This window comes from Nitrospirillum amazonense, assembly GCF_007828035.1.
Classification (GTDB): Bacteria; Pseudomonadota; Alphaproteobacteria; order Azospirillales; family Azospirillaceae; genus Nitrospirillum; species Nitrospirillum amazonense.
Window position 1 is genome coordinate 1 of record NZ_VITV01000016.1, and the last position, 109755, is coordinate 109755.

Annotated in this window: 90 protein-coding genes and 1 pseudogene; 44 read left to right on the forward strand and 47 right to left on the reverse strand. The window is 65.1% G+C overall.

All coding sequences use genetic code 11. The features are described from left to right. Positions 1-53 precede the first annotated feature (53 nt). The 3 genes from FBZ87_RS26710 to FBZ87_RS26720 form a co-directional block, all read right to left on the reverse strand. On the reverse strand, positions 54-236 hold the full coding sequence (locus FBZ87_RS26710; RefSeq protein WP_145613628.1) for a DUF736 family protein: 183 nt from the start codon (positions 234-236) through the stop codon (positions 54-56). A gap of 363 nt (positions 237-599) precedes the next feature. After that, entirely contained in the window at positions 600-2408 is a 1809-nt protein-coding gene (locus tag FBZ87_RS26715) for a UvrD-helicase domain-containing protein (protein ID WP_246134624.1), read from the reverse strand. Further along, the gene (locus FBZ87_RS26720) at positions 2405-4540 is read right to left on the reverse strand and encodes an ATP-dependent nuclease (protein ID WP_145613629.1); all 2136 of its coding nucleotides are present in this window, start codon (positions 4538-4540) and stop codon (positions 2405-2407) included. The genes FBZ87_RS26715 and FBZ87_RS26720 overlap by 4 nt, the downstream gene beginning before the upstream one ends. Before the next feature lie 727 nt (positions 4541-5267). On the opposite strand from FBZ87_RS26720, the gene FBZ87_RS26725 reads away from it, so the two are divergent. Then, a complete protein-coding gene (locus FBZ87_RS26725; RefSeq protein WP_145613630.1) occupies positions 5268-5837 on the forward strand; it encodes a hypothetical protein in 570 nt (189 codons plus the stop codon). A gap of 155 nt (positions 5838-5992) precedes the next feature. Here the strand turns inward: FBZ87_RS26725 and FBZ87_RS26730 are convergent, their stop codons facing one another. The 7 genes and pseudogenes from FBZ87_RS26730 to FBZ87_RS30270 all read right to left on the reverse strand — a co-directional run. Beyond that, the gene (locus FBZ87_RS26730; RefSeq protein WP_186455007.1) at positions 5993-6940 is read right to left on the reverse strand and encodes a DUF2493 domain-containing protein; all 948 of its coding nucleotides are present in this window, start codon (positions 6938-6940) and stop codon (positions 5993-5995) included. Between the two features lie 251 nt (positions 6941-7191). Continuing rightward, entirely contained in the window at positions 7192-8193 is a 1002-nt protein-coding gene (locus tag FBZ87_RS26735; protein WP_145613631.1) for a DUF7146 domain-containing protein, read from the reverse strand. Positions 8194-8261: 68 nt separating this feature from the next. Further along, complete coding sequence (locus FBZ87_RS26740) at positions 8262-10313, reverse strand: ParB/RepB/Spo0J family partition protein (protein ID WP_145613632.1); 2052 nt, start codon at positions 10311-10313, stop codon at positions 8262-8264. A gap of 103 nt (positions 10314-10416) precedes the next feature. Next, on the reverse strand, positions 10417-11616 hold the full coding sequence (locus FBZ87_RS26745; RefSeq protein WP_145613633.1) for a DUF932 domain-containing protein: 1200 nt from the start codon (positions 11614-11616) through the stop codon (positions 10417-10419). A gap of 95 nt (positions 11617-11711) precedes the next feature. After that, on the reverse strand, positions 11712-12197 hold the full coding sequence (locus FBZ87_RS26750; RefSeq protein WP_145613634.1) for a thermonuclease family protein: 486 nt from the start codon (positions 12195-12197) through the stop codon (positions 11712-11714). 118 nt (positions 12198-12315) lie between these two features. After that, positions 12316-12792 carry a DNA -binding domain-containing protein gene (locus tag FBZ87_RS30265; protein WP_145613635.1) on the reverse strand — a complete coding sequence of 159 codons (477 nt, stop codon included), beginning with the start codon at positions 12790-12792 and terminating at the stop codon, positions 12316-12318. 106 nt (positions 12793-12898) lie between these two features. After that, positions 12899-13123 (reverse strand): annotated as a pseudogene (locus FBZ87_RS30270) (transcriptional regulator domain-containing protein); the annotation flags it as partial. Between the two features lie 351 nt (positions 13124-13474). On the opposite strand from FBZ87_RS30270, the gene FBZ87_RS26760 reads away from it, so the two are divergent. Further along, a complete protein-coding gene (locus FBZ87_RS26760; protein WP_145613636.1) occupies positions 13475-14359 on the forward strand; it encodes a helix-turn-helix transcriptional regulator in 885 nt (294 codons plus the stop codon). Positions 14360-14539: 180 nt separating this feature from the next. Here the strand turns inward: FBZ87_RS26760 and FBZ87_RS26765 are convergent, their stop codons facing one another. The 7 genes from FBZ87_RS26765 to FBZ87_RS26795 form a co-directional block, all read right to left on the reverse strand. Beyond that, positions 14540-16930: a TonB-dependent receptor gene (locus tag FBZ87_RS26765; protein WP_186455008.1), complete on the reverse strand. Its 2391-nt coding sequence runs from the start codon at positions 16928-16930 to the stop codon at positions 14540-14542. 523 nt (positions 16931-17453) lie between these two features. Beyond that, the gene (locus tag FBZ87_RS26770) at positions 17454-17747 is read right to left on the reverse strand and encodes a hypothetical protein (RefSeq protein WP_145613638.1); all 294 of its coding nucleotides are present in this window, start codon (positions 17745-17747) and stop codon (positions 17454-17456) included. Between the two features lie 109 nt (positions 17748-17856). After that, on the reverse strand, positions 17857-18801 hold the full coding sequence (locus tag FBZ87_RS26775) for an alpha/beta hydrolase (protein ID WP_186455009.1): 945 nt from the start codon (positions 18799-18801) through the stop codon (positions 17857-17859). 58 nt (positions 18802-18859) lie between these two features. Further along, positions 18860-19543 (reverse strand): hypothetical protein, encoded by a 684-nt coding sequence (locus FBZ87_RS26780; protein WP_145613640.1) that lies wholly within the window; start codon positions 19541-19543, stop codon positions 18860-18862. A 197-nt stretch (positions 19544-19740) separates the two neighbouring features. Beyond that, positions 19741-20538: an SDR family NAD(P)-dependent oxidoreductase gene (locus tag FBZ87_RS26785; protein ID WP_145613641.1), complete on the reverse strand. Its 798-nt coding sequence runs from the start codon at positions 20536-20538 to the stop codon at positions 19741-19743. A 21-nt stretch (positions 20539-20559) separates the two neighbouring features. Then, a complete protein-coding gene (locus FBZ87_RS26790; RefSeq protein ID WP_145613642.1) occupies positions 20560-21402 on the reverse strand; it encodes an SDR family NAD(P)-dependent oxidoreductase in 843 nt (280 codons plus the stop codon). Between the two features lie 16 nt (positions 21403-21418). Next, complete coding sequence (locus tag FBZ87_RS26795; protein WP_145613643.1) at positions 21419-22183, reverse strand: SDR family oxidoreductase; 765 nt, start codon at positions 22181-22183, stop codon at positions 21419-21421. 406 nt (positions 22184-22589) lie between these two features. Here FBZ87_RS26795 and FBZ87_RS26800 point away from each other — a divergent pair, with 406 nt between their 5' ends. From FBZ87_RS26800 to FBZ87_RS26850, 11 genes are all read left to right on the forward strand, one after another. After that, a complete protein-coding gene (locus FBZ87_RS26800) occupies positions 22590-25106 on the forward strand; it encodes a TonB-dependent receptor (RefSeq protein ID WP_186455010.1) in 2517 nt (838 codons plus the stop codon). Positions 25107-25138: 32 nt separating this feature from the next. After that, positions 25139-25993 (forward strand): SDR family NAD(P)-dependent oxidoreductase, encoded by an 855-nt coding sequence (locus FBZ87_RS26805; protein ID WP_145613645.1) that lies wholly within the window; start codon positions 25139-25141, stop codon positions 25991-25993. A 54-nt stretch (positions 25994-26047) separates the two neighbouring features. After that, the gene (locus FBZ87_RS26810; protein ID WP_145613646.1) at positions 26048-27979 is read left to right on the forward strand and encodes a flavin-containing monooxygenase; all 1932 of its coding nucleotides are present in this window, start codon (positions 26048-26050) and stop codon (positions 27977-27979) included. Positions 27980-28042: 63 nt separating this feature from the next. Further along, entirely contained in the window at positions 28043-29329 is a 1287-nt protein-coding gene (locus tag FBZ87_RS26815; RefSeq protein WP_211107231.1) for a CaiB/BaiF CoA transferase family protein, read from the forward strand. Positions 29330-29333: 4 nt separating this feature from the next. Continuing rightward, positions 29334-30767 (forward strand): aldehyde dehydrogenase family protein, encoded by a 1434-nt coding sequence (locus FBZ87_RS26820; protein ID WP_145613647.1) that lies wholly within the window; start codon positions 29334-29336, stop codon positions 30765-30767. Between the two features lie 48 nt (positions 30768-30815). Further along, positions 30816-31727: an NAD(P)-dependent oxidoreductase gene (locus tag FBZ87_RS26825; protein ID WP_145613648.1), complete on the forward strand. Its 912-nt coding sequence runs from the start codon at positions 30816-30818 to the stop codon at positions 31725-31727. 20 nt (positions 31728-31747) lie between these two features. Then, positions 31748-32824, forward strand: a complete 1077-nt coding sequence (locus FBZ87_RS26830) for an acyl-CoA dehydrogenase family protein (protein WP_145613649.1) — start codon at positions 31748-31750, stop codon at positions 32822-32824. 24 nt (positions 32825-32848) lie between these two features. After that, positions 32849-33994: an acyl-CoA dehydrogenase family protein gene (locus FBZ87_RS26835; protein ID WP_145613650.1), complete on the forward strand. Its 1146-nt coding sequence runs from the start codon at positions 32849-32851 to the stop codon at positions 33992-33994. A gap of 18 nt (positions 33995-34012) precedes the next feature. Beyond that, positions 34013-34813 carry a crotonase/enoyl-CoA hydratase family protein gene (locus FBZ87_RS26840; protein WP_145613651.1) on the forward strand — a complete coding sequence of 267 codons (801 nt, stop codon included), beginning with the start codon at positions 34013-34015 and terminating at the stop codon, positions 34811-34813. A 274-nt stretch (positions 34814-35087) separates the two neighbouring features. Next, positions 35088-36059 carry an aldo/keto reductase gene (locus FBZ87_RS26845; protein ID WP_145613652.1) on the forward strand — a complete coding sequence of 324 codons (972 nt, stop codon included), beginning with the start codon at positions 35088-35090 and terminating at the stop codon, positions 36057-36059. Between the two features lie 22 nt (positions 36060-36081). Continuing rightward, the gene (locus tag FBZ87_RS26850; RefSeq protein WP_145613653.1) at positions 36082-36939 is read left to right on the forward strand and encodes an SDR family NAD(P)-dependent oxidoreductase; all 858 of its coding nucleotides are present in this window, start codon (positions 36082-36084) and stop codon (positions 36937-36939) included. 38 nt (positions 36940-36977) lie between these two features. On the opposite strand, the gene FBZ87_RS26855 is transcribed toward FBZ87_RS26850, so the two are convergent. From FBZ87_RS26855 to FBZ87_RS26880, 6 genes are read right to left on the reverse strand one after another with little or no spacing between them, the layout of a single operon-like run. Further along, positions 36978-38708 carry an FAD-binding protein gene (locus FBZ87_RS26855; protein ID WP_145613654.1) on the reverse strand — a complete coding sequence of 577 codons (1731 nt, stop codon included), beginning with the start codon at positions 38706-38708 and terminating at the stop codon, positions 36978-36980. Positions 38709-38733: 25 nt separating this feature from the next. After that, the gene (gene dmpG, locus FBZ87_RS26860; protein ID WP_145613655.1) at positions 38734-39774 is read right to left on the reverse strand and encodes a 4-hydroxy-2-oxovalerate aldolase; all 1041 of its coding nucleotides are present in this window, start codon (positions 39772-39774) and stop codon (positions 38734-38736) included. Then, the gene (locus FBZ87_RS26865; RefSeq protein ID WP_145613656.1) at positions 39771-40706 is read right to left on the reverse strand and encodes an acetaldehyde dehydrogenase (acetylating); all 936 of its coding nucleotides are present in this window, start codon (positions 40704-40706) and stop codon (positions 39771-39773) included. The genes dmpG and FBZ87_RS26865 overlap by 4 nt, the downstream gene beginning before the upstream one ends. Before the next feature lie 46 nt (positions 40707-40752). Next, positions 40753-41586 carry a fumarylacetoacetate hydrolase family protein gene (locus FBZ87_RS26870; protein WP_145613657.1) on the reverse strand — a complete coding sequence of 278 codons (834 nt, stop codon included), beginning with the start codon at positions 41584-41586 and terminating at the stop codon, positions 40753-40755. Beyond that, the gene (locus tag FBZ87_RS26875; RefSeq protein ID WP_145613658.1) at positions 41561-42373 is read right to left on the reverse strand and encodes an alpha/beta fold hydrolase; all 813 of its coding nucleotides are present in this window, start codon (positions 42371-42373) and stop codon (positions 41561-41563) included. Before FBZ87_RS26875 ends, FBZ87_RS26870 begins: the two co-directional genes overlap by 26 nt. Before the next feature lie 14 nt (positions 42374-42387). Next, on the reverse strand, positions 42388-43596 hold the full coding sequence (locus FBZ87_RS26880; RefSeq protein WP_211107233.1) for an acyl-CoA dehydrogenase family protein: 1209 nt from the start codon (positions 43594-43596) through the stop codon (positions 42388-42390). A 350-nt stretch (positions 43597-43946) separates the two neighbouring features. Between FBZ87_RS26880 and FBZ87_RS26885 the strand changes: the two genes are divergently transcribed. Then, the gene (locus FBZ87_RS26885; protein WP_186455011.1) at positions 43947-44591 is read left to right on the forward strand and encodes a TetR/AcrR family transcriptional regulator; all 645 of its coding nucleotides are present in this window, start codon (positions 43947-43949) and stop codon (positions 44589-44591) included. A gap of 41 nt (positions 44592-44632) precedes the next feature. Here FBZ87_RS26885 and FBZ87_RS26890 read toward each other — a convergent pair whose 3' ends face one another. Both FBZ87_RS26890 and FBZ87_RS26895 read right to left on the reverse strand, forming a co-directional pair. Further along, entirely contained in the window at positions 44633-46060 is a 1428-nt protein-coding gene (locus FBZ87_RS26890) for an NAD-dependent epimerase/dehydratase family protein (protein ID WP_145613660.1), read from the reverse strand. Between the two features lie 329 nt (positions 46061-46389). Continuing rightward, positions 46390-47445, reverse strand: a complete 1056-nt coding sequence (locus FBZ87_RS26895) for a 3-ketosteroid-9-alpha-monooxygenase, oxygenase component (RefSeq protein WP_145613661.1) — start codon at positions 47443-47445, stop codon at positions 46390-46392. Between the two features lie 244 nt (positions 47446-47689). Here FBZ87_RS26895 and FBZ87_RS26900 point away from each other — a divergent pair, with 244 nt between their 5' ends. Further along, positions 47690-49441: an FAD-binding protein gene (locus FBZ87_RS26900; RefSeq protein ID WP_145613662.1), complete on the forward strand. Its 1752-nt coding sequence runs from the start codon at positions 47690-47692 to the stop codon at positions 49439-49441. Between the two features lie 70 nt (positions 49442-49511). Here FBZ87_RS26900 and FBZ87_RS26905 read toward each other — a convergent pair whose 3' ends face one another. The 8 genes from FBZ87_RS26905 to FBZ87_RS26940 form a co-directional block, all read right to left on the reverse strand. Next, entirely contained in the window at positions 49512-49832 is a 321-nt protein-coding gene (locus tag FBZ87_RS26905; protein ID WP_145613663.1) for a 2Fe-2S iron-sulfur cluster-binding protein, read from the reverse strand. A gap of 51 nt (positions 49833-49883) precedes the next feature. Beyond that, positions 49884-51119 (reverse strand): NAD(P)/FAD-dependent oxidoreductase, encoded by a 1236-nt coding sequence (locus FBZ87_RS26910; protein WP_145613664.1) that lies wholly within the window; start codon positions 51117-51119, stop codon positions 49884-49886. 147 nt (positions 51120-51266) lie between these two features. Beyond that, positions 51267-52358: a hypothetical protein gene (locus FBZ87_RS26915; protein ID WP_145613665.1), complete on the reverse strand. Its 1092-nt coding sequence runs from the start codon at positions 52356-52358 to the stop codon at positions 51267-51269. Positions 52359-52591: 233 nt separating this feature from the next. Then, positions 52592-53035, reverse strand: coding sequence for a nuclear transport factor 2 family protein (locus tag FBZ87_RS26920; RefSeq protein WP_145613666.1), 444 nt, complete (start codon positions 53033-53035; stop codon positions 52592-52594). 37 nt (positions 53036-53072) lie between these two features. After that, complete coding sequence (locus tag FBZ87_RS26925) at positions 53073-54158, reverse strand: alkene reductase (RefSeq protein ID WP_145613667.1); 1086 nt, start codon at positions 54156-54158, stop codon at positions 53073-53075. A gap of 190 nt (positions 54159-54348) precedes the next feature. Next, positions 54349-54843 (reverse strand): Lrp/AsnC family transcriptional regulator, encoded by a 495-nt coding sequence (locus tag FBZ87_RS26930; protein ID WP_145613668.1) that lies wholly within the window; start codon positions 54841-54843, stop codon positions 54349-54351. After that, complete coding sequence (locus FBZ87_RS26935; protein WP_145613669.1) at positions 54840-55322, reverse strand: Lrp/AsnC family transcriptional regulator; 483 nt, start codon at positions 55320-55322, stop codon at positions 54840-54842. Before FBZ87_RS26935 ends, FBZ87_RS26930 begins: the two co-directional genes overlap by 4 nt. Positions 55323-55420: 98 nt before the next feature. Further along, positions 55421-56254, reverse strand: coding sequence for a sugar phosphate isomerase/epimerase family protein (locus FBZ87_RS26940; RefSeq protein WP_145613670.1), 834 nt, complete (start codon positions 56252-56254; stop codon positions 55421-55423). Between the two features lie 168 nt (positions 56255-56422). On the opposite strand from FBZ87_RS26940, the gene FBZ87_RS26945 reads away from it, so the two are divergent. The 20 genes from FBZ87_RS26945 to FBZ87_RS27040 all read left to right on the forward strand — a co-directional run bounded on the left by FBZ87_RS26945 (position 56423) and on the right by FBZ87_RS27040 (position 75937). Beyond that, the gene (locus FBZ87_RS26945; protein WP_145613671.1) at positions 56423-57217 is read left to right on the forward strand and encodes an SDR family oxidoreductase; all 795 of its coding nucleotides are present in this window, start codon (positions 56423-56425) and stop codon (positions 57215-57217) included. 128 nt (positions 57218-57345) lie between these two features. Next, positions 57346-58278, forward strand: a complete 933-nt coding sequence (locus FBZ87_RS26950) for a VOC family protein (protein ID WP_186455012.1) — start codon at positions 57346-57348, stop codon at positions 58276-58278. 3 nt (positions 58279-58281) lie between these two features. Further along, entirely contained in the window at positions 58282-59157 is an 876-nt protein-coding gene (locus FBZ87_RS26955; RefSeq protein WP_145613673.1) for a CoA transferase subunit A, read from the forward strand. Positions 59158-59169: 12 nt separating this feature from the next. Beyond that, positions 59170-59979, forward strand: coding sequence for a CoA-transferase subunit beta (locus tag FBZ87_RS26960; RefSeq protein WP_145613674.1), 810 nt, complete (start codon positions 59170-59172; stop codon positions 59977-59979). Positions 59980-59990: 11 nt separating this feature from the next. Continuing rightward, on the forward strand, positions 59991-60902 hold the full coding sequence (locus FBZ87_RS26965) for an enoyl-CoA hydratase (RefSeq protein WP_145613675.1): 912 nt from the start codon (positions 59991-59993) through the stop codon (positions 60900-60902). Between the two features lie 3 nt (positions 60903-60905). Beyond that, the gene (locus tag FBZ87_RS26970; protein WP_145613676.1) at positions 60906-62009 is read left to right on the forward strand and encodes an NAD(P)H-dependent flavin oxidoreductase; all 1104 of its coding nucleotides are present in this window, start codon (positions 60906-60908) and stop codon (positions 62007-62009) included. After that, a complete protein-coding gene (locus FBZ87_RS26975) occupies positions 61993-62745 on the forward strand; it encodes an enoyl-CoA hydratase family protein (RefSeq protein ID WP_145613677.1) in 753 nt (250 codons plus the stop codon). The genes FBZ87_RS26970 and FBZ87_RS26975 overlap by 17 nt, the downstream gene beginning before the upstream one ends. A gap of 12 nt (positions 62746-62757) precedes the next feature. Beyond that, positions 62758-63918 (forward strand): acyl-CoA dehydrogenase family protein, encoded by a 1161-nt coding sequence (locus tag FBZ87_RS26980; protein ID WP_145613678.1) that lies wholly within the window; start codon positions 62758-62760, stop codon positions 63916-63918. Between the two features lie 11 nt (positions 63919-63929). Continuing rightward, positions 63930-65003: an acyl-CoA dehydrogenase family protein gene (locus FBZ87_RS26985; protein ID WP_145613679.1), complete on the forward strand. Its 1074-nt coding sequence runs from the start codon at positions 63930-63932 to the stop codon at positions 65001-65003. Next, a complete protein-coding gene (locus tag FBZ87_RS26990) occupies positions 64996-66147 on the forward strand; it encodes an acetyl-CoA C-acetyltransferase (protein WP_145613680.1) in 1152 nt (383 codons plus the stop codon). The genes FBZ87_RS26985 and FBZ87_RS26990 overlap by 8 nt, the downstream gene beginning before the upstream one ends. Positions 66148-66151: 4 nt before the next feature. Beyond that, positions 66152-66796, forward strand: a complete 645-nt coding sequence (locus FBZ87_RS26995) for a gamma carbonic anhydrase family protein (RefSeq protein ID WP_145613681.1) — start codon at positions 66152-66154, stop codon at positions 66794-66796. A gap of 2 nt (positions 66797-66798) precedes the next feature. Continuing rightward, a complete protein-coding gene (locus FBZ87_RS27000) occupies positions 66799-67710 on the forward strand; it encodes an SDR family oxidoreductase (protein WP_145613682.1) in 912 nt (303 codons plus the stop codon). A 10-nt stretch (positions 67711-67720) separates the two neighbouring features. After that, the gene (locus tag FBZ87_RS27005; protein ID WP_145613683.1) at positions 67721-68869 is read left to right on the forward strand and encodes an acyl-CoA dehydrogenase family protein; all 1149 of its coding nucleotides are present in this window, start codon (positions 67721-67723) and stop codon (positions 68867-68869) included. Positions 68870-68876: 7 nt separating this feature from the next. Further along, the gene (locus FBZ87_RS27010) at positions 68877-69677 is read left to right on the forward strand and encodes an SDR family oxidoreductase (protein ID WP_145613684.1); all 801 of its coding nucleotides are present in this window, start codon (positions 68877-68879) and stop codon (positions 69675-69677) included. A gap of 4 nt (positions 69678-69681) precedes the next feature. Next, on the forward strand, positions 69682-70140 hold the full coding sequence (locus tag FBZ87_RS27015; RefSeq protein WP_145613685.1) for a MaoC family dehydratase: 459 nt from the start codon (positions 69682-69684) through the stop codon (positions 70138-70140). A gap of 12 nt (positions 70141-70152) precedes the next feature. Then, complete coding sequence (locus FBZ87_RS27020) at positions 70153-71355, forward strand: acetyl-CoA C-acyltransferase (protein ID WP_145613686.1); 1203 nt, start codon at positions 70153-70155, stop codon at positions 71353-71355. A gap of 8 nt (positions 71356-71363) precedes the next feature. Then, on the forward strand, positions 71364-72530 hold the full coding sequence (locus tag FBZ87_RS27025) for an acyl-CoA dehydrogenase family protein (RefSeq protein WP_145613687.1): 1167 nt from the start codon (positions 71364-71366) through the stop codon (positions 72528-72530). Beyond that, positions 72527-74092, forward strand: coding sequence for a FadD3 family acyl-CoA ligase (locus FBZ87_RS27030; RefSeq protein WP_145613688.1), 1566 nt, complete (start codon positions 72527-72529; stop codon positions 74090-74092). Before FBZ87_RS27025 ends, FBZ87_RS27030 begins: the two co-directional genes overlap by 4 nt. Positions 74093-74205: 113 nt before the next feature. After that, on the forward strand, positions 74206-74604 hold the full coding sequence (locus FBZ87_RS27035) for a VOC family protein (protein ID WP_145613689.1): 399 nt from the start codon (positions 74206-74208) through the stop codon (positions 74602-74604). A gap of 103 nt (positions 74605-74707) precedes the next feature. Further along, positions 74708-75937 (forward strand): NADH:flavin oxidoreductase, encoded by a 1230-nt coding sequence (locus FBZ87_RS27040; RefSeq protein WP_145613690.1) that lies wholly within the window; start codon positions 74708-74710, stop codon positions 75935-75937. Between the two features lie 112 nt (positions 75938-76049). On the opposite strand, the gene FBZ87_RS27045 is transcribed toward FBZ87_RS27040, so the two are convergent. From FBZ87_RS27045 to rhmD, 12 genes are all read right to left on the reverse strand, one after another. Continuing rightward, on the reverse strand, positions 76050-76868 hold the full coding sequence (locus FBZ87_RS27045; protein ID WP_246134625.1) for an IclR family transcriptional regulator: 819 nt from the start codon (positions 76866-76868) through the stop codon (positions 76050-76052). Positions 76869-76923: 55 nt separating this feature from the next. Next, positions 76924-77589: a TetR/AcrR family transcriptional regulator gene (locus FBZ87_RS27050; RefSeq protein WP_145613691.1), complete on the reverse strand. Its 666-nt coding sequence runs from the start codon at positions 77587-77589 to the stop codon at positions 76924-76926. Between the two features lie 109 nt (positions 77590-77698). After that, entirely contained in the window at positions 77699-78709 is a 1011-nt protein-coding gene (locus FBZ87_RS27055) for an alpha/beta hydrolase (protein ID WP_186455013.1), read from the reverse strand. 32 nt (positions 78710-78741) lie between these two features. Beyond that, positions 78742-81219, reverse strand: a complete 2478-nt coding sequence (locus tag FBZ87_RS27060; protein ID WP_145613693.1) for an alpha-L-rhamnosidase-related protein — start codon at positions 81217-81219, stop codon at positions 78742-78744. Then, positions 81216-84086 (reverse strand): glycosyl hydrolase, encoded by a 2871-nt coding sequence (locus FBZ87_RS27065; protein WP_145613694.1) that lies wholly within the window; start codon positions 84084-84086, stop codon positions 81216-81218. Before FBZ87_RS27065 ends, FBZ87_RS27060 begins: the two co-directional genes overlap by 4 nt. 21 nt (positions 84087-84107) lie before the next feature. Next, positions 84108-86315, reverse strand: a complete 2208-nt coding sequence (locus FBZ87_RS27070; RefSeq protein WP_211107234.1) for a glycoside hydrolase family 3 C-terminal domain-containing protein — start codon at positions 86313-86315, stop codon at positions 84108-84110. A gap of 12 nt (positions 86316-86327) precedes the next feature. Further along, a complete protein-coding gene (locus FBZ87_RS27075; protein WP_145613695.1) occupies positions 86328-88640 on the reverse strand; it encodes a TonB-dependent receptor in 2313 nt (770 codons plus the stop codon). A gap of 563 nt (positions 88641-89203) precedes the next feature. Further along, positions 89204-90442: a sugar MFS transporter gene (locus FBZ87_RS27080; protein WP_145613696.1), complete on the reverse strand. Its 1239-nt coding sequence runs from the start codon at positions 90440-90442 to the stop codon at positions 89204-89206. A 71-nt stretch (positions 90443-90513) separates the two neighbouring features. After that, the gene (locus tag FBZ87_RS27085; protein ID WP_145613697.1) at positions 90514-91416 is read right to left on the reverse strand and encodes an amidohydrolase family protein; all 903 of its coding nucleotides are present in this window, start codon (positions 91414-91416) and stop codon (positions 90514-90516) included. A gap of 40 nt (positions 91417-91456) precedes the next feature. Continuing rightward, a complete protein-coding gene (locus FBZ87_RS27090; RefSeq protein ID WP_145613698.1) occupies positions 91457-92209 on the reverse strand; it encodes an SDR family NAD(P)-dependent oxidoreductase in 753 nt (250 codons plus the stop codon). Further along, on the reverse strand, positions 92206-93078 hold the full coding sequence (locus FBZ87_RS27095; RefSeq protein WP_145613699.1) for a 2,4-didehydro-3-deoxy-L-rhamnonate hydrolase: 873 nt from the start codon (positions 93076-93078) through the stop codon (positions 92206-92208). Before FBZ87_RS27095 ends, FBZ87_RS27090 begins: the two co-directional genes overlap by 4 nt. A 12-nt stretch (positions 93079-93090) precedes the next feature. Beyond that, positions 93091-94272, reverse strand: a complete 1182-nt coding sequence (gene rhmD, locus FBZ87_RS27100) for an L-rhamnonate dehydratase (RefSeq protein WP_246134626.1) — start codon at positions 94270-94272, stop codon at positions 93091-93093. 354 nt (positions 94273-94626) lie between these two features. Between rhmD and lra1 the strand changes: the two genes are divergently transcribed. The 6 genes from lra1 (at position 94627) to FBZ87_RS27130 (ending at position 101161) form a co-directional block, all read left to right on the forward strand. After that, on the forward strand, positions 94627-95397 hold the full coding sequence (gene lra1 / locus FBZ87_RS27105) for an L-rhamnose 1-dehydrogenase Lra1 (protein ID WP_145613701.1): 771 nt from the start codon (positions 94627-94629) through the stop codon (positions 95395-95397). A gap of 39 nt (positions 95398-95436) precedes the next feature. Further along, complete coding sequence (locus FBZ87_RS27110) at positions 95437-96318, forward strand: alpha/beta hydrolase (RefSeq protein WP_145613702.1); 882 nt, start codon at positions 95437-95439, stop codon at positions 96316-96318. Positions 96319-96428: 110 nt separating this feature from the next. Then, complete coding sequence (locus tag FBZ87_RS27115) at positions 96429-96761, forward strand: hypothetical protein (protein WP_145613703.1); 333 nt, start codon at positions 96429-96431, stop codon at positions 96759-96761. A 272-nt stretch (positions 96762-97033) separates the two neighbouring features. After that, the gene (locus FBZ87_RS27120) at positions 97034-98170 is read left to right on the forward strand and encodes an HlyD family secretion protein (protein WP_145613704.1); all 1137 of its coding nucleotides are present in this window, start codon (positions 97034-97036) and stop codon (positions 98168-98170) included. Between the two features lies 1 nt (position 98171). Next, on the forward strand, positions 98172-99722 hold the full coding sequence (locus FBZ87_RS27125; RefSeq protein WP_145613705.1) for an MDR family MFS transporter: 1551 nt from the start codon (positions 98172-98174) through the stop codon (positions 99720-99722). After that, the gene (locus FBZ87_RS27130) at positions 99722-101161 is read left to right on the forward strand and encodes an efflux transporter outer membrane subunit (RefSeq protein WP_145613706.1); all 1440 of its coding nucleotides are present in this window, start codon (positions 99722-99724) and stop codon (positions 101159-101161) included. Before FBZ87_RS27125 ends, FBZ87_RS27130 begins: the two co-directional genes overlap by 1 nt. A gap of 31 nt (positions 101162-101192) precedes the next feature. On the opposite strand, the gene FBZ87_RS27135 is transcribed toward FBZ87_RS27130, so the two are convergent. Then, on the reverse strand, positions 101193-102104 hold the full coding sequence (locus FBZ87_RS27135) for a helix-turn-helix domain-containing protein (protein ID WP_145613707.1): 912 nt from the start codon (positions 102102-102104) through the stop codon (positions 101193-101195). A 130-nt stretch (positions 102105-102234) separates the two neighbouring features. Here FBZ87_RS27135 and FBZ87_RS27140 point away from each other — a divergent pair, with 130 nt between their 5' ends. Both FBZ87_RS27140 and FBZ87_RS27145 read left to right on the forward strand, forming a co-directional pair. Further along, a complete protein-coding gene (locus tag FBZ87_RS27140; protein ID WP_211107235.1) occupies positions 102235-103110 on the forward strand; it encodes a hypothetical protein in 876 nt (291 codons plus the stop codon). A 427-nt stretch (positions 103111-103537) separates the two neighbouring features. Continuing rightward, positions 103538-104518, forward strand: coding sequence for an alanine racemase (locus FBZ87_RS27145; protein WP_145613708.1), 981 nt, complete (start codon positions 103538-103540; stop codon positions 104516-104518). A 1125-nt stretch (positions 104519-105643) separates the two neighbouring features. On the opposite strand, the gene FBZ87_RS27150 is transcribed toward FBZ87_RS27145, so the two are convergent. After that, the gene (locus FBZ87_RS27150; RefSeq protein ID WP_145613709.1) at positions 105644-106594 is read right to left on the reverse strand and encodes a ThuA domain-containing protein; all 951 of its coding nucleotides are present in this window, start codon (positions 106592-106594) and stop codon (positions 105644-105646) included. A 366-nt stretch (positions 106595-106960) separates the two neighbouring features. Here FBZ87_RS27150 and FBZ87_RS27155 point away from each other — a divergent pair, with 366 nt between their 5' ends. Then, positions 106961-109294 carry a TonB-dependent receptor gene (locus FBZ87_RS27155; RefSeq protein WP_281289018.1) on the forward strand — a complete coding sequence of 778 codons (2334 nt, stop codon included), beginning with the start codon at positions 106961-106963 and terminating at the stop codon, positions 109292-109294. The last annotated feature ends 461 nt before the right edge of the window (positions 109295-109755 follow it).

The following is a 109755-nucleotide window of genomic DNA, read 5'->3' on the forward strand; positions in this document are numbered from 1 at the left end:
ACCGTCACGTCGTCCATGCGTCCACCACTCAAGCCGAGCGGCAAGCATGCCCATCAATAACGCCCTGGGAAGGCGTGGCTGCGCTGACGCTTACCGTAGACGCGATGGTCGGGGGCGTTCTCCGACAGCTTCTGCACCGGCACGATGGTGAGACTGGCGGTGATGTTCAGGGTCTTGAGGATGCCGGTGAAGCTGTTGTCGTCGAGCTTGGTGAAGGTGCCGAGGGTGATGGCCATGATCTTTCTCCTTCGCTGTGGGGCGCGGGGCCTATCCCCGCGATGTCCCCGGCGTCAGAGCCCGCACAGGCGGCCGTGCCACCCGGAGCGCACGCGACGGGCCGCAACGCAGTGCAGGACCCGAGGGGGAGAAAATTTGCCGCGCGAGGAATGCCGGCACCGGGCCCCGCCCCTCAGGCGGGTGGTGCCGGCAGGGGAAATTTTCTCGAAACCCCGAGGGTTGGCGCGACCGCCGCGGGCTCTACGCCATCAGGAGAACAGCGGGGATGGGCTTGCGGCCGACGCTCCAGAAGAGAAAGGCATCACACGTGCAACTTCGTCGTCGTCCGGGACAGCGTTGTGCTGCTATCGCAAGGGAACTCGTCAGGCGTCATCCGGAACCTCATCGTAACCAAACACGCAAGCGCCAAGAACAGCCGTCGTGCTGTAGGGGAGACTGCGGCCGTCGAGGCGACCAGTCTCAGCGATTAGGTGCAGGTTCTTCCGAGGACGGGAGCAAACGACGTAGAGCAGCTTCTTGGCGCTTCTATCACCGTCAGGGTCCGCGAAGTGCGGGACCATTCCCTCAAGCATGGCAAATGCGATAACTGTATCGAACTCGGCACCCTTAACGCCGTGGATCGTCGAGATGGTAATTCCCGTTCTACTAGCGAACACGCGGCGAAACATACCAATGGCAGAAACGCCCTGGACACCAGCTCCTTCAAGCTGTGCAATCTGAGCCTCCGATCGCGCGAAGAATGTTTGGTGGTGCTCAGCGAGCGCAGACGAATCCGTCAGCTCGAAGCCCAGTGCGAGGCAGAATTCGTCGAAGTACAGTCGCAGAAACGCAAGCCCGTCATCTTGATCAATTTGGATCCCGTTGCAGCGGCGCAGCAACTCACGTTCCGACAAATCCCTGACCGAAATGCCAATATGGCGTAGCTCGACAAGAATTTCCTTCGCCCACCGCGTCCGACGTATATAGAGCTGCGGGGAAGGCTCAGTGAGAGCCATCCGGGCCACCTTAAACCAAAAATTGTTTTGATCGCGAGCAAACGGCGCCATACCAGGACCGTCAAAGCTGTATTCCGGTAAAGCACTCATCAGTCGACGCGTCAAAGCCGCTAGCTGAACCCACCGGGGGCCGACGACACATACCTCACGCGCCGCGATGCCTAGTTGTTCGCAGTTATAGCGGATGAGGCGAACGATCTCGTCGTCCACCCCCTGGTGCGCTGTCTCCTCATCGAATGACACTAAGCTTGCATAGTCGCGATCTTTGCCTTCCGCCTCGACATCAGCGGCGAATACCCGGTAGTTCGAGAAATATTCCACAATCCGGCTCGACGACCGGTAGTTGATGGATAGACTCTTATCGGCCAACTCAAGACCGCAAAGCGCGGCAAAATCCTCGCGGGTCATCGCGTAACCGCCGAGCGAGCCATAAATCGCTTGGTTGGGGTCACCAACTAAGAAGGTACGGGTCCGGCCTGCACCGGCTCGCAGGATCGCGGCAAGGATGGCGTACTGAATCTCCTTGGTGTCCTGAAACTCGTCAACGAGAACGAACTTAAAGATCGAGCTGAGAAGGATCGAAATCGACGGTTCGTTGACGATCAGGTCATGAGCGCAGCTCAGGATCATCTCGAAGTCGATCAATCGTTCCGCTTCGAGACCCGCCCAGTAATGTTGCAGCACTCCGAGAATTTGGGCTCGGCGGGCTGGATTTGGGGCTTCGAGCCGACAGCCTTCTGGTGTGAAATAGTGGTTGCAATCGAACGGCCGGATACGCGGTTGGCGTCCCAAGCAAAGCCTCTCCAGCCGCTGTTCCGTCTCACGCTCGTCGGCAACCCTGAATCCGAACTTCAGCTTTTCATGATAAATGGCGTAGGGCCGCAAGATCCAGTCAAGGCAGAACGAATGGATCGTGCCAATCCACAGGCGCTCCGTATTGACGCCAAGCCGCTCGATGCGCTCCTCGATCTCCTCCGCCGCCCGGTGGGTGTAGGTGATTGCCACGACCCAATGCCGGTCGGACTCAAGGCGAGACAATTCGAGCGCGATCTTGTAAGTAAGCGCTCGCGTCTTGCCGCTGCCGGGACACGCGATGAGGAACACACTGCCGTCGTGCTCGATGGCGTCGACTTGCTCGTCGTTCAGGTCATCTTTATTCCAAACAAACACCATCATGCATACCCCAGGACCTCAATGATAACATCGCCGGGGATTGCCGGGGCGAGAGCAGCAAGCAGTGCGGCCTTATCGATCTCACCCCGCTGATACTGCGCCGCGCGCGCGCGAACGTCAGCCACGACGATTGGCGGTAACAACGCAAGATTGTCATGCCTATTGAGACGATAGTGGATCATGTTAACCAGCACTGAACGGTTAAGCGGCCGGTGTGCCATGAAGATCGCCTCCAGCAAATAGGGCGGGATGCGCGATTTAGCAGTCACCCGCTTGGCAAGTTGAATTGCCAGCCATCCTTTCCCCGCGTTGTCCGCCATCGTGAGAATTCGGCGACCGAAACGCCCGGGATCAGCCGAGCGCAAATCATCAGTTGCAGCCTGAATCGTCGCCGGATCGACATAAACTGTCCCGACGCTATCTACGACGACCTCGACGTTGCCAGCCCGCACAAACTCGACCTCGAAGGTGCATTGAGCGAAGTGGGTCGACAACCACGGATTGCCGGCCTTAAAGGTGTTGAGTCGCGCTTGGCGTGCAATGCCAGCCGCGGCCGAATTAATGGCTTTGACCTTCTGCTTAGCTAGCGTCTCAGAATCGGCTGCATTAGTTGTCGTGTCGAAGAAGCAAGCGTCTAGGTCCGTCACAATGGCGCAGCGCTTGCGGATGCGATCGTCGTGGAAGAGCACGGCAACGTTTTCGAAACCAGTGCTCCGGACGTTGATGAGGCTAATGCCGAGTTCGTCGAGGCTGAGGCCCAGCACTTCCTTCACTAGGGCCGGGACCAGGATTTCCTCGGCGTCGCCTTCGACGAGGATGACGCTTTTGGCGAACAGCAGATTGCTACGCACCGCGTCGAGGTAGCGCTGGACGCTACGAATGTCGCTCTCATTTAGATCGGTAGTCGGCTGGTAAACCTCACATCGTGCACCGTTGCGGGCAAGGATGTTGACATTCTCAACGTTGCTGACCTCAGAAATGTGGGTCGAGTGAGTCGAGTAGATGACCTGGGTGTCGGTATAGGTTAGTCGATCAAAAAGCGTCTTCTGGATATGAGTGTGGATGTGTGCCTCTGGCTCCTCAATTAAGAGGAAGTTCGCGCAGGCCTGCTTGGCCTTTTGGTATTTGAATTCCAGCAACTTGAGCGTGAGATAGATAAGGTTTGCGCCACCGAGACTAAGTTCGTGGATCGCGCCCTCATAATCGTCCTCCGTCTCACCCACGAATAGCCGTAGGGATTGGAACAAGCGCTCGGCCTCAGCGGGAACCGCCGAGCGCACCGCCAAATTGGCCGGAGAATAGGTCTCGCCTGCGGCATCGCGAATGGTTTGGCGAATGTCGGTCCTAATCTCACCTACATCGGGCAAGTTCTCGATGGCCTCATTTAGGTCTTTGACCTTTTCGGTGATTGGCTCCAGCGTGATAGGGTCAATCTCCCCACTCTTGCTGCGAAGTAAGGTTAGGAGCGGATTAGTTCGCTGGCCTTGGAACTCGGCGACAACATCACGCAAAGCCTGGACGAAGGTGAAACAGATTTCCTTAGTAACCGACAATGCCCTCGGGATCGGGCCGCCAATCTCCGGCGGACTTAGCTCCTTCGGGAAACGGACCTCATCGAAATCGCCCACCAACGCTGTATACACCTCGGGATCAGTGAAGTCGGCGGTGCTTTTCCCAGTCAGGACGGTCTCATAGTCATCTGTCGTCAGGCCCTTCAGTACTTCGGCGAGACCCGCTTGATCGCCTTCCTCAAGCTCGCCCAATTTGGACCGAATGGCGGCACTCGGGCGGAAGATCAGATTATAGGTCGCGCGGCCTATGGCACCGCCTTCAATAGTACCGGCTCCATGCAGGAAGAGCGCCTGGATCGCTTCATCCTGGGAAACCTCACTGAACTCCAGGCTAATTATGATCCAGTGGCCACGCCAATTCTTGAGGCCACGATGGAAATCGGTCTCATCCAGCCGATAAGCCCAACGGAGTTGATCGGCGTCGAGCAGAAGCCGAATGGCGCGAAACAAGTTCGTTTTGCCCGAACTATTCTCGCCGATGATCGTGTTGACGCCCTTTTTGAAGACGGCGTCGGCTCGCTCGAAGTTTCGGAAGTTGACCAATTGAACGCGGGAGATATGCATGACGCTGGCCTTTAACTCGCATTCTTAAGTGCGCTAGCTAGCACTCACGACCAAGGTTAGTTGCCCTTCAGCAAACTGTCTGCAACTTTGAGAGCAGGTTGCCAGATCCGCGCTACCCGACCGCTGCCCCCCTCCCCGGAGCGCACGCGACGGACCACAACGCAGTGCAGGACCCGAGGGGGAGAAAATTTGCCGCGCGAGGAATGCCGGAACCGGGCCCCGCCTCTCGGGTGGGTGGTTCCGGTAGGGGAAATTTTCTCGAAACCCCGAGGGTGGGCGCGGCCGCCGCGGGCTTTACGCCATCAGAAGGACAGCGGAGATGGGCTTGTAGCCAATGCTTCAAAGGTGGAGAGAAAGGCACTTCCATTGCAACTTGATTGCAGCAACCGTTGTCAGCTTATCCTAAAGTTGCCGATTGTAATCAGGCCGAAAGATGGCACAATCGACGCCGATATTGATAAATAAACATATCCGCTGTACCCAGCTCTGCGCTGCAAGCCGTGCATGAGGTCCAGGCCACCGCACCATATCGTCACCGAAGATAGAAATTGATATAATTCAAGAATCCGTACGGTCGGTCTGCTTTGAGGAACGTCTCGCTATTAATTATTGATCGCCTGTTTTAGGGGCACAGATGCCTTTCGCCTTATTTACCCATGCTGAGCAAGTTGCAATCCGACAAGTGCTGAACTTCCAACGGACTTTCGCACCGTCAGGATCAGGTCCCATGACCGCACCTCCCGCCCAAGAGTTGCATATTGCGCTCGATGGGTCGGGAATTACGCAAATCGCATGCGCCACCCATCCAGCACGCGGCGGAAATATGAGTCAAGCGATGCAGACCGCGGCGAATTCTGCAAATGGCTGCCATATCATCCATAATCATCCCAGCCAAAGTTCACTCAGCCCTGATGATTGGGACGTGCTTGCGGCGCACCCCCGACTCCAGATGACCGCGGTAAATAGTGAGGGCACGACTTTTCGTGGTCGTATGTTGAATACAGCGTGCCTGCAGCAGGATCCTACCTATTTTCAGTCGCGCTGGGACTACGTGGCTGGTGAGTTTGAAAAGCAGATTACGTTGTGGTTTAGCTCTAGCAGTACGTTTGACCTCGGCAACTTCGGTACTCATAATGGCTGGTTGATTGGCCGTGCAATCGGCAAACGGCTGCAGGCCATCGGTTATGCTGACTTCGAATGTCTTCCCGATGGCGATAATGTCATCGCGTTGCGGAGTCCACATGCACCAATGATCGAGCGGACTCTTATGACTCTCTGTGCTCAGAGGATAATTTGATTGCAGCCTATAAAATCAGACGTGCTACGTGAATTGCAAAGGACTTTTTCTGTCGCTTCTGCCCAAAACCAGCCAATTTGCTCACAGCCGACTACAACAGTTCCCCAAAGAATCTGGTTGGCATTCCTGTTCTGAGCGTTCAGCCCGCTGTTTGTTCAGCAATCTTTCCCAAAGCGCCACACCGCAATGCCCATCTTCCGCGCTTTGTCAGCCAAGTTCTGCGAGATCCCTGAGCCCGGAAACGCCACCATCCCAATAGGCATCGCTTCCAGCAACTGGTCATTGCGTTTGAACGGCGCCGCGTTCTTGTGGCGGATCCAGTCGGGTTTGTAGACAATCTGCGGCACCTGCCGGTGGTCGGCCCAGCACGCGGCGATGCGCTCTGCGCCCTTCGGTGCGCCGCCGTGCAGCAGCACCATGTCGGGGTGCTTGGCGCGGACCTTATCCAGCACGGCCCAGATGCGCTCATGGTCGTTGCAGTCGACGCCGCCGGTGAAGGCCACCTTAGGGCCTGGCGGCACCAGCAACGTGTGGTCAGCCCGACGGCGGGCGGCGGAGAAGTCGCGGCTGTCGATCATGGCCGCCGTCATGGTGCGGCGGTTCAGCTGCGAGCCCTGGCGTGGGCGCCAGGTGGAACCGGTCAGGGTTTCGTAGGCTTCGGCGGCGGCATCGCGGAAAAACTCGAAGGCGTTGCGGCGTTCGATCAGACCGACACCTTCCGCGGTCAGCCGCTCCAGTTCGACCGACCGGATTTCCGAACCGTCCTGGTCACGCTGGCTGCGCTGCTGGGCCTGCTCATTAGTGTCCAGGTCGCGTTCCAGGGTCGCGATGCGACGATGAAAGACGTTGACGCAGGCCCACAGCAGGTCATCGAGGTCGTCCTCCAGCCTGGTGTCAGTCAGCAAGCCAGCCAAGGCCTCCAGACAGGCGCCAATCTCGGCACGGGCCTGATCGGCATCCGGCAGGGGGCGTGGGTCGGGCTCGTCTTGGAAGGGGCGATAGCCATACAGCTGAAGCTCCTCCAGCAGGTGGGCGGACGGGCTGCCATCGGTCGGCAAATTGGTATCCGTGAGAATGGTGGATCGGGAGTGGCGGTTGAACATGACGGTCACCGGAGCTGATCGGACGCGCCAATCGCGGCCTTCCGGGGATCACCCGCCAGGGCTTCAGGCCGGTCCCGCACCCTTTGTGGGCCGCAGCGGTAGCGGAGGACGGCCGGGCATCCGGCCGTTGCGGGACCGGCCGGCCCTGGCAGATCCCCACCCTGGGAGGCCGCCTCTCGCGCGGCCCGCCCGCCGGTGCACCAGCCCTGGGACCGCCGCATCGCCCCCTCACCCATCCGCTGACGGGCGGATCATTCCCCCGGCAGGAAAGCTGCCGCGTCTCGGCCGGCCAGTTGCGATGCGATCCAGTCCCGCAGTTCCGCTAGCCCGAAGGCCATCAGGTCGCTGTTGAAATCGTCGAGCCGGGGGTGGAGCGGCAGGACCTCCAGCCCGGCGTCGAGGCCACGCCGCAGGAGCTTGGCCAAGGCCCACCGCCCCGCCGCATCGGCATCACACGCGACATAGAGGCGGCGGAGCGCGGCGGGGAAAGTCCAGGCGCTGAGATGGGGTGCGGAGAGCGCCGCGACGGCGGGCAGCCGTGGGAAGGCCATGCGTAGCGACAGCGTGGTTTCCAACCCCTCGCCCGCCGCCATGACAGGCCCAGCGGCACCGAGGCGGACAGCGTAGCCCGCCAGTTGCCCCATGGCGCGGCGTGGACCATCCACCAGGGCCTTGCCACCATCGGGCGCCAACCAGGTGCGGTGCAGACCCCTTAACTGACCGTTATCGTTGGTCACCGCTGCGATCAGCGCAGGCAGGCTGACACGTCCGTGAGCCTCCCTCCGGTGACAGTGCGGATGGAAGCGCAAAGCCAATTCCGCCCGCACCAGCACGATGCCTCGGCCGGCCAAGTAGCGCGCCGCGAGTGTCCCCCGCACAGGCTGGCTCGCCGCGAACAGACGCCGGCACGATGCTGGCGTGCCGGTGTCGCGTTGCGTGGGCTCATCCGCGCGGGATGTCGGTGGCAGACGGAGGAAGACTTGCGCCTCCCTGATGGCGTCACGCAGGGACAGACCCTGGTTAAGGGCAATCAGGTCCAGCAGATCGCCGTGTTCACCGGTGGCGGCGTCCGTCCATTTGCCGGCGCGAGGCCCAACCAAACAGACATAGAGGCTACGGCCCGGGGCCCCCGACACATCCCCCACCTGCCAATACCGGCCCTCGCGGTGCCCCTTGGGCAGTAAGTGGCGGCAAACGTCCTCCGCCATGGACGCCAACTGTCGCGCGGTAGGGCCGGCATCCTGCGTCACCATATGAGCCTCCAAAGAAAATGGCCCGACACTGGGGTCGGGCCATGAGTTGATCCGAGATTGATGGACGGCTACTCGGCTGCGACCGGTTGCGCCCCTTCCGCTTCCTGAACCTCCGGCATCGGATCGGAGGCGTCGCCGGATGACTCGGGCGTGCCGAATACCTGGCCTGGTGACCGCAGCGGGACGGGCAGCCAGCCGGTGCCGGCCAGCAATTGCTCGGCCTGTTCCACCATGTCAGGCTTGCGCAGGTGGTCGATCCGGTGGGCGGCGGCCTCCCCCTTCGCCTCGGTCACCGCCTCAATGATGCGGGCCTTGGTCACCCGGCCAAGGTAATTGCCCGCCGTCGGCGCCCAGCCAACCGACGCCAGATCCAGTTGCAGGACGTTGGCGAGGCGGTCCGCATTCCGCCGGAAGGCGGGTGAATGCTCGACGGACGAGAGCACCGCGTGAATGGTGAGCGCGGCGCAGTGGGCGAAGAGGGCCGCCATGCTGTCCGCGTCGAAACTGACCAGGACGCCCCAGAGATCGCCGGCATCCTGGGGTAATTGCTTGCCCCAGTTCTCGTGCCGCGCCTGGATCGATTGCGCTGGCGCGCTGTCCGCCAGGCCCGGCGGCTGGATCACGAAGCTGGGGCTCCGCGCCGTGATCTGCAGGCAGGAATCCATACCGCGGCTATAGAAGGTTTGCAGGCAAAGGACATGCAGGACGGCGATGAACGCCGTGTCCGGATCCTGCGCCAGCGCGTCACGCAGGGCCAGGGTGCGATAGGCCGTCAGTTCCATCACCAGCCGCTCCGGCAGCGGCTTCAGGCCATCCTCCTCCGCTTCCAGGTCCTGGGTGACGGTCTCGTCGGCATCCGCTGTCGCCGGCAAGGCCGGCGTCGTCGCCATGCCATCATCGCCGCCGGCAGCAGCGACCTCGGCCCCCTCCCCCGGCTCCGGCTGCGGTTCGTCCTCCGGCCGAACGAAGCCCCGATCCACCCGCAGCACGCCCTCGGGACCGATGCTGATGAAGCAGCCCGCCCGGGCCATCTCGTCCGGCCCGAACCGCCGGGGACGGTCATCCAGTTTTGCCATCTCGTCCTCGATGGCGGACAACTGCTGATCGATGTCCTCCGGTGGAGCCTCGGGGCGGTCATAGATCTCGACCAGACGCTCATGCTGGGCCTGCAGTTCGTCACGCCGGGCCTGTTCCTCGTCCGTCATGGACACCTCCTCGGCCATCAAACGGCGCAGGCCGGCGGCGTGCCCATAGGAGAAGTCGAGATCGGTCTCGATCCACTTCCATCCCTCCGCCGTGATCGCTTCGGCGTTGCTGGCCAGTTTCTCGGCCACCAGGCGGTCCAGCAGCGGGACATCGCACAGCCACCCGCCCTCATCGGGCGTGAACAGGTCGCGCATCACCGGCCCGCCGGCGGCGACGTAGGTGTCCAGGCCGACGAACTTGGCCCGCTTGTCCCGGACGGGAACACTGCTGGCCGTCAGCGCCTGGCGGATGTGGAAAGGCTGGCGCTGCCAATTCTGGGACCCTGCCCAGACCTGCTCCTGGTGTTCGTGGTTGTCGCTGACGCTGAAGGCCATCAACTGCTCCAGCGTGATGCCGTCCTCGGCGTAGAGGTCCAGCAGCTTGGGCGACACGGAGGCCAACCGCAGCCGCTGTTTCACCACCGCCGGCGTCACGAAGAAGCGCGCGGCGATCTCCTCCTCATCCAGCCCCTTCTCCCGCAAGGTGTGGAAGGCGCGGAACTGGTCCAGGGGGTGCAGCGCCTCACGCTGGGTGTTCTCGGCCAGGGAGTCCTCCTCGCCCAGGCCTTCCGTACGGATGATGCAGGGGATGGGCGCCGTCTTGGTCAGGCGCTTCTGCTTCACCAGCAGTTCCAGTGCGCGGAAGCGCCGGCCGCCGGTGGGAACCTCGTACCGCCCGGTCTCCTTGCCCTCGGCATCCAGCTGCACGCGCACCGTCAGGCTCTGCAGCAGCGTGCGGCGGGCGATGTCATCCGCCAGGTCGGCGATGGACACGCCCGCCTTGACGCGGCGGACGTTGGCCTGGGACAGGACCAGCTTGTCGAAGGGAATGTCCTGAGACCGGCTCAGGGTGATCTTGGCAGGGGTAGTCGCCATGGTTGGTCTCCACGACGGGCCGGCGGGAACTCTCTCCCGCCTTCCAACCCGTCGTGAAAACCCCGGCCTTCCTTTTCCTCTGACCGCCGCCGTATCCGTGGGTTCAGGCAGCCCGCTCCAGCAGCCTCTTGGCCCGCCCTTCCATCTCCAACCGCGCATCCTGGTGGGGTTTGTGGCGGGCCACCGCCGTAATGCCCTGAACGAAATCGAAAATGCTTTCCGGCTTGCGGCCCTCCTCGGCCAGCACGGTCTCGATGATCTTGTCGGTTTCGCCCTTGGAGAAACCCAGTTTGCGCAGGAAGTTGGCCCGGTCCTCGTCATTGTGGGCGACGATCTGGGCGCGGGCAGCCAGGATGCCGTTGACGAAGGGTACCGGCGAGGAATTGGCGAAGCGGGTCAAGGCCGGGGCCACCTCATGCGCGAACCGGTTCGCGGCGTACTTGGAGTGCCGAATGGTGATTTCCTCGAAGTCTTCCACGCCCCATAGGTTTCGGTTCTGGCAGACGGCCCGGAGGTAGAAGCTGGCCATGCCCAGGGTCTTGGCACCGACCTCCGAGTTCCAGCAGAAGAAACCCCTGAAGAAGAGGTCCGGCGAGCCATCCGCCAGCCGGCCAGCCTCGATCGGGTTCAGGTCGTCAACCAGGAACAGGAACACATCCCGGTCGGACGCATAAAGCGTCGTCGTATCCCTGGTAACGTCGACCCGCGGGTTGTAGATGCCGGTGGACCAGTCCAGCACGCCCGGCACCTTCCAGCGGGTGTCGCCCGTGCCGTTGCCGGCGATGCGCTGTACGGCCGAGACCAGTTCGTGGTCATAGATCCGCCCATAGTCGGGCCCGGTGGCGGCACGAAGTTCGACCCGCCCGTCGTTGTCGACCTCCAGCGTCTTGATCTGCTCAGCGCGATTGGAGGCCAAGCCGTACTGGAGGTTGATACCGGCCAAGGCCGCCGGCAGCTGCCGAAGATAGGCCGCCGGTGCGCCCACCAGGCCGGCCAGTTGGCCGAAACTCCAGTGCGTCGGTGCAGCCGCCCGATCCGCCCCCGGGATCATCAGGGCCAGCGCGTCCGGATCGTCACGATCAGCCTCCACGCGAATATCAGCCGAGGGGATCGTCCTGGTTTGGCTGTGATCGGTTCGGCAGCGGACAGCGGAATAGAGGTCGCTGAGCGACAGGTAGCGCTCATCATCCGGCCGGGAAAACCATTCCGAGGATACCCGGCCCACCCGCTGGCCGCGAGTGACGTCCACCCGATAGCCACCCCGGTGATCTTGAGCGGCATCAAGGGTTTCAACCTGGCTCATGGCACGTCTCCATGACGGACGCCGGAGGCCTTCCTCTGGCTGTCAGTCCGTCACGGAAACCCGAGCCTTCCTCTCACTCTCACCGCTTCAGCCTGTTACCTAGGACACTGGCCGCGCGCTACCGCCGGATTAACCCCACCGCGCCAGAGACCCAGCGCCAGGAATCGCGCATTACGTTCAGCGGCATCGTAGTTCGCCTGACCAGCCGGGCACGTCACAGCCCAGCCCTGGCGAACCATCATCTCCGATAAAGACTTTCCGCCAACGAAGCAGTCTTCAAGCGCCCGGTTGGTTTCCGACAAACGGCATTGGATGAGCTTGCCGGCGACCAGATTCTGCAGTGCCTGCATGGCCTGCCGACCACAGTCCCAGCTACGCCCCTGCTCATCTGTGCACTGGTCTCCCGGCTTTGGTGAGGAAACCCCCGATAGCCGATGTCGGGCACCTTCTATTTCAAGGACGCCCGCATCGCTGGCAGTGGCCGTTCCTCCCGGTTGAGCTTGGTGCTGAGGCCAAAAGACGACAGCAACTCCGACACTGAGAAGAACCACCACAGGCAGAATGATGGTGAGCGCCTTCATTGTTCAGTCTCCTCATCGGGGGTGAGCGCGATGGAACCATTGGGTGCGGCCCGCCCTGGCATCAAAGCCGACCTGATCAGCACCCTGCGCTTCGCCCCCAGGACCCGCAGTCCACTACTCAAGACAGCAAGGCGCGATACCCACCGCGGGACAACCGGCGACCATCCCGAACCAATCGCTGAACACGGAGACGAAGATAGTCCGACCTTCCGGACCATTCGGTCGCTGTCCGCCTTTCGCCGACCAGCGCAGTTGCAATTTCTCGCTGGGTGGCACCAGCCGACACGGCGTCGAACGCGCGTAACTTGGCGACCCATCGGATAGCCGAAGGCTCCCGGGCATACAGGGAGCGTGGTAACCGCCCCAATCGCCGGCACATGGACAGCCGCCGCAGAGCTAGAACTTTGCAGTCGATATCGCGCATTCCGCGCAAGGTGCAGATTAGGTGGACTGGCCCTTCCAGCAGGGTGCCGGAAGTGACGGCGACCTGAAGCTGGCGCTGCCCGTCGCTCAGCAGCAGATGTTCGGCGCCGTCGGGGAGGCGCAGAATCGACACGAGGTTGCTGACCAGCCGCCAATCGAACAAGTCTGCCATCTCGGCGTAGCGGCCCGCCGGCTCCGCAACGAGCGGAACAATGGCAGGGTGCGCAGAAGGGTCCCAGAACACCCGTCCCCTGTCTGACAAATCGGCGAAAGAGAACCCCCCAGGCTTTCAAAGAAGAGAGGTCCCCCACTGCAGTGAGGACTTGCCCCTCTCTGCGGAAGTGAGGTGAAAGTCCACCCAACTGCGTTCGGAATTCTCCATTGCGCTTAAGCCACTCCCAGGCCCAGCCGACCCTATCAAGGGTTAGTAGAGCGCGATAGCTGGCGCCATTCCGCCAATCGGGGGCAACGTGAAACGATGCAGTAGGTGTCTCGTCCTGCATGGCATTCCTCCATTGCTTCCCGGAGCCTGGATCGCGCCGCGCGCGGTGCTTAATCGGCTTTTAATTGAATAACTGCTATCAATGATTATCGATCCGAACTTCACAAAAAACTTCCAAATTCGCGCGGCGAATGTCAAATGGGCGCTGAACTTTCGCTTATGCATTTATTAATAATATACCCATAGATGAATCGCCACATACCACCTCAGGTGTATGAAATTTTAATATTATACATAATAATAGAAAGAAATTAAAATTACCACAGAATTCCCAATATGTGAGTTTTGGGCAAAAACAAACCGAAATTGCACGATATCGCATCGATCTTTGACTACACACGTGAATGACTACATGGATAGGTATCTTTTCGTGGATTTTATGGCGGATGCTTTGCCAGCCGGTATCACGACCCAGCGTCGCATCCGGCAGCGACATCTTATTGTCGGCCAATATACCCTGGATCGTTGTCATGAAATTCGTTTTGGGTCACCACAATTTCTTCTACTCCAAAATGACGGCCCTCCGCACACATTAACTTGGCACACCCCAGGAAATCCGACACCGAATCGACAGCACGTTAAATTAGGAGAAATCAATATTATTCCACCTGAAACAATATTATATGCTAGCTGGCCCGAACAAATATCCACATTCATTGTTGCTTTGACTCCAAATTTTGTTGTCAGCACCCTGAAAACATTTCCCCCCAGTCGAATAGTGGCAGGGGCAGGCCCTTGGATTGGAATAGATGATCCCATGTTACTGAATATTTCCGCTGTCCTACGGGGGCGGCTTGACCATCGATCTCATGATGATTCCACCTATCTGCCGCTGGCAGGGAATCTTCTCATCACCCGAGCCTATGAACTCTTCGCTGGCCATACGGTTAGGCAACCGTTGGCGGCAGGCGGCCTCGGGCTTATGAGACAGCGGCACATTCTGGCCTTCATTGATGGTCGACTTCAGGAATCGCTCACCCTCTGCCGCCTGGCGCGCGAAGCCGGTCTAAGCCCCGATCACTTCGGTAGAGCATTTAGAATCAGCGTGGGATTGTCGCCCCTCCAGTACATTACCCAGCGGCGCATCTCGATGGCCAAAGAGGCCCTACTCACCCCCAATCGCACCATAACGGACATCGCAATGGCGCTCGGCTTTGCAAGCCCCAGCCATTTTTCTGATGCGTTCCGCAAGGCTACTGGCGTTGCACCTTCGAAATGGCGGCGCGAGCGTAACTAGTCACAACCACGCTTCTAGCTTGGCGCAAGAATCGCTTGTCCAAGCCACACTTTGAATTTGAAGCAGCCGGCCGAACGGTCGCAACATTCGGATTATGTGGTGAGGAACGATCAGAAGATCGTCCCTCACCAAATCTAGATACAGGATAAGCCAGGAGTCAGGGCCGGAAAATCAGTTCCCTCAAAACTCATAGGACAGCGTCATCCCCAGTTCCCGCGGCCGGGTCGTGCTGACCAGACGGTAGCCGGAGTTGAAGGCGGGACCGGCGGTCTCTGCAAAATAGGGCGGCGTGGCGAGATAAGTGCCCACGACCGACGGATAGCTGGCGTTGGCGCTGTTGATGGCGGTGATCTCCCGCGTGTCGAACAGGTTTTTGGCGAACAGGGTCAGGCTCCACCGGTCGTCCTTGCCGCGGACACCGACATAGAGGTTCATCTGGGTGATGTCGTTGAACTGGTAATGATCGACAGAGGAATAGAACCCCGGTTGATAGGTCACCAGCGCCCGGATGAAGGGCTGCACCGCCCCCACGTCGAAATCATATTCGGTGTTGGCCGACAGGTGAAACTTGGAGGTCTGGGCGATCCGGCCGTTGTAGGGGCAATAGGACACGCCCACCGTCGGGGTATTCAGGATGGGCGTGCCGTTGGCGTCGAAGATGTTGCACGGCATCTGGCCGTTCTCATAGTGCGCATCGACATAGCTGACGTTGGCACCAGCGGTCCAGTTGTCGAGAATCTGGCCACGGAGCTGGGCCTCGATACCGGTCGAGCTGACGTTCCCGTTCCAGTTCAGTTGCAGGGTGGAGTCCACGATCCCCGGCCCGTAGAGACCGTCGGACGCATTGATGGTATCAGTCGTGCGACCGATGTAGTTGGTGAAGTCCTGGTGGAAGACGTCGACATTGGCCGACAGCCGGTTGCCCAGGAAACTGCCCTTCAGGCCCAATTCGTAGGAATTGGAGGACTCGTTCTTCGCGACGATCAACGCGCTATTCAGCTGCGCCGTCACACCGACCGAGGCCGGGCCGACACGGTAGGAACGCCCATAGCTGATGTAGGTGGAAATGTCATCGGTCAGCTTATAGGTCAGGTTGGCGCCGCCGGTCACATAGTCCTGCGACCGGTAGGCCGCGCTGTTGGGCAGCGTCCCAAAGTTGTCGTAGACCGTGGTCCCGGCCGAACTGACGGTCAGGAAGCTCTGTTGCTGGCTGCGGGAATGAGTGTAGCGGGCACCCACCTGCAACCCCAGTTGGTCGGTGAACTGGAAGCTGTTGCTGGCATAGAGCGAGGACACATACGTGGTCCCCGGAACGGTGATCCTGACATTCACCGGAATGACATTGTAGAAGGGATAGAATGAACCCGGCTGAGGTGGGGAAGGATACAGCCCGGTCAGGAACTGGTCATTGGGCTGGGTTGTGGTCGTCGGCGTACCTTCTGAATAGTAGGAGACACCTACCAAGTAGTTCCAAAAATTCTGGCCATTGGACTGCAAGCGCAATTCGGCGGACCGGATGTAATAGCTAATGTGATTTTTCTGGAGCTGTTGGTAACCAGGTAGGCTATTCCCCACATCAAGATCGACCAGCTGGTTCAGGACAGCCTGTTGATCACCGGCGTTCAGCACCAGGGTGGCCGGCCCCAGATCCCAGGAGCCTTCAAAGGTGATCAAGTTGGTTTCGCTGACGAATTGCGGGATGCCGTCGGCCACCGCGATGTAGTCGTCGGCACCGGCGACCGGACCGTTGGCGGCCAGCTTCACCGTGGGCGGAAAACCCGGCCCCGACGCCAGAATGGAATTGCCGTTGCCGGCCACCTGCTGGAACTGAACATTCCGGCTTTTCATGTACTGGTCGGTCACGACGAACTGCAAGTCGGGCGTCGGATCATATTCCACCGTGGCACGCACGCTGCCCGTGCGGCCGTGCGACCGCTCGCCATTGTTGACGTTCCGAACGTCATTGATCCGGTTGCCGTCGAGGACACCGGCAACACGAACGGCCAGCACATTGTCGACGATGGGGGCGTTGATCGCGCCCTGCACGTTCCGCCCGCCCCGGTCCGACACCGTCATCTGGGCATAGCCCCCAACCTTGTCCATGTCAGGCTTGCGGGTGGTGATGGTGATGGCGCCCGCCGGGGCCGTCCGTCCACGCAACAGGCCCTGTGGCCCGCGCAGGACCTCGACCTGGCTGACGTCATAGAGCGAGGTGAAGGCCGTCTGCGCGTCGATGTTGATCTCGTTGAAATAGACATCGACCGCCGGCGCCGATCCCGTATCGGGATCGAAGGGAATGCCACGCAATGTGGCGGCCTGGTTGCGTCCGGTGGTGTTCGCGATCTCAAGCCCCGGCGTCAGCTGCTGGACATCCTGCACCGCCAGGATGTTGTACTTCGCCATGTCCGCCGAGGACACGGCATCGACCGCCATCGGCACATCCTTCAGCGCCTGGGAATGGCGGGTCGCGGTGACGATGATTTCCTCAAGCTCCGTCGCTCCCTGGCTATCCGACGCGCCGGATGCGGCGACAGGCTGGGCCCGTGCGGTGGTGGCCAAACACAAGGACAAGGCGGCGACCCCCGCCAGTGTTGCACCAGCGAAACTGCCACCAAGCGTGGACGCACCTCGGGCGTATGAACGCAAAGACATGTCTTCCCTCCCCGTATGCCGCAGGCTTGTTTCCGCCTCGGCTCTTTGACTTTTGACTAATTCGGCGAGCCCAATCGCCGGAGACGCAGTTTCCCGTCGCGCCAATCACCCTTCCGGCAATTGCGATGTCTGCACTATCATCTTTTACGCAAATAACGGCTTCATAGTACATGATACGCACTATTGCGCAACATCTCTATGTAGTGGCGCCGCATTTTGGCGGTCATTGTGGCCAAGAACCCCACTTTGCGTAGCCGCGATGGCCGGCGGCCCTCAGAGCACGGCGACGCATCCGCGCCATATCCGCGGACAAACTCGCGGGCATGGCGCGGCACACGGCGAAGGCACGCGCGTGAATGGGGTCAAAGGGGCTCTTGCAAGGCACCCGGCCTTCAATTGGCCAAGCCACCGGGTTCCGGCAGGGTGCGATAAACAGATCGCTTCAGCACCCGATAAACGAGCCGTTGGCCTTGCAATGATATCCACGGGCAATCTGCGCCTGGGCGGCCACCAGGGGATCGGTCACCAGGCGTGACAACAGGGCCGGCTTGAGGGAGTGAAGCAACAACACGGCCACCAGCACCAGGAGGCCGGCGGCCACCGACACACCAATGTGATGCAGGCGGAAGCCACTGTCCCGCCCCCCATTGTCCCACCCCCGGGCCCCATGGGCGCTTCGCCCGGACCTGAAGACCATGCTGGAAAAGTGCTTACCGCTCGCCTTGGATAGAGCCATGTCCGCCTCCCCGGGGTTCGGCGGCTTGCGCGGATTCCGCGTCAGGACCACCGTTGTTGTATCGGTCTCTCAGGCAACGCACGCACAGGCAGAGAACCCAGCCGGCCGGCTACCCGGCCTTCGCGCTGAATTGCTGGCGTAGCCAGCCGCCTACATCATCCACGGCCGTCTGCGCCGCGTCGATCACGCCAAGCCAGGAAACAAAGCCGTGCACCATGCCGACATAACGCCGGGTGGTGACGGGAACGCCCGCAGCCACAAGAAGCAGGCCATAGCCTTCCGCATCATCACGGGTCGGGTCGAATTCAGCCGTGGCGATGAAGGCCGGCGCGGCGCCAACATGGGATTCGGCGCGATTGGGCGACGCCAGCGGATTATCCCGCTGCGCCTCCACCTGTGACAGGTATTGATGCCAATAGAAGAACGTGTCCTCGGTGCTGATGAAGGGGGCCACGGGATAGTCGCGCCAAGACGCCGTCTCACCGCGGGGATAGCCGCCCGATCCATAGATCAGCACCTGCCCATCCAGTTGGGGGCCGCCTTCATCGCGGGCCCGCAGGGCCACCGACGCCGCCAGCACCGCACCGGCGCTGTCCCCAGCCACGGCCAAGCGGCCGGGAATGCCGCCGATCTCCTCGGCATGGTCGGCGGCCCAGCAGGTGGCCGCCCAGCAGTCATCAGGCCCCGCCGGGAATGGATGCTCGGGCGCCAGGCGGTAGTCCACCGAAACCACCAAGCATCCCGCCGCATGACACAGGCCCCGGCAGATCATGTCCTGCGTATCCAGGTCCCCCATGACGAAGCCGCCGCCATGGAAATAGACCAATACCGGTGCCGGAGTTCCACTTGCCGGGGTGTAGAGCCGCAGGCGCAGGTCGCCCGCCGGGCCGGCGATGACGCGATCCTCGATCTTGGCGATGGGCACCGCCAACGGCGGAAAGGCCAGCGACGCGTCCCGCACCGCCTTGCGTAAATCGGCCAGGGGAATGCTGTCCACCTTGGGGAAATGGGCAGCGGCATCGACGAAGGGTTTCAGTTGCGGCGAAATATTCATGGTTTGCTCCAGAGACAGCGAGATCGGCGCGGCTTCCCCGCCAACGGGAAGCGACAAGTCAGATTTCGGTCTTGGTGAACATGTTCTCGGGGTAGCCGGGGAAGACGTAATCGAGTTCCAGAACCAGCTTCTCACCCAACGGCCCGGCGGCGAAAATGTCGGTCTCGATGAAAGCCTGGACCGCGTGCCGACCATAGGTGTAGCGCGGCGTATCCCCGAAGACGGGGGAGGTATCCAGCCGCTCGTCCACCGCCGCCGTACCCCGGCGCGATCGGTTGGCCAGCAGGTTCAGCCGCCCCTTGAAGGCAGGATCGTTCGCCGCCAACTCGCGCGCCGCCAGCATCGTCCGCTCCACCCAGTCCAAGGACCGGGCCACGATGCCGACGTGGAAGCCATATTCGGGATCGCTGGCCTGCGCCGCGCGGAAGCCCGCCACGGCGGGATGCTCATCGACTTCACCTACGCGCAAGGCCGCGTGCACCGCCGCCATCAAGGCGCGATCCGGCGCCGGCAGCGCGGAGAGATAGACGATCCCCTGGCCCGCCGCCGCTTCAGCGCCGTCCAACGCCAGCTGATAGAAGCGTGTTCCATCGGGCATGGGAAAATCCTGCACGACCTGAAAACCCACCAGCATCAGCAGACGCGCGGCCAGCGGCCCCTCCTCCGGCACGCGATAATGTAAGGCGATATGTCCCAGATGGCGCTCGGCGCCGCCCTTCGGTTCCTGGCCCGCGTTCGACACGAGGCTTCCTCCCTGGTTTCATTATTTCAAGGGCTTAGGCGCGATATCGGCTCAAGCACCGTCAGGGGTGACGCCCTCCCAGCGGCGTCGGAAGTCTTACTTCTTCTACCACCAGCGTAGCGGGCATGACGGGGTCGCGCAATACTAAGCGTGCACTTACTTACAATTTATCCAAGCCAATAGCCCAGCGTGATCGGTCAGGTGAAGGACTGCGCGATGGAAGACGGAGCCCCTTGCAGGAACACATGGTAATGGCCGGCCGACCAGCCGCCATCCACCGCCAATTCGGCCCCGCAGATGTAGGAGGCATCGTCGGAACAGAGGAACAGGCTGGCGGCCGCGACTTCCTGGGTTTCCCCCATGCGCTGCAAGGGAACGACCTCATAGCCCCGGTTCTTGGCTTGTCCCGAAAGGCCCATGGGATTGCCCATGGTGGTGTCGATGCCCCCGGGATGGACGGAATTGACGCGGACACCATGGTGGCCGAGTTCCAGGGCCGCCGCCCGCGTCAGCCCACGGAGAGCCCACTTGCTGGCGACATAGGCGGCCACACCATTGCTGCCACGCAGCCCGTCAATGGACGAGATGTTGACCACAGCCCCCCGGCCGGCAGCCTTCATCACGCCACCGACATGCTTCAGGCCCAGGAACGCGCCCTTCACGTTCACCTGGTAGACCCGGTCGAAGTCTTCTTCGGCAAGGTGTTCGATGTCCGCGAAGTGCAGGACGCCGGCGTTGTTCACCAGGGCGTCTATGCGCCCCCAGCGCTGCGTGACATCGGCCACCAACGCTTCCCATGCCGCCCCCTTCCGGACATCCAGCGGGAAATATTGCCCCCGCGGCCCCAATTCCATGGCAAGGGCGCGTCCCTCGTCATCCGCCATGTCGGCCACGACAACGTATGCGCCCTCGGCCGCGAACAGGCGGCAAGTGGCCGCCCCCATGCCCTTGGCACCACCGGTGACAATGGCGACACGGTCCTTCAGTCGATCCACCTTTTCCTCCCTATCTCGCAGTCATTGCGCCTGGTCACGGGCCAGATCGGCCAGGGGATGGGGCGCGTTGGCGTCCCAGGCGTGACGCGGCCCCACGCTCAACCCGCCGTCGACGACAAAGCTGACGCCGGTAACGAAACTCGCCTCCTCACTGGCCAAGTATAAGGCCGCGCAGGCGATGTCTTCCGGCTGCCCGGCCCGGGGAATGGGCTGGGCATGCGCGCACACCTCCGCCACACGGGCAGCGAACTGGTCCGCAGCCGGCCGGTCCATACCCAATGAAGCGCCAAAGATGGACGTGGCGATCATGCCGGGGCACACGGCGTTGACCCGTATACGCTGAGGGGACAATTCAGCTGCCACCGTGCGCGTCAGGTGCAGCAGGCCGGCCTTGGCCGTGGAATAAGCGATCGGTCCCCATCCCGCCTGCATGCCCGCCACGGACGCGACATTGACGATGGCGCCACCGCCGCGCGCTGCCAGCAACGGGGCGGCGTACTTCATGCCCAAGGCGGGTCCCCGCAGCAGGACTTGGAAGATCCAGTCCCACTGCTCGGCCTCGATCGCGGTGATGGAAGGCATCATGTCGCAAATGCCGGCATTGTTGACCAGGATGTCCAGCCCGCCGAACGACGTTGACGCCAGGGCGACGGCGGCGGCGATTTCCGCCTCCTGCGTGACATCGCACCGAATGTGGCGCACCCGCCCGTCATGGACCTGCTCCAGCACCCGTCCCTTGTCATCCTGGATGTCGGCGACGACAATGCGCGCGCCTTCGGCCACGAACAGCCGGACCATCGCCAAGCCGATGCCGGAAGCGCCGCCGGTGATCAAGGCGACCTTCCCATTTAGACGACCGGACATTCCCGCTTCCCCGTGCTCAGAACCGGTCCGGTCGCATCAGCGCATCCGTCCCACCGTCGTTGAAGATGATCTGGCCCAGGAGGTAGTGCCCCTCGAAACCCAGCAGGTAGATGATCAACTCCGCGATCTCATCCGGCCTGGCAAAACCGGGGACCGCCATGGGGTTGGTCTGGTCGATCACCGCCCGCATCTGTGCATCCGCCAGCAACTGCGCGGTCATGGGTGTCTCCACCACACCCGGCGCCACACCATTCAGAAGGATGCCAGCGCCCGCCCATTCCGGATGCACAGCGGTGCGGCGCAGCCATAGCGCCAACGCCTTTTTCGACGCCGGATAAGCCACTTCCGGACTGTCGGAAAGGACAGCCAGCGCGGCAGCCTCATCCCCTGTCAGGCAAGTGGCGGCCACCGCATCTCCCACTGGCAGCAAGGCCGCCGTCGAGCAGGTGGCGACGGCGCGACCTCGTGAGGACAACGCCAGCAGCGGGCGCAGCCCCTCCAGCGTGGCGACGGCACCGAAATAGTTGACGGCCAACGTCTCCTCCGGCCGGTCCGGCCGCGAGATCCCGGCGTTGGCGACGACACCATCCAGCCCCTCAGGCGCCAGGGCATGGGCCCGCTCCACCAGCCACCGCCGGCCATCCGCCGTGGCCAAATCCGCTTCGATCTCGGCATCACGGATATCGGCACCGATCACGCGGTCGCCTGCGGCCTCCAATCGGCGGCGCACGGCCAAGCCAATACCCGACGCCGATCCCGTTACCAGCACGGTTCGAGCCATCTTCCCTCCCCTGTTCCTTATTACGTCACTTTATCCCAGAGCCCGCGTATGCGACCCGAGAGCGACATATATCTACGCAAATAACGTTTTTAATCGTCGATATACCAGCACTATGCGCTTTCATGAATGCAACCGTCAACGCATATTGACTTTGTAAGTGAACACTCACATCCTAGGCACGTAGCGCCATCGCAGAATGAGCAGCTGAGGGAGGATTGCGCGCGACGGGAGCGCAAGAGCGGATGTCGGCCCCATCGCCTGAACGCGGCGAAGTTGGAGGCGCCGACCGCCATTCCAGATCGAACACATCCAGCGATGACGGTGGGCGCCCCGGAAAGGCGCGCAAATAAACAAAACCATGCAGGGAGGAAACAGCGTGCGGAGAGGAAACCCTTGGCTGTTGGGAATGTTGTTGTCCGGTACGGCTTTATCCTTGGTTGCCGGCGTCGCGGCCGCTCAAACGACGGCACCATCCGCCGTCCCGCCCTCGACGGCAGCCCCCGCCAACACGACAGATGCGAACACGCTCAATGACATCATTGTCACGGCCAACCGCCGTGCGGAGCGCATTCAGGACGTTCCGACCGCCATCACCGCAGTCAGCACCGACACCCTGCACGAACAGAACATCAGCACGCCCCAGGATCTGCCCGGCAAGATCCCGTCATTGATGGTGACGTCCAACGGCACCACCCGAAACGCCGAAACCGTCGTGATCCGCGGTCAGGGGCAAAGCTATCTCGCCCCTGTCGGCGTCGTGAACTATTTCGCCGAGGTGCCGCTGATCCAGGGCGCGATCATTTCGAATCAGGGCGGACCGGGCACGTTCTTCGATCTGGAGTCCTTGCAGGTGCTGCGCGGGCCGCAGGGCACGCTGTTCGGCAAGAACACCACAGGCGGCGCCTTGCTGCTGGGGCCGGCCAAGCCCACCGATAAATTCGAGGGCTATTTCCAGGCCCAGGTCGGTAACTACAACGACCGGGAATACGAAGGGGTCATCAACGTCCCCGTCGACGACAAGCTGGCTGTCCGCCTGTCGTTCCGCAAGGTGGACCGCGACGGCTATACCAAGGATGTCGGCCCGCAGGCCTTCGGTTACGGCTACGTGCTGACGCCCAACGGCCCGTCCAACGGCTTCGCCGGCAAGGACTACGACGACCGCCACTACGACACAGTCCGTCTGGGTGTTAACTGGACACCGACGGAGCGGGTTGAGAGCTATCTGGTCGCCTACTACACGCAAAGCCACGACAACGGAACCGGCCTGTCCATCAGCGATGCCAACACCGGCGCCAACCTGTCGAACCTAGCCGGCAACCTGTTCTATCGCCAGCCGACGGACCCGCTGTACGGCAGCAACGACCCCACGATCGCCCAAGGCATTCTGGCCCGCCAGCGGGCCCTGGGCCCCCGCGAGACGGCGCTGAACACCAACGAGTTCGATGATCTGAAGGTCTGGAGCCTGACCGACATCCTGAAGGTCGACCTGACGGACACGCTGCTGTTCCGCAATATCTTCGGCTATCAGCGGATGAAGCAGGGCTACGCCTGGGACCTCGATGGTTCCATTCTGCCGCTGACCGCGCAAAACCCCACCCTGGTGGTGGCCGGGACACCCGGCAGCTTCGGCCAAGTGGGCCAGGGCACCAACATCACCAACCTGAGCCAGCTCAGCGTCGAGCCGCAGATCCAGGGCAAATTCCTGGCCGACAAACTGAACACCGTGGTTGGCCTGTTCTATTCCGATGTCCAGCCGGAAGGCCTGCAGGCGCTGGGCAGCTTCAACTTCGGCGAACCGGGCATGGTGCTCTATTCGGTCAAGACCCAGAGCAAGGCTGTCTACGCCCAGTCCGATCTTGATCTCGGCGCCTATGTCGGCGCACTGGACGGCCTGAAGCTGACCGCCGGTGTCCGCGAGACCTGGGACAGCTATGACGGCCGGCGCTACGCCAGCAGCTACTTCAATATCCCGGAGGCGCAAGCCAGCAAGACCGCCGCGGCCACCACCTGGACCGTCGGGTTGGACTACCGCCTGGCCGCGAACACCATCGTCTATGGCAAGGTCACCCGCGGCTATAAGGCCGGCGGCTTCAACATGGTCGGGGTGCAGCAGGATGGCCTGACCTACGCGCCCGAGCACGTCACCAATTACGAGGTCGGAACCAAGACCGACTTCAGCGTCGCCAACATTCCCGTCCGGCTGAACGCCACCCTCTACGACATGGAAGACGACGGGATACAGCGCAACAGCGCCGACAACGCCTTCAACGGCTTCCAGAACGCGTCCGGCCTGGACCAGGGGGCCCGCATCTTCAATGCCGGCGCATCCACCGTCCGTGGCGTGGAACTGGAGCTTTCAGTACGACCCGCCAAGGGCCTGGAGCTGAGCGGCTCCTACGCCTACATGGACGCCCACTACAACAACTTCCACATCGACATCCCGCCCGATCCGCTGGTCACGATGAAGGATACCTGCAGCGGCCCGCTGGCCGTGCCTTCCCCCTATCTGCCGGGCGCCAGGGCGGTCAGCGCCAATCTCAGCTGCATCCCCTTCCCCTTCGCCCCCAGGCACCAGTTCAACCTCAACGCCCGCTACCAGTACGACCTGGGGCGCTCCCTGGGCTCCCTGGTGGGAACGGCCAACTTCTCCTGGGTGGACCAGCAGTTCGCCTCATCCATTTCAACGCCGGCAGGAGAGCCGGGCGCCACGCTAGCCCCGTATGGACTGCTGAACCTCAGCCTGGAGTGGCAGGACCTGCTGAACCGGCCGCTGGACCTGCGTCTGTTCGTCACCAACGCCACGGACAAGGTCTACCGCATCAGCAACAGCAACCTGACCGACACCGCGTTCGGCAGCTCCGCGTCCATTTACGGCGAGCCGCGCATGTACGGCTTGTCGCTGCGCTACCGCTTCGGCGACTGAGCCCACGCCGGTGATCCTCAAGGGGAATTCAGATGAGCATCGAACAGGAAGTATTCGGCAGCGGCGTCGCCGTCGTCACCGGGGCGGGGGCCGGCATCGGCTCCGGCATCGCCCGGCGGCTGGGGCAACTGGGCATGCACGTGGTGGTGACCGATATCGCCGGTGACCGCGCTGAAGCGGTGGCCGCCGCCATCTGCGCCCAGGGGGGCCGGGCGGAAGCGCAAACGTTGGACGTGTCGCGACCGGCGGAACTGGACCGCCTGGCGGCGGACCTGTTCAGCCGCCATGGCGCCGTCAAGCTGCTGGTCAACAACGCCGGTATCGAGACCATCGGCTTCAGCTGGGAAATCCCGGCCGAACGGTGGGAAACGACGCTGAACGTCAACATCCACGGCGCCGTCCACGGGGTCCGCGCCTTCGTGCCCCACATGCTTAAGGCCGGCCAGCCGGCGTGGATCGCCAACCTGGCCTCGGTCGGCTCCTTCGGGGTCATGCCCACGCAGACCGCCTACATCATGAGCAAGCACGCGGTGCAGTCTTTCAGCGAATGCCTGTTCCTGGAACTGCAGATGGCCAAGGCGCCGATCCGGGTCAGTTCGGTCATTCCCGGCATGCTGAAGACTTCGATCTTCGATGAGGCGGGCGGCAAGGGCGAACCGCCGGCCGCCAGCCACCACCGCAAGGTCATGCGCGAGCTGATGTCCACCTACGGCATGGACCTGGACGAGGGCTGCCAGCGCATCGTGGCGCAGATCGCCGAGGGCCGGTTCTGGGTCTCGACCCAGCCGGAAATGACGGCCGGCATGATCGCGGGGCGCGTCGACTTCCTGACCCGGCAGACCGACCCCACCCTCAGCGACCAGGCCAGGCACCTCCTGGAAAGCTGACCCGGCAGCCTCCCGCCTGCCCTCACGACCCTCAGCCCCAAGGAAGACTGTCCCATGGCACCCCACTCCCCGGTCCCCTTTTCAGACGCGCGCAGCCTGCCCATCCGGGACCATGACGGACTGCGCCAAGCCTTGACCGACGCCAACCTGCCCACCCTGCTCATGGTCTACATGCACTACACGGAGGATGAGGGGATGCTGGAGCGGTTCGCCCCGCATATCCACTCCCCCTACGCCTATAATCCCGCACCCATCCCGGCGGAATTGGAGCAGGAACTGCGCGATCGTCTCTTCGGTCTGCTGACCCAATCGCCGCCGCCCGTCGAACGGCCGCTGTCGCACGACCTGATGCGCCGGATGATGAGCGTCGGCGTGGCTGAGACCGTGGATGAGGAATGCGTGCCCATGCTGCTGGAGCAGATGGGGTTCGAAACGCCGGTTCCGCGCTCCAGCGTGCCGGGGCGCGCGGCGCCGGCCGGCTTCAAGGTGCTGGTCATCGGCTGCGGCATGACCGGCATCGTCGCCGGCATCAAGCTGGCGGAGGCCGGCTACGACCATGTCATCATCGAGAAGAATCCCGAGGTCGGCGGTACCTGGTACGAGAACCGCTATCCCGGCGTGGGGGTCGACACGCCCAGCCACTTCTACTCCTTCTCCTTCGAGATCAATCCCGAGTGGAACCACTACCACCCCAAGGGCCACGATATGCAGGATTACCTGCTGCGGGTGGCGGACAAGTACGGTATCCGGGATCGGACCATCTTCAACACCCAGGTCCTCTCCTGCGTCTATGACGCCGACCTGGGCCTGTGGCACGTCACCGTGCGGTCGAACGATGGTCGGGAATGGGTCATCGACGCGAACGCCGTCATCAACGCCCATGGCCCTTTGAACCGCTGGCAGTTGCCGGACATGCCGGGGCTGAAGGACTTCAAGGGTCCGGCCATGCACACGGCCGCCTGGGATACCCGTGTCGACTTGGCCGGCAAGGACGTGGTCATGATCGGAACCGGGGCCAGCGGCGTGCAGCTGGCGCCTGCCATCGCACCGTCGGTAAAGCATCTGACCATCCTGCAGCGCTCGCGCCACTGGGTCATCCGCAATCCGGAAATCGGCCGCCAGGTCACGGAAGGCGTCAAATTCGCCCTGCGCCATATCCCGCATTACAAGGAATGGTTCCGTTATCGCGTCTACTGGTTCGCCGGCGATGGGTTGTTCGTGAACGTCGTGAAGGACCCCAACTGGACGGGCTCGGATTTGTCGGTCTCGGCCCATAACGAGGGCATGCGCCAGTTCGCGTTGTCCCAGCTGCAGGCGGCAACAGCGGACCGGCCGGACCTGTTCGAGAAGCTGCTTCCCGACCACCCGATCTTCTCTAAGCGCATCCTGCTGGACGATGGCTGGTTCGATACCCTGAAGCGGGACAACGTGACCCTGGAGAACCGGGCGGTCGATCATATCGAGGCCGACGCCGTGGTGCTGAAGGACGGGACCCGCCTGCACGCGGACGTGCTGGCGCTGGCCACCGGGTTCAACGTCGCCAAGATGCTGGGCTCCCTTACCGTCATCGGACGCGAGGGTGCCGACCTGGGCCGGATCTGGGGCGAGGACGACCCCCGCTCGCATCTGGGCGTGACCATCCCGGGCTTCCCCAACTTCTTCTACACGGTGGGTCCGAACAGCGCGCCCAATCATGCCGCGGGCCAGAACCTGATCTCCGAAGTCCAGGTCAACTACATCATCGAGTGCCTGGATGCGGTGGTGGCCGCCGGCGCCAAGGCCATCGAGCCAACGAGGATGGCGTTCGACGCCTTCAACGAGCGCATCGACCGGCGCATGCAGGACATGATTTGGACCCACCCCAAGGCCAACAGTTACTACAACAACAGCAAGGGCCGCATCTTCCTGTCCTGGCCGTATCGACTGGTCGACTATTGGACAGCCATGCGCAAGCCGGACCTCAACGACTTCACCCTTCTGCGTTGACCGGTTCCAAAGCGGCGGTCCCAGCCGGACCGCCGCCACCCGCCCCCATGAGAGACGTCTTTCGTGCCCCCTGACGACACTTCCCCCACCCCGGCAGCGCTGGCCGGCATCCGGGTCCTGGACCTCAGCCGCGTGCTGGCGGGGCCCTGGGCGGCCCAGATCCTGGGCGACCTGGGCGCCGACGTCATCAAGATCGAGCAACCCGGCAAGGGAGACGATACCCGAAGCTGGGGCCCTCCCTATCTCCCCAGCCGCGATACCGACGCCGACCCCTTCAGCGCCTATTATCTGGCCTGCAACCGCAACAAGCAGTCGGTGGCCATCGACATCGCCAAGCCTGAGGGAGCGGCGCTGGTGCGCCAGTTGGCCCGCCGCAGCCACATCGTGCTGGAGAACTTCAAGGTGGGAGGCTTGGCCCGCTATGGGTTGGACTACGCCAGCCTGGCGGCCGAAAACCCCGGCCTGATCTACTGCTCCATCACCGGGTTCGGCCAGACCGGCCCCTATGCGGCCCGGGGCGGTTATGACTTCCTGATCCAAGGAATGAGCGGCCTGATGAGCGTCACCGGTCAACCGGATGGCATGCCGGGGGCCGAGCCATTGAAAGTGGGCGTGCCGGTCTCCGACCTGTTCACCGGCCTCTACGCCACGGTGTCCATCCTGGCCGCCTTACGCCATCATGAACGCACGGGCGAGGGCCAGCATATCGACTGCGCGCTGTTGGACACGCAAGTGGCCCTGCTGGCGAACCAGGGCATGAACTGGCTGGTGGGTGGCCAAGTGCCCCGTCGGCTGGGCAACGGTCACCCCAACGTCGTCCCCTATCGCTGCTTCGCCACGCGGGATGGGCACATCATCGTCGCGGTGGGCAACGACGGCCAGTTCCGCGCCCTGTGCCAGGCGTTGGATCGCGCCGACTTGGCGGCCGATCCCCGCTACACGGCGAACCCCGGCCGCCAGCGCCATCGCGAGACGCTGGAGGCGGCGCTGGCGGACAGCATCGCCGGCTGGGAAATGGCGCCCTTGATCGATCACCTGGCCCGCGCAGGCGTTCCGGCCGGCCCCATAAACCGCGTCGACCAGGTCTTCGCCGATCCCCAGATCGCGGCCCGCGGCCTGGTGCATGAACTGGCGGCGCCGGACGGCACCTCCATCCCCGTCGTGGGTTTCCCGGCCAAGCTGTCGCGCACACCGGCCCGCTACACCTTGGCGCCCCCCCGGGTGGGAGCGCAGACGGCCAAGGTTCTGGGGCGAATCCTGGGATTGGACCCGCAAACGGTGGACGGACTGGCCAGCCGGGGCGTGGTCCAGAGCGCCCCCGAAACGCCCGCCTCGCAGACAGAGGATTGATATCATGGAAAAGCTGAACTGGATTGGCGGGCGGCAAGTGGCGGGCATCCGTCTCACGCCCAATTCCAACCCGGCCAACCCCGACGACGTGATCGGACACTACGCCTGCGCCAGCCCGGACCAGGCCGCCGAAGCGATTGCCGCCGCGCGTGCCGCAGCACCGGCCTGGGCGGCCACCAACCCGCAGACGCGGTCGGACATCCTGCGCCGGACGGGTGACCTGCTCCATGCCCGCGCCGAGGAATTGGGTGCCCTGTTGACGCGGGAGGAAGGCAAGACCCTGCGGGAGGGTATCGGCGAGGTGCGGCGCAGTGCCCAGATTTTCCACTACGCGGCGGGCGAGCCGCTGCGCGCCGGTGGTGAGAGCCTGCCCGGCCTGCGCGATGGCATGACAGTGGTCGTAAGCCGGGAACCGGTCGGCGTTGTGGGCCTGATAACGCCCTGGAACTTCCCCATGGCCCTGCCGGCCTGGAAGACGGCCTACGCGCTGGCCTACGGCAATACCGTCGTCCTGAAGCCATCGGACGTCACGCCCGCCTGCGCCTGGGAATTGGCCAACCTGCTGCACCAGGCCGGGCTGCCGGCCGGCGTCTTCAACCTGGTGATGGGTCCCGGGTCTCGTCTCGGCCCGGCGCTGGTGGATGGCGCGGATGCCATCAGCTTCACCGGCTCGCCAGGGGTGGGGCAGGACATCCTGGCCCGCAGCGTCCCCCGACGCATCAAGGTCCAGTTGGAGCTGGGCGGCAAGAACCCGCTGGTGGTGCTGGACGACGCCGACCTCGATCTGGCGGCCGGCATCGCCGTGCAGGGGGCCTTCCACTCAACGGGCCAGCGCTGCACAGCCACCAGCCGCATCATCGTCCATCGCCATGTCCACGACGCCTTCGTCGAACGCCTGGTCGCCAGGACCCGGGGCCTGCGGGTGGGCGACCCCATGGCGCCTGAAACCGACATGGGCCCGGTGGTCAACGAGGGCCAGTTGCAGAAGAACCTGGGCTATGTCGCGGAAGCCCGGACCGAGGGGGCTGAACTGGCCTGCGGGGGCAAGCGCCTGGACCGGCCGGGCTGGTTCATGGAACCGGCACTGTTCGTCGGCACCAACAACGCCATGCGCATCAATCGTGACGAGGTTTTCGGGCCCGTGGCCTGCGTCATATCCGCTGACGACCTGGACCACGCGATCGCGATCGCCAACGACAGCGAACACGCCCTGTCCAGCGGCGTGGTCACCCGCTCGCTCTCCGCCGCCGAAGCCTTCCGCCGCCGGTCCCATGCCGGCCTGGTGATGGTGAACGCCCCCACCGCCGGCATAGACTACCACGTGCCGTTCGGCGGCCGCGGCGCCTCGGGTTATGGCGGACGCGAACAGGGCAGCGCCGCTATCGAATTCTTCACCGAGGGCAAGACCACCTACGTCAACCACGGGGTCGTCGACTGAACCGCCCCCGGCCGCCATCCGGCCCATCCTTGAAAGGAGGTCAACGACATGACCGACACCATCGCCTTCATCGGCCTTGGCGCCATGGGGCTGCCCATGGCCAGCAATCTGGTCCGCAAGGGCTTTCCCGTCATCGGCTTCGACCTTGACCGCGCCAAGCTCGACGCCCTGGTGGCGGTGGGCGCCAAGCCGGCTGGCAGCCTGGCCGACGCTGTCCGTGAAGCCGGTATCGTCATCACCATGCTGCCCGCCCCCCCTCATGTCCGTAGCGTCATGCTGAGTCCCGATGGTGTGCTGGCCCATCTGCGCACCGGCGGCCTGGTGATCGACATGAGCACCATCGACCCCGCGACCACGGATGACGTGGCGGACGCCTGCCGCCGGAAAGGCCAGACCTTCGTCGACGCCCCCGTCGGCCGCCTGGTCAGCCATGCCGAGCGCGGCGAATCCCTGTTTATGGTGGGTGCCAGTGATGAGGGCCATGCCCGCGCCCTGCCCCTGTTGCAGGCCATGGGCACCTCCATCCTGCGCTGCGGACCGGAGGGCAGCGGCACGCGCACCAAGATCGTGAACAATTACCTGGCCATCGTGGGAGCGCAACTGACGGCGGAAGCCCTGCTGCTGGGCACGAAGCTGGGACTGAATGTGGCGACCATGCGCGACGTCGCCGGCGGCACCACCGCCACCAACGGCCAGCTCATGATCAACTTCCCCAGCAAGGTGTTGAAGGGCGACACGGCGCCCGGGTTCACCATCGATCTGGCGCACAAGGATCTGATGCTGGCCCTGGCCGCGGCATCACAGCAGCGCCTGGGCCTGCCGGTCGGTCAGGCGGCCGCGTCCGCCTTGGGCGCGGCGCGGGGGGGCGACTATGCGGGCCGGGATTTCTCCGCTCTGCTGGACTACGCCTGCGAGATCGCCGGCGTCGCCCCACCCCGCCTGTCCCTCCAGGCATCCTGACGCGACGGGGGGCGGCGACGGTGAACGAGACCAGTGAAATCGTGCGGGACATGTCGGCCCGGTTGTTCGCCGACTTGGCGACCCCGGCCCGGCTTTATGAGGCCGAAGCCGGAGTTTGGGACCAGCCGGCCTGGGACCGGGTGCAGATGATGGGATTGCCCCTGGCCCTGGTGCCGGAGGAGGCGGGCGGCGTTGGATTGGAGGCGGCCGACGCCGCTGGGCTGGTCGCCAGCGCCGCGACCACCGCCCTGCCAGTTCCTTTGGCGGAAACCATGCTGGCCAACCGTCTGCTGGCCGATGCCGGCCTGCCTTTGGCCGAGGGACCGGCCACCCTGGCACCCGCCCGGCCCGGCGACCGCTTCACCCTGGAGCGGCGGGGGGCTGGCTGGCACCTCCATGGTGGGGCCGAGCGTGTGCCCTGGGCCAGCATCGCCGGTGACATCGTCATCGTTGCGGAGGCTGAGGGCCAGGTGCTTGCCGCCCGTGTCGCCCGATCGGACGTCACGCCGCTGCCCGGCCGCAATCTGGCGCTGGAGCCGCGCGATCGGCTGGAGGTGGATTTGGAGTTGCCCGGGGATGCCGTCGCCCCGCTGCCGGCCGGCATCACGATTTGCCACCCCCTGGCCTTGGGCGCGGCGTTCCGCACCGCGGCCTTGGCGGGCGCCGCCGCCCGCGTCCTGGACATGACCGTGGCCTACGCCAACGAGCGCAGCCAGTTCGGCCGGCCCATCGGCAAATTCCAGGCCGTTCAGCAATCCTTGGCCCTGATGGCGGGCCAGGTCGCCGCCACAAAGGGTGCCGCCGACCTGGCCGCGGGCTATCTGGACGCCTATTCCCAACCAGGAGGAGCCGACCCCCTTCCGGTTGCCATCGGCAAGGCCCGGGCCGGCGAGGCGGCGGGGATGATCGCCGCTATCGCCCACCAGGTTCATGGCGCCATCGGCTTCACCCATGAGCACGCCCTGCATTTCCTGACCAAGCGCCTGTGGTCATGGCGGGATGAGTTCGGCAACGACGCCCATTGGCAGCGCCTGATCGGCCGGCGCATGGCCGCCGCGGGCCCTGAGGGGCTCTGGCCCCTGCTCACCACCCTTTAGGCCCGGCCGACCCAAGGAACCATCATGTCCCATTTCGCATTCCCGCCCCCCATCCACCCGCCAGGCGCGGACGACTTGCGGGCCGAGGTGCGCCAGTTCCTGGCCGAGGAGCTGGCCAGCCGTCCCGCGTCCCAGCGCATCAAGTCCTGGAGCGGATACGATGCCGATTTCAGCCGTAAGCTGGGACAACGCGGCTGGATCGGCATGACCTGGCCCAAGGAATATGGCGGCCGGGAGCGGAGCGCGCTGGAGCGCTACATCGTTCTGGAAGAGCTGTTGGCCGCCGGCGCGCCCGTAGCCGCCCATTGGATCGCCGACCGGCAAAGCGGCCCCCTGTTGCTGAAGGAGGGGACCGAGGAGCAGAAGCGCCACCTCCTGCCCCGCATCGCCGCCGGCGAATGCTTTTTCTGCATCGGCATGAGCGAGCCTGACTCCGGATCCGACCTCGCGGCCGTGCGCACGCGCGCCGTAAGGACCCAGGACGGTTGGCGGGTCAACGGCACCAAGCTGTGGACCACCTACGCCCACAAGTCCCACTACATGATCCTCTATTGCCGTACCGGCGGTGTCGACGATCGGCACGGCGGCACCAGCCAGTTTCTGGTGGACCTGACGTTGCCGGGCATCACCATCCGCCCCATCGCCGACCTGTCGGGTGAGCGGCACTTCAACGAAGTGGTGTTCGAGGATGCGCCGCTACCCGCCAGCGCCTTGCTAGGCACGGAGGGCAACGGCTGGAACCAGGTGATGGGCGAACTAGCCTATGAGCGCAGCGGGCCGGAGCGCTTCCTGTCGACCTTCGTGCTACTGGTCGAATTGATCCGGGCGCTGGGAACTGATCCGTCCGACCAGGCGCTGGCCGTGCTGGGCCGCCTGGGCAGCCATCTCGCGGTGCTGCGGCGTTTGTCCCGATCGGTGGCCGGCCTGTTGCAGGAAGGGGCGAACCCGGCATTGCAAGCCGCCCTGGTCAAGGACCTCGGCGCCATCGTGGAACAGGAAATTCCCGAACTGGCCCGCCAACTGGTGGCGACGGAGCCGATGCTGGGATCGGACGACATCTTCCAGGCGGTGCAGGGCTACGCCATCCTGAACGCGCCCGCCTTCTCGCTTCGCGGCGGAACGCGGGAAATCCTTCGCGGCATCATCGCACGCGGCCTGGGCCTGCGCTGACCCAACCAGGGAATCCCCATGTCCGAACCGGTTCTATTCGAGCAGAGCGAGGGCATCGCCCTTATCACCCTCAATCGCCCCGAGACCCGCAATCCCATCTCCGACCCCGACATGATCGAGGCGATCCTGGCCGTCCTGGCGCGGATCGAGGCTGACCTGACGGTGCGGGTCGCCATCCTGACTGGCGCCGGAAGCGCGTTCTCCTCCGGCGGCAACCTGAAGAAGATGGGCGAACAAGGCGGCGTGAATGATCCTTTGCCCGCCCAGACGCGGCGCAACTACAAGCACGGCATCCAGCGGCTACCGCTGGCGTTCGCGGCGCTGGACGTACCCGTCATCGCCGCCGTCAACGGCCCGGCCATCGGCGCCGGCTGTGACTTGGCCTGCATGTGCGACCTGCGTATCGCCGGACAGAGCGCCCGCTTTGCCGAAAGCTTCGTCAAGCTGGGCATCGTGCCCGGCGACGGCGGGGCCTGGTTGCTGCCCCGGGTCGTGGGCTTCGCCAAAGCCAGCGAAATGGCCCTGACCGGCGACGCCATCGACGCCGCTGAAGCGCTGGCTTGCGGCTTGGTTTCCAAGATCGTCCCGGATGCCGAGCTGCTGGACCACGCCCGGGTGCTGGCACAGCGCATCGCTTGCAATCCCCCGCATGCCGTGCGCATGACCAAGCGCCTGCTGCAGAAAGCGCGCGACAGCAACCTGGAGACCGTGCTGGACCTGTCCGCGACCATGCAGGCCTTGGCCCATGCGACTGCGGATCACAAGGAGGCCATCGCCGCCATGTTGGGGAAACGCGCACCAACCTTCGTGGGCCAGTGAATAAAGCGCACCCCATCAGCTCATTGCATCATAATTTGCGTAGTTTTTTCCTTTTAAAAATACGCATACAGACTATAGTCTCGCCTTGGGGGAGCGCCAGGATGTGAGCGGATAAACGGACCGCCTGGGAGGGTGTCCGTCCCCGTACACGACAGGCAACCTGGGACAACCGAGCCGCGGCGCTGCGGCACCGGCCAGGTCACGCTCCCCCACCCCCGACTACGCCGCCATCCGACCAGACCCTGCTCAGCCAGCCTCATCAGAAGGTGATCCCATGCTCGAACGTGTCGCGCTTCATTCCGCCCTGCCCGCCGTCAGCCGGCTGTGCCTCGGCACCAACATGTTCGGAACGGCGGTCGACCAGGTCCGGGCCAACGCCTTACTGGATGCCTTCGCCGCGCTGGGCGGCAACTTCATCGACACCGCCCGGTCTTACGGCGACTGGATTCCCGACGCGCCCAAGGGCGCCAGCGAACGGGCGGTGGGCGCCTGGATGAAGGGACGCCGGCGTCAGGACATCGTCCTGGCCACCAAGGGCGGGTTCTTCGACCTCAAGGTCATGGATTATCGCAAGCGGGTGAACCCTGAGGACATCGCCAGCGACTTGGCTGAAAGCCTGGACCACCTGCAGACCGACTATATCGATCTTTATTGGCTGCATACCGACGACGACACCCAGCCTGTGGGCGCCCTGGTCGACGCGCTGATCGAACACCAGCAGGCCGGGCGCATTCGCCAGTTCGGCGCCTCCAACTGGTCCCCGGCGCGCCTGGAGGAGGCACGCGCCTACGCCCAGGCGATCGGCCATGACGGCTTTATCGCCTGCCAGCCCTTCTGGGGCTTGGCGGTCCCCAACCGCGAGGTCGCGGCTGTCTCGGGCTACGGTCCCTATTATGAGGACGGCTTTCAGCCCGTGCACGCCGCTGGCCTGGCCATGGTTCCCTATTCCGGCCAGAGCCGCGGCTTCTTCACCAAGCTGGCGGCCAGCGGCGAGCAGGGCCTGCCCGATGACCTGAAGGCCATGTACGTCAACGAGGCCAACCGGCATCGCTTGGCGGCGCTGACGCGGGTGGCTGAAATTCACGGTGTCGGCCTGAACACGGCGGCGCTGGCCTATCTGACGTCGCAGCCCCACCTGACTGTTCCCATCATCGGCGCCAGCAAGCCCGAGCAGTTGGCGGAGAGCGCCCGCGCCACCGCCCTGACGCTATCGGCCGCTGAGCTTGCGGCTCTCGCCACCGCGTGACCCTGACAGGGAGGTTGACGGGATGCCCGTGGGCAAAGTCGCTGTAGTGACCGGCGCCAGCCGGGGTGCGGGTGCCGGCATCGCGCGTGCGCTGGGCGCAGCCGGTTATACCGTCTACGTCACCGGCCGGACGACCGTGGAAGGGGCGGCGGCACTGCCCGGCACCATTGGCGCCGTCGCCGCGGAGGTTACGGCCGCCGGCGGCATCGGCATTCCCGTGGCCGTCGATCACGGGGATGACGACCAGGTGGCGTCGCTGTTCGATCGGGTCCGGAATGACCAAGGACGCTTGGATATCCTGGTGAACAACGCCACCGCCCTGCACGATGCCCTGGCCAGCCCCGGCGGCTTCTGGGAACGGCCGCGGGAGCTGGCGGATATCCTGACGGTAGGCTTGCGCTCCCACTACGTGGCCAGCTACCACGCGGCCCCCTTGATGATCGCCACCGGCGGCGGGCTGATCGCCTTCACCTCGTCCTTCGGGTCTGTCTGCTATATGCATGGGCCAGCCTACGGGGCCCAGAAGGCCGGGGTGGACAAGTTCGCGGCCGACATGGGGGTGGACTTGGCACCGCACGGCGTGGCCACGCTCTCCCTCTGGATGGGGCCGCTGCTGACCGCGCGGACGGCCCGCACCCTGGAACAGCGCCCGGACCAATACGCGTCCTTCATGGAACAGGCGGAGACGCCGGAATTCACCGGCCGCCTGATCGCAGCCGTCCACGCCGATCCCAACCGCATGGAATTATCCGGCAGCACGCAGATCGGCGCCGAGTTGGCGGCACGCTACGGCATCCGCGATGCCGGCGGCAAACAGCCGCCCTCCTACCGGGACATGCTGGGCAGTCCGCGCATTCCCCACCCCGCCATCGTGCGCTGACCCCTCGCAGACGGATTACCGACCATCCGTGGCAGCGGTCAGGTCCCTGTCTGCTCCGCCACCACCTGGCCCATCACCGCCCCGACCCGACGACCGGAGAAGATGCAGTCGGCGGCGGATAGGCCGCTGACGTAGAGATTAGAGCATATGCCCACCGCAGCGCGGCCAGCGGCATAGAGGCCGGGAATGGCACGGCCTTGGCTGTTCAGGACGGCACCGGTGTCCTCGTCCACGGTCAGTCCCCCCAGGGTCAGCGTGGGCAGCGGCGCCAGCTTGGCATCGATGGACATGTCCAGTGCATAGAACGGCCCGCGTTCCAGGACGGCCATGTTGTCAGCGCCCTTGTTGAACGCGTCGGACACGATTCCACGGGCCGCCTGGTTGTATCGGGTCACTGTGCGATCCAGCGTGGCGGGGTCAAAGCCGCAACGCTCCGCCAGGGCGGCCAGCGTGCGTGCCTTGCGGCGGCCGAAACGCATGGCCAGCATCGCGGGATATTTCTGAAAAGGCAGCACCTTCCCGCGGGTGACCTGCTGCCAAGCCTGGTCATAGAGTTGCTGGTCCAGGATCAGGTAAGCCCGCCCCCCGCGCTCCTCGCACATCTTCTGGCCGATGGCGGCGCCATACAGCATCTCATTGACGTAGCGCTCTCCCCGCCTGTCGACGATGACGCCATGGGCCCAGGCCAGAGGCGGATTGATGAAGCGCCAAGCGCTGACATGGTTCATGCGCGCGACGGCGCCCCCCACCGTCTGCCCCAGGCGGATGCCGCTGCCATCATCCCCAGGCGACCCCAGGGGCATGCCCTGGACATAGGCTGGCGCATGGTGGGCCACCATCGGCCGGTTGAAGATGAAGCCGCCCGTGCTGAGACAAACCCCTTTCCGGGCGTGGATAAAGCATTCCACCCGGCCGGTCCGCTCAATGGCGCGCGCCCTCTCCCACAAGCGGGATGCCCGCCAGTTGGCGAAGCCGGCCCCTGGGAACGACGGCGGGAACATGAGCATGTACTTCGTGCCCTTCGCCGCCAGCCGCTCATACTCGATGGCGTCCATGGTCCTCGGCGGAATATGCAGGACCCGCACGCCAAGGACATGGCCATGACGGTCCACCACCAGTTGCCGGCACTCTGCCTTGGTCCATAGCCGCACCCCCAACCCGGCAGCCGCCGCCTGCAGGGGGTAGTACAAGCCGACACCGTATCCGACGGCGGTGTTGGCGGCGGGCATGAACACCCGATGCCCACGCGGCGCCGGCTTGGCCACGGCGGCATGCTCGGGGGCCAGGCAGCTGTCGGAGTGGTAGAGGTAATAGTCGGAATGGGGGTAGCTGGTCTTTTCCCAATAGACCCGGCTGTTGAACGCCACGCCGTGGGCCTTCAACCACTCCACCATCTCGGGGCTTTCCGCGCAGAACCGGTGCAAGGTGCGGTCGGACACCACCCCCTCCGTTTCCCGGCGCAGATAGCGGTACATATCCTCCACCGTGTCCTCGACGCCGGCTTCCTGCTGCACCGAGGTGCCGCCGCCGGCGTACAGCACGCCGCCGTTCATGGCCGTGGCGCCGCCGCCGTGATAGCGGTCGACGGCGATAACGGACGCCCCTCGTTCCGCGGCCTCCACCGCCGCGGCGACGCCGGCACCACCGTAGCCGACCACCACCAGGTCCGCTTCCGCGTCCCAGCGCACCTCGCTCGCGTCCGCGACCGTCAGCGGCGCCTCGACAGCGGAATGCCAGCCGGGAGAGCCCGGCCTCTCCTCTCCGGTCATCTTGCCCTCCCCGCCCCCATGCGTCTCACGTCGCGGCCCGCGTCTCGCGCGCCTTCAGGATGTCCAACGCCACGTCGACGATCATGTCTTCCTGACCGCCCACCATGCGCCGGCGCCCCAGTTCCGCCAGCACCACGCGCGCATCGACTCCATAGGTCTTGGCGGCGGCCTCCGCATGGCGAAGGAAGCTGGAATAGACGCCGGAATAGCCCAGGCTTAGCGTCTCGCGATCCACCCGCACGGGGCGATCCTGCAGCGGGCGCACCAGGTCTTCCGCCGCGTCCATGAGGGGATAGAGCTCGCAGCCGTGCTTCCACCCCTTGCGGTCGGCGGCGGCGATGAACACCTCAAGGGGGGCGTTGCCGGCGCCGGCCCCCATGCCGGCCAAGCTGGCGTCGATACGCACGGCGCCGTTCTGGACGGCCACCAGCGAATTGGCCACGCCCAGCGACAGGTTGTGGTGGGCATGCATGCCGCGTTGCGTCTCGGGCTTCAGCACCCGGTCATAGGCCTGGAGCCGGGCGGCGACGCCGTCCATGTCCAAGGCCCCCCCGCTGTCCACCACATAAACGCAATGCGCACCGTAGGATTCCATCAGCTTCGCCTGGGCGGCCAGCGCCTCGGGCTCGATCATGTGCGACATCATCAGAAAGCCGGACACGTCCATGCCCAGGTCGCGGGCGGCCCCGATATGCTGCTTGGCCACGTCGGCCTCGGTGCAGTGGGTGGCCACCCGTACCGAGCGGACACCCAGCCCATAGGCGCGCTTCAACTCCTCCACCGTGCCCACGCCGGGCAGCAGCAGGGTGGTCAACACCGACCGCTCCAATACCTCGGCCACCGCCTCGATCCACTCCCAGTCGGTATGGGCGCCGAAGCCGTAGTTGAAGCTGGTGCCATTCAGGCCGTCACCGTGCGCCACCTCGATGGCGTCCACGCCGGCGCGATCCAGCGCCCGGGCAATGGCCCGCACATGGTCCAGGCCGTACATGTGGCGGATGGCGTGCATGCCGTCGCGCAGGGTCACGTCCTGGATGTAGATCTTTTCCCCCTGCGGGTTCTTCATGCCACGCCCCCTTCCAAGCGCTGGGCGATCAGGTTGCCTGTCGCCTCCGCCGCCGCCGTCATGATGTCCAGGTTTCCGGCATAGGGCGGCAGGTAATGGCCGGCCCCCTCCACCTCCAGGAAGACGGAGGTCTTGAGGCCGGTGAACTCGCCCAGCCCCGGAATCTTCAACCGGTTGTTATCGCCATAGCGCTCGAACTGGACTTCCTGCTTCAGCCGATAGCCGGGCACATACCGCTGCACCGCCTGGACCATGTCTTCCACCGACCGGCGGACGGCGTCCTCATCTTCGCCCAGGCTCAGGGTATAGACCGTGTCGCGCATGATCATGGGCGGCTCGGCCGGGTTCATGATGATGATGGCCTTGCCACGCTGCGCCCCGCCCACCAGTTCGATGCCGCGCGCCGTCGTGCGAGTGAACTCGTCGATGTTGGCCCGAGTGCCGGGACCGGCGGACCGGCTGGAGACCGACGCCACGATTTCGGCATAGGGCACCGGCGCCACCCGCGACACTGCCGCGACGATCGGGATGGTGGCCTGGCCGCCGCAGGTGACCATATTGACGTTGGGCGCGTCCAAATGGGTCGCCATGTTCACCGCCGGCACGGTGAAGGGGCCCAGGGCCGCCGGCGTGAGATCCACCACCCGCTTGCCGTCGGCGCGCAGCGCCGCGTCATGCGCCTTGTGGGCATAGGCCGAGGTGGCATCGAAGACGATGCGGATGTCGGCGTAGTCCGGCAGCTCCCGCAGGCCACCGATACCGTTGTCCACGGCCCGCACGCCCAGCCGGCGCGCCCTTTCCAGGCCTTCCGACGCCGGATCGATCCCGACCATCGCCGCCAGTTCCATGTGCGCCGACCGGCGCACGATCTTGACCATCAGGTCGGTGCCGATATTGCCCGAGCCGATGATCGCTACCTTGACCTTGGCCAAAGTCCGCTCCCTTCCCCGCGACCGGCGGCCGCGTGCTGACTGTCTGTTATTTGAACGTGATGGACGCCGTGCCGATGCCATCCAGCGTCATGGCGAAATGGTCGCCCGGCCGGGCTGGCTCCAGCGGCACCAGGGAGCCCGACAGCACGATCTCGCCCGCCTTCAGGGACACTCCGAAGCCGCCCAGGGTGTTGGCCAGCCAGGCCACGGCCGCCTGTGGCGACCCTTGCACGGCCGAACCGTAACCCTCGCTGAGAAAGGCCCCGTTCTTCTCCACCACCACCCGCACGGCCGGCAGGTCCAGCGCCCGGGGCGGCACCCGCGCGGCGCCCAGGACACAGACGCCGCAAGACGCGTTGTCGGCCACGGTATCGACGATGCCGATGCGCCAATCCTGAATACGGCTGTCGACGATCTCGAAGCAAGGCACCACCGCCTCGGTGGCGTCCAGAACGTCCTCCGGCGTGACCCCCGGCCCCCGCAGGTCCCGCTTCAGGATGAAGGCGATCTCGGCTTCCGCCCTGGGCTGGATCAGCCCGGCGCCGGCGATGTCGACGACGGCACCATCGGCCACGATCATGCGGTCGGTCAGGAAGCCGAAGTCCGGCTGGAAGACGCCCAGCATGTCCTGGACGGCCTTGGAGGTGACGCCGATCTTCTTGCCCACCACGTGCTCGCCATCCGCCTCGCGGCGGCGCAAGGTCGCCAACGAAATCCGGTAGGCGTCCTCGATGGTCAGGCTGGGATGGCGCGCGATCAGGGGAGCCAGCGTCCTACGCCCGCGCAGGGCGCCATACAGTTCCTGGGCCAGTCGCTCGACCAAGTCGGCGGGTGCGGGTTCGGCGGGACAGTTCTCAGTGCGTGAGGAAGTCGATGACATGGCGGTTGAACTCCCCGGCCCGCTCCACCATCACCCAGTGGCCGACCTTGTTGAACAGCATGAAACGGACATCCGGGCAGGCCGCCAGGAACTTCTGGGCGCCGCTGGCCGGGCAGAAGGCGTCCTCGGTCCCCCAGAAGCCCAGGATGGGTTGGGTCAGCTCCCCCAGGCGGGGGCTCAGATCGGGTACGCGCATGGTGGACAGCACCTGCTTGGGCTGTTGCCGGGCCACGGCATAGCGTTCCGCCACCAATGCGTCGGTGATGTGGACGGGGTCATGGACCAAGTTGGTCACCAGGCGGCGCTGATCGGCCTCGGTGAAATCCGGACTGGTGAAGTCCCCCACCATGCGGGCGATGCCCGGCATGGCGAAGTAGGTTTCCCGCGTCTCGATGCCGCCCGGCGCCATCATCACCAGGCGATCCACCAGCGCCGGATCATCCAGCGCGATCTGCATCGCGATGGCGCCACCCAGGGAATTGCCGACCAGCGTGGCCCTCTCCACACCCACCTCGGCCAGGGCGGCGCGCAGTGTGCCGGCGAAGAGGTCCAGCGTGTAGTCCACATGCGTGGGCTTGTCGCTGGCGCCATACCCGATCAGATCCGGCAGGATGACGCGGAAGCCCGCATCGGCGAAGGCCCGCCAGTTGCGGCTGAAATTGGACGCGGCGCTGGCGCCGGGCCCACTGCCGTGGATGAAGACGACGGTTGGGCCGGACCCGGCCACCGCCACCCAAAGTCGATAGTCGCCGGCCTGTACATGCCGGCCGGACAATTGCCAGTCCATGGTGGTCCCCCGCTTCAGCAGAAATGGACGGCCGGCGCGCCGCCCAGCAGCACGCCGCCGAGATCGGGCCCGACATTGTTGGGGTCGTTGGCGACGTGCGCGCGAGCGGCATTGACGTCCAGCCAGAAACGGATGATGGGGCTGCTGCGATAAATGGCGCGCCCGCCCAGCAGCGGCATGAGGCTGTCCACCAGGCCGGCACAGCGGGGCACGATGGTGGCCGACTGATATCGGTACATCAGCCGCTCCTCCAGGCTTAGCGGTTCACCGGCCGTCACCTTGCCGAGCAGACGATCGAAGTTGGCGGCCAGTTGCACCTTCATCTCATCGATCTGGGCACGGACGCGGGCCGCCGCCGCCAGGGACGCGGGGTCGGTCCGCGACACCTTGCCCGTGTTGCTCGACACCCGCTCCCGCACGATCCCCAGGTAGGCGTCCAGCGCCCCCTGGGTGGCACCGATCGCCGCCGTGGACACGGCCCGCACGAATACCTGCGCCCAGGGCAGCGCGAACAGCGGCGCGGTGTTCACCGTCTGGCCGGGATTGGTGCAGAGGAAACCGTCCGACGCCTTGTGGGTCCGGTGTTCCGGGACGAAGCCGTTTGAAACGACGACGTCATGGCTGCCCGTTCCCCGCAGGCCGAAGGTGTCCCAGGCCTCCACCACCTCATAGTCGGACCGGGGCAACAGGAAGGTGCGCATGTCCATGGGGTCGCCGGGGTTCAGCGGCGGAACGATGGCCCCCAGGAACACCCAGTCGCAGTGCTGGCAGCCGCTGGAAAATCCCCAGCGTCCGGAAAGGCGGAAGCCGCCCTCCACCCGCTCCACTTTGCCCACCGGCTGATAGGACGATGAGATCAGCGTGTCCGGCGAGGTGGACCACACGTCCGCCTGCGCCCGGTCATCGAACAGAGCCAGCTGGTAGGGGTGCACGCCGACCACGCCCAGCACCCAGGCGGTGGACATGCAGGCCTCAGCCAGGGTCATCTGGACATCGAAGAAGACCTGCGGCGCCATTTCGAACCCGCCCCAGCGCTTGGGCTGCAGGATGCGGAAGAAGCCGGCTTCGCGCATTTCCTCCACGGTTTGCATGGGCAGGCGGCAATCGCGCTCCGCCTCGGCCGCCCGCGCGCGCAGCGCCGGCAGCATGGCCCGGGCCCGGTCCAGCAGCTGGCCCGGCGTGGGAACGTCCCTGTCCCGTTGCACTTCGACCATCTTGTTCATGCGATGCCTCCCGTTGGCTTCGACGCGTCACGCCGCCGATTTACCATCATCATTCGTATTTATTGGTACGTCTAACTACGCAAATCGTCAATCATAAACGCATATGACGCGATTATCGGGAGATGGGAGACCCACAATTAACGAGGATGCACGAGCTGCGCGGATTCTCCCCCGTGTAAGCTAAGCCCGAAGAGACCTCAGAGAGGGAATCCCTGGACCATCCAGTGGGCGCAAAACCTCGCCGGCGGTACAACCAGGTCCCGATTTTCGTTTGTTTCCGCACCGACATGGATTAAACCCGGTGCATGGTCCGTAAACGCTTACTCAGTGCCGATCGGCGCGCCTTGATTTTGGAAGCCGCGATCCGGGTTTTCGCGGAGCATGGCTTTGATGGCGCGAAAACCCATCGTATCGCGGCCGAGGCCCAGGTTTCCGAGGCGCTGATCTTCCGGCACTTCCCGTCGAAGGAAACGCTTTATCGCTCCGTGCTGCGGAAGCTGATCCGGGATCAGAATGAGGCCTTCAAGGCGGTGGGGGAACTCAGCCCGGATGCCACCGGCCTCGTCACGATGATGCGGAATTATTTCGGCAACTGCCTGCGTGGCAGCCTGACCCCCAATCCCAACGCCATCCGCATCCTTTACGCTAGCCTGGCCGGCGACGGCACTTATGCCCGTCTGACCTATCGCCGTTCCCTGCGGCTCAGCCTGCCGTCATTGATCGACGCCCTGGCTGGCGCCCGGGCGGCAGGCGACTTGGTGGGAGCCCCCATCGACCCGATAAACATCGTGGCGATGCTGGAGCACCTCGGCTCCAACGTCACCGTCGCCCGCATGCGGGAGCCGCACTTGGTCCAGTACGCCGGCACCGAGGACCAGCTGCTGGAACAGATGATCCTTTTCTGCGGCCGGGGCATCGGCTTGCGGGAAGAGGTCATCCAGGCGCATCTCGGCGCCGACGCCGCCCTGTCGCTTCGGGCCGTTGGGACGAAATAACCCACCCGACGGCATGAAGCCCTGCAACAATCAGTGAACAATCAGCGGCCTTGGCGCCAAACCTGCGCGAAGAACGGGCTGCGCCGGGCCACGGCATCATAGCCATCGGGATCAATCATGCAGGTCGGGCACCAGTGCCCGCCGCGCAGCATGAGGTTGGGCGACATCTGGAACTCATGCCCCACAGCGCACCGCCAACCGACCGGTTCGTGGGGGTCGTGCGCATGGTCAGCCGTGCACTGACCGCCCCGGAATTCCGCCGCTTGGCGCAAATCCGACACAGTCCACTGCTCCTTGGGCTTGTTCTCGTCATATCCATGATCGAGGTATGACGGCGTGCGCGACGGCTGGCCTAGCGGAAACTGGGCCCAGTCCGAGGGGATTTGCTGCCACTGCGCCCGTGAGCCGAAATAGGCGTTGATGTGCGCCTCGTCCCCCTGTTCCAGCCAATGCAACGGCCCGCCCTCGCCCCGCGCCAGCTTCTCAATCTGCTTACGCGCGGCGCCACCGGCCAGCCGGGCCCCCCAGCGCACATAGAACGGCACCGCGGCCTTCAGGATCGCCAGGAAATCCGCCAGCGTCTCCCGGCGGAAGGGGACCAGTTCCTGCAGGCGGTCGGAATCGGTGTACCACTGGCCGTGGAAGTTCTGCGTGGCGAACCAGTTGGGTTGGAACACCTTGCGGAAATCGGAGAAGCCCAGCACCTTGAACATCGCCGCCGCGAATTCATGATTGACCACCCGCAGGTCGCCACCACCGCCGATGTTATAGAAATTGCGCCAGACCTGGTCCGGGACGCTGTCCTCGCAAAAGTTGGCCGCCAGGCGCCCCGAATCCCCCACGGTTACCCATTCCAGTACCCCGTTGAAGGGGCTGTGGAACATGATGGGATCCTGGATTTTCCAAAGATTGGCGTGGGCGATCCCGGTCTGGCGCAAGGAAACCCAATGCTTCAGGCCGGACTCGGCAACGATGGCTTCCGCCTGGGTCTTGCTGACAGCATAATGGTCATACTTGCTGATCTTGATGGGATCGCCGGTGCGCCCCCAATGGACCGGCGTCTGGCGATCACCGGTTTGGGCCACGGTGCCGATATAGACCAGCCGCACACGGTCCGGTGCCGCCTGCGCCTTGATCGCCTGGACGATGTTGCGCGCGCCACCGACGTTGACCTCCATGGTCAGCTTCGGCAAACGATCCGCCATGGGGGAAACCAAGCCGCCGATGTGCAGCACCTGGTCGGCGCCCGTCACACCATTCAGCACATCGGGGTAATGCCGCAGATCCCCCCAGACGATTTCCAGGTTGGGATGACCCTTGAAGCGTTTCAGGACAGGATGGTCACGCTCCTTCGGCAAGACCAGCGCCTTGACGCGGAAGCGGTCGGCGCGCTCCAGCAATTGCCGTAGGGTTTCTCCCCCCATATTGCCCGACGCCCCGGTGAGGAAGACTACTTTCTTGCCCTGCATCAAGACACGCTCCGCCTGAAAAGTTCGCCGATGACAGACCGGAGGTGACGGCCCTGCTTCGCGGTTCCCGCCCGCTCACTTTAACCAGAGGCGGTCGTCTCACCGCCACCACCATGGCAGCCGCCAAGGTGCCATGGTCATCCGCCCGCGCCGCCTGCAGTAAGCCCTTGGCGCAGGGACCCTCCCGATCTTATTAAGTATTTACTCACTTACTATGATGTGCCTTAAATTCCGCCCAGTTTCAACCGGCGGAAAACGCTATGGCGCGGGGTGCGGCGGTGACAGGGGCGGCCGCCCAGGGGAACGGCCCTGGCGACCGACCCCTATGGTCAGGCCCGGGTAAGCGGCAAGCCACGGGCCCCGAAGGTGCCGTTGGCCTGCGCCTGGAACCGTGCCGCCTCAGCCTTGGGGTTATAGAACTGCTTGTACCACTGGCGCAGCTTGGAGAAGGCCCCGTCTCCGGGAACGGCCAAGGCGGCCAGGCAAGCGCGCTTGTTGGCCCAAATCTCAAAATCCTGGGCCAAGGCAGCCAAGCTGCCAGCCTGCTGCTGCCGGGCGCCGGCGACATCGTCGTCGGTCGCGACGTCCTTGCCCGAATGGACCAAAAGGCCGTGCCAGGCCCGGACCACCCCGTCATCCACCGGCGTGTGGGCGATGTACATCACGGCATGGGCACCGTTGAAGTAAGACAAAAGGACGCCGGGGCCGGTGTAGAAGGTGTTCGTTTCCAGCATGAAGCCTGGCGCCAGGCTGCGATGCTGCGCCCCTTGGAACTGCCGCAGCACGACACCGTCGATGACGTTGCTGAAATATTCCGCCGGTCCACCGTGGGTCGGCCCCAGGTGGGCCACGTCAGCCATGTTGTCGACGATCTCCTGCGGATGGCAGGGCAACGTGCCCAGCTGGTCGATGCTCCAGTGCACATAGGACGGATGATCCCATTCAGGGATCAGCGGCAAGTCGAAATCGGGCGCGCCGCCCTCGGGGTCGTGCCAGGTGAAGAGGCAACCGTATCGCTCTTCCAGTACCCAGGTGCGCAATCGCGCCGCCGCCGGAATCGGCGCCTTGGAATAAGGGATTTCGGTGCATCTGCCGTCAGGCCCAAATTGCCACGCGTGATAGGGGCACCGTATGGAATCGCCCTCCACATGCCGGCCGTCCTGAATGACGTAGGACGTCGTGTTCTTGGCCAGATGGGTGCCCATGTGGGGGCAATAGGCGTCCACCATGTACGCCCGGCCACTCTGCCCCCGGTACAATACCAGGTCCTGCCCGAAGAAGCGCACCGCGGACGGCACCGACGTGACCTCCGGCGCCGCCGCCACCATGAACCATCCCCGGGGATAGGTGAACGGCCCCAGCCCATACTCAACGGTCTTCGCCACGATAACCTCCCTTGCCTGTTTCGCGCATCGGCGCTTATTCGTGGCGATCCTATCATGGCAATTTTCTACGCGAAACGCGTTTTCAATATCGATTGTGCTCCATACTGCGTATCTATTAACCTATAATTCTGCGATTATCGGATAACGTCGGTTGTGCCCACACTCTGCGGCCCTGGCACCTATCGGGTGTTCCAGGCCCGACGGATGTGACCGGACAGATAACAGCAAAAGCATGGGAGGACTTATGAGCAACAAACCCGACAGCCGCGGGAGCGAGGGGCCGAATGTCGACGTCATCATCGTCGGGTCCGGCGCTGGCGCCCTGATGGCCGCTGTGCGGGCCGCCGACCTGGGCCTGAAGCCTCTGGTGGTGGAAAAGGCCGCGTTGATTGGCGGCACCTCCGCCATATCCGGCGGCGGCATCTGGATACCCTGTAATGACGATCAGGCGCAGGCCGGTGTGCGCGACACGCTGGAGGACGCCTTCCGGTACGTGCGGACTTGCGCCAAGGGCTTGGCCAGCGATGACCGCATCCTGGCCTATGTCGAGACCGCCAGGCTGATGGCCCGCTATCTTGGCAGCATCGGGGTACCTTACCGCTGCATGCCGCTGTATGCCGATTACTACCCTTCCCTCCCGGGCGCCCGCCCCGGTGGGCGGACCATGGACCCGGCCGACTTCGACGCCGCGTCGCTTGGCCTGGAGGGCCTCGCCCAGATGCGGCCCGGCAATCCCGGGCAAGCACTGTTCGGGCGCATCAACCTCAATTCCTTCGACGCCCACACCATCCTGTCCCAGGGACCGGGCTCGGTGTCCGTCGTCTTGAAGAACATCCTGCGCTACGCCACGGACCTACGCTGGCGGCTTAAGACATCCAAGGACCGCCGCATGACCGGCGGGCAGGCCCTGGTCGCCGGATTGTTGCGGGCGGCGCGCCAGCGCCAAATCCCCATATGGGTGGACAGCCCGCTTCAGTCACTGCTGACGCAGGAAGGCCGGGTGGCCGGCGCGGTGATCCACCATCGCGGCCAGGACGTGCGCATCGTCGCCAAGCGGGGCGTCGTGCTGGCCGCCGGCGGCTTTGAGCGGAACCAGGACATGCGCAACCAATACCTTCCCAAACCGACTGACGCCCGCTGGACGGCGACCCCGCTCGACGGCAACACCGGTGACGCCATCCGGGCCGGCGCCGCCGTCGGCGGGACCCTCCACATCATGGACCTGAGCTGGGGCGTGCCCACGGTGAATGTCCCCGGTGAAGAGAAATTCCGTGGCGTCTTCGTGGAACGCTCCCTGCCCGGCTGTTTGGTAGTCAACGCTCTGGGTCAGCGCTTCGTGGACGAGTCCGGCCCCTATCCGGAATTCCAGCAGGCGATGATCGCCAACCACCAAGCGACGGGCGGCGCCATTCCGGCATGGATCGTTTTCGACGGCCGGTTCCGCGCCCGCTATCCCATGGGCCCACTGCTTCCCACCAGCCTGATGCCCGACCGCAAGGTACCCCAGGCCTGGTGGGACAGCGTCGTCTGGACAGCCCCGACATTGGAAGCCCTCGCCACGCGCATCGGCGTCGACCCCCAAGGCCTGCGGAACAGTGCCGACCGCATAGCCGCCTTCGCCCGCACCGGCAAGGATGAGGATTTCGACCGGGGCGGTAACGTCTTCGACCGCTATTACGGTGACGTCACCGTCAAGCCCAACCCCAACTTGGCCCCGCTGAGCCAGGCACCGTTCTATGCGATGCAGCTGTGGCCGGGCGACATCGGCACCAAGGGGGGCTTGTTGACCGATCGGGACGCCCGCGTGCTGGATGCCCAGGGCGTGGTCATCCCCGGCCTGTATTGCGTGGGGAACAACAGCGCATCGGTCATGGGCCCCGCCTATCCCGGCGCCGGTTCCACCCTGGGGCCGGCCATGACCTTCGCCTACCGGGCGGCCAGCCACCTGGCAGGCCAGCCCCTGCCCCTGGAGCGGCTCGATCTGCTGGCCGGGTGATCCGGGAAAAGCATGCCCGCGGCCTGGCGTGCAGGCCGCGGGCATCCGATGGCGGCGGACCGGAAGGATGTCAGCGTTGCGACACCGGCGTGTGAACCACCAGCCCATCCAATTCGGCCGTCAGGCGGATCTGGCACGCCAGGCGGGAATTCGGCTGCGGATCGACGGCGAATTCCAACATGGTCCTTTCCGCCTCGGCAGCGGGAGGAAGGCGGGACAGCCAGTCCGTGCTGACCATCACATGACAGGTGGCACAGGCACAGGCCCCGCCACACTCGGCGTCGATGCCGGGAACGCCATTACGCACCGCGGCCTCCATCACGCTGTCGCCGGCACCAGCCTCGATCACGGTATGGAGGCCGGTGGCGGAAACGTAAATCACTTTAGGCATGGTCTTATCCTTGGCACGAACCCTGTGAAGACGGCCCCGCCGCCTGGGCGATCAGACGGCCGCGTCCTTCAGGCCGACAGCGACATCCGCCAAACGGGCCGGAGAAACCGCCCGCCGTTGGGCGATCCATTGCCTGCCGGTCATAAATTCGGCCGGCATATTCACGGCCTCCACCGCCCTCACGGTGTCGTCCGTTCCGATATGGAACACGGCGAAGCGCCCTTCGGCGGAAACGCCGCGCATCACCCGGTGGACCTCGCTACCAGGCAAGCCGGCGAGTTGCAGCTTGACCTCATATTGGTCCGACCAGAACCACGGGACCTCCGGCGCCGGGGCCGGCAAGCCGCAAAGACTTGCCGCCACCTGGCGCGCCTGTTCCAAGGCGTTCTGCACGCTTTCAAGCCGGCCGGCCCCACCATTGAAGGGCAATGGCCTCCGGCTCACGTCGCCGATGGCGTAGATGTCCGGATCGTCGGTTCCGCAGGTGGAACTCACCCGGATACCGTCCTGGCACGCCAGGCCGGCGGCCTCGGCCAACGCGCTCTCGGGGATGGCGCCGACGCCGACCAGAACCGTATCGGCTGGAATTGCCGTTCCGTCGGTCAGCATCACCTCCGTCACACGCCCGTCCCGCCCCCCGATGGCCTCCACAGCCGCCGAAAGGCGCAGGTCCACTCCTCGCGCGGCGTGCAGGGCGGCATAAAAGTCCGAAACCTCCGGACTGGCGACGCGGGCCAGCAGGCGCGCTTCACGCTCCACCACCACGACATCCCGCCCCAGGGCACGGGCGGCGGACGCGACCTCCAGCCCGATATAGCCCCCGCCGATCACCACCAGCCGTCCGGTGGAGCCCAACCGGCTTCGCAACCCGTCCGCGTCAGCCACAGTGCGCAGCGTCACCACGCCGTCGAGCCCCGCGTCGGGGACAGGCAAGTCCCGCGGCCGCGACCCGGTGGCGAGGATCAGCACGTCATAGGGAACCCGGGCGCCATCGCTCAGCACCACCACCTTGGCGCCGCGATCAAGGGCGACAACCCGACACCCGCAGCGCAGCGCGATCCCTTGCTGCTGGTAAACTTCGGCCTTGCGCAGCACGACACCGTCGAAGGAAACCGCCCCCTTCAACCAGGCCTTGGACAGGGGCGGCCGCTGATAAGGCAACTCGCCTTCCGCGCCCAGCAAGGTAATGGCCCCTTGCCATCCATTTTGCCGCAACTGCAAGGCGGCACTGGCACCAGCGTGGCCGGCGCCGACAATGACGACATTGCGGTTCACATTCTGCCCCACGCGTGGTTCCCACCTTTTCTCTCGCGGCCAGGCAGCACCGGCCCATCGATAGGGGAACGGCCGCCCGCCATCACCGCAGTACCGGCGATGCGAACGGCCGCCCCGCTGGGGAAGGCCGACAGCCTTCCCGCCGACAACAGCACCGCGTCACGCGGCCCGGGCGCCCCCAATGCGCAAGGGCGACAGGGGGGCATCGGCCGGATACTGGACCGGCGGCCCGAAATCGTAGGCCGCGTTCAAGGTGCGAATGAAGAGCGGATCGGCCAACGGATCGGCGGGCGGGGTGATCTCAATCCCCTTGGAGCGCACGTCCTTGATCAGGGTCTCGAACACCTGGTCCAGCGTCAGATCGGCCGAGCGATCCATATTCTTCTTCAACTCGGCATAGTCCTCGAACACCTCAGCCGACCAGTGCACCAGGAAGCGCAAATCGTCGGTGGAATGGCGGGCGATCACCCGATCGCCCGTCTTGAGGAGCCACCCGTTCCGGTCGGACGGGTCCCCCTGGAAGACAGTGTCGAAGCCAAGCCCATCCGGATATTGCTGGTCGCGTGGCCCGTTAGCCTCCCCCCGGTGCAGCATCATCTCGTTCTGCACCAGGACGCCGCGGTTGTAGACGGGCGGCATCAGCCGCTTGGGCGGGTTGAGCGGCCCCTCGGGCCAGTAGGTGAAGCCACTCTGAGGATCGTTGGAGAACCAGGTGATCACCTGGGCCATCTTGATCAGGTAGTCCTTGAACAGACCCGATTTGCCCATGACGCTGCACAGCCAGGTCGGCGCGCTCTCATACCGGACGCCACGGAAGCTGGGCGTGTCCAGATGGCCGGGGTCGGTATTGGCGCAGGGGCCGTTCACGTTGAACAGCATCATCTGCGGCTTGGCGTACTGCGCCTTCCAATAGGATTTGGCGTAATCCAGGAAGCGCTGGTTATAGAAACAATCCGCGATCTCGGAATACAGTGGTGCGGAATAACTGGCGTAGTAGCCGCGGAAGGTGGGCGTCAGGAACATGTCCAGGGTCGGCGTGATACCCGCCGGCATAGCACCCGACAAGGTCGCGATCAGCGCATCCACGGACGAGAAGTGCTGGGCGATGATCAGCTTCCAGGGACCGTTGCGGTGCACCACGTCCAGCAGCCGCTGGCGCTGGTCCTCGGTGTAGATGTCCACCAATTCCCGCGGCGGCGCCGCCGGACGAAGAATATTGGACAAATGTTCCCTGCGGGCATCGGTGTTCATCGTTCGCTCCCTGGCAGGAAGGCCGCCCCTACTGGGACCAGTCGCCCCCCTTCTGTGATTGTTCCGGGATTATAGGGAGGCGCCATCGGCCACGCAACGCGAAAACAGGATGATGCGTAATTATTAACATCTTTAACTACGCATTATGAATTTATTTCGGCATAAATAGACGCCCTTGCGCATGCTTGCGGCGGAGATGGCGCGTATCTTTGCCCCCAAGATAACGAAGACCTTCAGGTCGGCTCGCCGGCCGAGGTGAAGGCGTCCATGGTCCAGAACGCCCGCAGCGACGTGATGCGATACGTATCATCGAACGCCACCACTTCATGGACGGTCAGACGTTCCACAGGCGCCCCGGCCTTCTCCATTCCCATGGAAAACCGGATCAGGGCCTCCCGCCCACCGGGGACGAACACCTCCAACACAGGCGCGAAGCGATAGCCCCCTTGCTCCGCCATCGCCCAGAAGGCACGAATGGCGTCAAGGCCACGATGGAGTGGGCCGCCGACAGGATCCTCCACCACGGCGTCGCCGGCGAACAGCGACGCCCGCGCCGCCGCGTCACCATCGCGCCAACTGGCCAAGTACGCCTCCACCGTGCGGCGCTGACGGGCCGGGTCCTGCGCCACCGTTGACCGCGTCATCGCCTGTGCCAGATCTCGGGCGTCCGCCGACATTCGTTCCTCCTGTCATATGAGATTGGTGTTGATAGTGTCACGCGCCGACGGCGACGGGCACGTCCGCGCTCCATTGCGGGTAATCGGTGAACCCCCGGGCGTCGCCGCTGTAAAAGGTGCCGCGATCGGGCTCTACCAGCGGCGCCCCGTTGCGGAAGCGCGCGACCAGGTCAGGGTTGCTGATAAAGAACCGGCCGAAAGAAACCGCCTCCAACCGCCCATCGCTCAGCAGCTTCTGTGCGCTGTCCAGCGTCAGGCCGCCGTTGCCAATCACCGGCCCGGTCCAATGCTGCCGCACGAAGGACAAGGGCTCCAACTCCGGAATGGGCGTGTTGATGAGGTGAAGGTAGGCCAGCCCTAAGGGCTCGACGGCCCGCAGGAGCGCCGTATAGGTCGCCACCGGCTCTTCATCCTCCATGTCGTTATAGCCGTTGCCAGGCGAAATGCGGAACCCCACCCGCCCAGATCCGATGGCTGCGGCCATGGCTTCCAGCACCTCGATGACGAACCGGGCACGGTTCTGAGGCGAGCCGCCATAGCGGTCCGTCCGCTGATTGGTGCCCGTCGCCAGGAACTGCATAGGCAGGTAGCCGCTGGTGGCGTGCAACTCCACGCCATCGAAGCCTGCCGCCCGGGCGTTCCGCGCCGCCGCGGCCATTTCATCGACGACACCGGCTATCTCGGCTGTCGCCAGCGCACGGGGTTCAGCGCAGGGCGCCATGCCGGCGGCGGTATACAGGGCCTGTCGGCTGCGAATGGCCGAGGGCGCCAGGGTTTCAGCCCAGGGGTCCTTATTCCCCGCCGCCCCGACCCGCCCACAATGCATCAGCTGCATCACGATGCTGCCACCAGCGGCGCGCACACCCGCCGTCACGGCATGCCAGGCCGCCATCTGCAGCGGCGTATGGATGCCGGGGGTTCGGAAGTAGCCCTTGCCATGGATGCTGGGCTGCACACCTTCGCTGACGATCAGGCCGGCACCGGCCCGTTGACGATAGTATTCCGCCATGTCGGCCGTGGGCTCGTCGTTCACCCCCGCCCGGCAGCGGGTCATGGGGGCCATCACCACGCGATTGTTGAGGGTGAGGTCGCCCAGGCGAATGGGCGAGAAGATGCTGGCCATGGTTCACTCCGGTGGAAGCCCGAGCCATTCGCGGCGCCCAAACCGGCACGGCCGATGCTCATGGCACCGACGAGGCGGGCGCTCACTCGAGCGACCGCCACATTGTCAGAATCAACGGTTCAGATCCACACCAATCACACTTTGCGTATTTTTAGCGCGTAAATATTACGCATATCTGCATAAACGGCCGTCACTCCTCGATCGGCGCGGCCTCTGGTTCCACACGGACGATACGCGCCATGCGGGCATCGTACTTCAGGCTGTGAATGGCGGTGGACACCTCCACCTCCCGCACCCCGGCCAGCGGCTTGATGGACGTGCTGACCAGCTCGTGCACCCGCTCCAGGCTGGTGAACAGGCCCATGGCCATCAGGCTGTACCGCCCCAGCAGGACCATGACGCAGCCGATGGCGGGGATGGCCGACAGCTCCTTGGCCAGTTCAGGCACCCGCGCCGGATCGGCCTGGATTCCCATCATCACCAGGTTGGGGGACCCCGCCATGCGGAAGCTGGTCACCACGGTGAATTGGATCAGCCCCTCGGCCTGCAGCCGCTTGATACGGGTGCGGATGGTGCCCTCGGTGACACCCAGCTCCGCCGCGATCTGCCGGTTGGACGAGCGCCCGTCGCGGCCCAAGGCTTCGACGATGCGATGGTCAAGGTCGTCAAGCTTTCCGCCGTTCATAGGGGGGCCACATTGAATTCGAATTTCACGATATCGGCGGCGATTCCGGGGCTCAATTCGCTGATGCCCGGAATCTTGGCCACATGGTCCAGCAGGAAGGTATTGATCTCCCCGAACTCATGCAGGATGACCAGCATCTCGATGTCGTAGGCGCCGTTCATGATGTGCAGGCTGAAGACTTCCGGAAGATCCGCCAGATCCTTGGCCACGTCGGCCACCGGACGCCCCAGGACCTTCACCCCGGTAGCGATCAGCATGTTGTAGCCGTGCGCCGAGAAGTCGGCGACGGCCACCACCCGCATGGCCTTGCTTTCCTCAAGCCGATGAAGGCGCGCCGACACGGTCCCAGCCGTGATCGACAGGCGGTCCGCGATTTCCTGGTTGGTTGCGCGCCCGTTGGAGCGAAGGATGTCGATGATCGCCTCATCGACGGTATCAAGTCCGGCAGGCGTCGCGCGCCGCCCCTTTCTGATCTGCATGTGGTGCCTTACACTTATCGCCGTCACGCTGCTGGCTACGCATCGTAACAAGAGCCCCTCATGGCCGCGACTGCTTTCGCAGGCGGGCCGTTTTACCGCTATGCAGGGCCATGACCTTCCGCCACCGCCCTGGCCGCCACCGCCCTGGCCGCCGACACGGCGCGTAGCGCGCGGGCGAGCGGCGCCTCCCCCTGCAGGATAGCCTCCTCCTGCGGCACCTCAACGCTCACCGGCACGTCCGGGGGCAGGGCGCGCAAGAATCCCGCGACGTCGAAATCCCCTTGTCCCGGCAGCCCCCTTTCCCTGGCGGCCTCCGCCTCCCGCGCGCCCGGCGCCACCCTTGCCGGTCCATCGCATAGCTGGGCCAGCAACACACTCCCCGCCGGCAAAGCGGCGACCTGGGCCACATCGCCGCCGGACCGAACAAGATGCAACAGGTCCAGGGTTATCCCGACGCGGCCGGGCCGGCCGATGCGCGCGACCTCCGCAATCGCAGCGGGCAAGTCCGGCACCAGGGACGGCGGGTAGAACTCCACACCAACGGCAAGGCCGCGGCCGGCCGCTTCCTCGCAAAAGGCTGCGAACTGATCGTGCCGTCGCCCGGCGTCGCGGTCGTACAGCAGCACGTTGACGGCGCGGATACCCAAGTCGGCCGCGGCATCCAGCGCCGGTCGGAAATCCGTCGCCACCGATCGGCCGTGCAGCGTGAATGGATAGGCGAGGTCCATGCGAACCCCCCGCTCCTGGAATCGCGAGCGCACGCGCCGCCGCGCCGCCGCATCGGTCACCAGATCATAATCGGCCATGCGGGGCAGCACGCTCATGGCATGCAGGAACAGGCAGACGCCGTCACACCCCGTCGCCGCCGCCAGATCAGGAAGGTCCCAAGGAGGGACGTCTATGACGGTCAAATGATCCAGCAACAAATGCATGTACGCGCCCCGTCTCCCGGCCCCAACCGGCCCAACGCTCCGCACCATATGTTCAATGCGGGCGATGGTCATTGAAATTCGTACATTAATTTGCTCACATCGACGCATATCAGCAATAGAACGCCGTTCAGGCATCCATTGGCGTACAACAACATCACGAGGGCCACCATGCACGATCCCCTTTCCGTTCCGCCCGGTCGCGTGGTCATCGTCACCGGCGGCACCCGCGGCCTTGGCCGCGTCATTGCCGAAACCTTCCTGCGCGCCCGCTGCACCGTCGCCATCTGCGGGCGCCATGCGCCTGAAGCGCTGCCCTCCGCCAACGGCCAGGTCGCCAGTTTCCACCCCTGCGACATCCGACAGGCCGACCAAGCCAGAGCCTTCGTCGACGCGGTGGCGGAACGCCACGGCCGCCTGGACATCGTCATCAACAACGCCGGCGGCTCCCCCCAAGCCGATGCCGCCACGGCCTCCCCCCGTTTCTCCGAGGCCATCGTCGCGCTGAACCTGCTGGCCCCCCTGCATGTCGCCCAGGCGGCCAACCGGATCATGGCGGAACAGGCGGAGGGGGGCACGATCATCAACATCACCAGCATCGCCGCCAAGCGGGCCTCCCCCGGGACGGCCGTCTATGCCGCCGCCAAGGCGGGCTTGCTAAGCCTGACACGCAGCCTGGCGCAGGAATGGGGGCCCAAGGTGCGGGTGAACGCCATCACCGTCGGCCTGGTCGAGACGGAACAGTCGGAACTGACCTACGGATCGGCCGCCACCCGCGACGCGATCGCCGCCTCCCTGCCCCTGGGCCGCATGGGCAATGGCGGCGATGTGGCCGCTGCCGCCCTCTACCTCGCCTCCGCCGGGGCCGCCTATGTCAGCGGTGCCGACCTGGCCGTCGATGGCGGCGGCGAACGCCCGTTGTTCCTGGAAATCGTCAAGCAGCACCGCCGGGATTGCGCAAACTGACGACCGTCGCGCTTGTTTCTGTAGATCTGCGTTTTAGACCGGTATATATCTACGCATATCAACGATAATTGATCACAAAAATCCGCCTTTGCGCAGAAATGCCGGGCCGGAACAGGGAGATCCCAGGGATGACGGTGGCGTCACTAGGCTATGTGGTAATCGAGACGAGGGATCTCGCGTCCTGGTCCACGTTTGCGACCGAGGTCGTGGGCCTCATGCCAGCCCCCTCGGCCCAGCCCGACGTGCTGTTGTTTCGCATGGACGATCGGCCCTTCCGCTTCTGGATCCAGCAGGGGGATCGCGAGGCCTTCGTGCAGCCGGGCTGGGAGTTGGCCAACGCGGGGGACTTCAATGCCGCCGTGGAACGCTTGAAAAGCGCAGGCCGGCCCGTCCAGCTGGCCACGCCGGCGGAGGCGCGGGCCCGGCAGGTGACGGCCCTGGCCCGATCGTCCGACCCGGCGGGCAACGATCTGGAAATCTACTACGGCCGCGTCCTGGACTACGCCCCCTTCCGGTCGCCGGCCGGGGTCAGCCGTTTCGTCACCGGCCCCAGTGGGGAACTGGGCCTGGGCCACGTCGTCCTGTCCGCCCCCAACTTCGCCGAAACGCACGCCTTCTATAAGTCGGTGCTGGGCTTTGGTGACACCGACCTCGGCCATTTCTATCTGGCCGGCGGCAGCCCGGATGATCCGGGTGTCCGTTTCGCCTTCATGCACGCCCGCAACCAGCGCCATCATAGCCTGGCCCTGGGTGAGCTGCCCCAGAACGAGGCGCGACTGGTCCATCTGATGGTGGAAGTAGCCAGCGTGGACGACGTCGGCCGCGCCTATGAGCGGGTGCACAAGCAGGCGGTTCCCGTTTCCGCCACGCTGGGGCGGCATGTGAACGACAAGATGCTGTCCTTCTACATGCGTACGCCCGGTGGCTTCGACATCGAATATGGCTGCGACGGCCTGCTGATCGACCCCGCGACCTGGATCCCCACCACCAGCCTGCCTGTCAGCGACTGGGGCCATGTCTGGGCGTTCCAGAACGCCGACAACCAGGGAAGCGAGGGCTGAACCATGCTCGACAAGCGCATGACCCTGGACGATATCGTCGACCAGTTGTCCGACGGCATGACCATCGGCATCGGCGGCTGGGCCACCCGGCGCAAGCCCATGGCCCTGGTGCGCGCCCTGCTGCGCTCACGGCTCAAGGACTTGACCCTGGTCAGCTATGGCGGGCCGGACGTGGGCTTGCTGGCCGCCGCGGGTAAGCTTCGCCGCCTGGTGTTCGCCTTCGTCTCGCTGGACCATTACCCGCTGGACCCGCATTTCCGCGCCGCCCGGCAGGAGGGACTGGATGTGCTGGAGCTGGACGAAGGCATGTTCCATCTGGGACTGAGGGCGGCCGCCATGCGTGTCCCCTTCCTGCCTACCCACATCGGCATCGGCACCGACATCATCCGCCAGCCGGCATTCCGCACCGTGCGCAGCCCCTATGAGGATGGAGAGGAACTCGTGGCGGTTCCGGCCCTGCCCTTGGATGCGGCCCTGCTGCACGTCCACCGGGCCGATGCGCTGGGCAATGTCCTGACGCTCAGCCCCGATCCCTTTTTTGATGAACTGATGGCCCGTGCGGCCAAGCGGGTCTTCGTCACCACGGAGAAGCTGGTGCCGACACCCGAACTGGACATGGCCAACAACGCCCGCTTCAATCTGTGCGAACGGGCGCTGATCAGCGGCGTGGCCGAGGCGCCCTTCGGCGCCCACCCCACCAGTGCCACCCCCGACTACCAGCTCGATCTTGGCCACCTGAAGACCTACGCCGACAGCGCCGCGTCGCCCGAAGGCTGGGTCGACTACCGCGCCCGCTTCATCGATGTCGGTGCCGATCACTACCTGGACGCCATAGGCGGTGCCGGGCGCGTCGCCGCCCTGCCCAAGCCCGTCTATTGAGCGAGAGCCGCCATGACAGACACATCGCGCCCCACGCCCTACAGTCTCGCCGAACTTGTCATCACCGCCGCCGCCGAAACCTGGCGACATGACGGCGAAGTCATGGCCACGGGCATCGGCCCTCTGCCCCGCCTGGCTGCGGCCCTGGCGAAGACCACCTTCAATCCGGCGCTGCAGACCACGGACGGCGAGTGCTTCTACACCGCCAGCCCCGTGCCGCCCGGCCCGGCCACCGATACGCCGCCGGTGATCGAGGGCTGGTCCCCCTACGACCGCGTGTTCTCCGCACTCTGGGGCGGGAAACGCCACGCGATGGTGGCGCCGGTGCAGATGGACCGCTTCGGTCAGACCAACATCAGCGTCATCGGCGACCACGCCCGGCCCAAGGCGGCCATGCTGGGCGCCCGGGGCTTCCCCGGCAACTCGGTCCACCACCCCAACAGCTTCTTCTTCGCCAACCACACCAGCCGCACCTTTGTCGCCGGCGAAGTCGATTTCGTTTGCAGCGCCGGCTACAACCCGGCCCGTTACCTGAACGGCCAGCCGCCGCGCGGACTGGACCTGCGCCTGATCGTCACCGATCTGGCGGTGCTGGACTTCGGCGGGCCCGGCCACGCGATCCAGGTGCGCAGCCTGCACCCCGGGGTCAGCTTCGACCAGGTTCAGGACAACACCGGCTTCCCCCTGCATCGGCTGGAACACGTGGCCACCACATCCGCCCCGACGGCGGAGCAGTTGGCCCTGATCCGGCAACTGGACCCCAACAACGTCCGGCGCACGGTGTTCAAGGGCGACCCTGCCGGCGACCGGCGTACGGCGTGAGAGGGGAAGCCATGTCCCATCAGCCATCCCCCGACCTGGTCGAGCCCAGGCATCAGCCACCGAGTTATGAAACGGATGAGCCTGTCCGCTACGTGACGGACGGCCCGGTCGCCTGGGTCATCATGAACCGGCCGCGTTTCAACAACGCCCAAAACTCGCAGATGACCTACGCCTTGGACGCGGCCTTCCGGCGCGCCGTGGATGACGACGCCATCCGCGTCATCGTCCTGAAGGGCGAGGGCAAGCACTTCTCCGCCGGGCATGACATTGGCACGCCGGGCCGCGACCTGCACAGCCGCTTCGACCGGGCGCTGCTCTTGCCCGATCACACCAACAAGCCGGCGGCCGAGCTGCTCTACACCCGCGAGCATGAGGTCTATCTGGGCATGTGCCGGCGCTGGCGCGACATTCCCAAACCCACCATCGCCATGGTTCAGGGCGCTTGCGTGGCCGGCGGCCTGATGCTGGCCTGGGTCTGCGACCTGATCATCGCGTCGGACGACGCCTTTTTCCAGGACCCGGTGGGCCGCATGGGCATCCCGGGCGTGGAATACTTCGCCCACGGCTTCGAACTGCCGCCGCGCATCGCCAAGGAATTCATCCTGCTGGGCGAGCGCATGCCGGCCCGGCGAGCCTACGACTTCGGCATGGTCAACCGCCTGGTGCCCCGCGACCAGCTGGAGGGCGAGGTGAAAGCCGTCGCGGCGGAACTGGCCAGCCGGCCCCGCCTGGGCAACTGGCTGACCAAGCAGGCACTGAACCATGTGGAAGACCTGCGGGGCAAGCGCACCGCCACGGACGCCCATTTCCACATGCATCACTTCGCCCACGCGCAGAACGACCTGACCTCCACCAACAGCTTGGGCGGCCTGGACGCCAAGTCCATGGCGCAGGCCAATAAATCGCAGGCGGGGGAGCGCTAGGCCATGCAGCCGGATCCGTTGATCACCGCCTTGGTGGAGCGGCTGGGCTGCCGCTACCCCATCATCCAGACCGCCATGGGCTGGGTGGCGGAGCCGCCGCTGGTGGCCGCGTCCTGCAACGCCGGCGCGTTCGGTTTCCTGGGCGCGGCCGTCATGACACCCGCCGACGCGGCGGCCAAGATCGCGGCCGTGCGGCGCCTGACCGACCGGCCCTTCGGCGTCAATTTCCACATGTTCCAGCCGGGCGCCGCCGAGATCGTCGAGACGATCATCGCCAACCGGGCGCAGGTGCGGGCCGTCAGCTTCGGCCGGGGGCCGGACGCCGCCATGATCGTCCGCTTCCGCGACGCCGGCATCCTGTGCGTGCCCACCGTCGGCGCCCTGAAACACGCGAAGAAGATGGTCCAGCTGGGCGTCGACATGATCAACGTCCAAGGCGGCGAAGGGGGCGGCCATACCGGATCCGTCCCCACCACCGTGCTGCTGCCCCAGGTGCTGGACACGGTGACCGTGCCCGTCATCGCCTCGGGAGGCTTCGCCGATGGGCGTGGACTGGCCGCCGCCCTGGCCTTCGGCGCCGTGGGCATCGCCATGGGCACCCGCTTCCTGCTGACGGCAGAGAGCCCGGTGCCGGCGGTGACCAAGGCCCGCTACTTGGAAGCCGACACCGATGACATCGTATTGACCACCAAGCTGGACGGCATCCCGCAGCGCATGGTCCGCACCCCCCTGATGGACCGCATTGAGCGCTCAGGCCCCCTGGGCATGTGGCTGCGCGCGCTGGAGAGTGGCCTAGCCCTGAAGCGCCAGACAGGCGCCGGCTGGGGGGAGCTTCTGCATACGGTACGGGGCATGACCGGCCATGGGGGCCTGCGGCTGGACCAGGCGCTGATGGCCGCCAGCGCCCCCATGCTGATCCAGAAGGCGGTGGTGGAAGGCAAACCGGACGAGGGCGTCATGGCCACTGGCATCGTCGGCGGCCGCCTGACCGAAATCCCCACCTGCCAGGCCCTGATGGACCGCATCGTGGCGGAGGCGCGGGAGCGCCTGGCCGCGCTGTGCCCCGCCCCTGTCGACAGCCGGAGGTACCATGCCGATCACGCTTGAAACCCACGGGCGGGTCGCCGAGATCGTTTTCGACTGGCCGCCGGTCAACGCCTTCGACACCAGTGGCTGGGAACTGATCCCCCGGCTGGTGGAAAAGGCGGGGGGCGACGCGGAGGTACGCTGCGTCCTGATCCGCGCCGAGGGCAAGGGCTTCTGCGGCGGCGTCGACATCAAGGAGATGCAGGCCCATCCGGAACGCATCGTCAAGCTGAACCGGGACAACTACTTGACCTTCAAAGCCATCCGCGACTGCCCGGTTCCCGTCGTGTCGGCCCTGCATGGCTTCGTCATCGGTGGTGGCGTGAACATCGCCGGCGCCTCCGACATGCTGATCGCGGCGGAGGGTGCCTATATTTCCCTGCCGGAGATCGACCGGGGCGCCATGGGGGGGGCCGCCTTTCTGTCGCGCATGTTGCCGCTGCACAAGGTGCGCGCCGCCTTCTTCACCGGTGGGCGGATCCCGGTGGAGGAAGCCTATCGCCTGGGCGCGGTGGAAGCGGTCGTGCCCAAGGAGCGCCTGCTGGAGGAGGCCCGCGCCTTCTGCGCCGTCATCGCCACCAAGAGCCGAACCGCCCTGGTCTTGGCCAAGCAGGCGCTGAACGGGCTGGAACCTTTGGACCCCTGCCAGGGCTACCGCTGGGAGCAGGGCTTCACCTTGGAAATGTACATGCATGAGGACAGCCAACGCGCCCGGGACGCCTTCGTCCACGACAAGGGCCGGACGGCCACCTTCTAGGAGCCCTGCCCCGTGAATCTGACCTATACGCCTGAGCAGAACGCCTTTCGCGCCGAGGTTCGGGCCTGGCTGGCGGCCCATGTGCCCGCCCGGCCCTTGCCCTCCTTCGATGCCACGCGGGAAGGTTTCGAAGCCCACCGGGCTTGGGAGCGCACCCTGGCCGAGGGTCGCTGGGGCATGGTGACGTGGCCCCAGGAATACGGCGGCCGTGGCGTCGATCTGCTGCAATGGCTGATCTTCGAGGAGGAATACTACCGCGCCGGCGCCCCAGGGCGTGTGAACCAGAACGGTATTTTCCTGCTGGGCCCCACATTGATGGAGTTCGGCACCCCGGAACAGAAGGCCCGCTTCCTGCCGGCCATGGCCAATGGCGACGAGATCTGGGCCCAGGCCTGGTCCGAGCCCCAGGCTGGCAGCGATCTGGCGGGGGTGCGGGCGACGGCCACCCGGGATGGCGACCACTATGTCCTCAACGGGTTGAAGACCTGGTCGTCGCGCGCCGCCTTCGCCGACTGGGCCTTCGGCCTGTTCCGCAGCGAGGCCGGCAGCCAGCGGCACCAGGGCCTGACGCTGGTGCTGTTCCCCCTGAATGCGCCTGGCGTGACGGTCAAACCCATCGCCCGCATCGACGGCAAGGTCGGCTTTGCGGAAATCTTCCTGGATAACGTCCGAGTGCCTGCGGACCAGCGGCTGGGCGATGAGGGGCAAGGCTGGCACATCTGCATGGTCACCGCCGGCTTCGAGCGCGGCCTGATGCTGCGCAGTCCCGCCCGCTACCAAGTGGCGGCCGCCCGCCTGGCGGCGCTGTACCGGCGGGAGGGTGACCCCGACGACGCGGTTACGCGGGCGGCGGTGGCGCAAGCCTGGATGGATGCGGAGGCCTACGCCCTGTCCATCTACGCCACCGCCAGCCGCATCCTGGCCGGGCAGCCCATCGGACCGGAAACCAGCACCAACAAGATCTTCTGGTCGGAGCTGGATGTGACGCTGAACCGCACCGCCCTGTCGATCCTGGGCGCCCGCGCCGAACTGCTGCCCGACCCCGCCGCCCCCGACCCCACGGGCGATTGGCTGGACGACTACATCTTCTCCCTCGCCGGCCCGATCTACGCCGGCTCCAACGAAATCCAGCGCAACATCATCGCCGAACGCATGCTTGGGCTGCCGCGCTGAGGAACAGGCTGATGGACTTCACCCTCACCGACGAACAGAAGATGCTGGCCGACGTGGTCGCCAAGTTGCTGGACGACCATTGCCCGCCCGCCGCCCTGCGCCAGTTGATGACCGACGGGGCTCCCCGCGACGCGGACCGCTGGGGCGCCATCGTGGAAACCGGGCTGGTGCCGGTCCTGGTGCCGGCGGAGCAAGACGGCCTGGGCCTGGGCGAACTGGACTTCGCCCTGATTGCCCAGGCGTGCGGACGTGCAGCCTTGCCCGAACCGCTGGTCGACCATGCGGGCATCGCCCTGCCCTTGTTGGCCGCCTGCGCCCCGGCGCACCCCTTGTTGGCCGAGGCCTTGAGCGGCGCCGCCACGCTGGCGATCGGCCATCCCCTGAACCCGCTGGTCGCCGATGCCGATACGGCCGCCGCCCTGCTGCTGGTCCATGAGGGCGACCTGCACCTGGTACCGCGTGATCAGGTGACACTGACGCGCCGTCCCAGCATCGATCCATTCCGCCGCCTGTTCGACGTGGCGTGGAAGCCGAGCGGAACCACCCGCATCGCCAGCGCCGCCACCGCGGCCGGGCCCCTCGCGGACGCCATCGACCGGGGTGCCCTGTTCGCCGCCGCGCAGTGCCTGGGCCTGGCGCAGTGCTGCGTGGACTTGGCGGTCGCCTATGCCAAGGATCGCACCCAGTTCGGTAAGCCCATCGGGTCATACCAGGCCATCAAGCATCACCTGGCCTCCGTCCAGGTGAAGATCGAATTCGCCCGCCCCGTGCTGCATGCCGCCGCCACGCGCTTCCCCGACCGCGACACACGGTCCCGGGCGGCCATATCGCACGCCAAGCTGGTGGCGGCGGAGGCGGCGGACCTGGCCGCCCGCACCGCCATCCAGGTGCACGGCGCCATGGGCTACTCCTGGGAAGTGGACATCCATTTCTTCCTGAAACGCGCGTTGGCCCTGACTTACGTCTGGGGAACGCCGGCCTTCCACCAAGCGCGGGTGGAACGGCGCGTCCTGGCCGGCCCCCTCGGTCCCGACCAAACCTTCCTGCCCGATCATCCCCGCCAGAACGAGGGCCAGCATGCCTGAAGCCTATATCATCGACGCCGTCCGCACCCCGATCGGCCGCAAGAAGGGATCGCTGGCCGGCATGCATTCCGCCGATCTGGGCGCGCACGCCATTGCCGCGCTGATAGCCCGCACCGGGGTCGACCCCGGTGCCGTGAACGATGTCGTGTTCGGCTGCACCGAAACCATCGGCAGCCAGGCCGGCGACATCGCCCGTACCTGCTGGCTGGTGGCGGGTCTTCCCGATCATGTGCCGGGCGTCACCGTGGACCGTCAGTGCGGTTCCGCCCAACAGGCGGTCCACTTCGCGGCCCAGGGAGTCATGAGCGGCACGCAGGAGCTGGTGGTGGCCGGCGGCGTGCAGAACCTCAACATGATCCCCATCTCCGCCGCCATGGAAGTGGGCCGCACCTACGGCATTCCCGACCCCTTTTCCACCTCCCCCGGTTGGCTGGCCCGCTACGGCAAGCAGGAAGTCAGCCAATTCCGCGCTGCGGAGATGATCGCCGAAAAGTGGGGCGTCACCCGGGAAGCAATGGAGGGCTTCGCGCTGGCCAGCCACCAGAAGGCCATCGCCGCCAGCGATGGCGGGCGCTTCGCCCGCGAGATCGCTCCGGTGGGGGAATTCACCACCGACGAGACGCCGCGTCGCGACACCTCGCTGGAGAAGATGGCCGGCCTGAAGCCCCTGGTGGAGGGTGGACGCCTGACCGCCGGCGTCAGCAGCCAGAACGCCGACGCCTCCGCCGCCCTGCTGATCGCCTCCGCCCAGGCCGTGAAGGATCATGGCCTGAAACCGCGGGCGCGCATCCATCACATGAGCGTGCGGGGCGACGACCCCGTGTGGATGCTGACCGCCCCGATCGCCGCGACCCGCCATGCCCTGGCCAAGACGGGGCTGGCCCTGGCCGATATCGACCTGTTCGAATGCAACGAGGCCTTCGCCAGCGTGGTGCTGGCCTGGATGTCGGAACTGGACATAGATCCGGACCGCGTGAACGTGAATGGCGGTGCCATAGCATTGGGGCACCCGCTGGGCGCCACCGGCGCCCGCATCATGACCACGCTGCTGAACGAGTTGGAGCGGCGCCAAGGACGCTACGCCCTGCAGACCATGTGCGAGGGCGGCGGGCAGGCTAACGTGACCATCATCGAGCGGCTGTGACACCATGGCCGTCTATAGCTACCAAGGCATCGTACCGGTCGTGGACCCGAGCAGCTTCGTCCATCCGGGCGCGACGCTGATCGGTGACGTCATCGTCGGCCCTGGCTGCTATCTCGGGCCGGGCGCGTCGCTGCGCGGCGACTTCGGCCGCATCGTGGTGGAGGGCGACAGCAGCATCCAGGACAACTGCACCCTCCACACCTCGTCCGGCAACGACTGCCACGTCGGGCTGGGCGCCACCATCGGACACGGCGCCGTGCTGCATGGCTGCCGCATCGGGCGGCACACCCTGGTGGGCATCAACGCCGTCGTCCTGGACAACGCCGAGCTGGGAGAGGACTGCCTGGTCGCCGCCCTGTCCCTGGTGCGCCCGGACGCCCGGTTCGAGGCCGGCTGCCTGATCGCAGGCAACCCGGCCAAGGTGATCCGCCATTTCAGGCCCGACCAGATCACCTGGCGCAACACCGGGGACGGCGAATACCAGCGCCTGACCCGCGAGGCCTTCACCGACCTGCGGGAATGTCAGCCGCTGGCCGCCGCGGAACCGGACCGGCCACGCATCCGCGCCAACGCCATTGCCGTGCGCCTACGGGGCGCCACGGCCGAGGAACGCCGGCGCCGCGCCGCCGCCACAGAGCATGGGGAATAACGATGTCGCGTATCTGCGAAGGCCGGGTGGTTGTCGTCACCGGCGCTGGTAACGGCCTGGGCCGGGCCTATGCCCTGGGCCTGGCCGCGGAAGGCGCCCGGGTGGTGGTGAACGACCTGGGCGTGGGAACCCACGGTGAAAGTGGAGCCACGGAGGGGGCCGCTGCACGGGTGGTGAACGAGATCCGGGCCGCCGGCGGCCAAGCCGTGGCCAACACGGACGACGTCACCGATTGGGACGCCAGCGGCCGCATCGTGGAATGCGCGCTGGACAGCTTCGGCGACCTGCATGCCGTGGTGAACAACGCCGGCTTCGTTCGCGACCGTATGTTTGTTTCCTGCACGCCCGATGAATGGGATGCCGTCCTGCGCGTGCATCTGCGTGGTCACTTCTGCACCAGTCGTCACGCCGTGGACTTCTGGCGCGCCCGCCAAAAGGCCGGGCACACGGTGGATGCCCGCATCATCAACACCACCTCCGGCGCCGGCCTGCAGGGCAGCATCGGGCAAAGCGCCTATTCCGCCGCCAAGGGCGGCATCGCCACCCTGACCCTTGTACAGGCGGCGGAACTGGGCCGCTACGGCATCACCGCCAACGCCCTCGCCCCGAATGCCCGCACCCGCATGACCGAGGGCGCCTTCGCCGCCGAGATGAACCGGCAGGAGGGGGACCTGGATGTCTATGCCCCCGAGAACACGGCCCCCTTGGTCGCCTGGCTTTGCAGCGCCCAATCGCGGGAAGTCACCGGACAGGTTTTTGAGTTGAAGGGCGGGCGGCTGTGGCTGTCCCAGGGCTGGACCGACAGCGTGTCCATCGACAAGAAGGCCCGCTGGGCAGCCGATGAGCTGGGCCCGGCGATCCAGGACCTGCTGCGTGCCCGGATGCCGCCCAAGCCCGTCTACGGCGCGGGCTGAGGATGGCACCATGCATTTCGCTTTGACCGACGATCAGCGCGCGATCCGCGACAGCGTCCAGGCCTTCCTTCAGGAAGCCGCCGGCCTGGACCGCCTTCGCTCCACCATCGAGGCCGATGCCGGCTGGGATGCCGAACTTTGGCACAATCTGGCGGTCGACATGGGCTATGCCGGCCTGATGGTGCCTGAGGCTTATGGCGGCATCGGGGGCGGCGCCGTCGACATGGCGCTGGTGTTGGAGGAGACGGGTGCGCGGCTGGCCATGGCGCCCTTCTTCGAAACCGCGGTTCTCGGTGTCCAGACCATCCTCGGCGCGGGCACGGAGGCGCAGAAGCGGAGCCTGTTGCCCGGCTTGGCTGATGGCAGCACCAAGGCGACCCTGGCCCTGACCGGTCCCCAGGGCCGGCCGGCCCCCGATGGGGTTACCGCCTGGCTCAGGGCGGAAGAAGGCGCATGGCGTCTTAGCGGCGAATCCTGCTTCGTGCCCTTCGCCCATGTCGCCGACCTGCTGCTGGTGGCCGCCCGTGCCCCCCTGTCCGCCGGCCCCCGGGGCATCAGCCTGTTGGCCCTGCCCCGCGACGCGACCGGCTTGCGGGTCGAGCGCCAGCCCGGGCTTGACCCGACACGGCCCCTGTGCCGCCTGACTTTCGACACCGTCGCGGTGGCGCCCGATCAGATCCTGGGGAGAGCCGAGGAAGCCGGCCCCGTCCTGGAGCGTATCCTGGCCACCGCCGCCGGCTTGCTGGCGGCGGAACAGACCGGTGGTGCCGCCTTCTGCCTGGCCACCACCGTGGAGTATGCCCAGCAGCGGGTGCAGTTCGGCCGCAAGATCGCTTCCTTCCAGGCGGTGAAGCACGAATTGGCCGACATGATGGTGGCCGTGGAGGCCGCCCGCTCCGCCGCGCTCTACGCTGCCGCCGCCATCGATACCGACACCGACCTGCTGGAGGCGTGTTCCGCCGCCAAGAGCTGGTGTTCAGACGCCTATCGTCATTGCGCTGGTGAAACGATCCAGCTTCACGGCGGCATCGGCTTCACCTGGGAACATCACGCCCACCTCTACTTCAAACGCGCCTGGTCCAGTTCAGCCTGGCTGGGCGACCCGGCCCATCACCGCGAGCGGGTCGCCCGGTTGATGGGCCTGGATGACATTCCCTGAGGACCCTATGACCATTCCAGCCCCCCGCCCCGTCGCCCCCCCACCCTACCCGCCCGCCCGTGGCCTTTTAACAGGCAAGACGGTGGTCATCACCGCCGCCGCGGGCACCGGAATCGGCTATGCCGTCGCCAAGCGCGCCGCCGAGGAGGGCGCGCGGCTGCTGATCAGCGACTATCACGAGCGCCGCCTGGGCGAAGCCGCTGACCGTCTGGCGGCGGAAACGGGCCACCGCCCGGCCACCCAGCTGTGCGATGTCACCAAGGAAAGTGATGTCCAAGCGCTGCGCGCCGCAGCGGACCGGGCGCTGGATGGCGTCGACGTCCTGATCAACAACGCCGGCCTGGGTGGTGAGGCGTCCGTCGTCGAAATGACGGATGAACAATGGTCGCGGGTGCTGGATGTCACTCTGACCAGCGTCTTCCGCATGAGCCGCGCCTTCCTGCCCGGAATGTACGCCCGCGGTGGCGGCGCCATCGTCAACAACGCCTCCGTCCTGGGCTGGAGGGCGCAGGCGGGTCAGGCGCACTACGCGGCCGCCAAGGCGGGTGTGATGGCCTTCACCCGCTGTGCCGCCATCGAGGCTGCGGGCCATGGCGTGCGCATCAACGCCGTGGCGCCCTCCATCGCCATGCACCCTTTCCTGGCCAAGGTGACGACACCGGAAGCGCTGGAGCGATTGGCGGCACAAGAGGCCTTTGGGCGGCCGGCCGAAGTGTGGGAGGTGGCCAACGCCATGCTGTTCCTGGCGTCCGACCTTTCCTCCTACATGACGGGCGAAGTGCTGTCCGTCTCCAGCCAGCGGGCCTGAGCCCATGGCGATCACCGTGGACACGCCGCACGATCTGCTGAACCAGGTGGGCCAGGACCTCGGCACCACCGAATGGCTGGTCGTGGACCAGGACCGGATCGACGGCTTCGCCCAGGTCACGGGCGACCATCAGTGGATCCATGTCGATCCCGTGCGGGCCAAGGAGGGCCCCTTCGGCACCACCATCGCCCACGGCTACCTGACACTCAGCCTGGTCAACCTGTTCCTGCCGCAGTTGCTGCGCATCCAGTCCTTCGCTTCCGGCGTCAACGTGGGGCTGGATCAGGTGCGCTTCATCGCTCCCGTCCGGGTGGGCTCCCGCCTGCGGGGCCAAGGCCAGATCCTGGCGGTGAAAGAGGTCAAAGGCGGCGCCATCCAGTCCGTCGTGCGCATGACCGTCGAGATTGACGGGCAGGAAAAGCCCGCCTGCGTCGCCGACACCATCTCCCGCTACTTCCCCTGAGGGTTCCCTACCATGCGTGAAGCCGTCATCGTCTCCATCGCCCGCACCCCCATCGGGAAGGCCTACCGGGGCGCCTACAACGACACCGACGCGGCCGCCCTGTCCGGCCATGTCGTGGCGGAGGTCGTTCGCCGCGCCGGTATCGACCCCGCCTTGGTGGAGGATCTGATCCTGGGCTGCGCCTCACAGCAGGGCAACCAGAGCTATAACATCGGGCGCCTGACCGTGGCTTCGGCCGGCCTGCCGCAGAGCGTGGCGGGCATGAGCCTGGACCGGCAGTGCGGCTCCGGCCTGATGGCCATCGCCACCGCCGCCAAGCAGATCATGGTCGACGGCATGGACGTCGTCGTGGCGGGCGGCGTCGAGAGCATCAGTCTGACCCAAACCAAGCACAAGAGCACCTACCGCACCCGTTCTCAGTCGGTGCTGGCTCATATGCCGCACATGTGGATTCCCATGATCGAGACGGCGGAAATCGTCGCCGAACGCTATGGCGTGAGTCGGGAGGCGCAGGACGAATTCAGCCTGCAGAGCCATCAGCGTACGGTGGCGGCCCAGGCGGCCGGCCGCTTCGCGGCGGAACTGGCCCCCCTGCCCACCCGCAAAGCCGTCGTCGACAAGGAAACGGGCGAGACCTCCTACCAGGAAGTGACGCTGGGCGCTGATGAAGGCCCGCGGGCGGATACGACCCTGGACGGTCTGACCAAGCTGGCCCCGGTCTACAAGGACGGCGCGCTGGTGAAGGAGGGCCGCCATATCACGGCCGGCAACGCCTCTCAGCTGTCGGACGGGGCGGCCGCCGTGTTGCTCATGGAGGCCAAGCTGGCCGAACGCCTGGGCCTGGAACCGCTGGGTGCCTACCGCGGTGTCGCGGTCGCCGGTTGCGCCCCGGAGGAAATGGGCGTCGGCCCGGTGTTTGCGGTGCCCAAGCTGCTGGAGCGGACGGGACGCACCATGGCCGACATCGGCCTGTGGGAGCTGAACGAGGCCTTTGCCTCCCAGGCGCTGTATTGCCGCGATCGGCTGGGCATCGACAACGACCGCCTGAATGTGGATGGCGGCGCCATTGCCGTGGGGCATCCCTTCGGCATGACGGGCGCGCGCCTTGCCGGTCACTTGCTGGTCGAAGGCCACCGCCGGCGGGAGAAGTACGGTGTGGTCACCATGTGCATCGGTGGCGGCATGGGTGCCGCCGGCCTGTTCGAAATCTTCTGAGACAGCCCATGGACGACACCCCCGAACTTGAGCGCTTCCGTGCCGAGGCCGCGATCTGGCTGGAAAGCCAACTGGCCGGCCCGTTCCGCGACATCCGTGGGCTGAACAACCATGTCGACCTGATCGAACGGCGGCGTGATTGGGAACAGTGCCTGGGTGCTGCGGGCTGGAGCTGCGTCGGCTGGCCCGCCGCCTACGGTGGTCGTGACGCCAGCATCGCCCAGCAGGTCGTGTTCGCCGAAGAGTATGCCCGCGCCCGGGCACCCGCCCGCATCGGCCATATCGGCGTGGAACTGGCGGGCCCCACCCTGCTGGCCTTTGGCACCCCGGCCCAGAAGAAGCGCTTCCTGCCCGACATCGCCGCCGGCCGCGCCATCTGGTGTCAAGGCTATTCCGAACCCAATGCGGGGTCGGACCTGGCCAATGTGCGCACCAAGGCCCGGCGGGATGGCGAGCGCTACATCATCGATGGCCAGAAGATTTGGACCTCCATGGGCCAGATCGCCGACTGGTGCTTCGTGCTGTGCCGGACAGAGCCCGGGTCAGTCGGCAACAAGGGCCTCTCCTTCCTGCTGGTAAATATGCATCAGCCGGGCGTCACCGTGCGCCCCATCCGTCAGATGACGGGGGAGTCGGAATTCAGCGAGGTATTCTTCGATGGCGCGTTAGCCGAGGTCCGCGACCTGGTGGGCGCGGAAGGCGACGGTTGGCGGGTGGCCATGGGCCTGCTGGGGTTCGAGCGGGGGGTGTCCACGCTGGCCCAGCAGATGCAATTCCGCAATGAACTGGACGCCCTGATCGAATTGGCGAAGGAGAACGGCAAGGCCGCCGATCCACTGATCCGGCAACGCCTGGCCCAGGCGCAGATCGGCCTGCGCATCATGCGGTTCAATGCCCTGCGCCTGCTGGCCAACGCCGAGTCCGGCCAGTTGAGCCCGGAGGGCTATACCTACAAGCTCTACTGGTCCACTTGGCACCGCAATTTGGGCGAATTGGTCATGGATGTCGCCGGCCCGGCGGCGGAGATCGGTGAAACGGCGGAACGCTTCCCGCCGCTGACCACCATGTTCCTCATGTCACGGGCCGACACCATCTATGCCGGCACCAACCAGATCCAGCGCAACATCATCGCCGAACGCGCCCTGGGCCTGCCACGGGAGGCGCGCGGGCCATGACCCTTGCCACCCCGGCGCTGCCGGAGACCCTGCCCGCGATCGCCGCCCGCGCCGCACGCCTTTGGCCGGACAAGGCAGCCCTGATCGACGGCGGACGCACCTGGACCTTCGCCGGCCTTTACAACCAGGTACGCCGGGCCGCAGCCGCCTATCTGGCGTGGGGAATCCATAAAGGGGACGTGGTCGCCCTGTGGGCACCCAATCGGATCGAATGGATCGTGGCCGCCCTGAGCGCCCAGGCCGCCGGCGCCATCCTCACCCCCCTGAACACCCGGTTGAAGGGGCGGGAGGCCGCCGACATCCTGCACCGTTCCCGGGCCCGCTTGCTGGTGACGGTGGGTCACTTCCTGGGCGTGGACTACCCGGCCCTGCTGGCTGGCGAGACCCTGCCCGCCCTTCAGGGCATCGTGACCTTGGACGGCAACGGGCCGGGGGGATGGGAGGCCTTCCTGGAGCGCGGACCGGGACCGGATGACCCGGCCGTCGATGAGGCCATGGCACGGGTGACCGGCCAGGATCCATCCGACATCCTCTTTACCTCGGGCACCACCGGCGCGCCCAAGGGGGTGGTGAGCGGCCACCTTCAGACCATCAGGCTGTTCCAAGCCTGGTCCGATGCCGTCGACCTGCGGGTGGACGACCGGATGCTGATCATCAATCCGTTCTTTCACACCTTCGGCTACAAGGCCGGCTGGCTGGCGGCCCTGATGATGGGGGCGACCAGCCTGCCGCTGGCCCAGTTCGACATGGTGGAAGTCGCGCGCCTGATCCGTGAGGAAGGCGTCAGCTTCCTGCCCGGCCCCCCCACCATCTTCCAATCCCTGCTGGCCGAGCAGCACAGGCTGGGCACCGACCGGACGTCGTTGCGCGTCGCCGTCACCGGAGCCGCCACTGTCCCCCCCATCCTCGTCGCGCGGATGCAGACGGAGCTGGGGTTCCAGCGGGTGGTGACGGGGTATGGCATGACCGAGTGCGGCGCCATCGCCATGTGCCGCGCGGGCGACAGCGTGGACCGCATCGCCACCACCTGTGGCCGGGCGCTGGATGGGCTGGAGGTGGTTTGCGCCGACGACCAGGGGCGGCCCCTGTCTCCTGGAGAAACCGGGGAAATTCTGGTGCGTGGCTTCGGCGTCATGCAGGGCTATCTGGACGACCCCGCCGCCACGGCGGAGGCAATCGACACCAAGGGCTGGCTGCACACCGGTGACATCGGCACGTTGGACGCCGACGGCTATCTGCGCATCACCGACCGCAAGAAGGACATGTACATCACCGGGGGCTTCAACTGCTATCCGGCGGAGATCGAGAAGCTGCTCTGCGCACACCCCAAGGTGGAGATGGCCGCCGTGATCGGCGTGCCGGATGAACGCCTGGGCGAAGTGGGCCGCGCCTTCCTGGTACTGCGCCCGGGAGAACAGGCCGAAGCCGACGAGATCGTCGCCTGGTCCAAGGCCAACATGGCCAATTACAAGGTGCCGCGGAGCGTCGTGTTCCTAACCAGCCTCCCCAAGAATGCGGCCGGGAAGGTCATGCGCAAAGACCTGAAGCCCCCCGCCTCTTAGGAAAGAGACCCAGGTCCCGGGCCGGTCCAGGCCTTATATAGAAGTAAGTATTCACTTATCATAGCCAAACGCCGTCGCCTTCGATCGCGTCCAAAAAGCCAAGGGAGGATCTTATGTACAACCAATTCGGCTTCACCAAGCTGCTGGTTTGGGACCTTGAAGCCACCGCCGCCTTCTACAAGGCGGTCAGCGGCATGGAAGAGCTGGCCCGCGTGGACGATGAAATCGCCGGCCGCAAAATCCAGGAAATCCTGTTCAAGCCCAGCCACGAGGGCGCCGCCACCTTCGTCCTGTTGAAGTTCGTCGATGCCCCCCGCCCGTCCAAGGACGAGGTCATCCTCGGCTTCATCACCGACGATGTGGACGCCTTCGCCCGGCGCGCCGTCGCGGCCGGCGGGACCGAAGTCCAGGCCGCCCGCGACATGCCCGCCCATGGCGTGCGCGTCGCCTTCGTCACCGATGTCGAGGGGCACCTGATCGAGGTTGTGCAGATGCTGCAACCGGCCGGCTAACACGGCGACCGTCGCAGGCAACGGCCCCCTTTCCCGCTGGCGCTTCCACGGGATGCGGATGGCCGTTGCCCTTCGTCCTCACACCGGTCAGGCGGACACAGCCATGGCAAACGCCTTCGCATCCCTCAAGGTCGGGCCCCTCACGCTGCCCAACCGTTTCATCCGATCCGGCGCCAACGAGATGATGACCAAGGGCTGCGTACCGACGCAGTCCTTGCTGCAATTCCATGAGCGTCTGGCCGCGGGGGGCGTGGGCCTGACCACGCTCGCCTATATCGCCGTTTCGCCCGATGGCCGGACCTTCACTGACCAGGGCGTCATGAACGCAGCCACGGTCAGCCACTACCGCGCCATCACCGACGCCATCCACGCCCAGGGCGGAAAGGCATCCGCCCAGATCACCCACGGGGGCAGTTTCGCCCAACATAAGGAACTGACCACCCGGCGGGCCATGTCGGCCAGTGGTGGCCTGGACAAGATCGGCCTGATGCTGGGGCGCCCTTTCCAGCACGCCATGACCCGGGGCGACATGGAACAGGTGCGGGGAGAATTCGTGCGGGCCGCCCAACTGGCCGCCGAAGCCGGTTTCGACGCCGTGGAGCTGCACATGGGCCACGGCTACCTGCTGAACCAGTTCATCTCCCCCTTGTCCAACAAGCGGCGTGACGCCTATGGCGGTTCCGCCGCCGGCCGTGCCCGTTTCCCGGCGGAGGTGCTGGCCGCGGTCAAGGCGGCCGTGGGTCACAAGCTGGCCGTATTGGCCAAGATCAACCTCTACGACGGGGCCAAGGGCGGGGCCACGGTGGATGACGCCATCGTCACCGCCCAGGTGCTGGAGCTGGCCGGCGTCGACATGCTGGTGCTGTCGGGCGGCCGCAACATCGAATCCCCCTGGGTGATCTTTTCCAGCCCCCTGCCCTATGACGACTTCCTGGCCGGCAAGCCCAGCCTGGCAACCCGCCTGCAGTTCCAACTGCTCAAGATGGCGACGCCCAAGTCACTGCGCTTCTCCGAGCTATATTTCCTTGAGGCTGCGCGGCGGGTGCGGGCTGCTGTGTCTTGCCACCTGGGCTATCTGGGTGGCGTGCTGTCCCTGTCCGCTGCCGACAAGGTGCTGAGGGAAGGGTTCGACACCGTGGTCATCGCCCGAGCCCTGATCCACGACCCGGAGCTGGTGCGGCGTTTTCGCGAGAACCCCGCCCATCGCAGCGGCTGCACCGCCTGTAACCGCTGTGTCGCCGCCATGTACGGCCCTTCAGGCACCCATTGTCCCTTGACCGACAACGCCATCAGCGCGGCGCTGAACCAAGTGCCGGCGGGAGCCTCTGGCTAGCCAACCTCGCCGGTTGCCGTCAGGGCCGGGCGAACATACCCCGCACCTGCCGGTCCAGGACCGCCTGGCCCCCCCCGGGAGCGCAACGATGTAGCCTAAGAGGGAATTCGGCTCAGAGCCGCCCCCTACGCGGGCGCCGGCGGCCGGCACGCTCCGTCCAGCCCAAGTCCTTGCTGATGTCCTCAGCCGCTGTGCGGACCTGCTCGGCCAAGGCCTCCATGCGCTCGTCCGCCATGTACTGGGCGGCGCTGGAGACGCTGAGGGCGGCCACAATCTCACCGCTGGCCCCCCTTATGGGCGCGGCGACACACCGGATCTGGTCTTCGTTCTCTTCCAGGTCGAAGGCATAGCCCTTGGCGCTGTAGATGCGCATGCGCTCCAGCCACACGGCCATGCCAGTGGTATAGCCGCGCACCTCATAGAACCCCCGCCAAGCCGCCTCGTCATGGTCCAACACCAGGGCCTTGCCCAGGCCGGTGGAGATGATGGGGTGACGTTCGCCCACCCGTGAACCGATGACCACGCGGCGGCGCCCGGGCACCTTGTCCAGATACAACGCCTGGGTCCCGTCCAGGATGCCCAGATGCACCGTATCCTCGGTTTCCGCCGCAAGCCGCTCTATATGCGGGCGGGCCACACTGGGCAGGTGCATCTGCTGATGCGCGGACCAGCCCAGTTCCAGCAACTTGGGTCCCAGGGCGTACCCCTCCCGCGCCACGAAGGTGAGATATCCGCGCTCCACCAGGGCGGACGCCAGCCGATGGGCCGTGGACTTGGTCAGGCCGAGACGTTCGGACAAGGCGGGAAAAGTGGTGACGCCATCGGCCACGGCGTCGATCACGTCCAGCCCCCGCAACAAGGTCTGGCTGCCCGAGGGTTGGGCCGTGCTTTTCCCCTCCTCGTCCATTTCCACCTGGTCCGCCTTTTTCAAAACCGACTACTCCTGCCCTTACAAATTGACGCCACGCCACCCGCAGCCGCCGACGTCACCAAGCCAGGCGACCTTGGAGAAAGATGGCGACGAAGCTGCGTATGGTTGTCTCGACCTCGTCGTCCGAAATCGGCCCACACCACCGGATACGCATCCACCAGCCCGTGAAGAGCCCCATAAACGCGACGGCCGCATTGCGCGCATCGCGAACCGGCACACCGTCCTGAATGGACGCAGCCGTCAGAATGGAGATGACGTGCGCCAGGCTGACCTCGAACGTGGTGTCGAAGAAAAGCTTGGCCACCTCAGGGAACTTTCGCCCCTCGGTATGCAGCAGCCCCTCAAAGGCCATGACCTCGGGATCGGACATGCTGCGCACGATGGTGCGGGCGAAATGCTCAAGACGCGGCGCCAGTCCGCTGCCCGGCGCCGGCTCGGGCGTGAAACGCATCGACCACACCTCCACCCGGGAAGAGCAGACGGCCTTGAACAGATCCGCCTTGGAAGGATAGCGCGCATAAAGCGTTCCCTTGGAAACCCGGGCCGTTTCTGCCACCGCCTCCATCGAAGCGCCGCTATAGCCGGCGGTCAGGAAAATGCCCGTCGCCGCCTCCAGGATGGCCGCGTCGATGGCACGGACCTGAGCCTGCGTCGGTCGGCCAGCCCCCGTCCGCTGGCGAGGGGCTGGCGTCGTCGTCATGGTATCCAAGGTGTCGGACATTGCAGCCTATCTCGATCGCTATTGGGATGGGGGGGCACGACCGGAATTCGGACGTTTCCGGTCGATTATACCGTGAAACCGGCCCCCTGGCGCAACTCCGTCAACGGCATCAGCGGGATCTGAGATGCCGGTTCCAAAAATTCACCACGCGCTTCATGGCGGCCACATTCTCCGGCGCGCCGGGTGCCATGGGCTGGAAGACGTGGATCATGCCTTCGTAGAGGTCCAACGTGGTGTCCACGCCCCCGGCCACCATGGCCTGGTAGTGGCGCACCATGTTGCTGAGGAAGATTTCGCGGGTACCGCCCTGGATCAGCGTCGGGGGAAAGCCCCGGGCGTAGTCTCCGTAGACAGGTGAGACGTACGGGTTCTTCTGATCGGCGGGATCGGCGTAGGCCGCCGCACTCAAAGCCAGGCGGTCCATGCTCAACGCCGGATCGAAGCTGGCCAGGGTACGGTAGGTATCACCCGTAGCGGTAACGTCCGACCACGGCGACCAGAGCAAGACGGCCCCCGGCAGGGGGGTGCCCGCGTCGCGCAGCTTCAGAACGGTTCCCGCCACGATGGAGCCCCCAGCGGAGTCTCCGAAGATGCCGATCCCCTGCGGCAACCGCCCCTGGGTCAGCAGAGCGCGATACACCGCCGCCACCTGGTCGGTTGTCCCTTGCCAGCGCTGCTGCGGCGCCAGGGTATAGTCGACGGAAATGACCCGCATCCGGCTGCGGTTCGCCATGAGGCCCGAGGAGAACAGGGTCGAGCGGGCCGAAAGGCTGGTGAAGCCGCCGCCATGGACATAGATCAGCAGACGCCCGTCGTCCACCCAGTCCTTGGGCGTGATGGTCAGGGTGGGCACACCGCCTATTAGGCTGGCCTCCACCGTCACCCCATAGGCCGCGGTGACGCCGGACGCCATCTTTTGCATCTGCTCGTCAACCGCATCTTGCTGCTGCTTCCATGCCGCGAGGTCATTAAGGGCGGGCTGCGGCGCCTCCGCCGCCTTGAACCCCGTCACGGTCGGCCACATCCGCTGCCAGGCGGGCGACAGCGTATCGGGCGGAACGCGGGCCGGGTCCACCGGGGCGGTCTGGCCGAAGGCGGCCCCGCCCGCAACAGCGACCATCAGAGCAATCACCAGCCCCGATAAGCGCCTCATCACCGTTCCTCCCGCCGAGGGGCCGGCACGCTCAAGTGCGTCTCCACAGCATCCAAGGGATAAGTGCGCCCTTGCCAGACGAACTCACCGGGCAGGTCTTTCGGTCGCCGGATGTCAGCCACCATCTTGGCGCCGACCACGCGATAGCGGATGGTCACCGCGCCATGCGGCGTCGCGGCCGTCGCATCCAGTTGGGTCAGGGCCCCCAAGGCGGGCTGAATCCGGACGGCGGCATATCCCGGGGCGCCGGGCTGGATGCCGGCGACGATATCCAACAGGTCCGCGGTGGGATGAGCGCTCCAGGCATGGGTGTCGGAGCGCGTGTTGCCCCGCTCCTCCGGCCAGGTGGTGTAGTGAAGCGCCAGTAGGTCACGCCACGTCTGCAGCAGCGCGTGGTAGTCATCCGCCAGGCCGGCATGAACGAAGGCCTGCGCCAGATACCAGGCGAAGTAGTAGCTGCTGACGTACATCCCATCCGGGGCATCGATACCGCCACCGGCCTTGGTGATGCGTCGCAGGATCGCCGGCGCCTCCTCCGGCGTCGCGACGTCATAGAGGACCGCCAGGGTATTGGTGTGCTGGCTGAAAACGTCGCCATCGGGATTGTCGGCGTAGAGCCCGCGTCCCGCCTGCCAGCAACGCGCCCGGAGCGCCGCCCGCACGGCGTCGGCACGGGCCGTGTCCGCCGCCGCCTGGGCCGGATCCCCCAGCGCCTTTTCCAACGCCGCCCCTTGGCGCAGCGCCCCCAGCCAGCTGACGGACATCAGGCAGCTTTCACCATCCTTGCCATAGGAGGGGAACTTGGTGCGATCGGTCGCCGGCTGCCCCGCCCAGTCGATGAAGTTCCACTGCGGATTCTTGGTCAGCAAACCGGACGGCGCCTGATAGCGCTCGAACCAATGCAGCACCTTGCGCATGCGGTCCAGGTGCCGCACCACCGGACCGGTGTCCGGCTGTTGCATCCACCAATCATGCAGCATCCCTACCCACAACAGGGAGAAGGGGGCGATAGCGTTGCTGTTGCGGACCGGGTAAGCCCCTTCAACGAGCCCATCATCCACGTCCGACTGGGCGAAGGCGTCGATCGCCTGTTCCGCCAAGCGGGGATCCCCGCCGACAGCGTAGCTGATCAGCGCCTGAAGCCGGGTGTCGCCGACATACTGGTTCTGTTCCCAGAACGCCGTGTCCATATAGGTTTCATGCGCGTCTACACGCGCCGTGCGCCAGCCGACCTGCCAGATATGGTCAAGCACCGGGTCGCTGCTCTTGAAACTTCCGATCTGCTGGAACGGGTAGCCGGTTTCGAAGACCCGCAGGCCGTCCAGGGTCAGTGGTTCACCCTGCGTCACCACGTCGATATCGAGATAACGCCATGTCCGCCACCACAGCGGCTGGAAAACTCGCCGCCCGCCGTCGGCGGTGAACGTATCCCAAATGCCGACGGCCTTCCGGTCGTCCACCAGATCGCGATCCGCCTTCTTGAACTGATCGTCGTAAAGGGCCTCGGCATAGGTCAGTTTGATGACCGCGTCCTTGCCGCCGCTCACCGCCAATTCCGGATAGGCCGAGATCATCGCGTCCCGGCGGAGCAACAGCTTGACGTGGGTATTGGCCGGCACGGTGACGGCATGGCCGGGGAATGCTTTCCCCCCGTCGAGATCGCTGCGCACCACCGTTCCGGCTGGTACCGGCGCATACTCCTGCTGCGGCAGGCGGTCGATCGTCAGCGTACGGGCCGCGGCCCCTGGTGCCGGCACGGCCTCCCGCCAATCGCCCTTGGGTTCCGCCACCGCCATCCAGTCCCAATTGGCCTTGGCGGCGTCGATCACCTCGGGCGAGCCTGCGACATAGAACCAGCGACGCACCTGGCGATAGCCGTTGACAGCCGACCGCCCACCGTCCACCGCAACCCGCCAGCCGGCCTGATCGGTACCGACAGCGGCCGCGGGGCCATCACCCCGCAGGCGGAAGCCGGTATCGACACTCTGCTGGAAAATGGGGGCCGTCTGGGAAAACAACTCGCCGCCGGCCGCCGCCCGCTTTTGCGCGTCCGTGGCATTGGACGGCAGCACCGGCGGCGGCTTCACGAAGTTCCAAACCTCCGCCGCGATCACGTTCCGGCCCGGCCGCAGATACGGCGCGAGATCCAACGCCTCCATCCGCCAATGAGCGATGTCGCCGGTGGAGGGCCCCATGGCCACCCGCACACCGTTGACATAGAGGTTGAACCGGTTGTCAGCCGTCACTGTGACCGGGAAGGCCGCCGGCACCGCGGCCAAGTCGAACGTCCGCCGGAAATCGAGAACGATGGGACGTTCCCTGACGGCGGCATCGGGATGGGTGATCCATCCCGATGCTGAAGCAGCGGCGCCCTGGCCCTCTGCCGACACAGCGGCGCCCTGGGCGGCAGCCGGGCCCGTCGGCGCGGCCAAACACAGCGCCAGGATACGGGCCAGGGTGATGGACGGAAGCCTCATTGCATAACCTCCACCTCGACGGGGCCGACCAAGCCGGCGGGGACAGGCTTCAGCAGCTTGAAGCCAGGCGCCTTGGCATCGACCATGGCGTTCTGCGGTGTGTTCAGGACGGCGATCTCCAGGGCGTTGCGACCGGGCCGCAGCGCCGCCGTCACATCCACCTTGAAGGGCTGGGTGACCAGCGGCTGGAAACGATGGCCATTGATGGTCACGACCGCCATGTCATGGACTTCGCCCAGGGCCAGAAGGACGCGCCGCCCCTTGCCCAGCCAGGATCGCTCCACCTCCAACGTGTGTTGGTATGTCCCCTCGCCCGCGAAGTCGCCCAGTTCAGCGGTTTGCGACCAGTCGCCCAGGGAGGTGATCGTCAGCGGCCGGCTGACCGACGCCCCCTTGGGACCATGGCCATTCACCGCCAAGGTCCAGCCATCCTTGGGCAATGCCTTATGGGTCACGAGAACCGGTGCCGGGGCGGGCAGCGGCGGCAAGCGGGTATCCTGCACCAGCAGCGCGCTGGCGCCAGCCGGCAACGTCAGGGGAACCGCCGTGCCATCGCCCGCGGGCTGGACGCCGCTGGACGCCGTGATGGTACCATCCAAGGCGTTCCAGCGGGTGACAGCGCCACGACCCGGCAACACCAAACTGGCGTCGCGAGACTGCCCACCGGCGTTGTGCAGGAAGGTCACCAACTGGTCCCCCACGCGACGCTGCACGTAGACCACATCCGTGGGATCGGCCGTGAAGCGCAAGTTGGCCGGCACCTGGATCAGGCGCAAGGCATCCACCACGCCGTCGGCCGGCACGACACGAGCGCCGGCCTTCAGGGTAGCCGCCACAGCCGCCCGGACGCGGGCATCCCGGGCCTCATGGTTGGCCAGCCCCTCATCACGGCTGGGCACATGATCGGCGAAGACAACCGGCAGCCCGGCCTGGGCGAAGGCGGCGACCTGTTCCGCCGTCTCGGCCGCGATACCGTCCACCGGGGGCAGGACCAGAACCGGGTACCCGGCGCCCCCGGCGGAAACCAGTTGATGGTCTTCCACGCGGGCGTGGGCCAACGCATCGGGATTGACGCGGTCGAAGTCGTAGCCGCCGGCGAGGAAACGGCGTTGCGCCAGCTCGGCGTCCGCGCCCCGATCCTCGATGCCGGCATAGTAGCCGACCTGGCCGTAGAAATAAGCCACCGGCACCACGGGCTTGCCCTGGCGCAGCACCGCCTGGGTACGGGCGAAATAGGCCGCCAGCGTGGGCACGCCGGCCCAGATCGGGTTGGTCTCGTTGACCATGGTGCTGAAACCGAGCGCGAATGCGCTGGGCTGGAAGGCGTGCCAGCCGGGCCACGCCACGCCATCACGCCGATAATTGGTGCCGTGGATCACCAGGCTGTTGACGCCGCTGGCGAAAATCAGGTCCGCCCGCTGGCGCAATTCGTCGGGCGTGACTGAATAAGGGCGATCCTTCCAGCACAAGCTTTCCGCCGACACGATGGCCCGACCATAGAGATCGGCGGCGGAGCGGGCGAAGCGCATGAAATAGGGATCGGCCCCCGCCAGATCCTCCGTCTCCGGTATGTCGGCGACGCCATAGCCCCGGACAATGTCGAGCGCGCCGCCATGTGCCTGGAACTTCGCCTGAAGGCCGTGCGCATGATTCCAGGCGACGAACGGATCGACAAAGCCATCGAACATCAGGTCGGAGACGGTGCGGCGGTAGTCGGCCCGCACACGCTCCGCCGTGCTGTCCCCCGCCTCGAAATAGGGGGGCGACCAGTATTCCCCCCAGGCCTGCATCCAGCCCGGCTGCAGCACCAGGGGCAGATAAGGGGTAAGGTCATAGCCGCGGCGCTTCTTGAATTCCGCCAGGAAATTCTCGGTCCAGGGCAGATCCTGCATCAGCTCCAGGCTGTCCACGAAGGTGGAGCGGACCGCGGAAAAGGCGGGACCCAGAGCCGACGGCAGCGGGTCCGCCACCCGCGCCACATGGGCGGCGAAGGCGGACGGGTCCATATGGTCCAGGGTCAGCTGCGGCCCCTCACCGGTACCCGCCAGGATCCCCATGTTGACGGCATACTGTTTGAAGACGAAGACCTGCCAAGTCCCCGCCGGCGGTGTCCAATCCAGCGTGCCGTCGTCCCGCAGCTTGTCGGTCAGCACCAACGCACTGCCTTCGTCCAACTTCCCGGGCGTATCCACATGACGCCAGGGATAGAGGACCAGACCTTGGGCGGGAGGTGCCGGCTGCAGTGCCGGGCCGTTGCCCTTGACGGCGATCACCGCCACGATCTTGGCCCGCGCGTCCAGCCGGGCCGGCCAGTCCGCCACCCTCGGATCCTTGCCCCGGGGATCAAAGCCCGAAATGGCGCCCATGCGCTTGGTCCGGCTGGGGATGGCCACCTTGACCGGCCCCTTGCCGCCGCTGACCTCGGTGAACGCCATGGTCAGCTCCACGTAGGCCTTTTCCGGCGGAATGGCGAAGCCACCACCCGACGGCCACGCGGACCCCAGCGTGTAGTCGAGGGTCAGTCCCCGTGCCGACGCCTCCTCGGCCGCGGCCTTCACATGGGCGAAGAACGGCGGGGTGGCATAGCCGTTGATCGTGTCACGCTCCGCCTGGCTGAGGCCAGGCACACCGGGATTGAAGGACTGGATTTCGGCACCGCCGAATCCCGCCTCATCCAGCACCTTGATTTCGCGCCGCAACTCGTCGGCGTTCACAGCGTCGCCCGGCCACCACCAGCGCAGACGCGGCCGCATCTCCTTGGGCGGCGCCTGAAACACCTGCTCCAAGGTCTGGGCCTTACCCGCTTGGGCCCCGAAGAGAAGGGCCAGGGCACAGGCCCCTGCCAGAAGAGGGTGCCACCTGCTCATCACGCGTTTCCTTCCCAGGGATCAGGGCTTTATTGTTTGCCGGCCAAGATGGGTCATACCTGCCAACGCCACATCCTCAGCGGATGCGCCGACCTCAACGCGATAGTCGCCCGCCGGGACCACCCAGCGCTGGGCCTTGGCATCGAAATCACCAATGACGCGGGGATCGGCCGTGACGGTAACCTCGCGGCTTTCCCCCGGCTTCAGCGTCGGCTTGTCCCAGCCGATCAGACGCTTGGCCCGGCCGTTGCGCGAAACATAGACCTGAGGCACATCTGCCCCTTCACGGCCGCCGGTGTTCGTGACAGTGAACCGCACCCGCAGCGTGTCGCCGCCGGCGACCTTCAGCCCGTCATAGTGGAAACGGGTATAGCTGAGGCCGTAGCCGAAGGCGTAGAGCGGCCGTGCGCCGGTCTTGGCGAACCACCGGTACCCCACGTCGGACCCTTCGGGATAGCTGATGTCAAACGGCTTCAGCCCCGCCTGGATACCGTAAACCGCCCGCGTCTCCTTATCCGCTGGCTGGGCGTCACCACCCGGCAGCATGGGGTTGGGCAGTTGCTTCTCGCTGGCCGGGAAGGTGATCGGCAGGCGCCCGGAAGGGTTGACGGCCCCGGTCAGCACCCGCGCGATGGCCTCCCCCCCCCGCTGGCCCGGGAACCAGGCGGCCAGGATGCCCTGCACCTGATCCCGCCATGGCATGCTGACGGCATTGCCCGTTTCCAGCACCACGACCGTTCGGGGATTGGCCGCCGCGACGGCGGCGATCAGCGCGTCCTGCCCGTCCTCAAGCGCCAAGTCCTTGGCGTCTTCCGCCTCGGTCGCCCACTTCTCCACGAACACGATCGCCACATCGGCATCACGCGCCAGAGCGGCCGCCGCCGCTGGATCATGGCCGTCGTTGAACTCCACCGACGCGTCCGGGCGCCCAGCCCGCAGCGCCGCCAGCGGTGACGACGGACCGTAGCTGCGGCTGGCGAAGGACGAAGCCCCCGTCCCCGGGCGCTTGACCACCAGCGCGAAGCCACCCACTGGGGTGACCTGACTGGAGCCACCGCCGGACAGGACGCCGATATCCGCATGCCCGCCGATGACGGCGATGCGCTTGGCGGTGGCCGCCAGGGGCAGGACATCCCGCTCGTTGCGCAGCAGGACCATGCCGGCTTCCGCCGTCGCCTGCGCCACGGCGGCGTGGGCGTCGTAGTCGATGGAACCGCCCGGGACGGCCGGGTTGTCGATGACGCCGCGCGCGAACAGGGTCCGCACGATGCGCCGCACGGCGGTATCCACCGCCGCCTGCGGAACCCGCCCCTGCGCGATCTCTTCCTCCAGCGAAGCGGAGAAATACTTCTTCAGGTCCAGCTGGTCGCCCGACTGCTGATCCAGTCCATGGACCAAGGCTTCGGTGGAGTGGACCGCCCCCCAGTCCGACATGACCCAGCCCTTGAAGCCCCAATCGCGCCGCAGGACGTCATTCAACAGGAAGGGATTCTCACAGGCGTAGACGCCGTTGACCCGGTTGTAGCCGCACATGACCGAGCCCGGATCGCCAGTCTCGATGCCAATCTGGAAAGCAAGCAGGTCGCTCTCGCGCATGGGCGTTTCCGCCATGGTGACCGACAGGACGTTTCGCCCCGTCTCCTGGTCGTTCATAGCGAAATGTTTGATGGTGGCGACGATATGATTGGATTGCACGCCGGCGATGGCGCGCCCCACAAGCCGGCCCGCCAGCAGAGGGTCCTCCCCCAGATACTCGAAATTGCGCCCGCCACGCGGGTCGCGCACCAGGTTCACCCCGCCGGCCAACATGACGTTGAAACCCTTGGCATGGGCCTCCGCGCCGATCATGGCACCGCCGCGATAAGCCACCTCCGGGTCCCAACTGGAGGCGACCGCCAATCCGGAAGGAAGGGCGGTCGCAACGTCGCCGGGCCGCTGATTGTTCAGGTTCGACACGCCCAGGCTGGCGTCGGTTTCCGTGAGGGCGGGGATGCCCAACCGGGGGACGCCGGCTACATAACCGGCGCCGATCACGACACCGTCCGGACGCTTGGACCGCTGGACCAGCGCCAACATCGGCCCATGCAACAGGCTCATTTTTTCGTCCTGGGTCATCTGCTCCAGGAGGGCCTGGGCCTTGGCGTCGGCCTGCGACGGGGTTTCCCCCGCCGCAGCCCAGCCCGCCATCATTGCCAACCCGGACACAGCGGCGGCCATGGCAAAACGCATGCTGACGCTCCTTTACTGGCCGAAGGTGTAGCGGAGGTTCAGACCGAACTCCCGCGGACGCACCAGCGTCCCGACGGCGTAGCCCGACGCGTAGTAGCTGTAGTCCACCTGCGCGGCGCCGCGGGTCGTCAGCGTGGAGACGTCCGCCAGATTCTTCGCGAAGACCGAAACCTCATAGGCCCCGTCCTTGTCGCGCAGCCCCAGGAACAGGCTGTTGTTGATCAGGTCGCTGTAGCTGATGTTCTGGAAGGGGTCCGTCCGCTTCGGGATATAGTTCACGAGGCCGCGCACGAAGCCTTCGTTGTTGCCCCACAGCGGAACGGCATATTCGAAGTTGGCGCTCAAGCTCCAGTCCGCCTGATCACTCAGACGGCCATTCAGGCGGCAGAAGGCGACCTGCTGCCCCATCGGCACCGACGGCGTGCCGACCGAGTCCGCGACACCATCGCCGTTGTAGTCGTTGCAGGGCGCCAGCGCGTTCTTGAACTGGGTACTGTTGTAGGTTCCGCTCAACCCGAACTGCAGATGCTCGGTGATCTGCCCGGCCAGGGTAGCCTCGAACCCCCGAACCTGGGCGTCGGCGTTGAAGGTGAAGGCCGCGTTATTGTCCGGAATGCCGTTACGCGCGGTCGATACCGACAGGTAGGAACCGGTATAGGCCTGGTAGTTCTGGAAGTCCTGCTGGTAGGCGCTCAACGTGAAGCGCAGCTTGCGGTCCAGCAGTGCACCCTTCAGGCCGATTTCATAGGAGTCGGACTTCTCGGGCTTGTACAGCAGCAGGCTTTGGTCGAGGGCCGCCGTCGTCGCGATGACGCCACCCGGACGATAAGAGCGGCCATAGCTGAAGTAGGCCGTCAGATCGCGGCTGAAGTCATGCTTGTAGCTGGCCGATCCCGTGAACTGGCCGGAAATCCCCTTCTGCATGTCAGGCGCGATCCCGGCCTGCGTAATGGGATTGGGGCCGAAAATGGGGCCGCTCAGGGTTTGATTGAAGGCGTGGTCGAAGTGCTGCTCCTGATAGCGGCCGCCAACCTCGATCAAATCGCTGTCCGTGATCTTAAAACGGTGATCGGTGAAGATCGCATAATCCTGGATGGAGGCGGGAGCATCGATCCCCACATTGAAGACGCCAAAAGACAGCGGCGGCATCGGCGTGGGGGACAGCGCGAAGGGCAATATCTGAGCCTGGTTCACGCTGGTCGGGGAATTGACGTTGTCATAGTAGACGCCGACCAGGTAGTTCCAGAAATCCCGCCCCTGGGATGTCAGGCGCAGTTCCTGTGAGACCTGATGGATATTGGTATTCACATACTGCATCTGGGAGTAGTTCGGGATCGACCCTCCCCGCGCCAAGTCGGACACCCGGTCATTGCTGATCTGCTGATATCCACCCACGTAGTTGATGGCGACGCCACCCAGATCCAGCTCGCCCGTCAGCGTGGTCACGTTGCCAGTGTAGTGGTATTCGGTCGGCCCATTGGTCAGCGAAACGCGATCCCCGGGTGTCAGGTAGGGCGTCGCCGTGGAGCCACCGACGGAGAAGGCGATCGGGTTGGCGACCGTGTAGTTGTCCATGAACTGGTGGGTCAGGACGAAGGTCAGGTCTTCGGTCGGCTTGAAGGCCAAGCTGGCGCGAACACTGCGGGTCTTGTCACCGTCGTCGCTGCCATTGCGGATGTTGTGCGCATCGGCCGCGTCATTGCGGTCGAACAGGCCGGCGATGCGGAAGGCCAGCTTGCCATCAACGATCGGCGCCCCGACGGCGGCCTGAGTGTTGATGCCATCCTGGGTCGTGAAGGTCTGCTGAACGTAGCCGCTGACCTTGTCCAGGTCCGGCTGCCGGCTGGCGATGGTGATGGCGCCGGAGGGCGAGGTACGGCCCCGCAAGGTTCCCTGCGGCCCGCGCAACACCTCGATCTGCCCGATGTCGTACAGGCTGCGGAAGGCGCTGTTGGTGTCCAGCGGGGTCTCGTTGAAGTAGACGTTGACCGTCGGCTGCGTGCCAGAGTTCGGATCGAAACCGACACCACGCACGGTGATGGAATTGGTGTTCGGTTCTTTGGAATCCAGGCTGAGGCCCGGGGCCAACTGCTGGATATCCGAGAACTCGCGCAGGTTCAGCTTGTCGACCGTGTCACCCGTCACCACGTCGACGGACTTCGGCACATCCTGCAGGCGCTCGGCGCGCTTCTCGGCCGTCACGATGATTTCCATCAGGTCATCACTGGGCGCCTGCTCCGCTGCGGCGACCTGGGCAAAGGCGGGCGAGGCAACGCCAGCGGCCATCATGGTCGAGACAAGCAGAATGGATTTTAGATCGCGCAAAATTGTGCCCTCCCTTGCGGCTACGCTCTATATGGCGCCGCCGTTTTCCCTAATTATGGGATGGCATCTTACTTTTTGGTGTTAGTAAGTCAATACTCAATAACACGCTAACGTACAATTCCCTGGACGGGATGTGCTGTCCAGCATTTTCCCCACGCCAGCACCAACGGCCCGCCGCAGCGCCTGGGCAGGTAAGCAGAACCAAAGACAAACGGCGGTGGTTCGACGCCCGCGCTTGCCGGCCTAGACGGCGGGCAGCGGCCTATTGCGAAAGGAATTCAGCAGTATAATTAACCTCCGGGATTTTCCATAGCCGCCCTTTACTGCAGTGGGCGCGGGGCACGCGATCCAAAGGGCGCACGGCCCCCCGCATTAAGATCGGGACAGAAGCGATTCCGCCGCGGGTATGCAGTAAGAAAGTCGCGACGTGACCGGTCGGAGATCAACCTCCCCTGCGCGGCATGCGGAATGCATCCCCTCGGCAATCGACTATTCCCGGGGCCTGGGACCCGGGTGCAAAGAATGGGAATCGCCGTCCCAGGCTTGCGACGTCACCGGGCGCATCAGGCGCTGTACCGTGCCCCCCGGGCGCCGTACAGGGCGACCACCACGAAACCCAGCGCCGGCAGGATATAAGCCGCCGGGAAGCCGTAGGCCTCGGCGATCAGGCCCATGGGGTAAGGCAGGACGACGCCGCCGCCGATGGCCATGACCATCATGGAGGCGCCGCGCTTGGTATTCGGCCCCAGGCCCTGGACGCCCAGCGCGAAGATGGTCGGGAACATGGTGGACATGAAGAAGAAGACCGCGATCATCGCGATCAACGACACCCGGTCGAGGCCCGCCGCCACGACCAGCGACAGCGCGACATTGATGACCGCGAACAGGGTCAGCAGGACCCGTGGCGAAATCCGTCCCAACAGGGCCGTGGCGACGAAGCGGCCGGCCATAAACAGTACCAGCGCCAGGGACAGCAGATAGGCGGCGCCTTGGGCATCGAGGCCCGCCCAGGTATCGATGGCGACGTTGACGAAAAGCGCGCCGCACCCAACCTGCGCCCCGATGTAGATGGCCTGGGTCAGCACGCCCAGGACGAAGTGGCGATGCTGGTACAGGGGCCGTCCGTCCGCGCCATCGCTGGCGTGCTCCGGCTCCGCGATTTCCGGCAGGTGCGCGCGGCCCACCACCAGAGCGAAAACGGCGATGGCCACGCCGATGATGGCGTAGATCAGCTGGACGTTGTCATGCGCGCCCTCGCCGGCGGCGGTTCCCTTGAAGAACAGGCTGCCGCCGATCAGCGGCCCGATGAAGGTGCCCAGGCCATTGAAGGACTGCGCCAGATTGAGTCGGCGCGACGCCAGTTCAGGGGACCCCAAGACGTTGACGTAGCTGTCGGCGGCGGTTTCCAGACAGGCGAGACCCGAGGCCAGCACGAACATCGACAGCACGAAGGGCAGGAACTGGCCCAGCGATGCGGACGGGATGAACAGCAACGCGCCCAGGGCGGTGACCATCAGCCCAATCAGGATGCCGACCTTGTATCCCACCCGCTGCAGCAGAAGGCCGGCGGGCAGGCTGACCAGCAGGTAAGCCCCGAAATAGGCAATCTGCAGCCAAGTCGACTGCGCCGTGCCCACGTGCAGCGTGTCCTGGAAATGCTTGTTCAGCACGTCCAGCAGGCCATAAGCCAAGCCCCAGATAAAAAACAGGCTGATGGCGAAGGCCAGCGCCGTGCGCAGAACCCGCGGCGCCACCTGATCATGCGCCACCTGCTTATGGACCGATGCTGTGTATACACTCATGAAACTGCCCCTCCCTGGGCGCCGGCGGCTGCCCTTATTGTCACTCTGTCCTAGCGCTTGGGGCGCAGGTGTTAGGCCGCGATGCGGTAGATGCGGGCGGCGTTGCGCCCGAACAGGTCCCGCCGCTCATCCAGCGAGAAGCCACCCAGAATCTGGTGATAGGCGCCCATGACGCGATCGATGTTCCCGAACAGACGGTCCGTGGGAAAATCGCTGGCCACCATGCAGCGGTTCGCGCCGAAGAGATCGATGGTCTCAAGGATCAACGGCCGGATGCTGTCCACCGTCCATCCCCGATCCACCAGGCCGAAGCCCGAAAGCTTCACCGCCGCGTGCGGCAGGGCGGCCAAAGCGCGCATGCCCGCCCGCCAGAAAGCCAAGCCACCCGGCTCATGCAGCAGCGGCATGCCGCAATGGTTCAGGATCAGCGGTATCTCCGGATGGGCCGCCGCCAACTCCGCAGCGGCGGCCAGCTGACCCGGGTAGCATTGCAGGTCGAACGACAGGCCGTGACGGGCCAACCGGGCATAGCCCTGCCGCCAGGCCGGATTGGCCAGTGGATCGTTGCGATTATAGGTCCGGCGCGGATCCAGGTGCCAATTGGCGATGTGCCGGATGCCTCGTACCCGGGGGTAGGCGGCCTGTTGCTCCAGCATCTGTTCGACATCACCGCCATCAAGGGCGGCGAAGGCGACAATGGCGCTGGGCAAGCCGCCCTCCTCCGCCAATTGTTCCAGCCAGGCGGTTTCTTCCAGCGCCTGGGCCGGGTCGGCGCCGGCATCAATATGCACGGCACCGACCGGCGACCATGGGGCCAGTTCTTCCCGGTAGGCGTCAGGCAGATAGGTATGGGCGATGGCTTCGGTGCTGCCATTCGGCCCGTCGTCCGAGAACGGCGGTGTTAGCCAAGCGTACTTGAGCCGATCCAGGTTCCAGAAATGGACGTGGGCATCTACGAACGGAATCGCATCCATCGCCTATCCTCCCTTTGTTCTTAGCCGTCAGAGGAGAAGGCTAGTACGTCGTGCGACCGCCTGAGGTATCGAAGGTCGACGCCGTGGTGAAGCTGCATTCCTCGCTGGCCATGAAGCAGACCATGGCCACGCTCTCCTCCACATGGCCCAGGCGCCCCATGGGAATCTTGGAGCGCATGTAGTCCACCTGGCTCTGCGGCAGCTGGGCCAGGATGGGGCTTTCGAAGGTCGCGGGGGTCAGGCTGTTGACCATCACGCCCTTTCCGGCCAGTTCCTTGCCCAGCGACTTGGTGAAACCCAGAACGCCGGCTTTACTGGCGGAATAGGCGCTGGCGTTGGGGTTGCCCTCCTTGCCGGCCACCGACGCGACGTTGACGATGCGGCCATAGCCGTTGGCCAGCATCAGCGGCACCAGCGCACGGCAACAATAGAACAAGCCGTTCAGGTTGATGTCGATGGTGCGGCGCCAGCTGTCCAGCGGGAACTCGTGCACCGGCACGGTGGCACCGGTGATGCCGGCGGAGGCCACCAGCACGTCCAGCCGTCCGCCAAGCGCCTGGTGGCTGGATTGGGCCGCCGCCGCGACGGCATCGGCATCGGTGACGTCCAGCGCCACGCTGAAGGTGGCGCCCACCTCGTCCGCAGCAGCGGCCAAGGTGTCGGGATTATTGTCCCAGAGGGCGACCTTGGCCCCTTCCGCCACCAGGCGGCGGGCGGTTTCCTTGCCCAGGCCGGAGGCGCCACCGGTGACGATGGCCGTGCGGCCCGCAAAACGATCCTTGAACACGGTCATGCCAGCACCTCATCCCCCAGGTGGCGCCATTCCACCACCTGCTGCCGCTGGGTTCCCAGCTTCGCGATCCCCAAATCCATAACGTCACCCGCCTTGAGGAAGATGGGGGACGGCTTCTTCCCTTCGCCAACGCCCGGTGGCGTACCGGTGATGATGAGGTCACCGGGGAACAGGGTGATGTACTGGCTGGCGTAGACGATGATTTGGCGGACGTTGAAGATCATCGTCCGGGTATTGCCGGTCTGCATGCGCTGACCGTTCACGTCCAGCCACATGCCCAGATCCTGCGGGTCGCCCACCTCATCGGCCGTCACCAGCCAGGGGCCCACCGGGCAGAAGGTGTCGTGGCCCTTGCCCTTGCTCCACTGCGTGCCGCGCTGCTTCTGATTGAAGCGTTCCGACACGTCATTGGCCAGGACGTAACCCGCCACATGATCCAGGGCCTGGGCCTCCTCGACATAGCGGCAGGTCTTGCCGATGACGACGCCGAGTTCCACCTCCCAGTCGCTGTGGGTGGAGTTCCTGGGCAGCATCACCTCATCGTTCGGCCCCGTCAGACTGGACAGGGCCTTGGCGAACATCACCGGCTCGGTCGGGATGGGCAGATTGGATTCGATGGCATGGTCCTCATAGTTGAGGCCGATGGCCACGATCTTGCCGATGCCCCGCACCGGCACGCCATACCGAGGCGTGCCGGGCACGGCCGGCAGGCTGGCCGGATCAACGGCGGACAGACGGGCCAACACGTCGGACGTCAGCGCCGCCGGCGTGATGTCGGCGATGCGGGAGGACAGGTCACGGATGACGCCATCGGCGTCGACCAAGCCCGGCTTTTCTTCGCCGCGGCGGCCAAAGCGACAGAGCTTCATAAGAAATGATCCTTAGTGCGTATAGGGGCGGTGCAGGGTGACGGCGGGGTTGAGCTCCACACCGAAACCGGGCTTGTCCAAGGCCGTGGCCTTGAGGCGGCCATTGACCGGAACGGGCTCGCCCAGCAGCTGGGGATGGAACATGGGCTGAACCTGGTCGGCCTTGGGCGCCATCATCAGGAACTCGGCGAACGGGCTGTTATGCCGGGTGATGACGAAGTGATAGCTGTAGACGCTGGAGCCATGGGGGATGACCATGACGCCCCGGCTGTCGGCCATGGCGGAGATCTTCAGCAGCTCGGTGACGCCGCCACACCAGCCCACGTCGGGCTGGATGATGTCGCAGCACTCCATCTCCATCAGCATGCGGAAGCCCCAGCGGGTGGCCTCATGCTCGCCGGTGGTCACCAGCATGCCGGCGGGGGCGGCCTTCTTCAGGGCGGCATAGCCCCAGTAATCGTCGGGGCTCAGCGCCTCCTCGATCCACTTCAGGCCATATTCCTTGGCCTTGTGGGCCAGGCGGGTGGCGTAGTTCAGGTCCAGCGCCATCCAGCAATCGAACATCAGCCAGAAGTCCTCGCCACACCGCTCCCGCATGGTGGCCAGCTCGGCGATGTTTTTGGCCAGGCCTTCTTCGCCCTCGGCGGGGCCGTGGTGCAGGGGCATCTTGCCACCGATGAAACCCATGCCCTTGGCCAGGTCCGGCCGCGCGCCGGTGGCGTAGAAGCTGAGCTCATCGCGCACGGCCCCGCCGAGCAGCTGGTACACCGGCTCCTGCCGCAGCTTGCCCAGCAGGTCCCACAGGGCGAGGTCGACGCCGGAGATGGCGTTCACCACCAGGCCCTTGCGACCGTAGTACTGGGTCCCGAAGTACATCTGGTCCCAGATCTTCTCATAATCGGTGGGGCTGCGGCCCTCCAGGAAGCGGGCTAGGTGCTTTTCCACGATATAGGCGGCGGGCTCGCCGCCCGTGGTGACGGCGAAGCCGACAGTGCCGTTCTCCGCCTCGATCTCCACCACCAGGGTGCCCAGCACGTTGATGCCGAAGCTCTGCCGGCTTTGCCGGTATTCCGGGTACTTGGCCATGGGCGTGGCGATATGGTCGTCGATCCAGTGGCCATCGCCCTGGTCGTGATAGTCCGCACCGCCGCCGCGCACCACATAGGCGCGCACCTGTTTGATCTTCGGCAGCATCAACCCCTCCCTTGACCTTGCTTCTCGCCCGGCGTTCCCGCGCTTCGCAGGTACCGCCGAGATTGGATATTGCCATATGATGGAATTGTGTTCTATATGATAGAAAAAATCGCGTCAACGGGAAGATGCCCGTAAACAGACCGTGGTGCGATCACGGCCAAGGCAAGAGCCAGAAAGATCCGATCCTCACATTTGTATGGGACGTCAATCGGCAATGATTCTCAGGATTGTGGAAATCCTTAAGAAACAACCACCTAGAGCATCCGCCTTATTGACTTCATAGTCGAGATTCCATGTCTGATAAATTGTCAGCATGACCGAAATCATAGAATTATGACTGGGAGATACTGCACCATGGCAACGCCACTACTCGCCGGAAAGGTCGTTCTAGTGACTGGCGCATCGACCGGCATCGGCCGGGCGGCCGCCATCGGCGCCGCGCTGCACGGTGCCGACGTCGCCATCAACTATCACTCCGACGACGCCGGCGCCGCCTCTTGCGTGGCGGAAATCAAGGCCTTTGGGCGGCTTGCCGTGGCAATCAAGGGTGACGTCGCCGATCCGGCCACCGCCACCGACTTCATAACCCGCGCCTGCGACGCCCTGGGCAAGGTGGACGTTTTCGTCAACAACGCCGGCATCTGCCCCTTCCACGCCTTCCTCGACATGCCGGCAGAGACGCTGGAACGGACGATGCGGGTCAACCTACACGGCGCCTACTACATGGTGCAGGCGGCCGCCAACCGTATGGTGGCTCAGGGGAATGGCGGCTCCATCATCGCGGTGTCTTCCATCTCCGCCCTGGTTGGCGGCGAATATCAGACGCACTACACCCCGACCAAGGCCGGGGTGCATTCCCTGATGCAGTCGGCGGCGATCGCCCTGGGCCGCCACGGCATCCGCTGCAATTCCGTGCTGCCCGGCACCATCCTGACCGAAATCAACAAGGACGACCTGGCGGACGAAGGCAAGCGCACCCGCATGGCCGCCCGCGTGCCTTTAGGCCGTCTCGGCGCGCCTGAGGACCTGGCCGGCCCCATCGTCTTCCTGGCGTCGGACCTGGCCCGCTATGTCACCGGCGCCGCCCTGCTGGTGGACGGTGGCGCCTTCGTGAACCTGCAGTAAGCCCGTCTCATGCTCGCCCGGACACGATACGCCCTCCTGATGGGCGCACTCATTTCGGCCATGGCCGCCAACGCGCCCGCCGGCGCGCAACAGGCCGCTCCCCCAGCCAACCCCAACGCCATCATTCTTGGCACCGGTGGTGTCGAGAATGGCGCCGCTGAAGAAATTTGGTATGGCCGTGGGGTGCAACTGGCGGTGCGCAATGTCACCCAGTCGACCCTTACGCCCGTGCTGCCGGACAAGGACAAGGCCACCGGTGCCGCCGTTATCGTCGCGCCCGGCGGGGCCTACCGTGTCCTGTCCATGAATAACGAGGGCTGGTCGATCGCGCACTGGCTGGCGGATCATGGCGTCGCCGCCTTCGTCCTCAAGTACCGGCTGATCCCGACCCCCGCCGACCCGCCGGCGTTCGCCAAGCTCATGACGAGCCGCTTGGCCGAGATGGCCCAGGCACCGGCCGGCACCCCTTGGCCGGCGTTCCCCCCCGCGGTGGAGGACGCCGAAGCAGCCCTGAAGCTGGTACGCACCCACGCGGCCGATTGGGGCGTGGATCCTGGACGCGTCGGACTGATGGGATTTTCCGCCGGCGCCCGGACCATACTTGCCGTCACCTTGCGGGCCACGCCGGACAGCATGCCTGCCTTCATCGCACCCATTTATGGACCGATGAACGCCGAGACCGTGCCCGAGAAAGCCCCGCCCCTGTTCGCCGTGATGGCCATCGATGATCCGCTGCTGTCCAAGACGGATTTCGGCCTCATCCAAAGCTGGCGCCAAGCGCACCGGCCCGTGGAACTCCATGTCTATCAAAAGGACGGGCACGGCTTCGCGGCCGGCAATCCGGGAACGACGGCGGCGGCCTGGCTGGACTCGTTCCTGCTGTGGCTGCGCATGAACAAAATTCTGCCGCCGTCCACCTGAGTCACTTCACATGGTCGTGGACAAAGCGCCCGGCCTATATTAGAACGTCACCGTTCGTTTTAATCCGACAGCAGCCCGCCGCAGGGATGCCAAAACACTGGGAGATCGCCATGTCGTTTCTGAAATACACCGCCCTCGCCATCGCGGTCGCCGCTGCCCCGCTAAGCCACGCCGCTTTCGCCCAGTCGGCCGCGCCGGCCGCTGCTGCGCACGCCGCCCCGGCCCATTACAGCACCGCCGAAACCGAAATCGGCAAGCTGCTGGATGATCCGGCCGCCAAGGCGCTGCTGGACAAGTACATCCCCGGCATGACCAGCAACGACCAGATCGACATGGCCCGCGCCATGACCCTCAAGGATATTCAGCAGTATTCGCCGGACCAGGTGAATGACAAGGTCCTGGCGCAACTGGACGCTGAATTCGCCAAGATTCCGGCGAAGTAACCAGCGTAGTGTCGCCTCGGCGACATTGTTCTTCTCTCCGATTCATAACTCGGCAAGGTCGTGGACACCCACGGCCTTGCTTTTTCTTTGCCATTGCGCCTCCGGGCCCGACCCGGCCAAGCATCCTTATAATGATACGATATCGTTCGATTAAACTTTCCATTTGCCGTCGCACCTGATAGGAAATCCCCACAAGGCCGCGCCGTGAAAACGGGCAATCCGGTTTCACCTTTTCCGCTCTGCGCGCCATCCTCCGTCAGCCGAAGTCCACCATGGCAGAGACCGCCCCTGGGTCGCCGACACCCGCCCCGCCCCCCGCTCGCCGCGGTGGACGTTTTCTATCCACCATCCTGATCACGACCTTGGTGGGCGCGGCCGGCGCCGGCTATGCCTATCATCAGGTCCAGGGGCGCTATTTCCAGGAAACGGATGACGCCTACGTCCACGCCGATGCCATCGTCATCTCATCCAAGGTTGCCGGCTATGTCGCCGAGGTCCTGGTGGAGGATAACGCCGAGGTTCAGGCCGGCCAGCCGCTGCTGCGGATCGACCCCCGTGACTATCGGGCCCAGGTGGCCCAGTCCCAAGCCCAGGTCGCTGTAGCCAAGGCCAACGCCGAGAACATCCGCGCCTCGATGGCGGAGCAGATCGCGGCAATCGAACGCGCCCAGGCCCAACTGGATGCCGCTGAAGCACGGGCGATTTTCGACCGCAGCCAAATCATACGGTATGAGCCTTTGGCCAAATCCGGCGCCGAACCGGCTGAGCGCCTGGCCCAGCTGCGCCAGACCGCCAGCGCCTCAGCGGCCGACGTGACAGCCCAACGGGCCGCCTTGAGCATGGCCCAGCGTCGGAGCGCCACGCTCAAGACCCAGTTGCAGCAGGCGATGGCCCAGGCGGACGCGGCCCAGGCGCAGCTGGACGCCGCGGCCGTCAATCTGGAGGCCACACTGATCCGCGCGCCGGCGGCCGGCCGGGTGGGGGACAAGACGGTCATGCTGGGGCAGTTGGCCCAGCCCGGAACACGGCTGCTGTCCATTGTCCCGGCGGACAAGGTCGACATCGAGGCCAATTTCAAGGAAACGCAGATCGGGCTGATGCGGCCGGGCCAGCCAGTGAAGATCACGGTCGACGCCCTCAGCGGCCAAGAGTTGAGCGGACGGGTGGCCAGCATCGCGCCTGGCACGGGCGCCCAGTTCTCCTTGCTTCCGCCCCAGAACGCCACCGGCAACTTCACCAAGATCGTCCAGCGCGTGCCGGTGCGCATCATCCTGGAGGCCGGGCCTGAAACCCGGCAACTGCTTATCCCCGGCCTGTCGGTAACAGCGACCGTCGATACCCGCGGAGCCAAGGATGTGCCGGCCCGCATCGACCGCGAGCAGCGATCCGCTGTCCGGCAGGGCACCTGACATGGTGACCGCGCAGGACACGGCGGGCCGCACCAACGCCGACCTCACGGCCTGGCTGGCGGTCGCGGCCGGCACGCTGGGCGCCTTCATGGCCACCCTGGACGTTTCCATCGTGAATTCCGCCCTGCCCACGATCCAGGGGGAAATTGGCGCGACGGGCACGGAGGGCACCTGGATCGCCACCGCCTATCTGGTGGCGGAGATCATCATCATTCCCCTGACCGCCTGGTTGGAGCAGCTGCTGGGCCTCCGGCTCTTCCTGCTGGGGGCCACGCTGCTGTTCACCGGCTTCTCCGTCCTCTGCGGTATTTCTTCCAGCCTCCCGGTCATGATCGTCGGCCGCATCGGCCAGGGGCTTACCGGCGGGGCCATGATCCCCACAGCGATGACCATCATCGCGACCCGCCTGCCCCGGCACCAGCAACCCATCGGCAGCGCGCTGTTCGGCATCACCGCCATCCTCGGGCCGGTGATCGGCCCCCTGATCGGTGGCTGGCTGACGGAGAATATCAGCTGGCATTACGCTTTCTTTCTCAATCTCCCGGTTTGCACCGCCCTGGTCCTATTGTTGCTGCTGGGCCTCCCGCGCCAAGGCATGAGGCTGGATCGGCTGCGCGAGGCCGATTGGTTGGGGATCATCGGCCTGACCCTGGGCCTGGGCGCCCTCACCGTCCTGCTGGAAGAAGGACAACGCGAACTGTGGTTCCAGTCGCCCCTCATCCTCCAGATGGCCTTGTTGGCGACCTTGGGCTTCGCGCTGCTGATCGTGGGGCAGGTCACCGCCCCACGGCCGGTCATCCATCTTGGACTGCTGCTGAACCGTCAGTTCGGGTCGGTGGCGATGATGGGCATGGTGGTGGGCATGGTAGTCTACGGCAGTTCCTATGCCATCCCGCAGTTCCTGTCGGTGATCGCCCAGTACAACGCGCTGCAGTCCGGCACCATCGTCCTGATCTCCGGCATTCCCAGCCTGCTGCTGATGCCCTTCACACCCTGGATGGTGCGCGTCCTCGATATCCGCGCGGCCCTGGCCGCAGGCTTATTGATGATTGTGGCCAGCTCCTTCCTGGACACCGATCTCTCCTCCGCCTCGACCGGTGGCGGCTTCGTCTTTTCGCAGCTTCTGCGCGGTGCCGGCACCATCTTCGCCTTCCTGTTCCTGAGCCAAGCCGCCATCACTTCGGCCCCGGCGGAATACACGGGCGACGCTTCCTGCCTGTTCAACGCGGTGCGCAACCTGGGTGGTTCTTTCGCCTTGGCTGGCATCAGCGCCGTCCAGGACCAACGCACCTGGTTGCACAGCCGGCGGCTGGAGGAGGCGCTGCACGCCAACGGCCTTATGGTGCAGGAATGGCTGGCCGGGCTGGCCCGCATCACCGGCAGCCGCGGCGGCGCCCTGGAGATGGTCTCCAGCCAGGTCCAGCAGCAGGCCCTGACCATGACCTACAACGACCTGTTCTGGCTGCTGGGCGTGGGCTCGGCCTGCGTGCTGCCCCTGGTCCTGTTCCTTAAACCCCTACCCAAGGGCGCCGCGCTGGCGGCCATGCACTGATGCGCACCTTCCCGCTTCCCCTCATCGCCTTGGCCTTCGTCGCCGGCTGCACCGTCGGCCCTGATTATGCGGGCCCGCCCGAGCTGCCTGGCAACCTGACCGCCGCCGGGATGTTCCATCGCCAGGGCGATACCGCTTCCCTTGCCCGCGCGCCCATCGCGGCTTGGTGGGAGACGCTGGCCGACCCCGCGTTGACGGCACTGGTGCAGCAGGCGCTACGCGCCAGCCCCACCCTGGCAGCGGCACAAGCCAAGCTGCAAGGCGCCAGGGCTGGACTGGCCCGGCAGCAGGCGGATGGCATGCCCAAGGCCAGCGCCCAAGCGCTGTACCTCCATACCCATACGCCCAGCGACCTGCTAGGCGGCACGACCGAAACCTCGACCGACAGCGATTTCGTCAATATTGGTTTCGACGCCGCTTGGGAAGCCGATCTGTTTGGCGGCCACCGGCGTGCGGTGGAAGCCGCCGGCGCGCAAGCCGAAGCCAGCCGATACGATCTGGGCGATGCCCAGATCAGCCTGGCGGCCGAAGTCGCCCGCGCTTATGTCGGCCTGCGCAGCGCCCAGGAACGGCATCGCCTTACCCTGCGGTCCATCGGACTGCTGGAGGAAATGCTGGCGCTGTCCCGCCAGCGCCAGTCCGCCGGAACCGCTCCTGCCATTGCGCTGACGCCCCTGCTGGGCCAACTCGCCACCGCGCAGGCCGATGAGGCCGAATTGGCCACCGAGGTGGAAGGATACCTGGATCAACTCTGCCTGCTCACCGGCCAGGTGCCGGGTTCTCTGGATACGAGCCTGGGTAGCGACGCTCCTGTTCCCCTGCCCCCTGCCGAGGTAGCGGTGGGCGATCCGGCCCAACTGCTGCGCCACCGGCCTGACATTCGCGTCGCCGAACGGACGCTGGCCGCCGCCACCGCGCAGATCGGCGTGCGGGAGGCTGACAAGTTCCCGCGGGTGAGCCTGCGCGGCCTGGTGGGCCTGGGTGGCAACGGACTGGCGGCCCTCACCCATGTCGGCAACACGGTTGCCCTTGGAACGCCGTCGCTCAGCTGGACTTTCCTGGACTTCGGCCGGGTCACCGCCGCGGTGGACCAGGCCACCGCCGAGCGGGACGCAGCGGAGGCCCAATATCGCGCCACGGTTCTGAAGGCATTGTACGAAGCCGAAAATGCCCTATCGCACTTTGGTGGACAGCGGCGGCAACTGGCGCGGGTAGCAACCGCCGAAGCGGCCGCTGCTGAGGCGGTGGATCTCACCCGGCAGCGCGCCACGCGGGGCACGGCCAGCCGCCTGGACCTCCTCGATGCGGAGCGCCACCAGACCCAGGCCCTCATCGCGACAGCCCAAGCCACGGCGGCGCTGACGCTGGATTACGTGGTCTTGCAGAAGAGCCTGGGCCTGGGATGGAGCGAGACCCAGGCGACCGCCCAAGCATTATAAGGACGGGGTCATTCGGTGGACGGTCGCAGCGTCAGCCACGCTTGTGCCGCTTCATATACTGCTTGGGCGTCATGCCGATCGCTCTGCCGAACGCCACGCAGAAGCTGCTGGGTCCTGAATAACCCAAGCGGTGCGCGATCTCCTTGAGCGTCAGATCGGTATCGCACAGCAGGCTCTTGGCCTTCGCCATCCGCACATCCGCCACGAAGTCCCCGATCCTCCTGCCGGTCGAGGCCTTGAACGCGCGCGAGAGGTGCCGGGGGCTGATCTCGCACAGAGCCGCCAGTTCCTTGAGCGGCGGGTGGTGATCAACCATGCCCTCGACATAGTTGGTCAGACGCCGCAGTTGCCAACCAGCTAAGGCGCTTTCCGCCAACATCTCGTCGCGCCCGGCATCGCCCAAGTAGCGACCGAGTTCGATAAGGGAGACCTCTGCCAGGGTGGCGACCAGCCTCTCGCGACCGGGCTGGGCCTCGGTCAGCTCTTTCAGAAGCCGGTACAGATCACGGCGAATAGTAGGCGCCCGGATGTCTATGGCGGCTGAAATCTGCCGTTCCGACCAGGGGCCGCTCAGGCCGCTCGCCTGCTCGAACCACGGCGACGGGAACATGCAATAAAGGCCGCGATACTGCTCCGCCCCACCGGGCGCCTCAACACGAAGCCGGGCGCCACGCGGCACGAAGATGACATCGCCAACCGGCGCCCAGGCTCCCGGCTTGCCCGTCGCATCCAGGAAGCTGCAGCGTGAGAAGCGGACCTCGGGCGTCAGCGACATGCTGAGGGTATGGGCATCGGCTTCAAACTCTCCCTCGAAGGGAGAGGGTTGCCGATACGTCTGGACTTCAAAGGTCCCCTCACCAAGTGCCAGGGCCGCATCCACGCTGTAGGGAATTGGAGAGACCATCTTGGGCCCATCGCTTTGTCGCTTACCGTCGGTAGCCATCTAAAAAGAAATGGCCATTTCGAGAAATGAATACCGAAAGGCCCTGGCATCCCTCCGGTCTACCTTATCGGCACCCTGACCGGTGGACAACACGGGTCGGCAGAAAAATCGACTTGGGAGGGAAAATCACGTGTCCGAACTTAATTATTCCGACTACACGCATGATTTCATGGGAAAAGTCGGCAACATCGAGGACTTTTCGCGCGACTTTCTCGCCGAGTTGGCGCGCATTTTCGAAGACACGCTGCACTTCCAGTATTACGCGCACACCGCCGTGTATTCAAAGAAGGTTGGGGTGAACGCCGCATGGGACGTGGCGGCGCAGATGTCTCGCGGCCCACTTCGTCAGTCCATGCCGATGGCCCGCTTCATCGCCCCCGAAGGCTGGGATTGGAAGAGCGCGCAATACCAAGCCAAGCCTTTCGACATCCAAAGCAGCGACCTGGCCAAGCCGGCCCTGATCCGGCTCATCCAGAGCTACTGGGACCAGTACCTGAAGGCGCACAACTATTGGATCGACATCTGGGTCAAGTCCATTCCCGAGGAAGAGGTGTGGAATGGTCTGCCCGAAGTCTACGAACACATCATCGCGTACCAATACCCGAAGCTTGCGAAACTCTTCAAGATCGAGCCGATTCACGTCGTCGACTACCTGAAGATGGCCGTCCTCAGTATCGACGGCACGCTGGGCTACGGTGGCGAATATATCGTCATCAATCCGGACTACATCGTCCTGAACCTGAATCGCTGCGAGGTGATGCAGAAATACATGGACGAGGGGCTGTACCCGCCGGACCGGGCCTGGCGGAACTGCACCTTCGAGCAGCGGATTTCCGCGCCCTTCTTCCCCGGCTGCAAATTGGAGATCAAGCTGCCGCCGCCAGACCTGAAAATCCCCCAGGGCCATCCCTTTTGCGTGTGGATCTACACCCGGGGGGATCAGACGGCGGCCGGGTACAAGCCCCTCCCGCCGCAGCCGCAATTCCAATTCAACTCGGCGGAATAAGCGGCACCTGGGATGCCCGCAGCATGGTGGGCGTGCTTGACGGACTGGTCGAAGCCGAGAGATCCGGGTGCGACGTGGCGATCATTGCCTGCGGTGGTGATCCCGCGTTGCAGCCGGCGCGTGACCTGGTTTCCATGCCGTCATCGGCCTGACCGAGAGTGCAATGCACATCGCTTGTTCTCTCGGTCACCGTATCAAGGTCGGCACGATGGACGATGCCTCCATCGCTCTGATCGAGCGTAACTGCTGAGCGATTTGGCTGCGATCACGTTGAGGGCCGCATGAAACCGAACCATGTCAATACACCGCTGATCGGCGTGACAGGATCAAGGGGGATGCTGAGTACGCCAGCCCTTGTGCTGGACCTCGATCGGTTCGAAGCGAATTTGCGCCTGATGATGGACTTGGCGCGGCGCCATGGCATGGCATGGCAATACGGCCGCACGCCAAGACCCATAAATGCGTGGAGATTGCCCGCCGCCAGCTGGCGGCGGGAGCCATCGGCCTATGCTGCGCGAAGCTGGGCGAAGCCGAAACCTTCGTTCGTCACGGCATGGGCTACCTTTTGTTGACTTCGCCCATCGTGACGGCGGCTGGCATTCAGCGGCTGATGGGCCTGATACGGACGGCACCCGAGACCATGGTGGTGGTCGATGACGCCCGCAATGTCATGGACCTCGCCGCCGCTGCCACCGCCAGTGGAGTCCGCTTGCGCGTGCTGGTTGACCTGGACGTAGGCTTGAACAGGACCGGGGTCGCCAGCGTTGAAGAGGGCGTTGCGTTGGCCCGACTGGCGCACGAGGCCGCTAGCCTGGATTTTCGGGGCATGCAGGCCTATGCCGGTCATGCCATGCACATCGTCGGCCGGGAAGCGCGTCACACCGAGCTGACACGGGCCGCCGAGTTGACATGGCGGCTCCGGCGGGCGCTGACGGCTGCCGGCCTGATCCCAGCCATCGTCACCGGCGGCGGCACCGGCAGCGCTGATGCCGACGTCGCAGCCGGCGTGCTGACCGAACTGCAAGTCGGATCCTACATTCTCATGGACAGGGAATATCAGGATGTGTGGCAAGACGCGGGCGAACGCCCGCCCTTCGATTGCGCTTTGTTTTTGCAGACGACCGTCATCAGCGCCAACCGGCCCGGTCAATGCACGACCGATGCCGGCTGTAAGGCCTTCGCCACCGATGCCGGCGCCCCCCGTATCGTTGCCGGGGCGCCCCCAGACGCACGGTACGATTTCTTCGGCGACGAGCAGGGGCGGGTGACATTCGCCCGGACTGAAGATCGGCTGTCCCCTGGCGCCGTCCTGACCTGCATGACGCCGCACTGCGACCCCTACGGTAAACCTGCACGATATATTGCATGTGGTGCAGGGCGACCGGTTGGTCGACATCTGGCCCCTTGAAGCACGCGGGTGCGGGCAATGACGTCGCGCAATGCTTTGAACCAAGCCGCACTTGGCGGCGTTGCCGCCAAGTGCGGCTTCGCGCGCGAGGATCAATGTAACATTGACAACATCTGCTCCATCTAGGAGAGGAACGACGCGAACTTCAGCCACACCAATGGTGGTCACGTCGCCGCTTTCATCCGCCCTATGGACATGCTGTCCATCGACTTGGTGAAGGTGCCGATGGTCGCCATGATCGTCTCTTGAGATATTCCAAGGCTCCCGTCGCAGCCTCGACGGTGATCCCGTGCCCCGAGTGCCATGCCATCAGACTCCTGGAGGCAGTGACCGAGCTAGTAGCGGCCGTACCTGCTCGGTTCTCTGAAGTCGCACCTGCCCTTTAGGAATAGTGGATTCCGGTTCGAGACCCTCAATCGTAGTTGGTCCAACGAAAAAATCTGTTGGTATTTGTGTTGGTATGGTGCAGGCAACGACCCAATTTCCCATTCAATCACAATGCATTATAAATTCATCCGAGTCCCTCCCTGGAGCCAATAGGGCCCCCGGAACCGCAAGGTTCCGGGGGTTTTTCTTTGCCTAATGGCCACCATCTCCTTAATTACATGATATTTCTGGTACGTCGTCGCACCGGGTCGTTGGCGAGCGCAGGTGGTCCAACGAGGGTCGCTGTACGAAATTGTTGGTATCCTGGCTGTACCGACGTCGCCGCGTTGGTATCCTTGGCTGTCACTGGACAGGTGATGGCCATGGCCCTTAACGACTTGAAACGTCGCGTGCTTCGGCCCACCGGCAAGCTCAAGAAGCTTTCGGGGGTCGGCGGTCTGTAAATCATCAAGATAAATGACCTTGCTGATTTCAATAAAATCAGACGGTTGCTCTTTTTTACTTCTTCAACTGCCTTGGTACGTTGCCTCACCTTTCCCAAGAGGCCCACTTCGATGCCGGTTCACACTTGGCGGATAGATCGACTGGGGCTTCCTGGAACAACGCCTGGGCGGGGTCTATCGCGACGACCTGGCCCTCCCGCTTAAGCTGGCGTCAGACCTTGCGTACGCCATGGACGGCCAGCCTACGCGCATAAGTGTGCCCAACCCCCTAGATCCGAAGGGGTTGGGCACCCATTCAGTGGGTCGGAAAGTCCTTGGCCTCTTCCAGTACCGGCAGCGTGACGGCACCGCTGGCGGCCCATTCGGTTCCCCGGAGCACCAAAGTCTGCAAACCTGCGAAATGCAGTGAAACCTCGTCGTGCCCCAGCGTGATCGAGAAGACGCGCCCTTTGCCATAGTCCGCCGTCCAGACCTGTGGATGGTCGGCGTCCATGCCTTTCATCGCCTTGAGCTTATCAGGAGTATAGGCCGCGACTGGATATTTCGGCCCGGCCAGTTCGGGGGCGTAGCTGGCCGAGGAATCGTGGGCCGTGGCCAACACGTGGATCTTCGCCTCGGGATCCATCTGCATGTTGGTGTACATGTCGTCGTTGTACGTCCAGATATATTCCCGCATCCCCTGGGTGATGGGATTGGTGCGATCGACGATGTGGACCGGGAAGGCACCAGGCGGTGACCGGCGGCTGTCATGCGGAGTCATCACCGCACCGATCAGCTTCCGATACTCTGGAATGTCTCGGCCCCAGGTGAAGGACGAGTGATAGGCGACCAGGCCGCCGCCCTGACGCACATAGTCATAGAGGGCTTTGAAGGCCTGGTCGGACCAGAGGTGCTGTGAGGCGTCTGCATAATTCCACCGGCTTGAATAGTTCAGCAGCACGACATCATAGGCCTTGAGCATTTCCAGCGTGCCCTGGTCGAAGTCCTCCGTCACTCGGACGTCGAAGCGTCCGGTGTCCTGCATCAGGGTGCGCAGCATGTTGTTCACGCCGGTCCAGTCATGCTCATAGCTGTTTTGGCCGCTGATAATCAGCACCTTGAGGCGCTTCTCCGCCGGGTTTACCGGGATGGCCACGCGCTGCACGGTTTCAGGGGGCCGATAGTTGATCGTCACGATGACTTGCGCGCTGGCGGTCGTCGCCACCAGCGTCAGCGCCGCGATCTTCAGAGCCTTGCCTACATTCATGATTTTTCCTCCCGGAATGGTTGATTGCCTCACCGCCATCAGGTACCCGCGGCGGTTCTAAGTTGTCTGCCCTCCATGGGTTTGTCTATATAGAATTAATGTTCTCATTATAATGTAAGGGCGCCGCTAGGGCCATCCCGGCTTTAAACGGGCGAACCGCGCCTAACCGGCTGACCGAAAGCATTTTCGCGTGGCCGAAGAGGCTGAGAGGCCTTAAATCGCTTTCCCGTCAGGGGAGGAATGTGGAAGCCCTTGACAGGAGGCGCAGCATTTTAGAAATTAGAATTCTAATTTCATGGTTCGGAAAGCGCATTGCCGTCGAACCATTACGCAAAAAAAACCGGGGAGGGATTGCCTATGTCGAAAATGTTCCTGAGAGGCATTTTGCTGATCGGCGCGTGTGGCTGCGTCCTGAACACGGCCGCCCGCGCACAGAGCGTGCCGACGGCCGACAGCGATATTCTTCAAGAAGTGATCGTCACCGCGCAGCACCGTGCAGAGAACGTGCAGGATGTTCCGATTGCCATGTCCGTGGTTTCGGGTGAGGCGCTGGCACAGAAGGGCGTGACCGATTTCACGTCGATGCAGAAGCTGGCGCCATCGCTCAACATCACCAACGACACCAACAACACCCGCGTCAGCGTGCGCGGCATCGGCACGCTCAGCAATAACGAAGCCCAGGACCAGTCCATCGCCGTCAATATCGATGGCGAGTACATCAACCGCCCCACCATTCTGAACGCCGCGATCTTCGACGTCGATCGCGTGGAGGTGTTGCGCGGCCCCCAGGGCACGCTCTATGGGCGGAACACCACGGGCGGTGCCGTGAACTTCATTACGCGCAAGCCCGGCGATACCTGGGGCGGGAACGCGGCGGTGACCTACGGCAACTACGACCAGGTCATTGTCGAGGGCGGCATCGACATCCCGCTCGGTAACGTGGGTGGTCTGCGCATCTCTGGCGTCCACCGCTCGCACGACGGTTATGACGAGCATACCAATACGCCATTCAGCCCGACCTCGGCCTATATCCCCAGCAACGCCAACCGCAGCGACACCGACGACACCAACGCTGGCCGTGTCACCTTGGTCCTGAAGCCGGTGGAGGGCTTGACCGTCCAGGCAGCGGTGGAGCGCATCGTGCAGGACATCATCCCGGCCTCCCAGGCCTGGGCCGATATGACCAGCGCGCAGAACAACCCCGGCACCAGCACCACCACCTGTGGCAACGGCTGGGTATCGGCGGGCACCGCGGGCGGCAGCGTGGCCTGCATACCGCAGAACACCCATGCCCTGTCCGGCATCAATCGCCATACCTATGATTCACCGCTGATGGGCGTGGGCTGGCTGCAACAGCATTCCACCGCGGCGCGCGGGCAGATCGCCTATGATTTCGGGCCGGCCACGGTGACCTACACCGGCGGCTACCGCACCACGGCAGACACCAACGTCCTGACCTTGGCGCCTGCCTTCCTCTTCACGCACTACAACGAGACGGTGGAAACCCAGAGCCACGAGTTGCGTTTCAATGGCGTGTGGGACGGTGTGCTGTGGCAGGGCGGCGCCTTCTATTTCCGTGAGTTGCAAGCCACGAATGGCGGTCTCTACACGCCCTTCGTCGGCGACAAGGGCTCCTACGTGAACTACTTCCAGCACCCGACCGACAGCCGCAGTTGGTCCGGCTTTGGGCAAGTCGAGGTGCCGCTTTTCGATGCGCTGACCGCCGTGGTCGGCGGCCGCTACACGTCGGATGTGCGTACGGCCACCTTCGCGAATTTCAATCCGTTCTACTATGTCTTCTCCGGCGGCACCGGCGCCTACAACACCGGCCCGACGGACCTGTCCGGCATCGCCAGCTCGATCGGCGCCAGCCGGTTGCCGCTGCATTACGAAGGCAGCAAGTTCACCTGGCTGGCTGGCTTGAACTACAAGCTGGACGCCGATACACTGATCTACGGCAAGGTTTCGACCGGCTTCAAGGCCGGCGGCTTCGACGGGACGGGAAATTCGTTCCGGCCGGAGACCAACACGGCGTACGAGGGCGGCGTGAAGCTGACGCGCGGCGACAACAGCCAGTACACGCTGGACGTCGCCGGCTTCTATTACGACTACAAGGACCTGCAGAACGACGTGCTGCTCAATCCCGCCGCCGGCGCACAGACCTTCAATGCCGGCAAGGCGACCATCTATGGCATCGAAGTGGAGGGCAAGGTGCGGCCGACCCGCGACGACACCATCTCCGCCTCGGTGAACTGGCTGCACGCGACATACGACAAATTCCTCGGCAGTGTCAGTTATTACAATGAATCAGGCACCGAGGCGCCGACCATCGACTTGTCCGGCAATCGCCTTCCCCAGGCGCCCGAATGGGTGCTGACATTGGGCTACGACCACGTCTTCCATCTCGGCACTGCCGGCAGCCTTACGGCGTCGGCCTATACGCGATATAAGGGCGACTACTATCTCGACTTCTACAATTACAACGACTCCCATCAAGTCGGGCATACCGAGACCGACCTAAGCATGACTTACAAGCCTGAGAGCAAGGCCTACAGCGTTCAGCTGTATGTGCACAATCTGGAGGACTACCGGTCCCTTGCCTACGCCGGTAACACCGTTGTCCCCGGCCAAGCGAATATCTGGAACTGGCAGTTCGGCCCGCCGCGTACCTTCGGTGTCCGCGCATCGGCCGACTGGTAAGCAATCCCTCCCGTTGCTCCCGGTCCTCTTCTCACCCGGCGCCGCCTCCCTGCGGCGCCGGGCTTTCTTTTGGTTCATCGCGGAACACCGGGGCATCGGAAGAGCGAGGCAACAGACTGAAACAGCTGAAGAAAGTAGCAGAGGAGTTGGGCTCCGACGAGTGCCGGCCGGGACCCGGCCTCTATACAATTTCTGCTGATTTGTCAGGCTGTTGAGTGCGAGCAAGCTCGGGGGCCCTTTCGGCGCCGGTTTACAGTGGGGCTGGGCCTTATGCGGCAGCGGCCCGCAAGAAGGCGCCCATGCTGGCCGCACAACAAAAAGCCCCGCCAGATCGCTCCAGCGGGGCTTTTTGTTGTGCGCTCGACCTCAGAAGCTCCAGCTGGCGCGCAGGACGCCGCCGTGGCTTTGGTAGTCGTGGCGGTATTCGCCGTTGTACTCCAGGCGCAGGCTGAAGGCTTCGC

Coding starts and splice junctions, on each gene's coding strand:
- FBZ87_RS26930 (WP_145613668.1), bottom strand. CDS start 54,843: ATGAACGGCGGAAAGCTTGACGACCTTGACCATCGCATCGTCGAAGCC.
- FBZ87_RS26990 (WP_145613680.1), top strand. CDS start 64,996: ATGCCTGAAGCCTATATCATCGACGCCGTCCGCACCCCGATCGGCCGC.
- FBZ87_RS26975 (WP_145613677.1), top strand. CDS start 61,993: ATGCCGATCACGCTTGAAACCCACGGGCGGGTCGCCGAGATCGTTTTC.
- FBZ87_RS27055 (WP_186455013.1), bottom strand. CDS start 78,709: ATGGTCGCTGTTGCGGGCGGGGCCGCCTTCGGCCAGACCGCCCCGGTG.
- FBZ87_RS26845 (WP_145613652.1), top strand. CDS start 35,088: ATGCTCGAACGTGTCGCGCTTCATTCCGCCCTGCCCGCCGTCAGCCGG.
- FBZ87_RS26905 (WP_145613663.1), bottom strand. CDS start 49,832: ATGCCTAAAGTGATTTACGTTTCCGCCACCGGCCTCCATACCGTGATC.
- rhmD (WP_246134626.1), bottom strand. CDS start 94,272: ATGCTGCCGAAGATCAAACAGGTGCGCGCCTATGTGGTGCGCGGCGGC.
- FBZ87_RS27000 (WP_145613682.1), top strand. CDS start 66,799: ATGTCGCGTATCTGCGAAGGCCGGGTGGTTGTCGTCACCGGCGCTGGT.
- FBZ87_RS27025 (WP_145613687.1), top strand. CDS start 71,364: ATGGACGACACCCCCGAACTTGAGCGCTTCCGTGCCGAGGCCGCGATC.
- FBZ87_RS27065 (WP_145613694.1), bottom strand. CDS start 84,086: ATGAGCAGGTGGCACCCTCTTCTGGCAGGGGCCTGTGCCCTGGCCCTT.
- FBZ87_RS27085 (WP_145613697.1), bottom strand. CDS start 91,416: ATGGATGCGATTCCGTTCGTAGATGCCCACGTCCATTTCTGGAACCTG.
- dmpG (WP_145613655.1), bottom strand. CDS start 39,774: ATGAAGAACCCGCAGGGGGAAAAGATCTACATCCAGGACGTGACCCTG.
- FBZ87_RS30265 (WP_145613635.1), bottom strand. CDS start 12,792: ATGGCAGACTTGTTCGATTGGCGGCTGGTCAGCAACCTCGTGTCGATT.
- lra1 (WP_145613701.1), top strand. CDS start 94,627: ATGGCAACGCCACTACTCGCCGGAAAGGTCGTTCTAGTGACTGGCGCA.
- FBZ87_RS26875 (WP_145613658.1), bottom strand. CDS start 42,373: ATGGACTGGCAATTGTCCGGCCGGCATGTACAGGCCGGCGACTATCGA.
- FBZ87_RS26970 (WP_145613676.1), top strand. CDS start 60,906: ATGCAGCCGGATCCGTTGATCACCGCCTTGGTGGAGCGGCTGGGCTGC.
- FBZ87_RS26925 (WP_145613667.1), bottom strand. CDS start 54,158: ATGGCCAGCATCTTCTCGCCCATTCGCCTGGGCGACCTCACCCTCAAC.
- FBZ87_RS26840 (WP_145613651.1), top strand. CDS start 34,013: ATGTCCGAACCGGTTCTATTCGAGCAGAGCGAGGGCATCGCCCTTATC.
- FBZ87_RS26730 (WP_186455007.1), bottom strand. CDS start 6,940: ATGTTCAACCGCCACTCCCGATCCACCATTCTCACGGATACCAATTTG.
- FBZ87_RS27155 (WP_281289018.1), top strand. CDS start 106,961: ATGTTCCTGAGAGGCATTTTGCTGATCGGCGCGTGTGGCTGCGTCCTG.
- FBZ87_RS26870 (WP_145613657.1), bottom strand. CDS start 41,586: ATGTCATCGACTTCCTCACGCACTGAGAACTGTCCCGCCGAACCCGCA.
- FBZ87_RS26810 (WP_145613646.1), top strand. CDS start 26,048: ATGGCACCCCACTCCCCGGTCCCCTTTTCAGACGCGCGCAGCCTGCCC.
- FBZ87_RS27040 (WP_145613690.1), top strand. CDS start 74,708: ATGGCAAACGCCTTCGCATCCCTCAAGGTCGGGCCCCTCACGCTGCCC.
- FBZ87_RS26985 (WP_145613679.1), top strand. CDS start 63,930: ATGGACTTCACCCTCACCGACGAACAGAAGATGCTGGCCGACGTGGTC.
- FBZ87_RS27035 (WP_145613689.1), top strand. CDS start 74,206: ATGTACAACCAATTCGGCTTCACCAAGCTGCTGGTTTGGGACCTTGAA.
- FBZ87_RS27070 (WP_211107234.1), bottom strand. CDS start 86,315: ATGCGTTTTGCCATGGCCGCCGCTGTGTCCGGGTTGGCAATGATGGCG.
- FBZ87_RS26805 (WP_145613645.1), top strand. CDS start 25,139: ATGAGCATCGAACAGGAAGTATTCGGCAGCGGCGTCGCCGTCGTCACC.
- FBZ87_RS26945 (WP_145613671.1), top strand. CDS start 56,423: ATGCACGATCCCCTTTCCGTTCCGCCCGGTCGCGTGGTCATCGTCACC.
- FBZ87_RS27005 (WP_145613683.1), top strand. CDS start 67,721: ATGCATTTCGCTTTGACCGACGATCAGCGCGCGATCCGCGACAGCGTC.
- FBZ87_RS26770 (WP_145613638.1), bottom strand. CDS start 17,747: ATGGCTCTATCCAAGGCGAGCGGTAAGCACTTTTCCAGCATGGTCTTC.
- FBZ87_RS27125 (WP_145613705.1), top strand. CDS start 98,172: ATGGTGACCGCGCAGGACACGGCGGGCCGCACCAACGCCGACCTCACG.
- FBZ87_RS27110 (WP_145613702.1), top strand. CDS start 95,437: ATGGGCGCACTCATTTCGGCCATGGCCGCCAACGCGCCCGCCGGCGCG.
- FBZ87_RS26965 (WP_145613675.1), top strand. CDS start 59,991: ATGTCCCATCAGCCATCCCCCGACCTGGTCGAGCCCAGGCATCAGCCA.
- FBZ87_RS26890 (WP_145613660.1), bottom strand. CDS start 46,060: ATGCAGGGCAAGAAAGTAGTCTTCCTCACCGGGGCGTCGGGCAATATG.
- FBZ87_RS27030 (WP_145613688.1), top strand. CDS start 72,527: ATGACCCTTGCCACCCCGGCGCTGCCGGAGACCCTGCCCGCGATCGCC.
- FBZ87_RS27095 (WP_145613699.1), bottom strand. CDS start 93,078: ATGAAGCTCTGTCGCTTTGGCCGCCGCGGCGAAGAAAAGCCGGGCTTG.
- FBZ87_RS26790 (WP_145613642.1), bottom strand. CDS start 21,402: ATGTCCGGTCGTCTAAATGGGAAGGTCGCCTTGATCACCGGCGGCGCT.
- FBZ87_RS26955 (WP_145613673.1), top strand. CDS start 58,282: ATGCTCGACAAGCGCATGACCCTGGACGATATCGTCGACCAGTTGTCC.
- FBZ87_RS26715 (WP_246134624.1), bottom strand. CDS start 2,408: ATGATGGTGTTTGTTTGGAATAAAGATGACCTGAACGACGAGCAAGTC.
- FBZ87_RS27010 (WP_145613684.1), top strand. CDS start 68,877: ATGACCATTCCAGCCCCCCGCCCCGTCGCCCCCCCACCCTACCCGCCC.
- FBZ87_RS26750 (WP_145613634.1), bottom strand. CDS start 12,197: ATGAAGGCGCTCACCATCATTCTGCCTGTGGTGGTTCTTCTCAGTGTC.
- FBZ87_RS26710 (WP_145613628.1), bottom strand. CDS start 236: ATGGCCATCACCCTCGGCACCTTCACCAAGCTCGACGACAACAGCTTC.
- FBZ87_RS26900 (WP_145613662.1), top strand. CDS start 47,690: ATGAGCAACAAACCCGACAGCCGCGGGAGCGAGGGGCCGAATGTCGAC.
- FBZ87_RS26740 (WP_145613632.1), bottom strand. CDS start 10,313: ATGGCGACTACCCCTGCCAAGATCACCCTGAGCCGGTCTCAGGACATT.
- FBZ87_RS26720 (WP_145613629.1), bottom strand. CDS start 4,540: ATGCATATCTCCCGCGTTCAATTGGTCAACTTCCGAAACTTCGAGCGA.
- FBZ87_RS26835 (WP_145613650.1), top strand. CDS start 32,849: ATGTCCCATTTCGCATTCCCGCCCCCCATCCACCCGCCAGGCGCGGAC.
- FBZ87_RS26745 (WP_145613633.1), bottom strand. CDS start 11,616: ATGAGCCAGGTTGAAACCCTTGATGCCGCTCAAGATCACCGGGGTGGC.
- FBZ87_RS27135 (WP_145613707.1), bottom strand. CDS start 102,104: ATGGCTACCGACGGTAAGCGACAAAGCGATGGGCCCAAGATGGTCTCT.
- FBZ87_RS26915 (WP_145613665.1), bottom strand. CDS start 52,358: ATGAACACCGATGCCCGCAGGGAACATTTGTCCAATATTCTTCGTCCG.
- FBZ87_RS26735 (WP_145613631.1), bottom strand. CDS start 8,193: ATGGTGACGCAGGATGCCGGCCCTACCGCGCGACAGTTGGCGTCCATG.
- FBZ87_RS27080 (WP_145613696.1), bottom strand. CDS start 90,442: ATGAGTGTATACACAGCATCGGTCCATAAGCAGGTGGCGCATGATCAG.
- FBZ87_RS26880 (WP_211107233.1), bottom strand. CDS start 43,596: ATGAACAAGATGGTCGAAGTGCAACGGGACAGGGACGTTCCCACGCCG.
- FBZ87_RS26725 (WP_145613630.1), top strand. CDS start 5,268: ATGACCGCACCTCCCGCCCAAGAGTTGCATATTGCGCTCGATGGGTCG.
- FBZ87_RS26935 (WP_145613669.1), bottom strand. CDS start 55,322: ATGCAGATCAGAAAGGGGCGGCGCGCGACGCCTGCCGGACTTGATACC.
- FBZ87_RS26795 (WP_145613643.1), bottom strand. CDS start 22,183: ATGGCTCGAACCGTGCTGGTAACGGGATCGGCGTCGGGTATTGGCTTG.
- FBZ87_RS27120 (WP_145613704.1), top strand. CDS start 97,034: ATGGCAGAGACCGCCCCTGGGTCGCCGACACCCGCCCCGCCCCCCGCT.
- FBZ87_RS26855 (WP_145613654.1), bottom strand. CDS start 38,708: ATGACCGGAGAGGAGAGGCCGGGCTCTCCCGGCTGGCATTCCGCTGTC.
- FBZ87_RS26995 (WP_145613681.1), top strand. CDS start 66,152: ATGGCCGTCTATAGCTACCAAGGCATCGTACCGGTCGTGGACCCGAGC.
- FBZ87_RS26950 (WP_186455012.1), top strand. CDS start 57,346: ATGACGGTGGCGTCACTAGGCTATGTGGTAATCGAGACGAGGGATCTC.
- FBZ87_RS27115 (WP_145613703.1), top strand. CDS start 96,429: ATGTCGTTTCTGAAATACACCGCCCTCGCCATCGCGGTCGCCGCTGCC.
- FBZ87_RS26850 (WP_145613653.1), top strand. CDS start 36,082: ATGCCCGTGGGCAAAGTCGCTGTAGTGACCGGCGCCAGCCGGGGTGCG.
- FBZ87_RS26825 (WP_145613648.1), top strand. CDS start 30,816: ATGACCGACACCATCGCCTTCATCGGCCTTGGCGCCATGGGGCTGCCC.
- FBZ87_RS26960 (WP_145613674.1), top strand. CDS start 59,170: ATGACAGACACATCGCGCCCCACGCCCTACAGTCTCGCCGAACTTGTC.
- FBZ87_RS27015 (WP_145613685.1), top strand. CDS start 69,682: ATGGCGATCACCGTGGACACGCCGCACGATCTGCTGAACCAGGTGGGC.
- FBZ87_RS27130 (WP_145613706.1), top strand. CDS start 99,722: ATGCGCACCTTCCCGCTTCCCCTCATCGCCTTGGCCTTCGTCGCCGGC.
- FBZ87_RS26920 (WP_145613666.1), bottom strand. CDS start 53,035: ATGTCGGCGGACGCCCGAGATCTGGCACAGGCGATGACGCGGTCAACG.
- FBZ87_RS27150 (WP_145613709.1), bottom strand. CDS start 106,594: ATGAATGTAGGCAAGGCTCTGAAGATCGCGGCGCTGACGCTGGTGGCG.
- FBZ87_RS27020 (WP_145613686.1), top strand. CDS start 70,153: ATGCGTGAAGCCGTCATCGTCTCCATCGCCCGCACCCCCATCGGGAAG.
- FBZ87_RS26820 (WP_145613647.1), top strand. CDS start 29,334: ATGGAAAAGCTGAACTGGATTGGCGGGCGGCAAGTGGCGGGCATCCGT.
- FBZ87_RS27050 (WP_145613691.1), bottom strand. CDS start 77,589: ATGTCCGACACCTTGGATACCATGACGACGACGCCAGCCCCTCGCCAG.
- FBZ87_RS26800 (WP_186455010.1), top strand. CDS start 22,590: ATGTTGTTGTCCGGTACGGCTTTATCCTTGGTTGCCGGCGTCGCGGCC.
- FBZ87_RS27145 (WP_145613708.1), top strand. CDS start 103,538: ATGGCAATACGGCCGCACGCCAAGACCCATAAATGCGTGGAGATTGCC.
- FBZ87_RS26760 (WP_145613636.1), top strand. CDS start 13,475: ATGGATAGGTATCTTTTCGTGGATTTTATGGCGGATGCTTTGCCAGCC.
- FBZ87_RS27060 (WP_145613693.1), bottom strand. CDS start 81,219: ATGAGGCTTCCGTCCATCACCCTGGCCCGTATCCTGGCGCTGTGTTTG.
- FBZ87_RS27090 (WP_145613698.1), bottom strand. CDS start 92,209: ATGACCGTGTTCAAGGATCGTTTTGCGGGCCGCACGGCCATCGTCACC.
- FBZ87_RS26940 (WP_145613670.1), bottom strand. CDS start 56,254: ATGCATTTGTTGCTGGATCATTTGACCGTCATAGACGTCCCTCCTTGG.
- FBZ87_RS26775 (WP_186455009.1), bottom strand. CDS start 18,801: ATGAATATTTCGCCGCAACTGAAACCCTTCGTCGATGCCGCTGCCCAT.